General features: G+C 71.7%; 105 protein-coding genes (1 of these 105 cut by a window edge). 69 read left to right on the top strand and 36 right to left on the bottom strand.

Features of this window, described 5'->3' with window-relative positions; genetic code table 11:
• The 3 genes in view from ABZ215_RS05305 to ABZ215_RS05295 are tightly spaced (at most 38 nt apart) and all read left to right on the top strand, a layout consistent with a single transcriptional unit that may run on beyond the window.
• On the top strand, window positions 1-311 hold the 3' portion of the coding sequence (locus ABZ215_RS05305; RefSeq protein WP_020419620.1) for a hypothetical protein. 496 nt of this gene lie to the left of the window's left edge; the window shows 311 of its 807 coding nt (coding positions 497-807); its start codon lies beyond the left edge, outside the window; the stop codon is at window positions 309-311.
• A gap of 38 nt (window positions 312-349) precedes the next feature.
• Window positions 350-2,260, top strand: a complete 1,911-nt coding sequence (locus tag ABZ215_RS05300; RefSeq protein WP_020419619.1) for a fumarate reductase/succinate dehydrogenase flavoprotein subunit — start codon at window positions 350-352, stop codon at window positions 2,258-2,260.
• Window positions 2,257-3,012, top strand: coding sequence for a succinate dehydrogenase/fumarate reductase iron-sulfur subunit (locus ABZ215_RS05295; RefSeq protein WP_237337226.1), 756 nt, complete (start codon window positions 2,257-2,259; stop codon window positions 3,010-3,012). The genes ABZ215_RS05300 and ABZ215_RS05295 overlap by 4 nt, the downstream gene beginning before the upstream one ends.
• Here ABZ215_RS05295 and ABZ215_RS05290 read toward each other — a convergent pair whose 3' ends face one another.
• Window positions 3,013-4,725, bottom strand: a complete 1,713-nt coding sequence (locus tag ABZ215_RS05290; RefSeq protein ID WP_354947879.1) for a P-loop NTPase fold protein — start codon at window positions 4,723-4,725, stop codon at window positions 3,013-3,015.
• Between the two features lie 16 nt (window positions 4,726-4,741).
• On the bottom strand, window positions 4,742-5,905 hold the full coding sequence (locus ABZ215_RS05285) for an ROK family transcriptional regulator (protein ID WP_354947877.1): 1,164 nt from the start codon (window positions 5,903-5,905) through the stop codon (window positions 4,742-4,744).
• A gap of 78 nt (window positions 5,906-5,983) precedes the next feature.
• Here ABZ215_RS05285 and ABZ215_RS05280 point away from each other — a divergent pair, with 78 nt between their 5' ends.
• From ABZ215_RS05280 to ABZ215_RS05260, 5 genes are read left to right on the top strand one after another with little or no spacing between them, the layout of a single operon-like run.
• Window positions 5,984-7,303 carry an ABC transporter substrate-binding protein gene (locus ABZ215_RS05280; RefSeq protein ID WP_354947875.1) on the top strand — a complete coding sequence of 440 codons (1,320 nt, stop codon included), beginning with the start codon at window positions 5,984-5,986 and terminating at the stop codon, window positions 7,301-7,303.
• Window position 7,304: 1 nt separating this feature from the next.
• Window positions 7,305-8,198, top strand: coding sequence for a sugar ABC transporter permease (locus ABZ215_RS05275; RefSeq protein ID WP_354947873.1), 894 nt, complete (start codon window positions 7,305-7,307; stop codon window positions 8,196-8,198).
• Entirely contained in the window at window positions 8,195-9,043 is an 849-nt protein-coding gene (locus ABZ215_RS05270) for a carbohydrate ABC transporter permease (RefSeq protein ID WP_354947871.1), read from the top strand. Before ABZ215_RS05275 ends, ABZ215_RS05270 begins: the two co-directional genes overlap by 4 nt.
• Before the next feature lie 9 nt (window positions 9,044-9,052).
• On the top strand, window positions 9,053-10,129 hold the full coding sequence (locus tag ABZ215_RS05265; RefSeq protein ID WP_354947869.1) for an ABC transporter ATP-binding protein: 1,077 nt from the start codon (window positions 9,053-9,055) through the stop codon (window positions 10,127-10,129).
• A complete protein-coding gene (locus ABZ215_RS05260) occupies window positions 10,130-11,521 on the top strand; it encodes a glycogen debranching protein (RefSeq protein WP_020419611.1) in 1,392 nt (463 codons plus the stop codon).
• Window positions 11,522-11,526: 5 nt separating this feature from the next.
• Here ABZ215_RS05260 and ABZ215_RS05255 read toward each other — a convergent pair whose 3' ends face one another.
• The 5 genes from ABZ215_RS05255 to ABZ215_RS05235 all read right to left on the bottom strand — a co-directional run bounded on the left by ABZ215_RS05255 (window position 11,527) and on the right by ABZ215_RS05235 (window position 16,345).
• On the bottom strand, window positions 11,527-12,933 hold the full coding sequence (locus ABZ215_RS05255; protein ID WP_354947867.1) for a hypothetical protein: 1,407 nt from the start codon (window positions 12,931-12,933) through the stop codon (window positions 11,527-11,529).
• Window positions 12,934-13,056: 123 nt separating this feature from the next.
• Window positions 13,057-13,917 (bottom strand): amino acid ABC transporter permease, encoded by an 861-nt coding sequence (locus ABZ215_RS05250; RefSeq protein WP_020419609.1) that lies wholly within the window; start codon window positions 13,915-13,917, stop codon window positions 13,057-13,059.
• On the bottom strand, window positions 13,914-14,561 hold the full coding sequence (locus ABZ215_RS05245; RefSeq protein WP_020419608.1) for an amino acid ABC transporter permease: 648 nt from the start codon (window positions 14,559-14,561) through the stop codon (window positions 13,914-13,916). Before ABZ215_RS05245 ends, ABZ215_RS05250 begins: the two co-directional genes overlap by 4 nt.
• 86 nt (window positions 14,562-14,647) lie before the next feature.
• On the bottom strand, window positions 14,648-15,559 hold the full coding sequence (locus ABZ215_RS05240; RefSeq protein WP_020419607.1) for a glutamate ABC transporter substrate-binding protein: 912 nt from the start codon (window positions 15,557-15,559) through the stop codon (window positions 14,648-14,650).
• Window positions 15,560-15,616: 57 nt separating this feature from the next.
• Window positions 15,617-16,345 carry an amino acid ABC transporter ATP-binding protein gene (locus tag ABZ215_RS05235; RefSeq protein WP_193354374.1) on the bottom strand — a complete coding sequence of 243 codons (729 nt, stop codon included), beginning with the start codon at window positions 16,343-16,345 and terminating at the stop codon, window positions 15,617-15,619.
• Between the two features lie 258 nt (window positions 16,346-16,603).
• On the opposite strand from ABZ215_RS05235, the gene ABZ215_RS05230 reads away from it, so the two are divergent.
• The 3 genes from ABZ215_RS05230 (at window position 16,604) to ABZ215_RS05220 (ending at window position 19,212) form a co-directional block, all read left to right on the top strand.
• On the top strand, window positions 16,604-16,840 hold the full coding sequence (locus ABZ215_RS05230; protein ID WP_020419605.1) for a hypothetical protein: 237 nt from the start codon (window positions 16,604-16,606) through the stop codon (window positions 16,838-16,840).
• Window positions 16,841-17,269: 429 nt separating this feature from the next.
• Window positions 17,270-18,754 (top strand): tRNA (N6-isopentenyl adenosine(37)-C2)-methylthiotransferase MiaB, encoded by a 1,485-nt coding sequence (gene miaB, locus ABZ215_RS05225; RefSeq protein WP_237337231.1) that lies wholly within the window; start codon window positions 17,270-17,272, stop codon window positions 18,752-18,754.
• Window positions 18,751-19,212 (top strand): membrane protein, encoded by a 462-nt coding sequence (locus tag ABZ215_RS05220; RefSeq protein WP_020419603.1) that lies wholly within the window; start codon window positions 18,751-18,753, stop codon window positions 19,210-19,212. Before miaB ends, ABZ215_RS05220 begins: the two co-directional genes overlap by 4 nt.
• Here ABZ215_RS05220 and ABZ215_RS05215 read toward each other — a convergent pair.
• Window positions 19,099-20,094 (bottom strand): LysR family transcriptional regulator, encoded by a 996-nt coding sequence (locus ABZ215_RS05215; protein WP_084506130.1) that lies wholly within the window; start codon window positions 20,092-20,094, stop codon window positions 19,099-19,101. The two genes, ABZ215_RS05220 and ABZ215_RS05215, sit on opposite strands and share 114 nt — an antisense overlap.
• A 586-nt stretch (window positions 20,095-20,680) precedes the next feature.
• Here ABZ215_RS05215 and ABZ215_RS05210 point away from each other — a divergent pair.
• Window positions 20,681-21,865: an MFS transporter gene (locus ABZ215_RS05210; protein ID WP_354947864.1), complete on the top strand. Its 1,185-nt coding sequence runs from the start codon at window positions 20,681-20,683 to the stop codon at window positions 21,863-21,865.
• Window positions 21,866-21,869: 4 nt separating this feature from the next.
• Entirely contained in the window at window positions 21,870-22,601 is a 732-nt protein-coding gene (locus tag ABZ215_RS05205) for a DinB family protein (RefSeq protein WP_354947862.1), read from the top strand.
• On the opposite strand, the gene ABZ215_RS05200 is transcribed toward ABZ215_RS05205, so the two are convergent.
• On the bottom strand, window positions 22,574-23,152 hold the full coding sequence (locus ABZ215_RS05200) for a TetR/AcrR family transcriptional regulator (protein ID WP_354947860.1): 579 nt from the start codon (window positions 23,150-23,152) through the stop codon (window positions 22,574-22,576). The two genes, ABZ215_RS05205 and ABZ215_RS05200, sit on opposite strands and share 28 nt — an antisense overlap.
• A 62-nt stretch (window positions 23,153-23,214) precedes the next feature.
• Between ABZ215_RS05200 and ABZ215_RS05195 the strand changes: the two genes are divergently transcribed.
• Window positions 23,215-24,219 (top strand): hypothetical protein, encoded by a 1,005-nt coding sequence (locus tag ABZ215_RS05195; protein WP_237337237.1) that lies wholly within the window; start codon window positions 23,215-23,217, stop codon window positions 24,217-24,219.
• Between the two features lie 70 nt (window positions 24,220-24,289).
• Here ABZ215_RS05195 and ABZ215_RS05190 read toward each other — a convergent pair whose 3' ends face one another.
• Window positions 24,290-25,600, bottom strand: coding sequence for a DUF349 domain-containing protein (locus ABZ215_RS05190; RefSeq protein ID WP_354947858.1), 1,311 nt, complete (start codon window positions 25,598-25,600; stop codon window positions 24,290-24,292).
• Window positions 25,601-25,847: 247 nt separating this feature from the next.
• Between ABZ215_RS05190 and ABZ215_RS05185 the strand changes: the two genes are divergently transcribed.
• From ABZ215_RS05185 to dapF, 3 genes are read left to right on the top strand one after another with little or no spacing between them, the layout of a single operon-like run.
• Entirely contained in the window at window positions 25,848-26,531 is a 684-nt protein-coding gene (locus tag ABZ215_RS05185) for a class III extradiol dioxygenase subunit B-like domain-containing protein (RefSeq protein WP_020419596.1), read from the top strand.
• A complete protein-coding gene (gene miaA / locus ABZ215_RS05180; protein WP_020419595.1) occupies window positions 26,528-27,427 on the top strand; it encodes a tRNA (adenosine(37)-N6)-dimethylallyltransferase MiaA in 900 nt (299 codons plus the stop codon). Before ABZ215_RS05185 ends, miaA begins: the two co-directional genes overlap by 4 nt.
• A gap of 9 nt (window positions 27,428-27,436) precedes the next feature.
• On the top strand, window positions 27,437-28,270 hold the full coding sequence (gene dapF / locus ABZ215_RS05175) for a diaminopimelate epimerase (RefSeq protein WP_354947856.1): 834 nt from the start codon (window positions 27,437-27,439) through the stop codon (window positions 28,268-28,270).
• On the opposite strand, the gene ABZ215_RS05170 is transcribed toward dapF, so the two are convergent.
• Window positions 28,176-29,495, bottom strand: coding sequence for an MFS transporter (locus ABZ215_RS05170; RefSeq protein ID WP_354947854.1), 1,320 nt, complete (start codon window positions 29,493-29,495; stop codon window positions 28,176-28,178). The two genes, dapF and ABZ215_RS05170, sit on opposite strands and share 95 nt — an antisense overlap.
• Window positions 29,496-29,598: 103 nt before the next feature.
• Between ABZ215_RS05170 and ABZ215_RS05165 the strand changes: the two genes are divergently transcribed.
• From ABZ215_RS05165 to ABZ215_RS05155, 3 genes are all read left to right on the top strand, one after another.
• Entirely contained in the window at window positions 29,599-30,054 is a 456-nt protein-coding gene (locus ABZ215_RS05165; protein ID WP_354947940.1) for a winged helix-turn-helix domain-containing protein, read from the top strand.
• A 43-nt stretch (window positions 30,055-30,097) separates the two neighbouring features.
• On the top strand, window positions 30,098-31,537 hold the full coding sequence (hflX, locus tag ABZ215_RS05160; protein ID WP_020419591.1) for a GTPase HflX: 1,440 nt from the start codon (window positions 30,098-30,100) through the stop codon (window positions 31,535-31,537).
• Window positions 31,538-31,613: 76 nt separating this feature from the next.
• Complete coding sequence (locus ABZ215_RS05155) at window positions 31,614-32,585, top strand: hypothetical protein (protein WP_354947938.1); 972 nt, start codon at window positions 31,614-31,616, stop codon at window positions 32,583-32,585.
• Window positions 32,586-32,610: 25 nt separating this feature from the next.
• Here ABZ215_RS05155 and lexA read toward each other — a convergent pair whose 3' ends face one another.
• Complete coding sequence (gene lexA / locus ABZ215_RS05150; protein ID WP_017983913.1) at window positions 32,611-33,312, bottom strand: transcriptional repressor LexA; 702 nt, start codon at window positions 33,310-33,312, stop codon at window positions 32,611-32,613.
• 246 nt (window positions 33,313-33,558) lie between these two features.
• Here lexA and ABZ215_RS05145 point away from each other — a divergent pair, with 246 nt between their 5' ends.
• The 4 genes from ABZ215_RS05145 (at window position 33,559) to ABZ215_RS05130 (ending at window position 38,459) form a co-directional block, all read left to right on the top strand.
• Window positions 33,559-34,023 carry a LysM peptidoglycan-binding domain-containing protein gene (locus ABZ215_RS05145; RefSeq protein WP_354947852.1) on the top strand — a complete coding sequence of 155 codons (465 nt, stop codon included), beginning with the start codon at window positions 33,559-33,561 and terminating at the stop codon, window positions 34,021-34,023.
• A 259-nt stretch (window positions 34,024-34,282) separates the two neighbouring features.
• Window positions 34,283-34,765: a transcriptional regulator NrdR gene (gene nrdR / locus ABZ215_RS05140; RefSeq protein ID WP_027936105.1), complete on the top strand. Its 483-nt coding sequence runs from the start codon at window positions 34,283-34,285 to the stop codon at window positions 34,763-34,765.
• Between the two features lie 29 nt (window positions 34,766-34,794).
• Entirely contained in the window at window positions 34,795-37,614 is a 2,820-nt protein-coding gene (locus ABZ215_RS05135) for a vitamin B12-dependent ribonucleotide reductase (RefSeq protein ID WP_020419587.1), read from the top strand.
• Between the two features lie 80 nt (window positions 37,615-37,694).
• Window positions 37,695-38,459, top strand: a complete 765-nt coding sequence (locus ABZ215_RS05130) for an NAD(P)H-binding protein (RefSeq protein ID WP_354947850.1) — start codon at window positions 37,695-37,697, stop codon at window positions 38,457-38,459.
• On the opposite strand, the gene ABZ215_RS05125 is transcribed toward ABZ215_RS05130, so the two are convergent.
• The gene (locus ABZ215_RS05125; RefSeq protein ID WP_354947848.1) at window positions 38,441-39,268 is read right to left on the bottom strand and encodes a LysR family transcriptional regulator; all 828 of its coding nucleotides are present in this window, start codon (window positions 39,266-39,268) and stop codon (window positions 38,441-38,443) included. The two genes, ABZ215_RS05130 and ABZ215_RS05125, sit on opposite strands and share 19 nt — an antisense overlap.
• Before the next feature lie 861 nt (window positions 39,269-40,129).
• Between ABZ215_RS05125 and ABZ215_RS05120 the strand changes: the two genes are divergently transcribed.
• On the top strand, window positions 40,130-41,437 hold the full coding sequence (locus tag ABZ215_RS05120) for an MFS transporter (RefSeq protein ID WP_354947846.1): 1,308 nt from the start codon (window positions 40,130-40,132) through the stop codon (window positions 41,435-41,437).
• Here ABZ215_RS05120 and ABZ215_RS05115 read toward each other — a convergent pair.
• Both ABZ215_RS05115 and ABZ215_RS05110 read right to left on the bottom strand, forming a co-directional pair.
• Window positions 41,386-43,395: a prolyl oligopeptidase family serine peptidase gene (locus tag ABZ215_RS05115; protein WP_354947844.1), complete on the bottom strand. Its 2,010-nt coding sequence runs from the start codon at window positions 43,393-43,395 to the stop codon at window positions 41,386-41,388. The two genes, ABZ215_RS05120 and ABZ215_RS05115, sit on opposite strands and share 52 nt — an antisense overlap.
• Before the next feature lie 29 nt (window positions 43,396-43,424).
• Window positions 43,425-43,985, bottom strand: a complete 561-nt coding sequence (locus ABZ215_RS05110; RefSeq protein ID WP_354947842.1) for a TIGR03086 family metal-binding protein — start codon at window positions 43,983-43,985, stop codon at window positions 43,425-43,427.
• Between the two features lie 80 nt (window positions 43,986-44,065).
• Here ABZ215_RS05110 and ABZ215_RS05105 point away from each other — a divergent pair, with 80 nt between their 5' ends.
• Both ABZ215_RS05105 and ABZ215_RS05100 read left to right on the top strand, forming a co-directional pair.
• Window positions 44,066-45,490 carry a PLP-dependent aminotransferase family protein gene (locus tag ABZ215_RS05105; protein WP_354947840.1) on the top strand — a complete coding sequence of 475 codons (1,425 nt, stop codon included), beginning with the start codon at window positions 44,066-44,068 and terminating at the stop codon, window positions 45,488-45,490.
• A gap of 35 nt (window positions 45,491-45,525) precedes the next feature.
• A complete protein-coding gene (locus ABZ215_RS05100) occupies window positions 45,526-45,954 on the top strand; it encodes a CBS domain-containing protein (protein ID WP_020421079.1) in 429 nt (142 codons plus the stop codon).
• A gap of 32 nt (window positions 45,955-45,986) precedes the next feature.
• Here ABZ215_RS05100 and ABZ215_RS05095 read toward each other — a convergent pair whose 3' ends face one another.
• The gene (locus tag ABZ215_RS05095; RefSeq protein ID WP_354947838.1) at window positions 45,987-47,045 is read right to left on the bottom strand and encodes a DUF2293 domain-containing protein; all 1,059 of its coding nucleotides are present in this window, start codon (window positions 47,043-47,045) and stop codon (window positions 45,987-45,989) included.
• Window positions 47,046-47,104: 59 nt separating this feature from the next.
• On the bottom strand, window positions 47,105-48,034 hold the full coding sequence (locus ABZ215_RS05090; protein ID WP_354947836.1) for a hypothetical protein: 930 nt from the start codon (window positions 48,032-48,034) through the stop codon (window positions 47,105-47,107).
• Window positions 48,035-48,288: 254 nt separating this feature from the next.
• Here ABZ215_RS05090 and ABZ215_RS05085 point away from each other — a divergent pair, with 254 nt between their 5' ends.
• Window positions 48,289-49,656, top strand: coding sequence for a DUF4192 family protein (locus ABZ215_RS05085; RefSeq protein WP_354947834.1), 1,368 nt, complete (start codon window positions 48,289-48,291; stop codon window positions 49,654-49,656).
• A 439-nt stretch (window positions 49,657-50,095) separates the two neighbouring features.
• On the opposite strand, the gene galE is transcribed toward ABZ215_RS05085, so the two are convergent.
• The 3 genes from galE to ABZ215_RS05070 form a co-directional block, all read right to left on the bottom strand.
• A complete protein-coding gene (galE, locus tag ABZ215_RS05080) occupies window positions 50,096-51,085 on the bottom strand; it encodes a UDP-glucose 4-epimerase GalE (protein WP_020421074.1) in 990 nt (329 codons plus the stop codon).
• A gap of 94 nt (window positions 51,086-51,179) precedes the next feature.
• Window positions 51,180-52,352 (bottom strand): galactokinase, encoded by a 1,173-nt coding sequence (gene galK, locus ABZ215_RS05075; protein ID WP_354947832.1) that lies wholly within the window; start codon window positions 52,350-52,352, stop codon window positions 51,180-51,182.
• Complete coding sequence (locus tag ABZ215_RS05070; RefSeq protein WP_020421072.1) at window positions 52,349-53,044, bottom strand: metal-dependent transcriptional regulator; 696 nt, start codon at window positions 53,042-53,044, stop codon at window positions 52,349-52,351. Before ABZ215_RS05070 ends, galK begins: the two co-directional genes overlap by 4 nt.
• A 104-nt stretch (window positions 53,045-53,148) precedes the next feature.
• On the opposite strand from ABZ215_RS05070, the gene ABZ215_RS05065 reads away from it, so the two are divergent.
• Together ABZ215_RS05065 and ABZ215_RS05060 are read left to right on the top strand one after the other, a co-directional pair.
• Entirely contained in the window at window positions 53,149-54,318 is a 1,170-nt protein-coding gene (locus ABZ215_RS05065) for an acetoin utilization protein AcuC (RefSeq protein ID WP_020421071.1), read from the top strand.
• An 847-nt stretch (window positions 54,319-55,165) separates the two neighbouring features.
• On the top strand, window positions 55,166-57,793 hold the full coding sequence (locus tag ABZ215_RS05060) for a GNAT family N-acetyltransferase (RefSeq protein WP_354947936.1): 2,628 nt from the start codon (window positions 55,166-55,168) through the stop codon (window positions 57,791-57,793).
• Window positions 57,794-57,924: 131 nt separating this feature from the next.
• Here the strand turns inward: ABZ215_RS05060 and ABZ215_RS05055 are convergent, their stop codons facing one another.
• The 5 genes from ABZ215_RS05055 to ABZ215_RS05035 form a co-directional block, all read right to left on the bottom strand.
• Window positions 57,925-58,254, bottom strand: coding sequence for a DUF1330 domain-containing protein (locus ABZ215_RS05055; protein WP_354947830.1), 330 nt, complete (start codon window positions 58,252-58,254; stop codon window positions 57,925-57,927).
• 209 nt (window positions 58,255-58,463) lie between these two features.
• Window positions 58,464-59,591, bottom strand: coding sequence for a hypothetical protein (locus tag ABZ215_RS05050; RefSeq protein WP_354947829.1), 1,128 nt, complete (start codon window positions 59,589-59,591; stop codon window positions 58,464-58,466).
• On the bottom strand, window positions 59,591-61,126 hold the full coding sequence (locus ABZ215_RS05045) for a long-chain-fatty-acid--CoA ligase (protein ID WP_354947827.1): 1,536 nt from the start codon (window positions 61,124-61,126) through the stop codon (window positions 59,591-59,593). Before ABZ215_RS05045 ends, ABZ215_RS05050 begins: the two co-directional genes overlap by 1 nt.
• Window positions 61,123-62,163: an acyl-CoA dehydrogenase gene (locus tag ABZ215_RS05040; RefSeq protein WP_354947825.1), complete on the bottom strand. Its 1,041-nt coding sequence runs from the start codon at window positions 62,161-62,163 to the stop codon at window positions 61,123-61,125. The genes ABZ215_RS05045 and ABZ215_RS05040 overlap by 4 nt, the downstream gene beginning before the upstream one ends.
• 10 nt (window positions 62,164-62,173) lie before the next feature.
• On the bottom strand, window positions 62,174-63,355 hold the full coding sequence (locus ABZ215_RS05035) for an acyl-CoA dehydrogenase family protein (RefSeq protein ID WP_354947823.1): 1,182 nt from the start codon (window positions 63,353-63,355) through the stop codon (window positions 62,174-62,176).
• A gap of 105 nt (window positions 63,356-63,460) precedes the next feature.
• Here ABZ215_RS05035 and ABZ215_RS05030 point away from each other — a divergent pair, with 105 nt between their 5' ends.
• The 14 genes from ABZ215_RS05030 (at window position 63,461) to ABZ215_RS04965 (ending at window position 76,582) form a co-directional block, all read left to right on the top strand.
• Window positions 63,461-63,652 carry a ferredoxin gene (locus ABZ215_RS05030; RefSeq protein ID WP_020421064.1) on the top strand — a complete coding sequence of 64 codons (192 nt, stop codon included), beginning with the start codon at window positions 63,461-63,463 and terminating at the stop codon, window positions 63,650-63,652.
• Window positions 63,653-63,714: 62 nt separating this feature from the next.
• Complete coding sequence (locus ABZ215_RS05025; protein ID WP_027934929.1) at window positions 63,715-64,596, top strand: 3-oxoacyl-ACP reductase; 882 nt, start codon at window positions 63,715-63,717, stop codon at window positions 64,594-64,596.
• A complete protein-coding gene (locus ABZ215_RS05020; protein ID WP_020421062.1) occupies window positions 64,593-66,107 on the top strand; it encodes an aldehyde dehydrogenase family protein in 1,515 nt (504 codons plus the stop codon). The genes ABZ215_RS05025 and ABZ215_RS05020 overlap by 4 nt, the downstream gene beginning before the upstream one ends.
• Window positions 66,107-66,868, top strand: a complete 762-nt coding sequence (locus ABZ215_RS05015; RefSeq protein ID WP_354947821.1) for a glucose 1-dehydrogenase — start codon at window positions 66,107-66,109, stop codon at window positions 66,866-66,868. Before ABZ215_RS05020 ends, ABZ215_RS05015 begins: the two co-directional genes overlap by 1 nt.
• Before the next feature lie 99 nt (window positions 66,869-66,967).
• A complete protein-coding gene (locus tag ABZ215_RS05010) occupies window positions 66,968-67,762 on the top strand; it encodes an ABC transporter permease (protein WP_020421060.1) in 795 nt (264 codons plus the stop codon).
• Window positions 67,762-68,625, top strand: coding sequence for an ABC transporter permease (locus tag ABZ215_RS05005; RefSeq protein ID WP_027934932.1), 864 nt, complete (start codon window positions 67,762-67,764; stop codon window positions 68,623-68,625). Before ABZ215_RS05010 ends, ABZ215_RS05005 begins: the two co-directional genes overlap by 1 nt.
• Window positions 68,622-69,944, top strand: a complete 1,323-nt coding sequence (locus ABZ215_RS05000) for an MCE family protein (RefSeq protein WP_354947819.1) — start codon at window positions 68,622-68,624, stop codon at window positions 69,942-69,944. The genes ABZ215_RS05005 and ABZ215_RS05000 overlap by 4 nt, the downstream gene beginning before the upstream one ends.
• The gene (locus ABZ215_RS04995) at window positions 69,941-70,984 is read left to right on the top strand and encodes an MCE family protein (protein ID WP_354947817.1); all 1,044 of its coding nucleotides are present in this window, start codon (window positions 69,941-69,943) and stop codon (window positions 70,982-70,984) included. The genes ABZ215_RS05000 and ABZ215_RS04995 overlap by 4 nt, the downstream gene beginning before the upstream one ends.
• Window positions 70,981-72,012, top strand: coding sequence for an MCE family protein (locus ABZ215_RS04990; RefSeq protein ID WP_354947815.1), 1,032 nt, complete (start codon window positions 70,981-70,983; stop codon window positions 72,010-72,012). The genes ABZ215_RS04995 and ABZ215_RS04990 overlap by 4 nt, the downstream gene beginning before the upstream one ends.
• Window positions 72,009-73,196, top strand: a complete 1,188-nt coding sequence (locus ABZ215_RS04985; protein WP_020421055.1) for an MCE family protein — start codon at window positions 72,009-72,011, stop codon at window positions 73,194-73,196. Before ABZ215_RS04990 ends, ABZ215_RS04985 begins: the two co-directional genes overlap by 4 nt.
• Complete coding sequence (locus ABZ215_RS04980; protein WP_354947813.1) at window positions 73,193-74,377, top strand: MCE family protein; 1,185 nt, start codon at window positions 73,193-73,195, stop codon at window positions 74,375-74,377. The genes ABZ215_RS04985 and ABZ215_RS04980 overlap by 4 nt, the downstream gene beginning before the upstream one ends.
• Window positions 74,374-75,612 (top strand): MlaD family protein, encoded by a 1,239-nt coding sequence (locus ABZ215_RS04975; protein ID WP_354947811.1) that lies wholly within the window; start codon window positions 74,374-74,376, stop codon window positions 75,610-75,612. Before ABZ215_RS04980 ends, ABZ215_RS04975 begins: the two co-directional genes overlap by 4 nt.
• Window positions 75,609-76,085: a hypothetical protein gene (locus tag ABZ215_RS04970; RefSeq protein ID WP_027936306.1), complete on the top strand. Its 477-nt coding sequence runs from the start codon at window positions 75,609-75,611 to the stop codon at window positions 76,083-76,085. Before ABZ215_RS04975 ends, ABZ215_RS04970 begins: the two co-directional genes overlap by 4 nt.
• On the top strand, window positions 76,082-76,582 hold the full coding sequence (locus tag ABZ215_RS04965; RefSeq protein ID WP_354947809.1) for a hypothetical protein: 501 nt from the start codon (window positions 76,082-76,084) through the stop codon (window positions 76,580-76,582). Before ABZ215_RS04970 ends, ABZ215_RS04965 begins: the two co-directional genes overlap by 4 nt.
• Here the strand turns inward: ABZ215_RS04965 and ABZ215_RS04960 are convergent, their stop codons facing one another.
• From ABZ215_RS04960 to ABZ215_RS04950, 3 genes are read right to left on the bottom strand one after another with little or no spacing between them, the layout of a single operon-like run.
• Window positions 76,583-77,488 (bottom strand): sensor histidine kinase, encoded by a 906-nt coding sequence (locus tag ABZ215_RS04960; RefSeq protein WP_354947807.1) that lies wholly within the window; start codon window positions 77,486-77,488, stop codon window positions 76,583-76,585.
• Window positions 77,485-78,261: an MEDS domain-containing protein gene (locus ABZ215_RS04955; protein WP_354711387.1), complete on the bottom strand. Its 777-nt coding sequence runs from the start codon at window positions 78,259-78,261 to the stop codon at window positions 77,485-77,487. Before ABZ215_RS04955 ends, ABZ215_RS04960 begins: the two co-directional genes overlap by 4 nt.
• Window positions 78,262-78,282: 21 nt before the next feature.
• On the bottom strand, window positions 78,283-80,079 hold the full coding sequence (locus ABZ215_RS04950) for a long-chain fatty acid--CoA ligase (protein ID WP_354947805.1): 1,797 nt from the start codon (window positions 80,077-80,079) through the stop codon (window positions 78,283-78,285).
• 113 nt (window positions 80,080-80,192) lie between these two features.
• On the opposite strand from ABZ215_RS04950, the gene ABZ215_RS04945 reads away from it, so the two are divergent.
• From ABZ215_RS04945 to ABZ215_RS04915, 7 genes are read left to right on the top strand one after another with little or no spacing between them, the layout of a single operon-like run.
• Window positions 80,193-80,594, top strand: a complete 402-nt coding sequence (locus ABZ215_RS04945; protein ID WP_020421047.1) for a hypothetical protein — start codon at window positions 80,193-80,195, stop codon at window positions 80,592-80,594.
• 20 nt (window positions 80,595-80,614) lie between these two features.
• Window positions 80,615-81,406, top strand: coding sequence for a metallophosphoesterase (locus ABZ215_RS04940; protein ID WP_027936304.1), 792 nt, complete (start codon window positions 80,615-80,617; stop codon window positions 81,404-81,406).
• Between the two features lie 27 nt (window positions 81,407-81,433).
• On the top strand, window positions 81,434-81,874 hold the full coding sequence (locus ABZ215_RS04935; RefSeq protein ID WP_017983871.1) for an SRPBCC family protein: 441 nt from the start codon (window positions 81,434-81,436) through the stop codon (window positions 81,872-81,874).
• A 14-nt stretch (window positions 81,875-81,888) separates the two neighbouring features.
• Window positions 81,889-83,031: an ArsA family ATPase gene (locus ABZ215_RS04930; RefSeq protein ID WP_354711391.1), complete on the top strand. Its 1,143-nt coding sequence runs from the start codon at window positions 81,889-81,891 to the stop codon at window positions 83,029-83,031.
• Entirely contained in the window at window positions 83,028-83,408 is a 381-nt protein-coding gene (locus ABZ215_RS04925; RefSeq protein ID WP_020421044.1) for a hypothetical protein, read from the top strand. The genes ABZ215_RS04930 and ABZ215_RS04925 overlap by 4 nt, the downstream gene beginning before the upstream one ends.
• A gap of 14 nt (window positions 83,409-83,422) precedes the next feature.
• Window positions 83,423-84,358 (top strand): ROK family protein, encoded by a 936-nt coding sequence (locus ABZ215_RS04920; protein ID WP_027936303.1) that lies wholly within the window; start codon window positions 83,423-83,425, stop codon window positions 84,356-84,358.
• A gap of 12 nt (window positions 84,359-84,370) precedes the next feature.
• Window positions 84,371-85,240: an NUDIX domain-containing protein gene (locus tag ABZ215_RS04915; RefSeq protein WP_354947802.1), complete on the top strand. Its 870-nt coding sequence runs from the start codon at window positions 84,371-84,373 to the stop codon at window positions 85,238-85,240.
• Between the two features lie 157 nt (window positions 85,241-85,397).
• On the opposite strand, the gene mftR is transcribed toward ABZ215_RS04915, so the two are convergent.
• Entirely contained in the window at window positions 85,398-85,994 is a 597-nt protein-coding gene (gene mftR / locus ABZ215_RS04910; RefSeq protein WP_020421041.1) for a mycofactocin system transcriptional regulator, read from the bottom strand.
• Window positions 85,995-86,078: 84 nt separating this feature from the next.
• Between mftR and mftA the strand changes: the two genes are divergently transcribed.
• From mftA to ABZ215_RS04865, 9 genes are all read left to right on the top strand, one after another.
• The gene (mftA, locus tag ABZ215_RS04905; protein WP_020421040.1) at window positions 86,079-86,183 is read left to right on the top strand and encodes a mycofactocin precursor MftA; all 105 of its coding nucleotides are present in this window, start codon (window positions 86,079-86,081) and stop codon (window positions 86,181-86,183) included.
• On the top strand, window positions 86,168-86,449 hold the full coding sequence (mftB, locus tag ABZ215_RS04900) for a mycofactocin biosynthesis chaperone MftB (RefSeq protein WP_017983864.1): 282 nt from the start codon (window positions 86,168-86,170) through the stop codon (window positions 86,447-86,449). Before mftA ends, mftB begins: the two co-directional genes overlap by 16 nt.
• A 20-nt stretch (window positions 86,450-86,469) precedes the next feature.
• Complete coding sequence (mftC, locus tag ABZ215_RS04895; RefSeq protein ID WP_354947800.1) at window positions 86,470-87,678, top strand: mycofactocin radical SAM maturase; 1,209 nt, start codon at window positions 86,470-86,472, stop codon at window positions 87,676-87,678.
• Entirely contained in the window at window positions 87,675-89,483 is a 1,809-nt protein-coding gene (locus ABZ215_RS04890) for a mycofactocin system FadH/OYE family oxidoreductase 1 (RefSeq protein ID WP_354947798.1), read from the top strand. The genes mftC and ABZ215_RS04890 overlap by 4 nt, the downstream gene beginning before the upstream one ends.
• Window positions 89,480-91,405 carry a mycofactocin system FadH/OYE family oxidoreductase 2 gene (locus tag ABZ215_RS04885; protein WP_354947796.1) on the top strand — a complete coding sequence of 642 codons (1,926 nt, stop codon included), beginning with the start codon at window positions 89,480-89,482 and terminating at the stop codon, window positions 91,403-91,405. Before ABZ215_RS04890 ends, ABZ215_RS04885 begins: the two co-directional genes overlap by 4 nt.
• Window positions 91,406-91,688: 283 nt before the next feature.
• Window positions 91,689-92,474: a mycofactocin-coupled SDR family oxidoreductase gene (locus tag ABZ215_RS04880; protein WP_020421035.1), complete on the top strand. Its 786-nt coding sequence runs from the start codon at window positions 91,689-91,691 to the stop codon at window positions 92,472-92,474.
• Window positions 92,471-93,883 carry a mycofactocin biosynthesis glycosyltransferase MftF gene (gene mftF / locus ABZ215_RS04875; protein ID WP_354947793.1) on the top strand — a complete coding sequence of 471 codons (1,413 nt, stop codon included), beginning with the start codon at window positions 92,471-92,473 and terminating at the stop codon, window positions 93,881-93,883. Before ABZ215_RS04880 ends, mftF begins: the two co-directional genes overlap by 4 nt.
• A complete protein-coding gene (gene mftE, locus ABZ215_RS04870) occupies window positions 93,880-94,557 on the top strand; it encodes a mycofactocin biosynthesis peptidyl-dipeptidase MftE (RefSeq protein ID WP_354947791.1) in 678 nt (225 codons plus the stop codon). The genes mftF and mftE overlap by 4 nt, the downstream gene beginning before the upstream one ends.
• A 41-nt stretch (window positions 94,558-94,598) precedes the next feature.
• Window positions 94,599-95,714 carry an NDMA-dependent alcohol dehydrogenase gene (locus ABZ215_RS04865; protein ID WP_237337277.1) on the top strand — a complete coding sequence of 372 codons (1,116 nt, stop codon included), beginning with the start codon at window positions 94,599-94,601 and terminating at the stop codon, window positions 95,712-95,714.
• Window positions 95,715-95,747: 33 nt separating this feature from the next.
• Here ABZ215_RS04865 and ABZ215_RS04860 read toward each other — a convergent pair whose 3' ends face one another.
• Window positions 95,748-97,145, bottom strand: a complete 1,398-nt coding sequence (locus ABZ215_RS04860; protein WP_354947789.1) for a hypothetical protein — start codon at window positions 97,143-97,145, stop codon at window positions 95,748-95,750.
• Between the two features lie 264 nt (window positions 97,146-97,409).
• Here ABZ215_RS04860 and ABZ215_RS04855 point away from each other — a divergent pair, with 264 nt between their 5' ends.
• The 3 genes from ABZ215_RS04855 to ABZ215_RS04845 all read left to right on the top strand — a co-directional run bounded on the left by ABZ215_RS04855 (window position 97,410) and on the right by ABZ215_RS04845 (window position 101,551).
• On the top strand, window positions 97,410-99,734 hold the full coding sequence (locus tag ABZ215_RS04855; RefSeq protein WP_237337279.1) for a molybdopterin cofactor-binding domain-containing protein: 2,325 nt from the start codon (window positions 97,410-97,412) through the stop codon (window positions 99,732-99,734).
• A gap of 10 nt (window positions 99,735-99,744) precedes the next feature.
• Complete coding sequence (locus ABZ215_RS04850; protein ID WP_020421029.1) at window positions 99,745-100,221, top strand: (2Fe-2S)-binding protein; 477 nt, start codon at window positions 99,745-99,747, stop codon at window positions 100,219-100,221.
• A 130-nt stretch (window positions 100,222-100,351) separates the two neighbouring features.
• Window positions 100,352-101,551, top strand: a complete 1,200-nt coding sequence (locus ABZ215_RS04845; RefSeq protein WP_237337280.1) for a helix-turn-helix domain-containing protein — start codon at window positions 100,352-100,354, stop codon at window positions 101,549-101,551.
• Here the strand turns inward: ABZ215_RS04845 and ABZ215_RS04840 are convergent.
• A complete protein-coding gene (locus ABZ215_RS04840) occupies window positions 101,548-101,805 on the bottom strand; it encodes a DUF4235 domain-containing protein (protein ID WP_354947787.1) in 258 nt (85 codons plus the stop codon). The genes ABZ215_RS04845 and ABZ215_RS04840 overlap by 4 nt on opposite strands.
• A 132-nt stretch (window positions 101,806-101,937) precedes the next feature.
• Here ABZ215_RS04840 and ABZ215_RS04835 point away from each other — a divergent pair, with 132 nt between their 5' ends.
• The 5 genes from ABZ215_RS04835 (at window position 101,938) to ABZ215_RS04815 (ending at window position 105,509) form a co-directional block, all read left to right on the top strand.
• The gene (locus tag ABZ215_RS04835; RefSeq protein WP_020421026.1) at window positions 101,938-102,306 is read left to right on the top strand and encodes a cold shock domain-containing protein; all 369 of its coding nucleotides are present in this window, start codon (window positions 101,938-101,940) and stop codon (window positions 102,304-102,306) included.
• A gap of 37 nt (window positions 102,307-102,343) precedes the next feature.
• Complete coding sequence (locus tag ABZ215_RS04830; protein WP_020421025.1) at window positions 102,344-103,534, top strand: zinc-dependent alcohol dehydrogenase; 1,191 nt, start codon at window positions 102,344-102,346, stop codon at window positions 103,532-103,534.
• A 136-nt stretch (window positions 103,535-103,670) separates the two neighbouring features.
• On the top strand, window positions 103,671-104,348 hold the full coding sequence (locus ABZ215_RS04825) for a PAS and ANTAR domain-containing protein (protein WP_020421024.1): 678 nt from the start codon (window positions 103,671-103,673) through the stop codon (window positions 104,346-104,348).
• Between the two features lie 55 nt (window positions 104,349-104,403).
• A complete protein-coding gene (locus ABZ215_RS04820) occupies window positions 104,404-104,868 on the top strand; it encodes an SRPBCC family protein (RefSeq protein WP_020421023.1) in 465 nt (154 codons plus the stop codon).
• Window positions 104,868-105,509 carry a UdgX family uracil-DNA binding protein gene (locus tag ABZ215_RS04815; protein WP_237337283.1) on the top strand — a complete coding sequence of 214 codons (642 nt, stop codon included), beginning with the start codon at window positions 104,868-104,870 and terminating at the stop codon, window positions 105,507-105,509. Before ABZ215_RS04820 ends, ABZ215_RS04815 begins: the two co-directional genes overlap by 1 nt.
• A gap of 294 nt (window positions 105,510-105,803) precedes the next feature.
• Here ABZ215_RS04815 and ABZ215_RS04810 read toward each other — a convergent pair whose 3' ends face one another.
• From ABZ215_RS04810 to ABZ215_RS04790, 5 genes are read right to left on the bottom strand one after another with little or no spacing between them, the layout of a single operon-like run.
• The gene (locus ABZ215_RS04810) at window positions 105,804-106,367 is read right to left on the bottom strand and encodes a hemerythrin domain-containing protein (RefSeq protein WP_020421021.1); all 564 of its coding nucleotides are present in this window, start codon (window positions 106,365-106,367) and stop codon (window positions 105,804-105,806) included.
• A gap of 34 nt (window positions 106,368-106,401) precedes the next feature.
• Window positions 106,402-107,679, bottom strand: a complete 1,278-nt coding sequence (locus ABZ215_RS04805; protein ID WP_354947784.1) for a cytochrome P450 — start codon at window positions 107,677-107,679, stop codon at window positions 106,402-106,404.
• Window positions 107,676-108,578 carry an alpha/beta hydrolase gene (locus tag ABZ215_RS04800; protein WP_237337285.1) on the bottom strand — a complete coding sequence of 301 codons (903 nt, stop codon included), beginning with the start codon at window positions 108,576-108,578 and terminating at the stop codon, window positions 107,676-107,678. The genes ABZ215_RS04805 and ABZ215_RS04800 overlap by 4 nt, the downstream gene beginning before the upstream one ends.
• Before the next feature lie 34 nt (window positions 108,579-108,612).
• Entirely contained in the window at window positions 108,613-110,637 is a 2,025-nt protein-coding gene (locus tag ABZ215_RS04795; RefSeq protein WP_020421018.1) for a CocE/NonD family hydrolase, read from the bottom strand.
• 6 nt (window positions 110,638-110,643) lie between these two features.
• On the bottom strand, window positions 110,644-111,927 hold the full coding sequence (locus tag ABZ215_RS04790; RefSeq protein WP_354947781.1) for an ATP-grasp domain-containing protein: 1,284 nt from the start codon (window positions 111,925-111,927) through the stop codon (window positions 110,644-110,646).
• A 65-nt stretch (window positions 111,928-111,992) separates the two neighbouring features.
• On the opposite strand from ABZ215_RS04790, the gene ABZ215_RS04785 reads away from it, so the two are divergent.
• Window positions 111,993-113,051, top strand: coding sequence for a DNA polymerase ligase N-terminal domain-containing protein (locus ABZ215_RS04785; RefSeq protein WP_354947779.1), 1,059 nt, complete (start codon window positions 111,993-111,995; stop codon window positions 113,049-113,051).
• Window positions 113,052-113,275 lie beyond the last annotated feature (224 nt).

The raw sequence follows: 113,275 nt of genomic DNA, 5'->3' as shown, positions 1-113,275 counted from the left end.
ACGCGATCGTCGCGTTCCACGGCGAGACCGGCGGGTTCGGCTTCGGGCTGGGCAACCTGGTGCTGCTCGGCAACGTGATCATGCTTTGGGCCTACACCCTGTCCTGCCACTCGTGCCGTCACGTGGTCGGCGGGCGGCTGAAACACTTCTCCCGCCACCCGGTGCGGTACTGGCTCTGGACCCAGGTCACCAAGCTCAACAACCGGCACATGCTGCTGGCCTGGATCACCCTGGGGACGCTCGTCGTCACGGACCTCTACGTGATGCTCGTGGCGAGCGGCGCCATCCCCGATCTGCGTTTCGTGGACTGACAAGGACGTCAAGGACTCCAAGGACTAGGTGGCAGGCGATGGAAGTCGAGCGGCACAGCTATGACGTGGTGGTGATCGGCGCGGGCGGCGCCGGTCTGCGAGCGGTGATCGAGGCGCGGCAGCGCGGGCTGTCGGTGGCGGTGGTGTGCAAGTCGCTGTTCGGCAAGGCGCACACGGTCATGGCCGAGGGCGGGTGTGCCGCCGCGATGGGCAACGCGAACGAGCGGGACAGCTGGCAGGTGCACTTCCGGGACACCATGCGCGGCGGCAAGTTCCTCAACAACTGGCGCATGGCGGAGCTGCACGCGAAGGAGGCGCCGGACCGGGTCTGGGAGCTGGAGACCTACGGCGCGTTGTTCGACCGCACCGCGGACGGGCGGATCAGCCAGCGCAACTTCGGCGGGCACACCTACCCGCGGCTGGCGCACGTCGGCGACCGCACCGGGCTGGAACTGATCCGCACCATGCAGCAGAAGATCGTCTCGCTGCAGCAGGAGGACCTGCGCGAGTTCGGCGACTACGAGGCCAAGCTGAAGGTCTTCGCCGAGTGCACGATCACCGAGCTGCTCAAGGACGGCGACCGCATCGCGGGCGCGTTCGGGTACTGGCGCGAGAGCGGCCGGTTCATCCTGTTCGAGACGCCGGCCGTGGTGCTCGCGACCGGCGGCATCGGCAAGTCCTTCAAGGTCACCTCGAACTCCTGGGAGTACACCGGTGACGGGCACGCGCTCGCGCTGCGCGCCGGGGCGGACCTGATCAACATGGAGTTCGTCCAGTTCCACCCGACGGGCATGGTGTGGCCGCCGAGCGTGAAGGGCATCCTGGTCACCGAGGGCGTGCGCGGTGACGGCGGCGTGCTGAAGAACTCCGAGGGCAAGCGGTTCATGTTCGACTACGTGCCGGACGTGTTCAAGGGCCAGTACGCCGACTCCGAGGAGGAGGCCGACCGCTGGTACACCGACCAGGAGAACAACCGCCGCACGCCGGACCTGCTGCCGCGCGACGAGGTGGCGCGGGCGATCAACTCGGAGGTCAAGGCGGGCCGCGGTTCGCCGCACGGCGGGGTGTTCCTGGACATCGCCAGCCGGCTCACGCCCGAGGAGATCCGCAGGCGGCTGCCCTCGATGTACCACCAGTTCAAGGAACTGGCCGATGTGGACATCACCGCCGAGCCGATGGAGGTCGGCCCGACCTGCCACTACGTGATGGGCGGCATCGAGGTCGACCCGGACACGGCCGCGTCGAGCGTGCGCGGCCTGTTCGCCGCCGGGGAGTGTTCCGGCGGGATGCACGGGTCGAACCGGCTGGGCGGCAACTCGCTGTCGGACCTGCTGGTGTTCGGCCGTCGCGCTGGTCTCGGCGCCGCGTCCTATGTGGAGGGTCTGGAGACCCGTCCCGCGGTCGCGCAGTCCGATGTCGACAAGGCGGCCCGGACCGCGCTGGTGCCGTTCGACCCGCCTGCCGAAGGCGTCGAGGAGAACCCGTACACACTGCACAACGAGCTGCAGCAGTCGATGAACGACCTGGTCGGGATCATCCGCAAGGCCGAGGAGATCGAGCAGGCGCTGGCCAAGCTGGACGAGATCAAGAAGCGGATCCGCAACGTCACCGTCGAGGGGCACCGGCAGTTCAACCCGGGCTGGCACCTGGCCGTCGACCTGCGGAACATGCTGCTGGTCAGCGAGTGCGTAGCGCGGGCCGCGCTGATGCGCACCGAAAGCCGTGGCGGGCACACCCGCGACGACTACCCGCGGATGGATTCCCACTGGCGCAACAAGCTGCTCGTGTGCAGCGCGTCCGGGGACGATCCGCTGGCGCTGGAGGTCACGGTCACGCCGAAGGACCAGGAGCCGATGCGGCCCGAGCTGCTGGAGCTGTTCGAGCTCAGCGAGCTGGAGAAGTACTACACCGACGAAGAGCTGGCCGACCACCCGGGGAGGCGGGCATGAGCTACAAGGCTTCGTTCCGGGTCTGGCGCGGGGACGCGAACAGCGGCGGGCTGCAGGACTTCACCGTCGAGGTCAACGAGGGCGAGGTCGTGCTCGACATCATCCACCGGCTGCAGGCCACGCAGTGCTCGGACCTGGCGGTGCGGTGGAACTGCAAGGCGGGCAAGTGCGGGTCGTGCTCGGCGGAGATCAACGGCCGCCCGCGGCTGCTGTGCATGACGCGGATGTCGGTGTTCGCCGAGGACGAGGTCGTCACCGTGACGCCGATGCGGACGTTCCCGGTGATCCGCGATCTGGTCACGGACGTCTCGTACAACTACACGAAAGCGCGCGAGATCCCCGCGTTCACCCCACCGGCCGACCTGAAACCGGGCGAGTACCGGATGAAGCAGGTCGACGTGGAGCGCTCGCAGGAGTTCCGCAAGTGCATCGAGTGCTTCCTGTGCCAGAACACCTGCCACGTGATCCGCGACCACGAGGAGAACAAGGAGAACTTCGCCGGGCCGCGGTTCCTGATGCGGATCGCCGAGCTGGAGATGCACCCGCTCGACGTGGCCGACCGCCGCCACGCGGCGCAGGACGAGCACGGGCTCGGGTACTGCAACATCACGAAGTGCTGCACCGAGGTCTGCCCGGAGAACATCCACATCACCGACAACGCGCTGATCCCGATGAAGGAGCGCGTGGTGGACCGCCGCTACGACCCGGTGGTCTGGCTGGGCAGCAAGATCTTCCGGCGGAAGGCGGACTGATCACCCCTCGTCCGCGAGCGCGGACAACCAGGCGGCCAGCTCCCGCGGCGAGGTGGTGACCCCGTCCGCGCCCACCTCCCTGGCCTTTTCCAGGCGGGACGGCGTCACCTGCCCGCAGTAGAAGAACGCGGGCCCGGTGTAGTTCCCGTGCTCACGCAGGTGGCGCAGGTCGGTGAACCCGGCCTGCGGATCGCCGTCCCGGCTGACGTCGGAGATGATCGCCGTCGGGTTCAGCCGGGTGAGCGTCGCCATGGCCTCGTCCCGGTTCGTGGCGGTCTCGACGCGCGCGCCGGCCGCGCGGAACAGGTCGGGCAGCGATCCGGTGTCCGCGGGGTTGTCGTCGATCCACAGCACCCGCATGCCGAGCAGCGACCCGGCCGGGGGCGCGCCGTAGGCCCGCGCGCCGGTGTGCAGGGGGCGGCGCAGCCACCGCCCGTCCCGCGGCAGGCTGCGCACCAGCTCGACGAACTCCTTGTCCTTGGCCAGTTCCGGGAAGCCGACGGGCAGTTCCTGGGTGACGCTGTCCAGGTCGGCGGCGGTGCCCGCCGGCGTGACGCCGGTGGCCGCGAACAGCCGGTCCCTGGCGGCCGGGTCCAGCTCCGCGCCGCGCCGGACGTGCTCGCGGAAGTCGTGGTAGTCCAGGAAACGGGTGATCAGCGCGGGTCCTTCGAGCGCGACCATGGTGTGGAACTCGGGGTAGAAGTGCCGGAGCAGGACGACCTTGACCAGCGTCGCCGCGTCCAGGTCGTCGCTGCCGCGGCCGAGGTGGTGCTCCAGCACGAAGCTGTTGATCAGCCGCTTGATGCGCCGCGGGTTGCGGCCGGTGCGCTCGATCAGGAGCCTCTTCATGGCGTCGTCGAAGAGGTGCGCGGTGCCGGAACGGCTCACGTAACCGTCCACCAGTTTCCGCGCCAGCGCCTCGCTCGGCGGCGGCACGGGGTAGCTGACCTGGATGATCTTCTCCAGGTACCGCACGCCGGCGCCGGGGTCGTCGTGGCCGACGGCGCGCCAGAGCACGGCCTGGTCGCAGGCCAGCACGAACACGATCCCCGGCGAGTCCAGGTAGAGCTTGATCGCCTCGCAGACCTCGAAGATCCGCTCGTCCGAGCAGCGGTCGAGGTCGTCGACGAAGACCACGAGCAGTCGCTGCCCGGCGCCGCCACCCCGCTCCAGCCAGTCGGCCGCCATCTCCCGGACGACCGTGTTGATCTCGTTGCGCGCCTTGGCATCCACGCTCAGCGCGCGCCACACCGCGTCCACCACCTGGCCGAGCCCGAAGACGCTGGACACGACGAGCGAGGCGGCGCGCAGCCCGCCGACGACGTGCGTGCGCCGCAACGCGCCGCGGATGACGCGCCGCACCACGTTGCGGTCGAAGCTCAGCAGCACGGACTTGATCAGGCCCTCGACGGCGCCCGCGCGCTCGGCGGTCCAGGCGTTGAACCACACCGTGCTGACCGCAGGGTCCGCGCTCAACGCGGTGTCGAGGCCGCGCAGCAGGCTGCTCTTGCCCATGCCCCACCCGGCGTCGACGGCGACGGTGAACGGCGCCGCGTCCCGGGAGGCGAGGATCAGCTCCGCGAGGTTGCCCGCGATGACCGTCGACTCCAGGAGGTCGGTGTTGCCGCCCTCGCCGACAGGGGAGTCGTTGAGGACCGAGTAGCCCCCGGGCGGCTCGGTGACGGTGAACCCGTCGTCGTCGAAAGCGGTCACCCCTGGTTTATACCGGTCACCGCGACGCCATCGCGTCGACCGCGGCCGGGTCCAGCACCTCGTCCGCGACGAGGCCGGCCACGCCGGTCAGCGTGGTGTTGACCCCGATCGTGCAGGGCCCGATGTCGAGGCTGTCCAGCGAGCTCGTGTGTGCGCCTGCCAGCACCACCTCGCTCAGCCCCTCCAGGAACGGCGGCAGCACCCCGATCGCCCCGCCCACCCGCAGGTAGCGCGGGTTCACGATGGTCACCACGGTCGCCAGCACGGTGCCCACCAGACGGCCGGCCTCGCGCGTCACGCGGACCGCCTCGGGGTGTCCGGCACGCACCCGGCGCAGCACGTCGTCGGCGCTGCGCACGCCCGTCGGCCGCAGCGTCCGGATCACCGCCTGCCCGCTCGCGATCGCCGAAACACAGCCCCGCCGCCCGCAGTCGCAGCGCAGATCCGACCCCTCGATGCGGATGTGGCCCACCTCGCCCGCGCAGCCGGTCTCGCCGCGGTGCACCCGTCCGGAGATCACCATGCCCGCGCCGATCCCGGTGCCGACCTTCACCCCGACCAGCGCCGCCCGCGGCCGGTCCATGTCGCAGTACGCGCCGAACGCCAGCGCGTTCGCGTCGTTCTCCAGGAACACCGGCACCGACAGCGCGTCGGCGAAGGTGTCGCGCAACCGCACCCCGAGCCACTCCGACATCGACGGCGGCGCGATCGTCGTGCCGGCCTCGTGGTCGATCTGCCCCGGCACGCTCAGCCCGAACGCGCACAGGCTGTCCGCGCGCCCGGCCTCGGCCAGCAGCTTGCGGCCCGTCTCCAGCAGGAAGGACAGCGTTTCCGCGGGCCGGTGCCCCACCGGCAACGGGCGGTGGACCTGGCCGAACACGGTCCCGCGCAGGTCGACCACGGCGATCGTCGCGTGCCGCTGGCCGATGTCGCCCACCAGCGCGGTGCGGCCCACGTCGTCGGCGGTGAGCATCTCGGCGGGACGGCCGCCGCTGGAGGCCCGGTGCCCGACCTGCCGCAGCAGCTTCAGCCGCTGCAGCACGTCGAGCCGCTCGACCAGGGTCGGGCGGGACAGACCGGTCCGATCCTGCAGTTGCTGCCGCGTCAGCGGCCCCTCGCTGCGCAGGATCGCGAGGATGTGGCCCGGCGAGGTGGGCGAGCCGGTGCGTGCCGGGGGCATGTTGACAGGGTCTCCCGCGAGGACTTATGTTCAATGACCTGACAGAAGTGTAGGCGGCGAAATCTGGGGTGGAACTGAATGCGCGCGGCCCGCCTTACCGGCAGCGGCCCCACCCGTCGTACCGTCCTCCGGGGTCTTTTCCTGGCCGGCGCCGCGTCCACGGCCGCCGGGTGCGTCGGCTTCGCGACCACGGGCGGCGGCGGCATGGTCTTCCTGTCCACGCAGTTCCGGCCGGCCGCCGAGGCCGAGCGCTTCCGCTCGTTCCTGGCCGGCGCGGTCCCGGGCTCGGTGAGCTACGTCACGATCGAAGAAGGCCCGTTCGCCAGCCAGGTGCAGAGCCAGGTCGGCGCCGGGCGCACCCAGGTCGGCCTGCTCGGCGGCTCGCACAGCGACCTCGCGCCGCTCGCTGGGGAGTACCTCGAAGACGTCTCCGCGGTGCCTTCCGGCCAGGGGATCCCCGAGGAGTTCCGGGCGCTGGCCAGGGCGGGCACCCAGCAGTCCTGGTACGTCCCGTGGGCGCAGGCCAGCTTCGTGCTTGCCGCGCACGAGGACGCGCTGGCCCACCTGCCGCCGGGCGCCGATCCGGAGACGCTGACCTACGACCAGCTCCTGGACTGGGCCATCGCCGCCCGCCGCGCCAACGGCAACCAGCCGGTCCTGGGCCTGCCGTGCGGGCCGAAGGGGCTCATCCACCGGTTCCTGCAGGGCTACCTGCTGCCCTCGTTCACCGGCGGCCAGATCACCACCTTCCGCTCGCCGGAGGCCGTCACCGCGTGGCAGTACCTCAAGGAGCTGTGGGCCAACACCAGCCCGTCCAGCACCACCTACGACTTCATGCAGGAGCCGCTGCAGGCCGGTGCGGTGAAAGTCGGCTGGGACCACGTCGCGCGCCTGGTCTCCGCGCCCGGTGACGAGCCGCGGCGGTGGCGCATGCTGCCCGCGCCGCGCGGCCCCCGCGGCCTCGGCTACATGGCCGTCGTGCTCGGTCTCGCGATCCCGAAGGGCAGCACCGACCGCCGCCAGGCCGAGCAGGTGATCCAGGCCCTGTCGACCCCGCAGGCGCAGGTCGGGCTGCTGCGCTCGAACGGGTTCTTCCCGGTCGTCGACGCGCAGATCCCCGCGGATCTGCCGCCCGCGCTGCAGATGGAGGCCGGCGCGGTGCAGCGCCAGCGGGACGCGCCGGGCTCGGTCCTGTCGCTGCTGCCGGTCGGCCTCGGCACCCGCGAGGGCGAGGTCACCAAGGCGTTCAAGGACTCGTTCCAGGCGATCGTCCTCGGCGGCGCCGACATCCAGTCGACTTTGGACAGTCAGGCGCGGGTGCTGCAGAAGGTGTTCGACGACCTGAAGGTGCCGTGCTGGGCGCCCGATCCGCCGTCCGAGCGTTGCGAGGTGGGCTGACATGGCCGTGACCACCGCACCCGCGCCGGTCCAGACCCCGGTGGCGAAGCGCCGCCGCCTGTCCGGCTCGCCGTGGCTGCTGCTCGCGCCGTCGATCGTCTTCATGCTGGCCCTGTTCGGCTGGCCGGTGATCCAGGCACTGATCTCCGCGTTCACCGACGATTCCGGCTTCACGCTCGCCGCGTGGGAGCGGCTCTTCGGCGACCCGTACTTCCTGCGGGCGCTGCGCAACACCCTGCTGCTGATCGTCATCGTGGTGCCGGTCCAGCTCGTGCTGGCCGTCGCGATGGCGCTGCTCGTGCAGGCCCGGCCGAAGTTCCTGTCCGGCCACTTCTACCTGTGGACCATCCCGCTCGCGGTGTCCGAGCTGGCGGCCGGCCTGGTGTGGCTGTCGGTGTTCGACAGCCGCGGCTACCTGAACTCGCTGCTGGTGTCCTGGGGCATCTCGGACACCGGCGTGCAGTGGCTGACCTACACCAACACCGGCACGATGCTGCTGGCCGTGGTGATCGCGGAGATCTGGCGCGCCACGTCGCTGGTGTTCGTCATCGTCGTGGCCGGCATCCAGATGGTGCCCAAGGACTTCGACGAGGCCGCGCAGGTGTTCGGCGCGAGCGCCTGGCAGCGGCTGTGGCACGTGACCCTGCCGCAGCTCAAGCCGAGCCTGCAGGTCGCGCTGATCCTGCGCACGATCCTGGCGCTGCAGGCGTTCGCGGTCGCGCAGGCCCTCACCGGCCGGGACTTCCCGCTGCTGGTCGGGGAGACCTACCAGTGGTACGTGAACCTGCAGAATCCGGCGGTCGCCAGTGCCGCGGCGCTCGTCGTGCTGGCGCTGTCCCTGGCGACGGCGTTGTTCTACCTGCGCACCATGCGGCAGCAGGAGGCGGCCAAGTGACCACGACCCTGCCCCCGATCGACCGGGCGCCGCTGCGTCGCCGCCGTCGCCGCGCGGTCGCCGTCCAGGTCGCGTGCATCCTGATCAGCCTGTTCATGCTCGTGCCGATGGTCCTGATCGGCCTGGCCGCGGTGTCCTCGCCGCAGGCGCTGCTGGAGTTCCCGAAACCGCTGATCCCGAGCGGGTTCTCCGGGGACACGCTGCTGGCGTTCGTCCAGGCCACCGGCACCATCCCGGCGCTGGGCAACTCGCTGCTCGTCGGCGTCTACACGGTGGTGCTGTCGCTGCTGGTCGGCGCGCCCGCCGGGTACGCGCTGGCGCGGCAGGTGTTCCGCGGCAAGGACGCCTACCAGGTGTTCATGCTCCTGGCCCGCGCGCTGCCGATCGTGGTGCTGTCCGTGCCGCTGGCGACGATGTTCCTGAACACCGGCGTCTACGACACGGTGTTCTCGGTGACGCTGCTGCACACCACGCTCGCGATGCCGACCACCGTGCTGATCAGCGCGAGCATCTTCGTCTCGGTGCCCACCGACGTGGAGGAAGCGGCGCAGGTGTTCGGCTGCAGCCGGTTCGAGGCGGCGCGCCGGGTCGTGTTCCCGATGGCGCTGCCGGGCCTGGCGGCGTCCTCGATCTTCACGTTCGTGTTGTCCTGGAACGAGATCCTCGGCGCCGCCGTGATCACGCTCGGGCACCGGACGCTGCCCGCACAGGTGCTGGCCTCGCTCGGGGAGGCGCCGCAGGCCTACCGGTTCGCCGGCGGCTTCGCGCTGATCCTGCCCGCGCTGGTGTTCATCTTCGTGATGCGCCGGTACCTGGTGAACATGTGGGGGACCACGCTGCGATGAGGGAGCGCAATGGCTGAGGTCGTCTTGCACGAGCTCGTGAAGACCTACCCGGGCGGCACCGCCCGCGCCACCGACGAGGTGTCGCTGGAGGTGGCCGACGGCGAGTTCATGGTCCTGCTCGGCCCGTCCGGCTGCGGCAAGACCACGCTGCTGCGGATGGTCGCCGGGCTGGAGACCCCGGACGCCGGGCAGATCGTCATCGGCGGCCGCGACGTCACCTACCTGGAACCGCGGCGGCGCAACCTGTCCATGGTGTTCCAGTCCTACGCGGTGTTCCCCAACAAGAAGGTCGCCGACAACATCGGCTTCGGCCTGCGGGTGCACGGCGTGCCGGCGGACGAGGTGCGCAAGAAGGTCGAGTGGGCCGCGGAGCTGCTGCAGCTCACGCCCTACCTGGACCGGTACCCGGCGAAGCTGTCCGGCGGCCAGCGGCAGCGCGTCGCGGTGGCGCGGGCGATCGTGATGGACGCCGACGTGCTCCTGATGGACGAGCCGCTGTCCAATCTGGACGCTCTGCTGCGGCTGTCCTTCCGCGCGGAGCTGAAGAAGCTGGTCAACGAGATCGGCGTGACCACCCTGTACGTGACGCACGACCAGGTCGAGGCGCTGTCGCTGGGCGACCGGGTCGCCGTCATGCGCGACGGCCGCATCGCCCAGTGCGGCGACCCGGTCGCCGTCTACACCGAGCCCGCGGACGAGTTCGTCGGTGGCTTCCTCGGCAGCCCGCCGATGAACTTCCTCATCGGCACCGTCAGCGACGACGGCTCGCGGATCGACTTCGGCGGCCAGACGCTGCCGGTCCCGGGCGCGCTGAAGACGTTCGGGGGCAAGGAGTTGCGGCTCGGCATCCGGCCGGAGTCGATCACGGTGGCGCCCGGCGCGGACGGCCTGCGCTGCGAGGTGCAGGTGTACGAGCCGCTGGGCTCCTCGACGCTGCTCACCACGGAGCTGTGCGGGCAGGTGCTGAAAGTGCAGGCCGCGGCTGGTTTCCGCGCCGAGCCCGGCCAGACCCTGACGCTGGGCCTGCCACCGGAGCAGTGCCGGTGGTACGACCCCGAAACCCAGCTCCTGTTGGAGGCGAAGTAGATGACCGTCGACGTCACCAGTCCCTGCGAAGGAGCCGCCGGCGGCAGAAGACCGGTCCGCTACGCCAGGCCCACCCTGGCCGCGCGGGCCGCACGAGTGCTGAGGGACAACGACACCGGTGCCGTGATCACCGCGGCGCCGCGGCTCTACCCGCACATGTGGAGCTGGGACGCCGCGTTCATCTCGATCGGCCTGGCCCGGCTCGACCTGCCGCGCGCGGTCGCCGAGCTGGAGACCCTGTTCAAGGCGCAGTGGCGCAACGGGATGGTGCCGCACATCGTCTTCACCGACGACGACGCGTACTTCCCGGGCCCGGACCGCTGGGGCACCGACACGGCGGTCGACGGGCCGCGCGACGTGCGCACCTCGGGCATCTGCCAGCCGCCGGTGCACGCGATCGCGGTGCAGCGGATGCTGGAGATCGCGCGCACGTCCTCGCCGGAGGACCGCGCCGACGCCGAGCGGTTCGCCCGCTCGATCTGGCCCAGGCTGTACTCCTGGCACCGCTGGCTCGTCGAGTACCGCACCCCGGGGTCGAGCGGGCTGATCGCGATCGTGCACGGCTGGGAGTCCGGAATGGACAACTCGCCGCGCTGGGACGTGCCCTACGCGGCGGTCAACCCGGGCGACGAGCTGCCGCCGTACGTGCGTAAGGACGTGCGCGTCATCGGCGACCCGAGCGAGCGGCCGACCGACAAGGAGTACGACCGCTACCTATGGCTCATCGAGGAGATGCGCCGCGCGGGCTACGACCAGAAGGAGATCGTGCGCCGCTCCAGCTTCCTGGTCGGCGACGTGTTCATCACCGCGCTGTTCGCGGTGTCCTGCGACGTGCTGATCGAGCTGGGCACGGAGTTCGGCCAGGCCGAGGACAAGCTCGCGGACCTGGCGCTGTGGGCCTCGCGGGCGCGGGACGCGGTGGCGGCGAGCTGCCACGCGGTGTCCGGCATGGCCCGCGACCGCGACCTGCGCGCCAACCGGTGGCTCGACACGCAGACGATCGCCGGGTTCGCGCCGCTGCTGTGCGGCGGCGCGCCGGACGAGGTCCAGTTGCGCCTGCTGTCGCTGCTGGACAGCGACCGCTGGTGCGGCCACCCCGGCCTGCTGGCGCCGGTGCCGCCGTCGGTGTCACCGATGCGGCCGGGCTTCAACCCGCGCCAGTACTGGCGCGGTCCACAGTGGCCGGTGGTGAACTGGCTGTTCGGGTGGGCCTTCGAGCGCCGCGGCTGGCATGAGCGTGCCCGCAAGCTGCGGGAGGCCGGACTGCGGCTGACCGACGACGGCGCGTTCGGCGAGTACTACGAGCCCTTCACCGGCGAACCGCTGGGCAGCACCGACCAGAGCTGGACGGCGGCCGTGGTGCTGGACTGGCTCTGCGCCGACGCCGACTGACGCGGTCACCACCAGGGCGACGTCCGGCGGCCGCCGAGGACGAGGCGGCCGTCCCGCACCTCGAAGGACGCGCCGTCGGTCAAGTTGTCCGGCAGCGCGGAGCCGTGCAGGCGCTCCAGCCGGACCGGCATCGGTTTCGACCAGATGTGCTCGCGCCCGTCGACGCGGAAGCCCAGGGCGATCTCGTACGTGGCCGACTTGACGGAGGCGAGCGCGACGTGGAAGCGCTCCACACCGCCGGGCTCGATCGCCCTGGACAACGCGTAGTCCCGCCGCTGTCCGGGCTCCGCGTCGAGCACCACCGCGTGCACCGTGGACGGGGGTACCGCGTTGTGGCTGACCTCGTGGAACTCGTAGGAGAACCCGTGGTCGCCGAGCCAGAGCACCCCCGGCGAGACCGGTTCGTCGAGGGCGCACCGCACGTCGGTGCGGGTGATCTCGTGGGAGTTCCCGTCCTCGGTTTCGTAGCTCCCCGTCACGGTGATGCCGACCGGCACCGCCGCCGTCTCCGGGAGAGCGCCGACGTAGCGGAGGTGCCACTGCTGGCGCGGGCTGTCACCGCGGGGGAGGTTCTCGAAGTACTCGCTGACGTGCCAGCGCTCGTGGTGGGACAGCAACGCCCGGAAGTCCGCCGACGCGCGGATCGAGTCGTCCTCCCGCCGCATCGCTTCGACGACGCTGGGCAGGAACTCCGCCCGCCGTCGCCTCAGGTCGCCGATCGCGCCGGCGATGGCGGGGTCCGGGTCGAGGCGGAGCACCGGAACCGTCGCCCCCGGCTCCACGACGGGAACCGTCACCTCCGACTGCGCGGGGAACAGGTCCGGCAGAACCGGGTCGACGAGCCGCAACCGCATCCGCCTGGCCGCGCCCCAGCCCGCGTTGCGCGCCGAGACGACCACGGACCGGCCCCGCACCGCGTAGCTGTAGGACAACACCGGCGCCCGGTCCACGGTGACGCCCTTGACGAGCACCGAGAAGGAATCGAGGAACGCCGTCGCGTCCCCGCGGTTGACGAACTTGCAGTCGATCGCGCCGACCTCGAACTTCTGCTCGAGCACCTCGTACCGGTTGTCCGTGGCCGGGTTGGCGGCCGGACTGGACAGTTCCGGGTCGAGCGCGGTGCCCACCAGGGACACCACCGCCTGCTTGGGCCGGGTGCGGCGCGGGAGCAGCGCGGTGAGCACGAATCCCGCGAACCCGAACACCACGGCCACCACGGCCAGCCAGAACACCTTCGACACGATCGAATCGACCAGCGTGAACGTCTCGTTGCCCTGCAGCGGGGACAACACGCTGAGGTTGAGCACCTGCTGGTAGAGCAGGTAGAGGATCACCACGGCCAGGCCGGCGAGCGTGAGCGGCGTCTTCAGCTTGCCGATGATCTTGGCGAACGTTTCGAGGTGGTTTCCCATGTGGCGTCACTTCCCGGCCAGGACCAGCGGATGATCCATGTTATCCGCGGGCGCGGCGGTGACGGTGCGGAAACGAAAAGAGGGGCGTGACGGCAGCCGTCACGCCCCTCGTTCTCGCCTGAATCAGGCCACGCCCACGACGTCCTCCGTCGTCGGCGGGCGCTGGACTTCCACGTGCTTCTTGCTGCGCCGCTGGCGGCGTTCGATGTAGTTCGCCAGCGCGGTGAGCAGCAGGCACAACGCGATGTACATCGCCGCGACCACCAGCGTGGACGGCACGATCGGGCGGCCGAATGTGCCCTGCGAGCCGATGTAGCGGGCGTAGTACAGCAGCTCGGGGTAGGTGACCAGGAACCCGAGCGCGGTGTCCTTGAGCAGCACCACGAGCTGGCTGATGATGGTCGGCAGCATCGACCGGACCGCCTGCGGGATCAGGACGAGCGTCATCACCTGCGTCTTGCGCATGCCCAGCGCGTACGCCGCCTCGCTCTGGCCCCTCGGCAGCGCCAGGATGCCGGCGCGGAAGACCTCCGCCAGCACCGACCCGTTGTACAGGGTCAGGCCCAGCACCACGGCGGCGAACGGCGGCAGGGACACGCCCAGCACCGGTGCGCCGTAGTAGAAGAGGAACATCAGGATCAGCAGCGGGATGGCGCGGAAGAACTCGACGACGGCGGTGGAGACGCCGCGCACCCACGCGTGGTCGGACAGCCGCCCGGCCGCGAAGATCGCGCCGAACACCAGCGCCAGGACCGCGCCGAGCGCGAAGGCCTGCAGCGTGGCCAGCAACGCGTCCACGAGGTCGCGCTGGACCTGGGCGTACTGGAGCCACTCCCAGCGCCGCGCGGAGAACTGGCCGCTGTCGATGAAGCGCCAGATGATGTAGGCGATCACCGCGGCCACGATCAGGCTGCCGACCACGGCCAACACCCGGTGGCGGGCACGCGCCTTGGGACCGGGGACGTCGAACAGGACGTTGCTCATCGCGCCACGCTCCAGCGCTTCTCGAGGGTCCGCTGGATGAACGACAGGACCGCGACCAGGATGATGAACCCGAGGGCGACCCACAGCAGGCCGACCAGCTGGTTGTCACCGCGCTCGGACAGGTACTGCCGGATCGCGCCCGCCTCGGCGACGGAGAACCCGGCGGCGATGGTGGTGTTCTTCAGCAGCGCGATGAGCATGCTCATCAGCGGCGGCACCACCGAGCGGATGGCCTGCGGCAGCACGATCTGGCCGAGGATCTGGGTGAAGGTCAGCCCCAGCGCGCGGGCGGCCTCGGCCTGGCCGACGGGGACGGTGTTGATGCCCGAGCGGACGACCTCGCAGATGAACGCCGAGGTGTAGAGCGTCAGCGACACGACCGCGGCGGTGAAGTAGCTCAGGTCGAGGATGTCGAGCAGCGGGTAGGCGAACACCAGGAACACGAACACCAGCGTCAGCGGGGTGTTGCGGAGCAGTGTCACGTAGGTGGCGCCGACGGCGCGGAACACCGGGACCGGGCTGACCCGCAGGCCGGCCAGGAACGTGCCGAAGATCAGGCTCGCCACACCGGATATCAGGAACAGCTTGATCGTGGTCCAGAAGAACGGACCGTAGAGGTCCAAGTTGTCGAGCAGGACGTCCATCGGGCCTTCCCCGCCGCGGTTCGATTGATGGGTGGAAACGGGTGTGGCCGGTGAGCGCGCTCGCGCTCACCGGCCACAGAGGAGTGTCAGTAGCGCTGGATCGCCGGCGGCGTCGCGGCCGAGCCGGACTTGCCGAGGGTGGCGTCGTAGATCTTCTGCCAGGTGCCGTCGTCGATGGCGGCCTGCAGCAGGTCGTCCACCTTGCCGCGCAGCGCGGCGTCGTCACGGGGCAGGCCGATGCCGTACGGCTCCTGCGAGAACGTCTTGCCGACGACCTTCAGGTTGTCCGGGTCCTGCGCGGCGAAGCCCTTGAGGATGGCGTCGTCGGTGGTGACGGCGTCCACCTCCTTGGTGATCAGCTTCTCGACGCACTGCGAGTACTTCTGGAACTCCACGATGTTCGCGGGCTCGGTCAGCTGCTGGTCGCGCACGCGCTGGATCGGGGTCGACCCGGTCACCGAGCAGACCTTCTTGCCCTTCAGGGTCTCCGGGCCGGTGATCGAGGTGTCGTCCTTGCGCACCAGCAGGTCCTGCCCGGCCATGAAGTACGGGCCGGCGAAGGAGACCTGGCCCTTGCGCTTGTCGGTGATGGTGTAGGTGCCGACGTAGTAGTCGACGTTGCCGTTGGTGATCGCGGCCTCACGCGCGGCCGAGTCGACCGTGGTGAAGGTGATCTTGCTCTCGTCGAAGCCGAGGCCCGCGGCGACCATCTTCGCGATCTCGATGTCGAAGCCCTGGAACTTGCCGGTCGTCGGGTCCTTCAGGCCCAGGCCCGGCTGGTCGTCCTTCACGCCGATGGTCAGCTTGCCTGCGCCCTTGATCTTGGCGAAGGTCGGCGAGCCGGCCACGTCCACGTTCTGGGCCACCGTGTAGGTGGGCAGCGCGGCGGCGTCGGTTCCGGTGTCCCCGGTGCCGCCGGAGGGGGTCCCCTCCTTGCCACAAGCGGTCAGCGTCAGGGCGCCGACCAGCAGGCCCGCTGCCAGGGTGCGGATCTTCATCTGGATTCCTGTTCTCCCGGGATCGAGCGGCGCCTGCCGGGCGCCGCGGGAACTCAACTAGTGCGTCAGGATCTTGCCGAGGAAGTCCTTGGCGCGGTCCGACTTCGGCTTGGTGAAGAACTCGTCCGGCGACGCGTCCTCGACGATCTCCCCGTCGGACATGAACACCACGCGGTTCGCCGCGCGACGGGCGAAGCCCATCTCGTGCGTGACCACGAGCATCGTCATGCCTTCCTTGGCCAGCCCGGTCATGGTGTCCAGAACCTCCTGGACCATCTCCGGGTCCAGCGCCGAGGTGGGCTCGTCGAACAGCATCACCTTCGGCTTCATCGCCAGCGCCCGCGCGATCGCCGCACGCTGCTGCTGACCGCCCGACAGCTGAGCCGGGTACTTCTGCGCCTGGTTCGCGATGCCCACCCGGTCCAGCAGCTGCATCGCGGTCTTGCGCGCCTCGTCCTGCCCGATCTTGCGGACCTTCACCGGCGCGAGCATCACGTTCTCGACGATGGTCTTGTGCGCGAACAGGTTGAACGACTGGAACACCATGCCGACCTCGGCGCGCAGCGCGGCGAGGGCCTTGCCCTCCGCTGGCAGCGGCTGGCCGTCCACCTCGATCTCGCCGGAGTTGATCGGCTCCAGCCGGTTGATCGCGCGGCACAGCGTCGACTTGCCGGACCCGGACGGGCCGAGCACCACGACGACCTGGCCCTTGGGCACCTCGAGGTTGATGTCCTTGAGCACGTGCAGGTCACCGAAGAACTTGTTCACGCCCGCAGCCCTGATCATCGCTGGTGCTGACGTAGCTGTGCTCATCTGCCCTCCATAGCCAGGCTCACTCGGCGATCTAACACCGTGACGCGCCCCCGCGCCCGTAAATCGAATCAAACGCAACCTAGGTGTCATCCGTTTTGGCCGGTTCCGGACGCACGGTGACCCCGGGTGCCGGTAACTGTAGTCAGGCGAGCGGTGCAGTTCGGACGGGGTCGCTTCGCTCGAACGGGGCACACCGCTGCGCTCGGCGTCGTCACGTTCGATACTCGGTTCGTGACCGCACGCAACCTCCGCAAGACGGCCGCCGCGCTCGTGCTCGGCGCGGGGCTGTGCACGCTCGCCGCCCCCGCCGCGCACGCCGACGGGGTCAGCCTGAAAGCCGGCCCGTACCCGACGCAGGCGGACTGCCAGTCGCAGCTCCCGTCCTGGCCGGGCCACATCTGCACGTTCATCCCGGACCTGCTGCCCGGCCCGATCCCCGAAGGCTGGTACGTAGCGCTGCGAACTTAGGCCTGTCCAGACGCCTTGCGTGCCGGTGCGGGTGGCGGCCCCTCCCGTCTGGCCGCCACCAGCCTCAACGGACACGCTGCGCGCGGCGGCCTCGATTCCAGGCGGCCCCTGGCTGTGGGATCGCCTCCGCATGAATTCCCACCCACCGGCCCGGCCACCACCCCTGACGGACGCGCTCCGCGCGGCAGTGTGAACCACCGCGTCGGCGCTGTCCTCGCCAGGAACCGCCCACCCGTCGCCCACCACCACCCTCAATGGACGCGCTCCGCGCGGCGGCGCCGGCTCAAACCCGGGGCGGTGCCGGCTGCGCAGGTGGTGCGGCGGCTCCGCCGCCGGAAGCAAGAACGCTGACGCGCGCGAAGGCGGGCAACCCCGAAGAGTTACGCTGGTAGCCGTCATGGCTTGTCTTACCAGCGAACACGGTGCCCGATGAACGGTGGCAAAACCTACCAGATCCGCACGTTCGGCTGCCAGATGAACGTGCACGACTCCGAGCGGCTCGCGGGCCAGCTGGAGGAGGCGGGCTACGTTCCGGCGGGCGCCGACGACGCGCCCGACCTCGTCGTGTTCAACACGTGCGCGGTGCGCGAGAACGCGGACAACAAGCTCTACGGCACCCTCGGGCACCTGCGCCCGGCCAAGGACGCCAACCCGGACATGCAGATCGCCGTCGGCGGCTGCCTCGCCCAGAAGGACCGCGGCGAGATCGTCAAGCGCGCGCCTTGGGTGGACGTCGTGTTCGGCACCCACAACATCGGCGCCCTGCCGGTGCTGCTGGAGCGCGCCCGGCACAACGCCGAGGCCGAGGTGGAGATCCTCGAGTCGCTGGAGACGTTCCCCTCGACGCTGCCCGCGCGGCGCGAGTCGGCCTACTCGGGCTGGGTCTCGATCTCCGTGGGCTGCAACAACACCTGCACCTTCTGCATCGTGCCGTCGCTGCGCGGCAAGGAGCGCGACCGGCGGCCCGGCGAGGTCCTGGCCGAGGTCGAGGCGCTCGTCGCCGAGGGCGTGCTGGAAGTGACGCTGCTCGGGCAGAACGTCAACTCCTACGGCGTCGAGTTCGGCGAGCGGGACGCCTTCTCGAAGCTGCTGCGCGCCTGCGGCGGCATCGACGGCCTGGAGCGGGTCCGGTTCACCTCGCCGCACCCGGCCGCGTTCACCGACGACGTCATCGACGCGATGGCCGAGACCCCGAACGTCTGCCCGCAGCTGCACATGCCGCTGCAGTCCGGTTCGGACCGGGTCCTGCGCGAGATGCGCCGCTCCTACCGGTCGAGCCGGTTCCTGTCCATTCTGGACAAGGTGCGCGACCGGATCCCGGACGCGGCCATCACCACCGACATCATCGTCGGGTTCCCCGGCGAGACCGAAGAGGACTTCCAGGCCACGCTCGACGTCGTGCGCGAGGCCCGGTTCTCCAGCGCGTTCACCTTCCAGTACTCCAAGCGCCCCGGCACCCCGGCCGCCGAGCTGCCGGACCAGCTGCCCAAGCAGGTCGTGCAGGAGCGCTACGACCGGCTCGTCGAGCTGGTGAACGAGATCGCCTGGGACGAGAACAAGAAGCTGGTCGGGCGCAAGGTCGAGCTGCTGGTCGCCGAGGGTGAGGGCCGCAAGGACACCGAGACCCGGCGGATGAGCGGGCGCGCCCGCGACGGCAGGCTGGTGCACTTCACGCCGACCGGGTCTGCCATCGACGGGTCCGTGCGGCCGGGTGACGTGGTCGAAACAGTGGTCACCTACGGCGCGCCGCACCACCTCGTCGCCGACGGTGACCTGCTTACGCACCGGCGCACCCGCGCCGGTGACAACGTGGAGGCGGGCCGCCGGCCCAAGACCGACGGGGTCAGCCTCGGGCTGCCCTCGTTCGGCCGCCCGGCGCCCCAGCCGGTGACGACGGGCGGGTGCGGGCTGTGAGCGAGAGCGACTACGACCGGCTGGGCACCGACGTCGACGAGGTCGTCACCAAGGCCTCCCGCACTGTCGAGCTGGGCCGCCGCGGGTTCGTCATCGCGGTGCTGGTGTTCGTGTTGCTGGTGGGGCAGCTGCTGCCGTGGGTCGGCCCGCACGTGGGCTGGCAGGTGCTGCTCGGGCAGGGCGGCGGCATCCCGCAGCTGTTCGCGGTCACGTCCACGGTGATCGGCGTGCTGGCCTCCGCGCTGACGCTGATGACGCGCCGCTGGTGGCTGTCGTGGGTGTGCGCGATGGGCGGCTGGTTCGCTTCGGTGGACGGGCTGCTGGCGATCTGGTCGCAGCAGTCGTCAGTCGCCAACGGCGCCACCGGGCGCGGCCCCGGCATCGGCATGGTGATCGCGCTGGTCGCGACCATCCTGCTGGCCGCCCAGTGGATGCGCACCGCCTGGTCCCGCACCTGAGGCGAACCGCGGGGCCAGCGACCGGGCGAGGCCGCGGAACAGCTGCACGTGCGGGTCGCGGTCGCCGGTGCGGGTGGCGAGCACGCTGTGATCCCACGGCGCGTCCACGACCGGCACGCACACCGTGCCGGGCCAGCGGTAGAAGCGCGCGAACGAGCTGAGGGCCGAGCCGGCGCCCCGCCCGGCCGCGACGCTCATCAGCACCTCCTGCGGGGTGACCGCGTGGTCCGGTCCGGGGCGCGGGGCCTCGCCGCCGCGGGCCTCGGTGAAGTACAGGTAGTCCGTGAACGGCCGCGGCGTGTGCGGCGGGAGTGCGACGAACGGCAGGTCCAGGACGTCGGCCAGGCGGAGTTCGTCGGCGGCGGCCAGTTCGGAGTGCGCCGGGATGACGACGATGCGGGCTTCCGTGGTGAGCACGTCGACGGTGATGCGCTCGTCGGTGACGGCGGGCCGCACGAAGGCCACGTCGACGCGGTGTTCGAGCAGCGCGCTGGTGTGCTCGGTGAAGGTGAGGGCCTCCAGGGTGAGGCGCACGTGCGGCCGGAGGTGCCGGAACGCGGCGATGACGGCCGGGGTCAGCTCGGCCGAGCCGTGCCCCATCACGCCGACGCGCAGGGTGTCCGTGTGCTCGGCGAGGTCCGCCATGTCGGTGATGGCGGCGTTGGCGGCGTCGACCAGGCCGCGGGCGTGGCCCAGGAAGCGGTGCCCGGCGGGGGTGAGCCGCACCGGCGCGCGCTCGAACAGCGGCACGCCCAGCTCGCGCTCGAGCTGCTGGACGTGGGCGGTCACGGCCGGCGGGGAGAGGAAGAGGCGCGCCGCGGCCCGGCCGAAGTGCCCTTCTTCGGCCACCGCCAGAAACGAGGCAAGGCGGCGCAGGTCCACGCCCCGACGGTAAGCCCACGGCGCGAGGTACGCCAAGGTGATCTACCACCCGCGGTTGCCGTCCCCCGCTTCCATGGCCGACGCCGGCGGTTGCAGCCGCCCCCAAGCAACGCCCGCGAGGCCCCGGCTGCCACCCGGAACGCTGCCTGCGGTAGCCATCGCGCCACCCCCACAGTCACCGCTGCCATCCGCGACGGCTACCTCTGCCTGCGGCGGCCACCGCGCCGCCCCCACAGCCACCCGCTGCCACCCGTGACGGCCACCGCTGCCTGCGGCAGCACCGCGCCGCTTGCGGTAGCCATCGCGCTGCCCCCACCACGGCTGCCCTCACCACGCGCTGCCCGCACGTGCTGCGTGCGGTCGACACGCGCGGCCGCAGGCACGTGCTGCCCGCCGCCGCGCGCTGCGGGCGGTAGCCACCGCTTCGCCCCAGCCACGCCCGCCTGCGGGAGCCACCGCGCCACCCGCAGCAGGCACCGCGCCGGCCGCGACAGCGTCCAGGCCGCCCGGCCACGCCCCCGGCAGAACCGTTCGGAAATCGTGAACACCCCGCTCCCTCCGAAGCGGCTCGGGTTAGAACCGGGGTATGACGGAGTGTGCCGTGCGGCCCGCGACCTGGCGGGCCTGGCCGCGGGCCGCCTGGTTGATCACCGCCGTGGGGTGGGGCGCCAACCAGTTCTCGCCGCTGCTCGGGGCCTACCGGCGTGAGATGGGGCTCTCCGCGCCGACCGTGACCGGTCTCTTCGCGATCTACGTCCTCGGCCTCGTGCCCGGTCTGCTGCTCGGCGGCCCCGGCGCGGACCGCTACGGTCGGCGGCCCGTGGTGCTCGGCGCGGTCGTCCTCTCGGTGCTCGCGACCGGCGCGTTGCTGCTCGGCGAAGTGGGCGTGCCGTGGCTGGGCGTGGGGCGCTTCGCCTCAGGGTTCGCCATGGGGGCGGTCCTCGCGGCGGGCAGTGCCTGGGTCAAGGAGCTGTCCCACCCGCCGCACGACGACGCGGTCGAGGGGACCGGGGCGCGCCGGGCCAGCCTGTTCCTCTCCGCCGGCTTCGGGATCGGCGGGCTGGTCGCGGCGCTGATCGCGCAGTGGGCGCCGCTGGACGTCGCCTACCTGCCACACCTCGTGCTGTCCGCGGTCGCCCTCGTCGCGGCCCTCAAGGTGCCGGAGACCGCGCCCCGGGCGCAGTCCGGCAAGCGCGTGACCGGCATCCGCGACCCGCGCTTCCGTCGGATGGTCGTCCCGGTGGCGCCGTGGGTTTTCGCCGCGCCCGCGACCGGGTTCGCCGTGCTGCCGTCGCTGGTGGAGTCGCGCCTCGGCGACGCCGAGACGGTCTTCGCGGGCGTCGCGATCGCCGTCGTGCTGGGGGGCGGGCTGCTGATCCAGCCGGTCGGCAGAAGGCTCGCCGCACGCGCGATCCTGCTGCCCGCGCTGATCGGGCTCGCCGCGACCGGCACCGGGATGCTCCTCGGCCTCGCCGCGGCCCTGTCCGCGCAACCCGCCATCGCGTTGCTGGCCGACGCGGCGCTGGGCTGCGGGTACGGGCTGTGCGTCACCTTCGGCCTCACCGAGATCGCCCGCATCGCCCCGCCCGAGGGCCTGGCCCGCCTGGCCTCGGTGTGGTGGGCGCTGACCTACGTCGGCTTCTGCGCGCCGTACGTGTTCGCGCTGCTCACGCAGGTCACGACACCCCCGGTGATCCTCGGGTGCGCGGCGGCGCTGGCATTCCTGACCGGCGCGGGCGTGGCGCTGCGGCACCGGACAGCGCCATCATGACCGGGTGGACATCGCCGACACCGACCTCACCGGCTCCACCTTCCGCGCCTGCGACCTGACCCGCCTGAAGATCGTCGACTCGCGCCTGTGGGACGTGTCCATCTCGGGCGACCTGGCGCGGTTCGCGGTCAACGACGTGGACGTGACGGACTACGTGGAGGCCGAGCTCAACCGCCGCCACCCCGAGCGGACCCAGCTGCGGGCGATGGACGGCCCCGCGGACTTCCGCGCCGGGTGGGCCACCCTCGAATCGCTGTGGACGGACACCGTCGCCCGCGCGCGCCGGCTGCCGGAGCAAGCGCTGCACGAACGCGTCGACGGCGAGTGGTCGTTCGTGGAAACCCTGCGGCACCTGGTGTTCGCGACCGATGCCTGGGTGAGCCGCACGATCCTCGACGAGCCGATGCCCTACCACCCGCTGGCCCTGCCGCAGACGTCCTACCCGGAGCCGGAGAAGCTGCTCGGCGTCGACACCGGCGCGCGGCCCTCGCTCGACGACGTCCTGACAGTCCGCGCGGACCGGATGACGCTCGTGCGGCGGATCGTCGACGGCCTGACCGACGAGGAGCTGTCCCGGCCCTGCCACCGCTCACCCGCGCCCGGCTACCCCGAGGAGCCGCAGCCGGTGGGGAAGTGCCTGCGCGTCGTGATGAACGAGGAGTGCGAGCACCGCCGCTACGCCGTGCGCGACCTCGCGGCGCTGGAGGCTCACTTCGACCGCACCAGCGGCAGGTAGACCTCGTCGACGATCTCGACCAGCACCTCGTCCGGCGCGGTGGGCACGCCCCGCACCAGGAACTCGTTGCGCAGCAACACGATCGCCACCGTGGCGACGCGGGAGTGCAGCGCGGCCGGTGACACCTCACCGCGTTCGACGGCCCGTTCCAGGATCGTCAGCCACGGCGCCGCCGCGTCCTCCGCCGGGTCCTGCAGTTGTCCCAAGAGTTCCGACGCGCCCCCGGCCGCGGCGATCAGCTCGCGCAGGATCGCGCCGAGCGGCGAGCTCCAGTGCCGGTTCGCGCCACGCAGCAGCGCGAGGGCGTCGTCGCGGAGGTTGCCGGTGTCCGGCACCGGCACGGATCGCGTGAGCCGCTGGTAGGCGGCGACCCCGAGGGCCAGCCGGTTCGGCCAGCGGCGGTACAGGGCGTTCTTGTTGGTGCCCGCGCGTGCGGCGACCTTGTCCATGGTCAACGCGGCGAACCCGGACTCGGTCAGTTCGTCCGCCGCCGCCTGGAGGATCGCGTCCTCCAGCTCGGCTCCCCGCCTGCGGGTCCGGGACGGCTCCATGGGTACGCACAGTACCTTATCTGTGTTAAGGTACGGCCAGTACCCTATTTGAGGAGATGGACATGCGAGCCAAGGGCATCAGCTACGACACCGGCTTCCTGCAGAACGGGAAGTTCTCGCGGAGCCGGTTCGAGCCGGAGGAGGTCCAGCGCGAGCTGCGGATCATCCGCGACGACCTGCACTGCACCGCGGTGCGGATCATGGGCGGCGACCCCGAGCGGCTGGAGGTGGCCGCCACGTGCGCGGCCGAGCTGGGGCTGGAGGTCTGGTTCTCGCCGTACCCGTTGGAACTGACCGAAGAGGAGACGCTGAAGCTGTTCGCGGACTGCGCCGAGCGCGCCGAGCGGATCAGACGGCGGGGAGCCGAGGTCGTGTTCGTGGCCGGGGCCGAGCTGAGCCTGATGAACAAGGGTTTCCTGCCCGGCGACGGTATCCGGGAGCGGATCGCGTTCCTGATGGACAACCGCGACCGGATCCCGGAACTCGGTTCCCGGGTGGGGGATTTCCTCGCCAAGGCGGTCGCCGTCGTGCGGGAGCGGTTCGGTGGCCGGGTGACCTACGCGTCCGTGCAACTGGAGCGCGTCGACTGGGCGCTGTTCGACTTCGTCTCGGTGGACCTGTACCGGACGGCCGAGATCGCCGACCGCTTCGCCGACGGGGTCCGGGCCCTCGTCGGGCAGGGCAAGCCGGTCGCGATCACCGAGTTCGGCTCGGCGACCTACCGCGGCGCGGGCGACCTGGGGGCGAGCGCGCTGGACGCGGTGGAGTACGACGAGGACCGCGGCCCGGTCCGGCTGAACGGCGAGTACGAGCGCGACGAGCAGGGGCAGGCCGCGTACGTGCGCGAACTGCTGGAGACGTTCGACTCCGCGGGCGTGGACAGCGCGTTCGTGTTCACCTTCGCGTTGTACGACCACGTGCACCGCCCCGGCGGCGACCCGCGGGAGGACCTGGACCTGGCCAGCTACGGGGTGGTGAAGGTGTTCGAGGACCGCGACGGGCACGAGCTGCCGTGGGAGCCGAAGGCCGCGTTCACGGCGATCGGCGAGTACTACCGGGACCACTGAACGACGGCGGCCCCTCCCCACACGGGGAAGGGGCCGCCACCCGAACCGAAAACCTCAGCGAACCGAAACCTCAGCGGTCCGCGACCGCCTGCTCCGCCGCCTGCATCCACTCGCGCCACTGGGCCGCCTGCTCCTCGGCCTTCTTGGCGCGTCGCTCGTCGCCGGCGGCGCGGGCCTTCGCGGCCTGCGCCTCGAACTGCTCGACCCGCTCGCGGAACTGCGCGGCCCGCGCCTGGGCCTCCGGGTCGCTGCGGCGCCACTGGCTGTCTTCGACCTCGCGGATCCGGTCCTGGACCGCCTTCAGCCGGCCGTCCAGCTCGCGGATCCGCTCCCGCGGCACCTTGCCGATCTCGTCCCACTGCTCCTGGATGCGCCGCAGCTGCGCCTTCGCCGCGTCGAGGTTGGCGCCCGGGTCGATCTTCTCGGCCTCGGCGAGCAGCTCCTCCTTGCGCGTGGCGTTCGCGGCGAACTCGGCGTCCCGCTCGGAGAACGTCGCCGAGCGGCGGGAGAAGAACGCGTCCTGCGCGGCGCGGAAGCGCTGCCACAACGCGTCGTCGGCCTCCTTGGGCGCCCGCCCCGCGGCCTTCCACTCCGTCATGAGCTCCTTGTAGCGCCCCGCGGTCGGGCCCCAGTCGGTCGAGTCGGCGAGCGCCTCGGCCTCCGCGATCAGCTCCTCCTTGCGGGCCTTGGCCGCCGCGCGCTGCTTGTCCAGCTCGGCGAAGTGCGAGCCGCGGCGCCGGTTGAACGCCTCCCGCGCCTTGGAGAAGCGCTTCCAGAGCTCGTCGTCGGTCTTGCGGTCGACGCCCTTGATCGTCTTCCACTCGTCGAGGATCGCGCGCAGCCGGTCGCCCGCGGCCTTCCACTGCACCGACTCCGCGGCGATCTTCTCGGCTTCTTCGGCGAGCGCCTGCTTGCGCCCGACCGCGGCCGCGCGGGCCTCCTCGCGCTCCTGCTTCGCCACCGCCAGCGCGGTTTCGGCGTGCGCGACGATCTGGTCGATCCGCGCCGACAGCGCCGCGAGGTCGCCGACCACCGCCGCCGTCGGCAGGCTCTCCCGCAGCTGCGTCGCGGTGGCGAGCGCGTGCTTCGGGTCGCCCGCGCCGGACGACAGCCGGGTGCCGAGCAGCTCGACCTCGGTGCGCAGGTCGTCGAAGCGCCGCGCGTAGTGCAGCAGCCCCTCCTCCGGCGAGCCGGCCTGCCACACGCCGACGGCGCGTTCCCCGTCCGCGGTCCGGACGTAGACGTTGCCCTCGTCGTCCACCCGGCCCCAGCGGGAGGGGTGCGGCTCGGCCGGCGGGACCGGCGCGCCGTGACCGGCGGCGGGCGTGTGGCCGTGGGGCACCTGGTGGGGTGCCGGGGTGCCGGTGTTCTCGTCGGACATCGCAGGCTCCTTATCGCCTGTCGGCCCGCCTTGTGGCGGGCGCCCCGCTGGCGGGCGGGGCCGGGTCATGCGGGTCTCGTTCCCTCTGGCCGCATTCAAGCAGTTCAGCGCCGCTCGTGGTACTCGGTTGGGGGGTCGGAGCGGGTGATTCTACTTCCGGGCCGCGTGGGATCGCTGTGATCGTCGATCTCGCTGCTCTCCGTGGTCGCGGGTTGCCCGAGAGTGGCTGCCGGTAACCTCGACGGGTGTGATCGTGCAAGCCGTGGTGGTACCGCAGCCCCCGTTGCTCGTGCCCGCGCTGTCCCCGGGTGCGAACGCCGAGCTGGAGGCGTTGCGCGCGGCCTGCCGCACGGCGGTGGAGCGCCTCGCCGCGGTGACCCGGGAGTGGGTCGCGGTCGGCGCCGGTGACCACGAACGGGTCATCGAGCCCGCCACGTCCGGGTCGTTCCGCGGATACGGAGCCGACGTTCCGGTCTCGTTGAGCGCGGCGCCCGCGACCCCGGCCGAACTCCCGCTGCCCGCCCTCGTCGCGGGCTGGCTGCGCGAGCAGGCGGGCGCGGATTCGGTGCGGGTGCACCTCGTGGACGGCGATCCGGCCGAGTGCGAGCGCCTCGGCAAGCTCCTCGCTCACGGCGACCGGACCGGCCTGCTCGTGCTCGGCGACGGCTCGAACCGGCACGGTCCCAAGTCCCCGGGCAGCGAAGACGAGCGCGCCCCCGCCTTCGACGACGCGGTCGCCCGCGCGCTCGCCACCGCCGACACGGCCGCGCTGCGGGCGCTCGACCCCGGGCTGGCCGCCGAACTCGGCGCGGGCGGCCGCGCGCCGTGGCAGGTGCTGGCGGGCGCCGGCGACGACTGGCGCGCCGAACTGCTGTACTCCGCGGCGCCGTTCGGCGTCGGCTACCACGTCGCGGTGTGGGAGCGCGGGTGAACCCGATCGCCGTCGTCGGCCCCACCGCCACCGGCAAGTCCGAACTCGCCATCACGATCGCCCGCGCGGTCGGCGGCGAGGTGGTCAACGCCGACGCCCTGCAGCTCTACCGCGGCATGGACATCGGCACCGCCAAGGTCTCCGCAGCGGAGCGTCGCGGCGTGCCGCACCACCTGCTCGACGTCCTCGACGTCACCGAGACCGCCTCCGTCGCCGCCTACCAGCGCGACGCCCGCGCGGTCATCGAGCGCCTGCTGGCCGAGGGCAAGGTGCCCGTGCTGACCGGCGGATCCGGCCTCTACGTGCAGGCCGTCCTCGACGACCTCCGCTTCCCGGGCACCGACCCGGCCGTGCGGGCGCGGCTGGAGGCCGAGGCCGCCGAGGTCGGCGCCGCGGCCCTGCACAGCCGCCTCACCACGCTCGATCCCGCCGCGGCCACCGCGATCCTGCCGACCAACACGCGCCGGATCGTCCGCGCGCTCGAGGTCATCGAGATCACCGGACAGCCGTTCTCCGCGAACATGCCGCGTCCCGGCCCCGCGCGGTACGGCACCGTGATGATCGGGATCGACCGGGACACCGAGGACCTCGACCGGCGCGTGGAGCTGCGCGTGGACCGCATGTTCGCGGCGGGCTTGGTCGACGAGGTGCGCTCGCTGGTGGAGCGCGGGCTCCGGGAGGGCAAGACGGCGTCGCGCGCGCTGGGCTACCAGCAGGTGCTCGCCGAACTGGACGGCGGCGGGGACTTCGCCGCCGCGGCCGAGGCGACGAAGCAGGCGACGCGCCGATTCGTTCGCAGGCAACGATCCTGGTTCCGCCGGGACGCGCGGATCCGGTGGTTCGACGGAGCCGATCTTGACGTGGCCGAGCGGGTGCTCTCCGTGGTGGCCCAGTAGTCTGATCGTGTGGTTATCGAGTTCCTCAAGGGGCATGGCACCCAGAACGACTTCGTGGTGCTCCCCGACCCCGACGCCCGGCTGGACCTGACGGCTAGCCGGGTCGCCGCGCTGTGCGACCGGCAGCGCGGGCTCGGTGCCGACGGCGTCCTCCGCGTGGTGCGCAAGGAGGCTCTGGCCCTGCCCGCCGCGGCCGATTCGGCGGGGGAGTGGTTCATGGACTACCGCAACGCCGACGGGTCGATCGCCGAGATGTGCGGCAACGGCACGCGGGTGTTCGCGCGGTACCTCGTCGAAGCGGGACTGGTGTCCGGGCGCGAGTTCGTGATCGGCACCAGGGCGGGCGACCGGCAGGTGGTGGTGCACGAGGATCTCTCGGTGACCACGCAGATGGGGCCGGTCGCGATCACCGGCGCCTCGGTCGCCATCGTGGACGGGCACAACTTCTCCGGTGTCGCGGTGAACGTGGGCAACCCGCACTTGGTGTCCATTGTGGACGACGACATCGACGAGCTGGACCTCACTCGCGCGCCCCGCTACGACAGCGACTTCTTCCCCGACGGCGTCAACCTGGAGTTCGTCAACCCGCTCGGCGAGCAGCGCCTGAAGATGCGGGTGTACGAACGGGGAGTGGGCGAGACCCGCGCGTGCGGCACCGGCACGGTCGCCGCGGTCGCGGCCGCGCTGCACCTGGCAGGCACCGACACCGGGAAGTCCGCTGTGGACATCCCCGGCGGCCGTGTCCAGGTCACCGTGGAGCGGGGGGCGTCGACGCTGACGGGCCCGGCGGAGTTCGTGGCGCGGGGTCAGCTGGATCCGCAGTGGTGGGAGCGGGCGGGCTGACCGGCAGGTCGCGCATCCGCCGCAACGGGGAGAACAGCACCGGCAGCATCGTCACCGCCATGAGCGCGCACCCGGCCCACACGGTGGACCGGACGCCGATCAGCTCGCCGAGCAGGCCGCCGGCCAGTCCGCCGAGCGGCATGGTGCCCCACACCACGAATCGCACGGTCGCGTTCATGCGGCCCATCAGCCGGTCCGGGCAGATCGCCTGGCGGTAGCTGACCTGCGCGACGTTGTAGACCACGATGCCGTAGCCGCTGGCCACCATCCCCAGCACGCCCAGCGCCACCGACCAGCCCGGCTGGGACAGCGGCAGCAGCAGCTGGAGCGGCCAGGTGGTCATCGGCACCAGCCAAATCGCCCTGGCCTGCCCGATCACCCTGGTCCAGAACCCGGCGGTGAGCGCGCCCAGGATCCCGCCGGCGCTGGCGACGGCGAGCACCAGGCCGACGCCGGAGGGGCTCAGGCCGAGGTCCCTGGTGAGGAACAGGACCTGCATCGAGATCACGATCGTGCCGGCGAAGTTGCCGCTCGCGGTGCACAGCACGATCGCGCGCAGCGCCGGGTTGCCGAACACGAACCGCAGGCCCTCGGCGATCTGCGCGCGCAGGGGCGTGCCGTCGTGCGGTTCCGGCTCCGGTTCGGGTGTCCGGATGCGCAGCAGGAACAGCCCGGACGCGACGTAGCCCACCCCGGTCGCGAGCACCGCGTTGGCCGCGCCGAACAGCTGGGTCAGCCCGCCGCCGAGCCCCGGCCCGACCACCTGCGCGACCGACTGGCTGGCCTGCAGCTTTGCGTTGCCCTCCACCAGGTGCTCCCGCCCGACCAGCGAGGGCAGGTAGGACTGGTAGGCGACGTCGAAGAACACCGTCCCGACGCTGACCAGCAACGCGACCACGACCAGCTGGGTCAGGGTCAGCCAGCCGGTCCACCACGCCAGCGGGATCGTCAGCAGCAGCGCCGCGCGCGCGAAGTCGGCGCGCAGCATCAGCGGACGCCGCTTCATCCGGTCCACCCACACCCCAGCGGGCAGCCCGATCAGCAGGAAGGCGGCGTTCTCGGCCGCGGTGAGCAGGCCCATCTCGCCGGGCGTCGCGGACAGCACGGTCGCGGCCAGCAGCGGCAGCACGGTCATGCCCACGAACGTGCCGGCCTGGCTGACCGTGTCGCCCGCCCACAGCAGCCGGAACCCGGGGTGGAACCAGAGGGAGTCGCGTCGCGGCACCCCGATAGGGTGACGCAGTGATTGGAATCCGTCAATCACTTCGTCCGACTACGCTGGGCCGGTGCGAGACCGCCGCCCCGCGAGCGAGGCCGAGGCAGCCGCCCTGGCCTCGGGAATACGCCTGCGCATCATCCGGTTGACCTATGCGGAGGCGTTGACGAACAAGGAAATCGCGCAGCGCCTAGGCCGCGACCCGGCCACCACTCTGCACCACGTGCGAAAGCTGGTCGACACCGGATTCCTGGCTCCGCAACCCGCCCGCCGCGGCAACCGCGGCGCGAAGGAGATCCCGTACCTGTCCACCGGCAAGTCCTGGGACCTGTCCGGCGAGGGCGACGAGGCGCTGTCCGAGGCCATGCTGGAGGCCTACCTGGCCGAGATCGCCGAGCTGGACCGCGGCGAGCTGGACCAGTCAAGGCTGGTGGTGCGGGTGGACGCCGAGGCCAGGCGAGAGTTCGAGCAGCGGCTGGCCGACCTGCTGGACGAGTTCAATAACCGCTCCACGCCGGAGGGCGCCGAGCAGTTCGCGATCTACGTGGCGGTGTACCCGAGCCGCTAAAGGATTCGGACAATCCCGCGAATCGTGGGACCATGGAAGGACGATGACAGAACTGACCTACACAGACCTCGAAGACATCACCGCAGACCCGTCGACGGGTGACCTGGAACTGTCGGAGCGCGCGTCCCTGCGCCGCGTCGCCGGCCTGTCGACCGAGCTGTCGGACATCACCGAGGTCGAGTACCGGAAACTCCGCCTCGAGCGCGTGGTCCTGGTCGGTGTGTGGACCGAGGGCACCGCGGAGCAGTCCGAGGCTTCGCTCGCCGAACTCGCACGCCTGGCCGAGACCGCCGGTTCCGAAGTGCTCGAAGGTCTCGTGCAGCGCCGCTCCAAGCCCGACCCGGCCACCTACATCGGCTCGGGCAAGGTGCGCGAGCTGTTCGACATCGTCGTCGCCACCGGGGCCGACACGGTCATCTGCGACGGTGAGCTCTCGCCCGGCCAGCTGCGCCAGCTGGAGGAGCGGCTCAAGGTCAAGGTGATCGACCGGACCGCGCTGATCCTCGACATCTTCGCCCAGCACGCGCGCTCGCGCGAAGGCAAGGCGCAGGTCGAGCTGGCCCAGCTGCAGTACCTCATCCCCCGGCTGCGGGGCTGGGGTGAGTCGCTGTCCCGGCAGGCCGGTGGCCGCGCCGGTGGCGCGAACGGCGGTGTGGGCCTGCGTGGTCCCGGTGAGACGAAGCTGGAGACCGACCGGCGGCGCATCAACAAGCGCGTGGCGAAGCTGCGCCGCGAGATCGCCGCGATGGACACCATCCGGGCGACCAAGCGGGGCCGCCGCGTGGCCAACGAGGTGCCCAGCGTCGCGATCGTCGGCTACACCAACGCGGGCAAGTCGAGCCTGCTCAACGCCATCACCGGGGCCGGTGTGCTGGTGGAGAACGCGTTGTTCGCCACCCTGGACCCGACCACCCGGCGGGCGGCCACCCCGGACGGGCGCACGTTCACGCTGACCGACACCGTCGGGTTCGTGCGGCACCTGCCGCACCAGCTGGTCGACGCGTTCCGCTCGACGCTGGACGAGACGGCCGATGCGGACCTGCTGCTGCACGTCGTGGACGGGTCCGACCCGGCCCCGGAGGAGCAGGTCAACGCGGTGCGCCAGGTGCTCGCCGAGATCACCAAGAGCCACGAGAGCCCGCTGCCGCCGGAGCTGATCGTGATCAACAAGGCGGACGCGGCCGACGAGCTGTCGCTGGTCCGCCTCCGGCACCTGCTGCCGGGCGCGATCGTGGTGTCGGCCAAGACCGGCGAGGGCGTCCCGGAGCTGCTGGAGGCGCTGGCCGAGCGGCTGCCGCGGCCTGACGTGGTCGTGGACGCGCTCGTGCCGTACACCCGCGGTGAGCTGGTGGCGCGCGTGCACTCCGAGGGTGAGGTCCTCACCGAGGAGCACCTCGCGGAGGGCACCCGCCTGAGCGCCCGGGTTCGCCCGGACGTGGCATCCGCGCTGGAGGCCTACGCCGTGAACGGATCACCGGCCTGAGATCGGTACCGTGGCTCCAGTGAGCCATGGGAGTTTCCGCAGAGCTGCGCTGGCGCCGGTCCTGTCAGTCCTCGTCTTGCTGGGGCTGGCGGGGCCGGCGCACGCGGCGCAGGCCCCGGAACCGGTGTGCTCGGTGACGGACAAACGCCTCGGCGAGCTGTCCGGCCTGGTGAGCGACGGTTCGCGGTGGTACGCGATCAACGACGGCGGCACGAAGGTGCAGATCTTCGTGCTGGGCCGGGACTGCGCCGTGCAGCGGGTCATCTCCGGCTCGACCGACCCGTACGACGTCGAGGACCTCGCGCGTGCCGCGGACGGCACGTTCTGGCTCGCCGACACCGGCGACAACCGCAAACAACGCGAGACCATCGCCCTGCTGGCCGTGACGCCGCAGGGCAAGGTGACGCTCTACCGCCTGACCTACCCCGACGGGCCGCACGACGCGGAGGCGCTGCTGCTCGACGCGTCGGGAACGCCGTACCTGGTCACGAAGAACCCGCTGGGCGAGGCGGGGATCTACCGGCCGGCGAAGCCGCTGGCCAGCCCGGGCCCGACGCCGCTGGAGCGGGTCGGGTCGATCAACGTCAAGTCCACGGACACGCCGGGCGGACCGGTCGCGGGGTTCGGCTCCGTGCTGGTCACCGGTGGTGCCGTGAGCGCGGACGGCAAGGCCGTCGCGTTGCGGACCTATACCGACGCCTACCTGTTCCCGGCCCCCGACCGGGACGTGGCGGCCGCGCTGCAGCGCGAGCCGGTGCGTGTGCCGCTGCCCGACGAGCAGCAGGGGGAGGCGATCGCCTTCGACCCGGACGGCACGCTGTTGTCGGCGTCCGAGGGTGCCGGCCCGATCCGCGCGGTGCGCGGGGCGGCGGCCCTGGTGGCGGACAGCGCCGAGGAGGGCGGCCAGTCCGCGGGTTCCGGCGGGGAGGCGGCCGGCGGGTCGTCCGGCCAGGGCGGCGTGGACACGGTGCCCGGCCTGCTGCTGGCCGTCGTCGTCGCGGGCGGCGTGGTGTTCGCCTGGACGAAGCTGCGGAAGCGGTCCGGCTGATCGTTTCGAACGACCGAACGATCGGCTAGAGACGGCGGATGACCGCCACGACCTTGCCGAGAATGGTCGCCTCGTCACCCGGGATCGGGTCGTAGGCCTCGTTGTGCGGCATCAGCCACACGTGGCCGTCCTTCTGCTTGAACGTCTTCACCGTGGCCTCGCCGTCGATCATCGCGGCCACGATCTCGCCGTTGTTCGCCGTCGGCTGCTGGCGCACGACCACCCAGTCGCCGTCGGTGATGGCGGCGTCGACCATCGAGTCGCCGGTGACGCTGAGCAGGAAGACCTCGCCCTCGCCGACGATGTCCTTCGGCAGCGGGAAGACCTCTTCGATGGACTGCTCGGCCAGCACCGGGCCACCGGCGGCGATGCGGCCGACCAGGGGCACGTACGCGGGCTTCGGCAGCGGCGTGGTCTCGGCCTCGGCCTGCGCGGTCAACACGCCCACGGCGCGGGGACGGTTCGCGTCGCGGCGCAGGTAACCCTTGCGCTGCAGCGAACGCAGCTGGTGCGACACCGACGAGGTGGAGGTGAGCCCGACCGCCTCGCCGATCTCGCGGACGCTGGGCGGGTAGCCGAAGCGGTCGATCCACGCCTTGATGACTTCGAGGATCTGCTGCTGGCGGGGGCTGAGACCCTCTTCGACGTCCTCGGGGTCGGGGAGGGGATGCACGTCCCCGAACCGGCCGCCTGGCCTGCGGATCGTCTCGCCCGTCTCTTCCGACACCGTGCTGCCTCCCAGCTCTGGAGCGGCCGGGACCGCGCACCCGCGCGACCGGCGCTGTCCGCCTCTGCTGGTCACCCACAGTAGTGCACCCGACAGCAAACATCAAACAACTGTTCGACGACACGCCGGGGCGCGCTCGATTTTGTCGTACCCGGGTGGTACACATTCGCACGGAGGTTCGATAGAACGGTTGTTCGACCGGCGGCGCGCTCGTCGCGGGTCGCGGATCTGCGAGGAGGTTCCGCCATGTCGGTGCTGACGCTTGAGGAGTGGCTGGTCCGGCGCGCGCCGGAGGAGAGCGCGGGCGGGCGCGTGCCGGTGCGGCCGCGCCGCCCTGAGGTGCGCCGCCCGCCGACGCGGGCGCGGGTGGTCGCCGGCCGCCGTCCCGGTCCGGTCGCCGCCTGCCCGCGCCGGATCGCGCCGCGGTGGCCGTGGCTCGCCGCGGTCGGGGTCGCCATCGCGCTCGCCGTCACCGGGTTGGGTGTTTTCGCCGGGTCGTTCGCGCCGGACGTCCCGGAGCGGACGGCCACCGTCGCGGTCGCGCCGGGGGAGACGCTGTGGGATCTGGCGCGGCAGTACGCGCCGGGGAGCGACACGGGCGCCGTGGTCGAGCGCATCGAGGAGCTGAACCACCTGCCGGCCGAGTCGGTCGTGCCGGGTCTGTTGCTCACCGTGCCGGTCGAATCCGCCTCCGTGATCACGGGCTCCTGAAGGCCGTCGCCATACCTCATCACTCGCTCGTGTCGCTTGCGCCCCGCCTGCGCGCGTTCTAAGGTCCACCGCTATATCTAGTAGTTACATGGCTGTAGTTGGTCCACAAGTTGGGGTAGACTGAGGACGAGTTGTCCACAGGCGGTGGGTGTTCACCCACCGGATATCCACATGTTGATCACCAGGTTCGAGCCGTAGCGTGGCGGCGCGGGCCGGGATGGATGTCACCCGCGGGACGAGAGGGGAAGGTGTTCGGAAAGTGCGTTGCCCGTTCTGCCGTCACGCCGACTCCCGGGTCGTCGACTCGCGGGAAGTGGACGAGGGGCAGGCCATCCGCCGCAGGCGGTCCTGCTCGGCCTGCGGTCGCCGGTTCACCACGTCCGAGACGATGGTGCTGGCGGTCGTCAAGCGTTCCGGGGTCACCGAGCAGTTCAGCAGGGACAAGGTGGTCCGGGGAGTGCGCCGCGCCTGCCAGGGCAGGCCGGTCGACGACGACGCGTTGCAGCAGCTCGCCCAGCGGGTCGAGGAGTCGATCCGCGCGGCCGGAGTCGCCGAGATCCCGAGTCACGAGGTCGGCCTCGCCATCCTCGGGCCGCTGCGGGAACTCGACGAGGTCGCCTACCTCCGGTTCGCCAGCGTCTACCGCTCCTTCTCCTCGGTCGAGGACTTCGAGAAGGAGATCGCGGACCTGCGCAAGGCCATGGCAGACAAGCACGGCGACGAAAGCGCGGCCGGGGCATGAGCCCGGCGCGCGGCGGGAGGGACGAATCGATGACCGAGACCGTGGGTGCGAGCACGGCGAGCGGCAAGTCGGCGAAGCGGGGCAAGCGGGGGCTGAAGATCAGCCGGGTGTTCACGACCGAGGGCGTGCACCCGTACGACGAGGTCGCCTGGGAGCAGCGCGACGTCGTCATGACCAACTGGCGTGACGGGTCGATCAACTTCGAGCAGCGGGGCGTCGAGTTCCCCGAGTTCTGGTCGATGAACGCGACCAACATCGTCACCAGCAAGTACTTCCGCGGTGCGGTGGGCAGTCCGCAGCGCGAGCGCAGCCTCAAGCAGCTCATCGACCGCGTCGTGCACGCCTACGTGAAGGCGGGCACCGAGCACGGCTACTTCGCGACGGGCGCCGACGCCGAGATCTTCGAGCACGAGCTCACCTGGATGCTGCTGCACCAGGTCTTCAGCTTCAACTCCCCGGTGTGGTTCAACGTCGGCACCTCCTCCAAGCAGCAGGTCTCCGCCTGCTTCATCCTCGCGGTCGACGACACGATGGAGTCGATCCTCGACTGGTACAAGGAAGAGGGGATGATCTTCCGCGGCGGGTCCGGCGCGGGCATCAACCTCTCCCGCATCCGGTCCTCCAAGGAGCTGCTGTCCTCGGGCGGCACCGCCTCCGGCCCGGTGTCCTTCATGCGCGGCGCCGACGCCTCCGCCGGCACCATCAAGTCCGGTGGCGCCACCCGGCGCGCGGCGAAGATGGTCGTCCTCGACGTCGACCACCCGGACATCGAGGAGTTCATCCAGACCAAGGCGCGCGAGGAGGAGAAGATCCGCGTCCTGCGCGACGCGGGCTTCGACATGGACCTCTCCGGCGCCGACATCACGTCGGTGCAGTACCAGAACGCCAACAACTCGGTGCGCGTCAGCGACGAGTTCATGCGCGCCGTCGAGTCCGATGCCGAGTTCGGGCTGCGCGCCCGCCTCACCGGCGAGGTCATCGACACCGTGAACGCGCGGAAGCTGTTCCGCTCGATGGCGCAGGCGGCGTGGGAGTGCGCGGACCCGGGCCTGCAGTACGACGACACGATCAACGACTGGCACACCTGCCCCGAGTCGGGCCGGATCACCGCGTCGAACCCGTGCAGCGAGTACATGCACCTGGACAACTCCAGCTGCAACCTGGCTTCGCTGAACCTGCTGAAGTTCCTCAAGGACGACGGCACGTTCGACGGTGAGCTGTTCGTCAAGGCGGTCGAGTTCGTCATCACCGCGATGGACATTTCGATCTGCTTCGCGGACTTCCCGACCGAGGCGATCGGCGACACCACCCGCAAGTTCCGCCAGCTGGGCATCGGCTACGCCAACCTGGGCGCGCTGCTGATGGCCACCGGGCACGCGTACGACTCCGACGGCGGCCGCGCGCTCGCCGCGAGCATCACGTCGCTGATGACCGGCACGTCCTACCGCCGCTCGGCCGAGATGGCCGGCGTGGTCGGCGCGTACGAGGGCTACAGCCGCAACGCCGAGGCGCACCAGCGCGTCATGCGCAAGCACGCCGCGGCCAACGACGCGATCCGCACGATGCACACCAACGACGTGGCGATCCGCGACCTGGCCACCCGCGAGTGGCAGAAGGGCATCGAGATCGGCGCGAAGAACGGCTGGCGCAACGCGCAGGCCAGCGTGCTCGCGCCGACCGGCACCATCGGCTTCATGATGGACTGCGACACCACCGGTATCGAGCCGGACTTCTCGCTGGTGAAGTTCAAGAAGCTCGTCGGCGGCGGCTCGATGCAGATCGTCAACCAGACCATCCCGCGCTCGCTCAAGACCCTGGGCTACCAGGACGAGCAGATCGAGGCGATCGTCGAGTACATCGCCGAGCACGGTCACGTCGTCGACGCGCCGGGCCTGCGCCCGGAGCACTACGAGGTGTACGACTGCGCCATCGGCGAGCGGTCCATCGCCCCGATGGGCCACGTGCGCATGATGGCCGCGGTGCAGCCGTTCCTGTCCGGCGCGATCTCCAAGACGGTCAACATGCCGGAGACGGCGACGGTCGAGGAGATCGAGGAGATCTACTTCCAGGGCTGGAAGCTGGGCCTCAAGGCGCTGGCGATCTACCGCGACAACTGCAAGGTCGGCCAGCCGCTGTCCAGCGCGAAGAAGAAGGCAGAGACCGCCGACGTCGAGCCGGAGAAGGTCGTCGAGTACAAGCCGATCCGCAAGCGGCTGCCGAAGAAGCGCCCGAGCCAGACCCTGTCCTTCACGGTCGGCGGCGCGGAAGGCTACCTGCACGCCGGTTCGTACCCGGACGACGGGCTGGGCGAGATCTTCGTCAAGCTGGGCAAGCAGGGTTCGACGCTGGCGGGTGTCATGGACGCCTTCTCGATGTCGATCTCGGTGGGCCTGCAGTACGGCATCCCGCTGGAGTTCTACGTCTCGAAGTTCTCGAACCTGCGCTTCGAGCCGGCCGGCATGACGGACGACCCGGACATCCGGATCGCCACCAGCGTGCTGGACTACCTGTTCCGCCGCCTCGCACTGGACTACCTGCCGTACGAGAAGCGGGCCGAGCTGGGCATCTTCACCGCGGCCGAGCGCGCCGCGCAGGTGGAGACGGGCTACGGTTCGCAGCCGGCCGAGCAGGTCGACCTGGAGGCGCTGCGCAGCACGGTCGACTCGAGCCCCGCGAAGGCCGAGCCGGCGGAGCAGCCCCAGGCGGCGCACAGCACGGCCGAGCTGATGGACCTGCACCTCGGCAAGGCGGCCGACGCGCCGCTGTGCATGACCTGCGGAACGAAGATGCGCCCCGCGGGCTCCTGCTACGCCTGCGAAGGCTGCGGCGCCACCTCCGGCTGCAGCTGATCTGACGATGTGACACAGCGGCCGGGTGCTTTCGCGCCCGGCCGCTGTCACGTTTCGGCGGCCTGCCGAGTCTTTTCAGCATGAGCGAAACGATCCTCGTCACCGGCGGGACCGGTGTTCTCGGCCGGGCCGTTGCCCGACGTCTCCTCGCGCCGGAGCGGGAAGTCCGGGTGCTGAGCCGTCGTCCGGCGCCGGACGGCACGGCCTACGCCTGGCGCACCGGCGACCTCCGCACCCGGCAGGGCATCGACGCGGCGGTGGCGGGCGCGGACGTGATCGTGCACTGCGCGACCACGCTCGGTGGCAAGGACGTCGCCACCACGAGGACGCTCCTCGACATCGCCCAGCGCCACGGCACGCCGCACGTCGTGTTCATCTCGATCGTGGGCGTCGACCGGGTCCCGCTCCCGTACTACCGCGCGAAGCTCGCCGCGGAGGAGGCGGTCATCGGGTCGGGGCTGCCGTGGACGATCCTGCGTGCCACGCAGTTCCACGACCTGATGTGCCGCATCGTGGAGGTTCAGCGCCGCCTGCCTGCCGTCCTGTACCCCGCCCGGTTCCGGTTCCAGCCGGTCGACGCGGGCGAGGTCGCCGCGCGCCTCGCGGACCTCGCCCTCCATGACCCCGCCGGCCGGGCGCCGGACATGGGCGGGCCCGAGGTCCGGGAGTTCGCCGACCTGGCCCGGAGCTACCTGCGCCACCGGGGCCGCCGCCGCGTGCTCGTGCCGGTCCCGCTCCCCGGGGCCACCGCCCGCGCCTACCGGGCCGGCCACCACCTGACGCCGGACACCTCGGGGCGCACCACGTTCGAGGAGTTCCTGGCCGCTCAGGCCGCCATGGCGTAGAGGACCTCGCGCAGGTCGTCCTCGCGGTCGGTGCGCCACACCACGCGCAACGCCAGCTCGGCGGGATGAGCCATCGGCTGCGCGACGAGTGTGCCGTCCGCGAGGTCGCCGCCGACCGCGAAGTCCGGCAGCAGCGCGACGCCGAGGCCCTGCGCCACCCACGACCGGATCGTCGACACGCTGTCGAACTCCAGCCGCCTGCCGCCCGTGCCCAGCAACCGGTCGGCGGCCATCCGGAACGAGCACCCGTCCGGGGTGACCAGCAGGGCGTCGCCGTCGTACCCGGGGCGGGCGACCAGGTGCAGCCGCACCGTCTCGATGTCCACAAAGGACAGATCGCCGCCGTCGAAGCCCAGTGTGCCCAGCGCGGTTCCGGTGTCCAGCAGCAGGCCAGCGTCGAGCGAACCGTCCGCCACCGCGCGCAGCAGCGGTTGCCGCATCAGGGACCGCACCGCCAGGTCGACGTCGGGCCGCCGATCCGCGAGCCGGGCGACGACGGCGGGCAGCCGCGTGGCGACGAGGGTTTCCAGCGCGCCGACGGTGAACCGGGTGCGCTCGTCGCTCACCAGGCGCCGAATCGACTCGGCCTGGTCGAGCAGCCGCCGCGCCTCGGGCAGCAGCAGGCGCCCACGCTCGGCGAGCGCCATACCGGTCGGCTTGCGCTCGAACAGCACCACTCCGAGCGAGCTCTCCAGCGACCGCACGTGCTCCGAGACCGTCGCCGGCGACAGCTCGAGCAGCGAGGCCGCACCGGTGACCGAGCCGGCCGACGCCACCGCCACGAAGGCCCGCAACTGCCGCAACTCCATGAGATCCACTCTAGCCAGGAGGTGTTCGGAAAAACCGAACGCAGCCGGCGGAGGAGGCTGCGCGCTGCCGGGGCACCCGCCCGACGCCGGGCGTGCGTGCAGTCGGGCGCCCGCGCGGCGCCGGGTGAGGGCGTAGCTGGGCGCCCGTGCGGCGTCGGGTGGGCGCGGAGCCGGGGCACCCGCATGCCGCCGGGTTGAGGGCGTAGCCCGGCGCCCATGCGGCGTTGGGTGGGCGCGTGGCCGGGTGCGCGCATGGCGTCGGGCGAGCGTGCGGCCGGGCACCCGCATGCCGCAGGGTGAGCGTGCAGCCGGGCATCCGCGCGCCGCCGGGTGCGCCCCCGGTTGGACGCCCGCATGCCGCCGGATCAACGGGCAGCCGGGGCACCCCACGCCGCGGGTGGGCGCGAGGCCGGGTGCGCGCATGGCGCCGGGTGAGCGTGCAGCCGGACATCCGCGCGCCGCCGGGTGAGCGCCCGGTTGGGCGCCCCGCGTGCCGCCGGCTGAACGGGCGGCTGGGGCACCCCACGCCGCCGGGTGGGCGCGTGGCCGGGTGCGCGCATGGCGCCGCGTGAGCGTGCAGTCGGGCGCCCGTACGGCGCGGGGTGAGCGCGCGGCCGGGCATCCGCGCGCCGCCGGGTGAGCGCGTAACCGGGCATCCGAACGCCGCCGGATGAACGGGCATCCGGGCATCCGTACGCCGCCGGCTGAGCGCGCAGCCGGGCACCCGCACGCCGCAGGACGAACGCAGCCGGGCACCCACACGCTGCCGGATGAGCTCCGCCCCCGGCGTCCGGAAAAACCTCACGCCCCATCCGGTCCCGCCCGTTGAGCGAGCACCCCCGGAACCGGAGAGTCGCCGCCGTGACGACAACCGCTACCCGGGGCAGCCTTCTCGGCGTCTCCCTCGCCTACTTCCTCGTCCTGTTGGACACCACCGTGCTCACCGTCGCGCTGCCCGGCATCCGCGCCGACCTCGGCGGCTCGGTCGCCGGGCAGCAGTGGGTGGTCAACGGCTACACCGTCTCGTTCGCCGCGTTCCTCCTCGGCGGCGGCGCCCTCGCCGACCGGTTCGGCCCGCTGCGCGTGTTCCGCTGGGGCGTCGCGAGCTTCGGCGTCCTCTCGCTGGTCTCGGCGTTCGCACCGAACCTGACCGTCCTCGTCGTGCTGCGCGTCCTGCTCGGCGTCGCCGGTGCGGCGTGCCTGCCCAGCTCCCTCGCGCTCATCAGCCGAATGCACCCGGACCCGGCGGCGCGGGCGAAGGCGCTCGGCGCGTGGGCGGCCATTACCGGCGTCGCGCTCGCCGCCGGGCCGATCGCCGGCGGTCTGCTGGTCGACCTCGCGGACTGGCGGGCGGTGTTCCTCGTCAACGTCCCGCTCGCGGCCCTCGGGCTGGCCCTCACCCGCGGCCGCGAGACCGCGCCCGCCGGCCGCGGTTTCGACGTCCGGAGCCAGCTCGCCGCATGCGTGTTCCTCGGCCTGCTGACCGAGGCGATCGTCGACGCCCAGCCGGTCGCGGCAGTCCTCGCGCTGCTCGTGCTCGCGTTGTTCGTCCACCGGGAGCGCCGCTCGGCGGCCCCGTCCGTGCCGCCGGTCCTGGTGCGCAGCCGGGGCGTCGCGGTGAACCTGTTCGCCGGCGCGGCGGTGAACTTCGTGCTCTCCGGCGCGTTGTTCGCGGTGACCCTGCTGCTGCAGGACGAGCGCCACCTCACTCCGGTCGAGACCGGGCTGGCGTTCCTGCCGCTCACGTTGCCGACCGCGTTCAACCCGCTGCTGACCAGCCGGATCGTCGCCGCCCGCGGCCCGCGCCTCCCGGTCGTCGCCGGGCTGACCCTGCTGACCGCGGGCGCCGCTGTCCTGGCCGCGACCGTCCACGCGCCCTACCCGCTGCTGGCGTGCGGGCTCCTGCTGCTCGGCTTCGGTGTCTCCCTCGCCCTGCCCGCGCTCGTCACCGGCGTGGTGACCGCGGCGCCCGACGGCTACGCCGGAACCGCCGGTGGCCTGCTCAACGCCGTCCGCCAGGTCGGGGCGACCGTCGGCGTCGCGGCGATGGGCGCGGTGGTGGCCACCGGCGCGTTCGGCTGGGCGTTCGTGCTCGCCGCCGCGGTGGCGGCGAGCGGTCAGCTGCTGAGCTTCTGCCAGAGGAACTCGAACAGCAGGGCCCACTTGTAGGCCAGCTGCTCGTTGTCCGCCGCGGCGCCGTGCCCGCCCTCGATGTTCTCGTAGTACCGCACGTCGTGCCCCTGTTCGAGCATGCGCGCCATCATCTTGCGCGCGTGCGCCGGGTGCACCCGGTCGTCGCGGGTGGACGTCATGAACAGCGTGGGCGGGTACTTCCGTCCCTTGTGGACGTTCTGGTAGGGCGAGTACTTCGAGATGTACTCCCATTCCGCCGGATCGTCCGGGTCGCCGTACTCGGCCACCCACGACGCGCCCGCCAGCAGCAGGTGGTAGCGCTTCATGTCCAGCAACGGAACCTGGCTCACGATCGCGCCGAACAGCTCGGGGTAGCGGGTGAGCATGACGCCCATCAGCAGGCCGCCGTTGCTGCCGCCGTGGATGCCCAGCCGCTCCGGCGTCGTGATGCCGCGCTCGACGAGGTCTGCGGCGACCGCGGCGAAGTCCTCGTAGACCAGGTAGCGGTTCTCCTTGATCGCGCCGGTGTGCCAGCCCGGCCCGTACTCGCCGCCGCCGCGGATGTTCGCGAGCACGTACGTGCCGCCGCGCGCGAGCCAGCCGCGGCCGGTCACGCCGCTGTACGCGGGCAGGCGGGACACCTCGAACCCGCCGTAGCCGGTGAGCATCGTCGGGCCGTCCCCGTTTCGCGGCCGCACCACGAAGTACGGGATCCGCGTGCCGTCCCTGGAGGTGGCGAAGTGCTGCTCGACGGTGATGTCCGAGGCGTCGAAACGGGCCGGGGCCTGCTTCAGGATCTCGGTCTCGCCGCCGACGTGCCCGTAGGAGAGCGTCGCGGGCTGGGTGAAGCCGCTGGTGTTGAGCAGGTACTCGTCGCTGTGGTCGGGATCGGTGTCGACGATCTCCGCGGTGCCCAGCTCCGGCGCCCCGGCCAGCGGCTCGCGGCGCCAGCCGTCCTCGCCAGGGGTGAGCACGTGCAGCTCCGTGTGCACGTCGGCGAGGGTGGTGAGCAGCAAGTGGTGCTTCGTCCAGTCCCAGGCCTCCAGCGAGGTGCGCCCGTCCGGCTCGAACAGGACGGTGAGGTCGCGCTCGCCTGCCAGGTAGTCGTCGAACCGCGCGGCGAGCAGCGTGCCGGGCGCGTAGTCGCGGCCGGCGACCGTCCAGGCCGTGCGGGTCCGGATCAGCAGCCACTCCTTGTGGGTGCTGGTCTGCGCGTCCTCCGGCACGTCGAGCTTGACCAGGCCGTCGGGCGTGCGCAGGAACTTCTCCGTGCGGTAGAAGTCGATGGCGCGGCCGACGAAGTCGCGTTCGAATCCGGGCGTGGGGTCGTGGTAGGCGAACACCGCGACGTCGTCCGGCTTGCCTTCGAAGACCGTGACGGCCTCGGCGAGCGGGGTCCCGCGGCGCCACTCCTTCATGATCCGCGGGTACCCGGACGCGGTCATCGAGCCGGGGCCGAAGTCGGTGCCGACGTAGATGCGGTCCTCGTCGATCCAGCCGACGCGGCTCTTGGCCTCGGGCAGCTCGAACCCGCCCGCGACGAACTCACGCGTCTCCAGGTCGAACTCGCGCACGACGGCCGCGTCCGCGCCACCGCGGGACAGCTCGGCCAGGCCGCGCCGGTACGACGGCCGCAGCACCGCCGCGCCCTGCCAGACCCAGTTCTCGCCCTCGGCCTCGGCCAGCGCGTCGACGTCGAGCAGGACCTCCCAGTCGGGCCGCTCGGTGCGGTAGGAGTCGAGAGTGGTGCGCCGCCACAGGCCGCGCGGGTGCGCCGCGTCCTGCCAGAAGTTGTAGAAGTACTCGCCGCGCCGGCGGATGTAGGGGATCCGGTCGTCGGCGTCGAGCACCTCGCGGGCCTCGTCGCGCAGCTGCTCGAACCGCGTGCCGCCGGTGAGCTCGGCGACCGATTCGGCGTTGCGCTGCCGGACCCAGTCGAGCGCCCGCTCGCCGGTCACGTCCTCGAGCCAGAGGTACGGGTCTTCGTCAGCCATGTCCCCATCCTGCCAGGTGGGGATGATTTTCAACGCCAGGCGGGGTCGCGGCCGGTCAGCGCGAGGAACCGGTCCAGTTCGCCGGCGTCCGGAGCGATCTCGACGACGGGCGCGAAGACGTCGTCGTCGGGGCGCGGCCGGGTGCGCATCCGCTCGGCGAACCGCAGCGCGACGTGCACGGCCTCCGGGTCGGGTTCGTAGGGCGCGTCGAGGGCGCGGGCGAGGTCCCAGCCGTGCGCGACCGAGTCGACCAGGTGCATGGTGAGCGCGACCGGAGCGGGGAAGGTGCCGAACTCGCGGACCGTCACCTCGCGGTCCAGCACCGCGTCGTCGGCGGCAGCGGCGAGGAAGGCGTCGACCGACTCCGCGTAGGCGCGGTACGGGTCGTCACCGAGTGTTCCGGTCGCCCAGTCCGGCGCGACACCCTCGCGCAGCGCCACCGCGAAGGCGTGGTTTTCGCTCACCTGGTGGGTGAGCAGGTCACCGAGCGTCCAGCCCGCGCACGGTGTTCGCAGGCCGAGGTCGGTGACCCCGGAAACGATCTTGTCCAGGTCGGCGAGAACTCGCCGGTCGAGATCACGGATGTCCATGTGGTCAACCTAGGCCGACAAGTGGCCCTGCCGAAGGTCCAAAGCTGGGCCATCGGAGTTGGGCCAATTAGGCTGGCGAGGTGGACATCCAGATCGAGCTGGGGGCCGGCCGTGGCCGGCGGGATGCCATCTACCGCCAGATCCGCGAGGCGATCCTCGACGGCCGCCTGCGCGACGGGGACGCCCTGCCGCCCACCCGTGAGCTGGCACAACGGCTCGCGGTGTCGCGCAACACGGTCAGCGCCGCGTACGACCGCCTGGTCGCCGAGGGGTTCCTGGAGTCACGGGTCGGCGCGGGCACCTTCGTCGGCGCGGGCGCCCGGCGGGACGGCCGTCCGCCGGACAGCGGGCCGGCGTCGCTCACCCCGGTCCCGGTGTGGGACGACGTGCCCCGCCCGCCGGACCGGTTCCGCGAGCAGCCGTCGTTCGACTTCCGCTCCGGCGCGCCGGACGTCTCGCTGTTCCCGTTCGACACCTGGCGCCGCCTGGTCACGCAGCAGCTGCGGCGGTCGCGGCACGACGTGCTCACCTACGGCGATCCGCAGGGGCACCCCGCTCTGCGGGAGGCGATCGCGCGGCACATCGGCGTGTCGCGGGCGGTCCGGGTAACCGCGGACGACGTGCTGGTAACGAACGGATCGCAGCAAGCGGTGGATCTCGCCGCCCGGGTGCTGGTCGAACCGGGCGCCCGGGTCGCGGTCGAGGATCCCGGCTACCCGCCGCCGCGGCAGCTGTTCGCCACACTGGGTGCGCGGCCGGTCGGGGTGCCGGTGGACGACGAGGGCATCGTCGTCGACGCCATCCCCGGCGACTGCCGCCTGGTGTACGTGACGCCGTCGCACCAGTTCCCGCTCGGGGTGTCGATGTCAATGGCGCGGCGGGTGGCCCTGATCGACTGGGCCCGCCGGCACGACGCGGCGATACTGGAGGACGACTACGACACCGAGTTCCGCTACACGGGACGGCCGCTGGAACCGTTGCGCAGCTTGGATTCCAGCGGCCGGGTGCTCTACATCGGATCGTTCTCCAAGGTGCTGCTTCCCGGGCTGCGACTCGGGTTCCTCGTCGCGCCGCCGGGCTTGCGGCCGGCACTGGCGAAGGCGAAGTACCTGACGGACTGGCATTCGGCGAGCCTCACGCAGGCGGCGCTGGCGGAGTTCATGGACAGCGGCGAGTTCGCGCGGCACATCCGCCGCACGCGCCGCGAGTACGCCGCCCGGCGCGAGGTGGTGTGCCGCGTGGTCGCGCGGGAGTTCCCGGACCTGCGATTGATCCCGTCGTCGGCCGGACTCCATGTGAGTGCATTCAGCGCGACGCCGGTACGTCCGATGGTGCGAGCCGCGCGGCAGGCGGGCGTGCGGATCTACACGCTCGGTGACTTCACGGGCGTGCGGGATGCCCTGGATGGACTCGTTTTCGGCTTCGGCGCGATCCCGCGTGACCGCATCGAGCCGGGGCTGCGGGAGTTGCGGGCTTTCGCGGACAGCGACCGGGCTCTAACCTGATGTGAGCCGGGTCACGAGCAGCTTGGAGGCTGTCGATGCGGATCGCCGACTTACTGCGGAGCAAGGGGAACTGGGTGGCCACGGTGCGGCCCGAGTCGTCCATCACCGATCTGCTCGCCGGGCTGGCCGAGCACAACGTGGGCGCGATGGTCGTGGCCGGGGAGGACGGCATCGCGGGCATCGTGTCGGAACGCGATGTGGTGCGGAAGCTCAACGAGCACGGGCCTGCCCTGCTGGAACACCCGGTGTCGGAGATCATGACGACGGTGGTGGCGACGTGCACCCCGCGTGATTCGGTGGACGACTTGAGCGTGCTGATGACCCAGCGCCGGGTGCGGCACGTGCCCGTCATGGAGGGCGGGCGCCTGGTCGGGATCGTCAGCATCGGCGACGTGGTGAAGAGCCGGATGGAGGAACTGGAGGCGACGCAGCAGCAACTGGCGGCCTACATCGCGCAGGGCTGAGCTCGCCGGACCGCCTTTCCCACCATCGCGGTTCACCCGGCTGAAGGCTGGGTCCACCCCTCCAGCACCCGGTCCAGATCCGCCCGGATCCGCTCCCGGGCGTCCGCGCGCGGCACGCCGTCCATGAGCAACCGGTCGTAGGCGGTGTCGAGGTGCCGCACCGAGGCGATCACCGCGAGCCGCACGGCTTCCTCGTCGAGCGCGCGCCCGGCCGCGGACCGCCCGACGCGCCCGCTGCCCCGGGTCCCCGCGTGCTCGGCGATCGACTGAGCCCGCTCGGCCGGGCAGCCCGGGTACAACCTGCGGACGACCTCGGCGAAGGCGGCCTGGAACTCGACGTCCTGCGCGGCCCGGCGGTGCGCGTCCCGTTCCCGGCGCCGGGCGCGGACGTCCTCGTCGGCGAGGCACTGCTGTTCGGCGCGTTCGAGCGCGGCTTCTTCGACGAGGATCCCTTGCCGCTCATGGCGTTTGCGCCGCCGGTTGAAGCGCAGGACCAGCACGGCGAGGGTGCTCTCCTGCTTCGCGCGGCGGGACAGCGCGGCGTTGCCCGCGGGCAGGAAGACGAGGTGGTCGAAGTCCGCGCAGGCGAGGCACAGGTGGCCGTCGCCCTCGGGCAGGTGCAGGTCCCCGGCCGCGCCACGGGTCGCGCAGCCCGCGCAGGTCCAGGCGTTGCCTGCGGTGGTCACGGCGAGGTCCGGCGCCTTGTTCTGCCGTTCGGTGAGGCGGGCGCGTTGCTTGTCCGTCAGTCCCGGGGCCAGCCAATGCGTGCGGCACAGGCGATCGAGCGCGTCGTCGTCGGTGAACCGCAGGTCGCGGCGATCCCGGGTGCCCGCCACGTAAGCGCTGTCGGACGGGCTCAGCCCGTTGGCGCGGGCCCAGTTGCCCAGGCACTCCAGGGCTTCGGCGATGCGCGTGTCGTCGACGGGAAGTTCCTTGGCGAGGGGGCTGAACCGCCCGCGGCGCCACTCTTCGACGCGGGAGGGATGCACCCAGCCGAGTGCGGTGAACACCTCGACGGGAGCGACGTACTTGCGCTGGGCGAGCGCGGCACCCGCCACGGAGGCGACGCGGTTGTGCAGTTTGCCGGCCATCGGCCCGGGAGTCTAATCGCGGCACCTGCGGCCACGGCGGTGGCAGTTCGGTCGGCGGGTCAGGGCAACTCGCTCACCGTCGGCCGAAGGGCGCTGATCCCGGCCGTCAGCGCGGCGCGTCCCTCGCCGAAGCTCGTTCCCAGCGGCAGTTCGGTCAGCAGCACCGCGACGTAGCGGTAGCCCGGCCCGACGAGCCCGGTCGTGTTCAGCACGACGGCCCGGCTGATCTCCATCCAGCCCTGCTTGACCGCGCGCGGCAGTCCCGGCAGGCCGTCCGGGATGCCGAAGTACTGCGGGAACCCGTCCGCGGCCGGGGTCCGGATCGCCGCCAGCCCGTCGAGGATCGGCTGCCGCGCCTCGGGCGGCACCTCGGTGGCCAGGTAGCGGTAGATCGCCACCAGGTCGTTCGGGGTCGTCCTGGTCATCTCCCACTGGTCGGAAATCCGTGGCGGCTGCGTGTTCTCCAGATTCATCAGATCAGCCATCCGCGTGATGATCGATCCGCGTCCGCCCGAGTTCCAGAACGATTCGGCGTCGCCGTCGTCGCTGAGCGACAGCATCTCGACGATGCGCTCGCGCTGCGCGTCGCTCGGGGCGTGCCAGCCGCCGGTGTGCAGGACGTCGAGCGCCATCAGGAGCTTGACCACCGATGCCGTGTAGAACTGCCGGTCGCCGTTCGCGGAGGCCAGCAGTTCGCCGGTGGCCGTGTCGTACAGGGCGAGGCCGACGGTGGTTCCGGACACCTCGTGGGTGACCGCGCCGGTCGCGGCGGCGGCGAGACGCGTGCGCTCGTCGGCGGTCAGCGTCGAGTGCGTGGTGCTGACCGATGTGGCCGACGGTGCCGTGCTGGTCGACGGCAGCGCGCTGGGCGCCGCGACGGGCACCGAACCGGTGTCCGCCTTGCCGATGGTCAGCGAGGTGACGACCACGGCCGTGGCCACTCCCGCGCCCACCCCGGCGAGCACGACGCGCCATTTCATGCCCCGCATAACGTCCACCTAATCGGAATCGTGCCCCGCGGAGGTAACCGTACGGTAAAACCACGCGATCTCATGTCGATCTTCGTCAGGTCGGGTGGAATCTACTGTGGACCAAAAGAACCGGGCCGGGCACCTTACTCCACACCCCTGACAGGAATGCGCCACCGGCCCGCGCGGGCGGGAAGTTGTCCACATCGTCCTGAACCATCCACAGAATCCCGTTCTGTTTCGGGAACACTGGTTTTCTGCCCCATAGTGGTTCCATGACTTCCACGACCACCAACACCGGCACGGACGGCCGGATCACCGTCCGCATCTCCGACCCCGGCGAGCTGATCGCCGCGGTGCCGCACCTGCTGACGTACCGGCCCGGCCCGTCCGTCGTGCTGCTCAACCACGGCGGCCGGGAACGCATGATCACGCCGGTGATCCGCGCGGATCTGCCCGACGAGGCGTGCGAGCCGGACATGGCCGGTGATCTCGTGCGCGCCGTGCTCCGACATCCCGGCGCCGGGGTGACGGTCGTGATCATCGGCCGCCACCCCGGCCACCGGGCGCCGCCGGGCCGGTTGCCGCACGACGGCTTGGCCCTCCGGTTGACGTCCGCGTTCAGGAACGCCGGACGCCCGGTCGACCACGCCCTGTGGGTCCCGGAGATCCGCGGCGGAGCACGGTGGCGGTGCTACCACGAGAGGTGCCTGCGGGGCGTGCTGCCGGACGACCGGGAAACCGTGCTGGCCGCCACGATGGCGACGAGTGGCCAAGTGACGTACGGCAGCCGCGAGGAGATGGCACGCCTGCTCGACCCCGACGACCCAGCCGCCATCACCCGACGGCAACACATGCTGGACGAAGCGATCGACAACGGACTGACGAGACCGAGCCCCACTGGGCCGGCGAGCAAGGCACAGCAGCCCACGGCGGCCAATCCCAACAAGGCAACGCACGGCGCCGCACTGGGTGCGTTCACCGAGGCAAAGTCGGCTGCACCGACCGCCAAGGGCGGCGCCGCACCGGGCCGGTGCGGCGAAGCGGAGTCGGCCGAGCCCGCCGCGGGCGGCCCAGCGGGTTGGCACGCCGCGATGGGCGGTGCCGAACCGGGCTGGTGCGGCGAGGCGGAGTCGGCCGAGCCCGCCGCGGGCGGCCTAGCGGGTTGGCACGCCGCGATGGGCGGTGCCGAACCGGACTGGTTCGGCGAGGCGCAGTCGGCCGAGCACCTCGCCGTCGTCCGCGTCGCCCTGGCCCGGGCCGTCGCGGGCGACTTCGACCTGAGCGACGACGACGTGGTCTCCCTGGCGATGGCCCTGTCGGACCTCACGGTGCGCGACCGTTGCCTCACGACGGCCGACCCGCCCGGCGAACCCCCGTCCACCGCCGCCGAACGGCTGTGGCTCGAACTCGTGCGCCGCACCCCGATGCCGGAACGCGCCGAGCCGGCCGTGCTGCTCGGCTACTCGGCCTACCGCCGCGGGGACGGCGTCCTGGCCGCCCTGGCGTTCGACAACGCACTGGCCGCCCACCCCGGCCACCGCCTCGCGGAGCTCCTCCGGATCTGCCTGAGCCACCAACTCCCGCCCGACACACTCCGCCGCCTGAGCGACTGCCAGGAAGGAGGCCTCATGCCCAGCTGACCCAGCCCGCGCGCCACCGGAGGCCCAGCGGGCGCATGACGGGGGAGGGAGCGGCTCCCGCAGGTGTCCGCCCCGCAGGACCAGCAGGTGCGAGGCACCTCAACGGCCGAGCTGACTCCCGATCGGCACCGGCCGCGCAGACCAAGCCCCGATCGGTGCGGGCCGCGCCGACCACGCTCGATCGAGACCGGCCGCACCGGTCGCACCGACCAAGCTGCGATCGGTGCGGGCCGCAGTGCCAAAGCCGCGATCGGCGTGGGCCGCACCGATCAAGCTGCGATCGGCGCGGGCTGCACCGATCAAGCCGCGATCGGCACCGGCCAAGCCTCGACCGGCGCCGGCCCACCCGCCGAGAGGATCAGCCCCCGAGAGGACCAGCCCCCGAGGGGATCAGCCCCCGAGAGGACCAGCCCCCGAGGGGATCAGCCCCCGAGGAGGATCAGCCTCCGAGGGCCTTGCGCTCCTGCGTGAAGCGCCAGGCGTCGCGGACGATGCCTTCCAGGTCGGCGCGCTCGGGCTTCCAGCCGAGCTCCTCGCGGGCCCGGTCGCTGGCCGCCACCAGGATCGCGGGGTCGCCGGCGCGGCGCGGCGCCACCTCGGCCGGGATCGGGTGCCCGGTCACGGCGCGGCACGCCTCGATGACCTGGCGCACGGAGAACCCGGTGCCGTTGCCCAGGTTGTAGATCCGGTGTTCGCCGGCCCGCGCGTGCGTCAGCGCGAGCAGGTGGGCGTCGGCGAGGTCGGCCACGTGGATGTAGTCGCGAACGGCCGTGCCGTCGTCGGTGGGGTAGTCCTCGCCGAAGATGCCGATGTGCGGGCGGTCCCCGGTGGCCACCTGCAGCACCAGCGGGATCAGGTGGGTCTCGGTGGTGTGCCGTTCCCCGTAGCGGCCGTACGCGCCGGCGACGTTGAAGTACCGCAGGCTCACGGCAGCCAGCCCGTGCGCCCGCGCGTAGCTGGTGATCGCGTGGTCGATGGCCAGCTTCGACGCACCGTAGGTGTTGGTCGGCATCGTGGGCGCGGTCTCCGGGATCGGGCTGCGCTCCGGCTCACCGTAGGTGGCCGCCGTGGAGGAGAAGACCAGGCGGGGCGTGCCGTGCGCGCGCATCGCGTCCAGCAGGCGAATGGAGGTGATCACGTTCCCGTGCCAGTACTTGGCCGGGTCCTGCATCGACTCGCCGACGAGGGACTTCGCCGCGAAGTGCAGCACGCCGTCGAAGCCCTCGCCGAGCAGGGACGCCGTCGCGTCGGCGGCGTCGCCCTCGACGAAACGCGCGCCGTCGGGGACGGCGTCCGCGTGGCCGGTGGACAGGTCGTCCACGACGACGACCTCGTGCCCGGCCTCCAGCAGACGGGCCGTGCAGACGCTGCCGACGTAACCGGCACCGCCCGTGACGATCAGCTTGAGGCGCGAGGAGTCGGAAGCCATGGTCTCGTCGGAAGCCTTTCTCGAGAACGAAAAGGAGGTGTCGCCAGTGTGGACCAGCAACCTGTGAGCCACGCACAGGTCCGGCCCCGCCGAATCACAGCTCGTCGCGTCCCGCGCCGGGGGACGGGATCGCCACGAAGGCACGCGGCGCGCGGTAGCCCGCGCGGTCGAAGGCCTCCGTGACCGCCGCCTCCACGGTGTCCACACCGGACTCGGGCACGAGGGCGATCGCGGTGCCGCCGAACCCGCCGCCGGTCATCCGCGCGCCCAGGGCGCCGTTGGCTTCGGCGACCTCCACGGCGAGGTCCAGTTCCGGGCAGGAGATCCGGTAGTCGTCACGCATGCTGGCGTGCGAAGCGGTCAGCAGCGGGCCGATGTCGCCGATCCGGCCGTCCCGGAGCAGCGCGACGACGTCGAGCACGCGCTGGTTCTCCGTCACGACGTGGCGGACGAGCGGGCCGAGCTCGGCGGGCAGCTGCGCGAGCGCGCCGTCCAGGTCGCCGGGGCCCACGTCCCGCAGCGCCTTGACGCCGAGCAGGTCGGCCGCGCGTTCGGTGCCTTTGCGGCGCTCGCCGTAGCCGCCCTCGCTGTGGGCGTGCTTGACGCGTGTGTCGATGGCCAGGATGCGCAGGCCCGCGGCCGCGGCGTCGAACGGCACCTGTTCCATCTCGCCGGAGCGGACGTCGAGGAACAGCACGTGACCGTCCACGCAGCACAGCGACGCGGTCTGGTCGAGCACGCCGGTCGGGGCGCCGACGAAGTCGTTCTCGGCGCGCTGAGCCCAGCGGGCGATCTCGGCGCGCCGCTCCAGGCCCGGGTCGTCTTCACCGGCCAGCCCGAGCAGGGCCAGCGCCACCGCGCACTCCAGCGCGGCGGAGGAGGACAGCCCGGCGCCGGTGGGGACGTCACCGGCCAGCACGACGTCGGCGCCACGCTCGACGCCGTGGTCGCGCAGCACCCACGCCACCCCGGCCGGGTACGCGGCCCAGCCGTCGACACCACCGGGACGCAGATCGGGGATCGCGACGGGCTCGGCTTGCTGGATGCGCCCGTCGGAGCCGAGCGTGGACACGGTGAGGACCTGGTCGGCGCGCGGGGACGCGGCGGCGGCCAGCCGGTGCGGCAGGGCGAACGGCAGCACGAAACCGTCGTTGTAGTCGGTGTGCTCGCCGATCAGGTTGACCCGGCCCGGCGCGGACCACACCCCGGCCGGGGACCGCCCGTGCACGGACCGGAACGCCTCCGCGGCCTCGCTCGCGGAGCTCACTTGGCCTGCGCCAGAACCGCGTGCAGCACCGACATGGGCACCTGGACCGCGCCGAGCTCGCCGGTCAGCTCCGCGGTGCCGCCGCCGTCCGCGCGGCGCACCGAAACGACGCTGCCGGGGGCGACTCCCGCCTTCTTCAGGTCGACCATCAGCTTCTCGTCGAGCTGGATGTGCTCGGCGAGGCGCCGGATCTCCGCCTTGCCGCCGCCGGAGCGCGCGAAGTCGTCCAGCCGCACCAGGTCGGCCTCGGCGGGCGGCGCGGGCAGCCCGCCCTCGCCGAGCTTGTCCAGACCAGGGATCGGGTTGCCGTAGGGCGAGGTGGTCGGGTGGTCGAGCAGCCGGACCAGCTTGCGCTCCACCGCCTCGCTCATGACGTGCTCCCAGTGGCAGGCCTCGGTGTGCACGTGCTCCCACTCCAGCCCGATCACGTCGAGCAGCAGTCGCTCCGCGAGGCGGTGCTTGCGCATGACGGCGATGGCGAGTTCCCGGCCGTGGTCGGTGAGCTGCAGGTGGCGGTCGTCGGCGACGCGCACCAGCCCGTCGCGTTCCATGCGGGCCACCGTCTGGCTGACTGTCGGACCGCTCTGCTGCAGCCGCTCGGCGATGCGGGCGCGCAGCGGTACGACACCTTCCTCTTCGAGCTCGAAGATGGTCTTCAAGTACATCTCTGTGGTGTCGATGAGATCGTTCACGATGTCCCCTTCGTCCGCGACAATCCATGGTAGTCGTTCCGGGCGACGGTCACCCCAGGTGACCGGGAGGATAATCCCGCTCCTCACGGCTACCATCGGACGTCATGCAGCCCGCCGTCGTCTGGGATCCCGCCCTCCTCGGTTACGACCTCGGCGGTGAGCACCCGTTCAACCCGGTCCGGCTCGACCTCACCGTGCGGCTCGCCACTGAGCTGGGGGTCCTCGACGGCGTGGAACTGCTCGTGCCCGAGCCCGCCACCGATACCGAGTTGTACCGCATCCACGCTGAGGAGTACCTGGCGGCGGTCAAGCTCGCGCCGACCGCGGGCTGGGACGTCGGCCACGGCCTCGGCACCGCCGACAACCCGGTGTTCAGCGACATGCACGACGCCTCCGCGCTGGTGGTCGGCTCGACCCTGCTCGGGGCGCGCAAGATCGCCGACGGCGAGGCGCGGCGCGCGGTGAACATCGCAGGTGGCCTCCACCACGCGATGCGCGACCACGCCGCCGGGTTCTGCGTCTACAACGACTGCGCGGTGGCCATCTCCTGGCTGCTCGACCACGGTTTCGACCGCATCGCCTACGTGGACACCGACGTCCACCACGGCGACGGCGTGCAGGCCGCCTTCTACGGCGACCCCCGTGTGCTCACGGTCTCGCTGCACCAGCACCCGTTCACGCTGTGGCCGGGCACCGGGTACAGCGCCGAGACCGGGTCCGGCGAGGCCGAGGGCACGTCGGTGAACGTGCCGCTGCCGCCGGGCACCCGCGACGCCGGCTGGCTGCGTGCCTTCCACGCGGTCGTGCCGTCCCTGCTGGAGGTGTTCCGGCCGCAGATCCTGGTCACCCAGTGTGGTGTCGACTCCCACGAGGAGGACCCGCTCGCGGACCTCGCGCTCTCGGTCGACGGCCACCGGACCATCTACGCTACTCTCCGTGACCTCGCTGAGCGTCACGCCGAGGGCCGGTGGCTGGCCGTCGGCGGCGGCGGGTACCAGCTGATCCGGGTCGTGCCGCGCTCGTGGACGCACCTCATGGCGACGGTCCTCGACCGCGACGTGAAGCCCGAGACGCCGCTGCCGCCGAACTGGGTCAACACGGTCCTGCGGGCCGCGCCGAGCGCCGAACTGCCCCCGGAGATGACCGACGGCCGGGACACCACGTTCCGCTCCTGGGGGGACGGGGCGGACGATCCGGTCGACGTCGCGATCCGGGACACGCGCCGCGCGTTGTTCCCACTGCACGGCCTGGACCCGGACGACCCGAGGGACTGACCCGACCGATCCGAGGAATCGACGTGAGATGAGCAGGACCGACAAGCCCAGCGGACCGCACGACGACGAGCCCCGCGGAGCCGCACCGGCCGGCAGGCCCGTTCAGGGGGACGGCGCGCCGGGAGCGGAGAGCCCGGAGGGCGGCCTCCGCGCCGCGGCGGGTGGTGGCGAACAGGCCGCTGCCGGCCAGAATCGGGGCGCCGGCGCGGGCGGTGAGCATGCCGCTCGTGGCGGCTCGGGGTCGGGCGGCGGCGTGGGCAGTGTCGGTGGTGGCGAGGCCTCCGGTGGTGAGCGAGCGGCCGGTGGCGAGGCTCCCGGTGGTGAGCAGGCCGACGGTGGCGGCTCGGGGCTGGGTGGTGTCGATCAGGAGCAGGTGGGTGGCGCTGGCGTGGGCAGTGATCAGGGCAGTGCGGGCGGCAGCGGGCAGCAGGAGCCGCTGACCGATGCCGGTGAGCGTGGGGACGCGGGGCAGGCGCAAGTGGGCAGTGCCGGTGAGCGTGGGGGCGCGGGGCAGGCGCAGGTGGGCGGTGCCGGTGAGCGTGGGGGCGCGGGGCAGGCGCAGGTTGGCGATGCTGGCGAGCGTGGGGGCGCGGGGCAGGCGCAGGTGGGCGGTGCCGGCGAAAGCGGCGGTACTGGCCGCGGTGGTGTTGGTGAGCGAAGCGGCGCCGGCGAGCGCGGCAGTGCCGGCGAGCGCGGTGCTGCCGGCGCGTCCAGCGATGCGGGCCAGGAGCCGGCCAGCAGCGGCGCCGGTCCCGGGCAGGCGGACGGCGCGGGTGACGGGGCGAACCGGGAGAAGCACGGGCCCCGCGATCCCTTCGACTACCCCCGCCACTGGGAGGCCGACGTTCTGCTCAGCGACGGTGGCACCGTCCACTTGCGACCCATCGTCCCGAGTGACGCCGGCGCTCTCGTCACCTTTCACGGCAAGCTTTCCGAGCGCACCCGGTACCTCCGCTACTTCGGCGCCTACCCGCGCATCCCGCAGCGGGACCTCGAACGGTTCTCCGTCGTCGACCACCACGATCGCGTGGCGTTCGTCGCCCTGCTCGGGGACGACATCATCGCTGTGGGGCGGTACGAGCGGCTCGGCGACGGGCCCTCGGCCGAGGTGGCGTTCGTCGTGGACGACGCGCACCAGGGGCGCGGCGTCGGGTCGATCCTGCTGGAGCACCTGGCCGCCGCCGCGTCCGAGAGCGGCCTGCGCCGGTTCGTCGCCGAGGTCCTCGCCGAGAACGCGGCCATGGTGCGCGTCTTCCGCGACGCCGGCTACCAGGTGAGCCGCGCCATCGAGGAGGGCGTGCTGCACCTGGAGTTCGACATCGACCCGACCGAGGAGTCCCTCGCCGTCGCCCGCGCACGCGAACAGGCCGCCGAGGCGCGCAGCGTCTACAACCTCCTCCACCCGCGCTCCGTCGCGGTCATCGGCGCCTCGGCCGACCCCATGAAGGTCGGCTACTCGGTCCTGTCCAACCTGCTCGCCGCGGACTTCGCGGGCACCGTCTACCCGGTCAACCCGGAGCACCGCTCGGTGCGCGGCGTGCGTGCGTATCCGTCCGTTGTGGACATCCCGGACCCGGTGGACCTCGCCGTCGTCGCGGTGCCCGCGGACCAGGTCGAGTCTGTGTTGGACGGTGCGCTCGCCAAGGGCGTCAAGACCTTGCTGATCGTCACCGCCGGTTTCGGCGAGGCCGGCCCGCACGGGCTGCACGCCGAGCTGCGCCTCGTCGGCGAAGCACGCGCACACGGCATGCGCGTGGTCGGCCCCAACGCCCTCGGTGTGCTCAACACCGATCCGGCGGTCCGGCTCAACGCCACTCTCGCCCCGCGCCTGCCCAAGCGTGGCCGCGCCGGCTTCTTCTGCCAGTCCGGCGCCCTGGGCACCGCGATCCTCGCCGACGCCGAAGCACGCGGCCTCGGCCTGTCGACGTTCGTGTCGGCGGGCAACCGCGCCGACGTCTCCGGCAACGACCTGCTGCAGTACTGGGAGACCGACACCAGCACCGACCTCGTCCTGCTCTACCTCGAATCGTTCGGCAACCCGCGCAAGTTCGCCCGCCTCGCGCGGCGGCTCGGGCGCAGCAAGCCGATCGTCGCGGTGAAGTCCGGGCGGCACGCCGTTCGCCCGCAGCTGGCCGCGACGTCCGCCGAGGTCGACGAGTCGAGCGTGCAGGCCCTGTTCGAGCAGGCCGGTGTGGTGCGGGTGGAGACGCTGGCGCAGCTGTTCGACACCGCGCTCGTGTTCGCCCACCAGCCGCTGCCGGCGGGGCCGCGGATCGGGATCGTCGGCAACTCCAGCGCGATCGGCCTGCTCGCCGCCGACACGGCCCGCGCGCAGGGGCTGCGCCTGGCGTTCGACCCCGTGGACGTCGGGCCGCAGGCCGGTCCGGACGACTTCGCCGCGGCGGTGCGGGAGGCGCTGAACAACCCGGAGACCGACGCGCTGGTCGCGGTGTTCGTGCCGCCGCTGTCGATCCCGGGCAGCACGTACGCGCGGGCGCTGCGCGAGGCGGCCCAGGAGCTTGACCAGGGCAAACCGATCGTGTCGACGTTCCTCGCCGCCGAGGGCGTGCCGGACGAGCTGGCCGTGCCCGGACCGGACGGCGCACCGGGACGCGGGTCGATCCCGTCGTACCCCAGCCCGGAGCGCGCGGTGAACGCGCTGGCGAAGGTCGTGCGGTACGCGGCGTGGCGGCAGCGGCCGCAGGGCACGCTGATCCGCCCCGACGGGCTGCACGTCGAGCAGGCGGAGCAGGTCGTGCGGGAGATCCTGGCAGGCGGCGACAAGAACGTGGTGCTCGAGGACGCCGACATCGTGCGGCTGCTCGGGTGCTACGGCATCGACGTGGTGCCGTTCCGGATGGTGTCGAGCGCCGAGGCCGCGGTCCAGGCCGCGGAGGAGCTCGGCTACCCGGTGACCGTGAAGGCCGTGGACGAACGCCTGCGCGGACGGCCGGACCTCGCGGGCGTGCGGCTGGACCTCGCGTCGCCCGACGCGGTGCGGCGCGGGTACGAGGACCTGAGCGAGGTGTCCGGCGAGCGGGACGTCTACGTGCAGAAGATGGCGCCGAAGGGCATCTCGTGCCTGATCGGGCTGCAGGACGACCCGTCGTTCGGCAGCCTGGTGTCGTTCGGGTTGTCCGGGCTGGTGAGCACGCTGCTGGGGGACCGGGCGTACCGGGCGGTGCCGCTGACCGACGTCGACGCTGCGACGCTCATCCGCGAGCCGAAGAGCGCCCCGCTGCTGACCGGCTACCGCGGCGACGAACCCGCGGACCTCGCGGCGCTGCAGGACATGGTGCTGAGGGTGGCGGCGCTGGCGGAGGACCACCCGGAGGTGCGGGCGCTGACGCTGGACCCGGTGATGGCCTCGCCGGAGGGCGCGTTCGTCGCCAACGCGCGCATCGTGCTCGGCCCGCCGCCCGCCCGGCCGGACACCGGGCCGCGAAGGCTGCGCCCGATCAACGCGACGTTCTGACCTGCTGCGGTGGTGGGCCGGCATCGGTGGGAGGGCTGGGGCCGGCGGCTGCGGGCAGGTGATGTGGCGGTGGCCGGTGCGTGCGGCGGGCTGGGGGTGATGCCGCGGGCAGGGTGGGTCGCCGGGAGCGGTTACTCCGCGGCCTTGAGGATCGGGCGCAGGTCGTCCAGGCGGTCGAACAGGTGCCAGACGTACGAGGACGTCCCGTTTTCCCGGTGGGGGTGGAGGTCGGCCAGGGCCGGGTCGTCGCGGTAGCTCTCGAATGCCTTCGGGGAGTCCCACTCGACCAGGATCATCACCTGGCGCGGGGCGATGTCCCCGGTCGCGGCCTCGCGGAACTTGCCCAGTGCCACGACCCGGCCGCCGTGGGTGGCGACCTCCTCCGCGGACCGGCGCGAGTACGCCAGGTACTCCGCGCGGTCGGCGACATCGAACAGGTTCAGCGCGTACACCTTGCCCATGCCGGCCACTCTACGGCCGCGCCGCCACCACGCCAGGGCTCGCGGTGTCGGCGCTACGGCCGCGCAGCCACCACGGCTCACGGGCAGCTCCACGGCGCGCCGCCACCACGCCACGGCTCGCGGAGTCAGCGCTACGGCCGCGCAGCCACCACGGCTCACGGGCAGCTCCACGGCGCGCCGCCACCACACCACGGCTCGCGGTGTCAGCGCTACGGCCGCACCGCCAACACCGACCGGCTTCCGGGGTACTCCGTCAGCGTCCACAACTGGTCGGCCGGCCCGCGGTAGCTCAGGTCCTCGTTGCCCGCCGGGAAGACGCTCGCCTTCTGCGTGGGCCCGAACGACGCCGTGAACGTCCACAGCGAGCCCCGGCTGCCCGAACCCGCGCTGGCGGACACGTAGAACGTCCCGTCGATCGCTGTCGCGCCTTGCATGCTCTTGATGCCCACCCGGTAGGCCTCCGTGGCGTGCGTGTAGCCGTCGGCGGACTCGGCGAACTTGCGGTCCGTGTAGTCGATCGGGAAGCGCACCACCCGCGTGCCCGTGCCGTCCGCGTTGTACTCCGGCACCACCACGCTGTCCGGCGTGCTCGTCCGGTCCAGCGACGCCGCCGAGAACCGCAGCTCGGTCACGCCACTGGCCGCCGAGTCGACGAAGCGCAGCGCCTGCGGCAGCACGTACGCGTAGTCGTGCGCCTCGTACGTGCCGTCCGCCTGCCGTCCGATCGCCGCGCTGTCGCCGGTCCGCACCTGCCAGATGTGCCGCAGGTCGAAGGCCCGGAACCCGCCCGACGTGTCGGCCACGTACAGGTAGTACCCGTACAGGAAGATCCCGCCCGCGTGCACGGTCACCGCCCGGAAGTCCGGCTGCCCGGCCGAATTCGTGTACGGCTCGACCAGCAGCACGTGCCGGTACTTCAGAGTCGAGTAGTCCACGAACGAGACCCGCACGCCCTTGTTCGCCCCGGAACCGGCGTAGTACCAGCTCGCCAGCACCGCCGTGCGGCCCTCGTACAGCCCGTCCCCGTAGGCGTCGGCCGTCGTGGTGACACCCTGCGGGTACCAGTCGGTCGTGTCGTTGTCGCCGGAGTTCCAGCAGAACGCCGCCACCTGGCCCGTCGCGCCCGGGTCGCACGACGACGCGCTGCGGTTGGCGCTGTCGAGCACCGCGGAGAACGACACCGTCGGCAGCACCCCGTCCAGCGCGCTGATCACGGAGTTGTAAGCGCTTTCCTTCAGCCGGAAGTCGCTCGCGGTCAGCTTGACCGGGGCGGCGTTCGCGACCGGGGTGACGAAGACGGTCAGAAGGACGGCCAGGACCGCGGCGAACCTGCGCATCAGCCCACCGTAGGCACCGCAGGTGTCGGCGAGTAGACGCTTTCCTTGCCACGACGCGACCACACCGGATCGGAACACCGCGTCCCCTCCGCCGCCAGCCGCCGTTTCACGATCTTGTACGTGGATGTCCGCGGGAGTTCGTTGACAAGGCGCACGAACCGTGGCAGCTGCTTCGGCCCGAGGTCCGGTTGCGCGGCCAGGAACTCCCCGAACTCCTCGGGCGACAGCGGACCCGACAGCACCAGCGCGGCCATCACCTGGTCGCCCACCGCCGGATCCGGCACCGCGTACACCGCCGCCTCGGCGATCGCCGGGTGCCGCAGCAGGACCCGTTCGATGGGCGCGGTGCCGAGGTTCTCGCCGTCGACCCGCAGCCAGTCCCCGAGCCGCCCGGCGAAGAAGCAGAACCCGTTCTCGTCCACGTACGCCAGGTCGCCGGTGTGGTACCGCCCGTCGCGGAGCCGCTCGGCGTCCGCCTCGGGGTTCTTGTAGTAGCCCGCGAACGCCCCCGCACCGGTGGTGTTCACCAGCTCCCCGACCACGCCGGGCGGACACACCGAGCCGGTCTCCGGGTCCAGCACCGCGACCCCCTCCGGCAACGGCCCCAGCGACCCCGGTGGCGTGTCCGGCGTCCGCGCGAACCCGATCCCGCCCTCGGTCGAGCCGAACGCGTCCACCACGTGGCAGCCGAACCGGCGGCCGAACTCGGCCAGGTCCGCCTCCGCGCCCTCGTTGCCGTACACGATCCGCAGCGGGTTGTCCGCGTCGTCCGGCGACTCGGGCGTCGCCAGCACGTAGGACAGCGGCTTGCCCACGTAGTTCGCGTAGGTGGCGCCGAACCGCCGCACGTCGGGCAGGAAACCGGACGCCGAGAACCGCCGCCGCATCGCCAGCGCGGCGCCCGCGGCGAGCCCGACCGACCACCCGGCCATGATCGCGTTGGAGTGGAACATCGGCATCGACAGGTACACGCAGTCCGAACCGGACAGTCCGAAGCGGGAGGCCAGCATCTGCCCGGGGAAGGCGATCTTCTCGTGCGTGCACCGCACCGCCTTGGGGTCGCCGCTGGTGCCGGAGGTGAAGATGAGCATCAGCAGGTCCGCGGGCGTCGCGGGCACCGGGGACAGCGGCGAGCCCGCGCAGGAATCCAGCAACGCGGCCCACTCCGGCCCGTCCAGGTCCAGCACCGGCACGTCCACCCCGTCCAGCAACGCCGCGTGCCGCCCCTCGGTGAGCACCAGCTGGCAGTCGGCGAGCCGGATGTCCCGCTCCAGCGCCGCGCCCCGGCGCGTCGGGTTCAGCCCGACCAGCACCGACCCCGCGAACGCGCACCCGCCGAGCAGGAACGAGAACGACGGCACGTTGTCCGCCAGCACACCCACGTGCTGCACCGGCCCGGTCAGCAACGAACGCAGCACCGCCGCGTGGTCGGCGCACTGCTGCACGTGCTCCCGCCAGGTCCACGCCGAGTCCTCGAACCGCAGGCCAGGGCCGTCGTCCGCGGCACGCGCCAGCAGCATCTCGGTGACCGTCATGACGTCGCGAGCAGGTCGCCCAGCACCCGCAGCTGCGCCGTCGCCCCGCCGAGGGCGAACTCCAGCCGCTTGGCCGCCACGAAGTACCGGTGCAGCTCGTGGTCGGTGTCGATGCCGACCCCGCCGTGGACGTGGACGGCAGTGTGCGCGACGCGGTGCCCGGCCTCGGCCGCCCAGTACTTCGCCGTCGCGACCTCCGGCCCCGCGGGCAGCCCCTCCGACAGGCGCCACGCGGCTTGCCACAGGGTCAGCCGCACGGCTTCGACGTCGATGTAGGCGTCCGCGAGCCGCTGCCGCACCGCCTGGAACGCGCCGATCGCGTGCCCGAACTGCTCGCGCTGCCGTGCGTACTCCGCGGTGCGGTGCAACGCGCTCTCCAGCACGCCGAGCTGCTGCGCGCACAACCCCACCGTCGCGTGCTCGGCCAGGGACACCTCCGGCAGCCGTGCAGCCGGCGCCCCGTTCAGCTCGACCAGCCCGGCGTCGGCGTGGTCGACCACGCTCTGCGGCCGCACCCCGTCCGCGGCGACCACGAACACCGCCGTCCCCTCGGGCGTGTGCGCGGGCACGACCAGCGCGTCGGCGAACGCGGCGAACGGCACCGCCGTCTGCGTGCCCGAGACCCGCCAGCCCCCGCCGTCCGGTTCCGCCGTGAAACCGCACGGCGCGCCCGCGTCCGGCAGCGCCAGCGCCAGCACCGCCTGACCGCGCACCGCCGGCACGACCCACTGCTCGATCAGCCGCCCGTCTCCGGACTCGGCGATCGCGGACGCCCCCACCACGGTCGGCAGGTACGGCACCTCGGCGACCGCCCGGCCGACTTCGGTCAGCACCGCGCACTGCCCGAGCAACCCGAGGCCGCCGCCCCCGACCGCGGTGGGCAGCGCCGCGTCGATCACCCCGGCCCGCGCCAGCTCCTGCCACACCGCGCGGTCGAACCCGCCCTCGCCGTGCGGGCTCGCCGAAGCGCGCTCGGACAGGATGCGGCCGGCGAGCGCGGCCAGTTCGGCGACGTCCGCACTCAACGCGAAGTCCACGGCTTCCTCCTCAGCGGGTCACGGGCAGGGACAGGGCGGTCGCGGCGATCAGGTCGCGCTGGATCTCGTTGGTGCCGCCGCCGAAGGTCAGGATCAGCGCTGAGCGGTGCGCGCGTTCCAGCCGTCCGCGCAGCACGGCGCCGGGGGAGCCGGCGCGCACCACCGAGCCCGGCCCGACGACCTCCATCAGAAGCCGGTACGCCTCGATCGCCAGCTCGGTGCCGAACACCTTCGTCGCCGACGCCTCCGCCGCGCCCAGCTCGTCCGAGCCCGCCGCCCACGCGATCCGCCAGTTGCGCAGCTTGAGGTACTCGGCATGGGCGTGCACGCGGGCCAGGTGCATCCGGACCCACTCGGCGTCGATGACCCGGCTGCCGTCCGGCTGCTTGGTCTCCTGCGCCCACCTGCGCACCTCGTCCAGCGCGGAGATGATCGGCGCGGCGGAGGTCAGCGCCACGCGCTCGTGGTTGAGCTGGTTGGTGATGAGCGGCCAGCCCGCGTTCTCGCCGGCGATCCGGGCGGACACCGGCACCCGCACGTCGTCGTAGTAGGTCGCGCTCGTGCCCGGTCCGGCGACGGTGCGCACCTTCGTCCAGGAGAAGCCGGGCGCGTCGGTCGGCACGACCAGGATGCTCAGCCCCTTGTGCCGTTTCGCGTCCGGGTCGGTGCGCGCGGCCAGCCACACGTAGTCGGCGTACTCGATCAGGCTCGTCCACATCTTCTGGCCGTTGACGACGTAGGAGTCGCCGTCCCGGACCGCGCGAGTGCGCAGCGACGCCAGGTCGGTGCCCGCCTCCGGCTCGGAGTAGCCGATCGAGAAGTGCAGCTCGCCGCCGGCGATGCGCGGCAGGTAGAACGCCTTCTGCTCCGGCGTGCCGAACCGCATGATGGTGGGCCCGATCGTGTTGACCGTCAGGAACGGCACCGGCACCCCGGCGACGGCCGCCTCGTCGGTGAAGACGAGCTGTTCGAGCATGGGCCTGGCCTGCCCGCCCCACTCCTCCGGCCACCCGATCGCGAGCCAGCCGTCCCGGCCCAGTTCGCGCACGATCTCCTTGTAGGCCTTGCCATCCCCGTATTCGCCGCCGTCCCCGGCCAGCGCCTCGCGCCGCTCCGGGGTCATCAGTCCGGCGAAGTAGTCGCGCAGCTCGTCGCGCAGCCGGTCCTGCTCGGGCGTGTAGCTGATCCGCATGCGTCACCTCCGGCCCGCCCGGTCGTTGCTGGAAGCAGACCGGTCCGTGGCGCTAGTCTAGAACACGTTCTATTTCTATCAGCTCCGCCGCCGAGGAGGAAAGCCATGGAGGTCGCCGTCGACCGGTCGCTGTGCGAGGCGAACGAGGTGTGCATCGGGTTCGCGCCCGCCGTCTTCGAGCTGGACGACGACGAAGAGTTGCGCATCAGTCACCCGTCGGTGCCCGAATCAGAAGTAGAACGTGTTTCGCAAGCGATCGCGGCTTGTCCGAAGAATGCGCTGTTCATCGTGGAGTAAACGGCAGAAACTGGGGGTTGTCCGCGACGAGAACAGATTCTAGTCTGACCGTCGTGGAAGGTATGCGGGAACCGCGGGTGGCCATCGTGACCGGCGCCGGGGCGGGACTGGGCCGGGCGGAGGCGCTGGCGCTGGCCCGTTCGGGCGCCTCGGTCGTCCTCAACGACGTCACGGAGGCCGCGAAGACCGTCGTCGAGGAGATCGAAGCCGAGGGCGGACGGGCGCTGCTCGTCACCGGGGACGTGGGCGAGCGCGCCACCGCCGACGCCCTCGTCGAAGCCGCGCTCGACCACTTCGGCGGGCTGCACGTCGTCGTCAACAACGCCGGGGTGCTGCGCGACCGGATGCTGTTCTCGATGTCCGACGAGGAGTGGGACACCGTGATCCGGGTGCACCTGCGCGGGCACTTCCTGTTGTCCCGCAACGCGACCGCGCACTGGCGTGCCCAGTCGAAGGCCACCGGCGCGCCGGTGTTCGCGCGTATCGTCAACACCGCCTCCGAGGCGTTCCTCGTCGGATCCGCCGGGCAGCCCAACTACGCGGCCGCCAAGGCGGGCATCGTGGGCCTCACCGTCGCCACCGCCCGGGGCGCCGCGCGGTACGGGGTGCGGGCCAACGCCATCTGCCCCCGCGCGCGGACCGCCATGACCGCCGCGGTCTTCGGCGACGCACCGGACGGCGGCGTCGATCCGCTGTCGGTCGACCACGTCGCCCCGTTCGTCGCGTTCCTCGCCTCGGAGCAGGCCGAACGCATCAACGGCCAGGTCTTCGTCGTGCACGGCGGCATGGTCGCGCTGCTGAAACCACCCGCCGTCGAGCAGCGGTTCGACACCGCCGGTCCGCTGTGGACGGCCGACGAGCTCGCGGCCACCGTGGGCGCCCACTTCGACGACCGAGACCCCGACACCATGTTCGCCGCCACCGAGATCCTGGAGCTCCCATGACACTCACCGTGCAGCCGCACCGCGAATCCGTCGGCCTCAAGACCGGTCAGCTCTACCTCGACGGCCAGTGGGGCCCCGGCACCGGCGGCGACTCCTGGACCCACCTGCACCCGGCCACCGGTGAGGAGATCGGCGAGTTCGCCATCGCCACCGAGGCCGACGTCGACGCCGCGGTCGCCTCGGCCCGCGTGGCGTTCGAGTCGGGCACCTGGTCGAACTCCCGCGCGAGCACACGTGTCGCGGTTCTGCACCGGTACGCGGACCTGCTGCGCGAGCACGCCGAGGAGCTGCGGTCGTTGCAGGCACTGGACAACTCGGTGCCGCTGTCGTTCAGCAGCACGATCTACGCGACCTCGGTCGGCGCCGCGGCGGACGTGTTCGACCACCACGCGGGCTGGGTCGACAAGCTCGGCGGCGAGACCCTGACGCCGTACCAGGGCGGCGACCACCTGGCGATGACCTTCCGCGAGCCGATCGGCGTGGTCGCGGCGATCCTGCCGTGGAACGCGCCGTTCCTGCTGTTCGCGCAGAAGGTCGCCCCGGCGCTCGCGGCCGGGTGCACCATCGTGCTCAAACCTTCGGAGTACTGCACGTTCACCGTGCTGCGCATGGTCGAGCTGCTCGTCGAAGCCGGGCTGCCGGCCGGCACGCTCAACGTCGTCACCGGCCCCGGCGACCCGGTCGGCGAAGCGCTGATCACCCACCCCGGGGTGGACAAGGTCAGCTTCACCGGCAGCCGCGCGGTGGGCAAGCACATCGTCGAGGCCTCCGCGGGCACGCTCAAGCGGGTCTCGCTCGAACTCGGCGGCAAGAGCCCGGCGCTGGTGTTCGCCGACGCGCCCAACGTCGCGCTGGCCGCCGCGACCGTCGTCGGCGCGGTCACGATGGGCCTGTCCGGCCAGGCGTGCGTCGCCAACACCCGGGCACTGGTGCACCGCGACGTCTACGACGAGTTCCTCGGCGCCGCGCAGGGCATGGCGCAGGCGATGACCTACGGCGACCCGTTCGACCCCGGGGTCATGGCGAGCCCGCTGATCAACGCCAAGCAGCTGGAACGGGTGCTCGGCTACATCGAGAAGGGCAAGGCCGAGGGCGCCCGGCTGGTCACCGGCGGCGAGCGGCTCGGCGGTGATCTGGCGAACGGCAACTTCGTCGGCCCGACCATCTTCGCCGACGTCGACAACCACGCCACCATCGCGCAGGAGGAGATCTTCGGCCCGGTGCTCGCGGTCGTCCCGTTCACCGACGAGGACGAGGCCGTGCGCCTGGCCAACGACACCGAGTACGGCCTCGGCGCGGGCCTGTTCACCGCCGACGTCCAGCGCGCCTTCCGCGTGTCGCGCAAGCTGCGGGCCGGCACGATCGGCATCAACGGCTTCCAGATCGAGCCGCACCTGCCCTTCGGCGGGTTCAAGCAGTCCGGGCTCGGCCGCGAGGGCGGCAAGTCCTCCATCGAGGCCTACACCGAGCTCAAGTCGGTGTACCTGCCGCTGACCGACGAGATGATGTGATGGGTCGCCTCGACGGGAAGACCGCGCTGATCACCGGCGCGGCCAGGGGACAGGGCGCGGCCGCGGCCCGGCGGTTCACCGCGGAGGGCGCGAAGGTGATGGTCGCCGACGTCGCCGACGACGACGGCAAGGCCCTCGCCGACGAGATCGGCGCCGTCTACCAGCACCTCGACGTGTCGCGCGAGGACGACTGGGCCGCCGCGGTGCGGCGCGCCGAGGACGAGTTCGGCGGCCTCACCGTGCTGGTGAACAACGCGGGAATCCTGCACTTCTCGGAGCTGGCGCACACGTCACTGGCCGATTACGAACGCGTCATCGGCATCAACCAGATCGGGGCGTTTCTCGGCATGCGCTCGGTCGTTGAACCGATGACGCGGGCCGGTGGCGGCTCGATCATCAACGTGTCCTCTGTGGAGGGTCTGGCCGGCATGCCGTTCCTCGTCGCCTACACCGCGAGCAAGTTCGCGATCCGGGGGATGACGAAGGTGGCCGCACTGGAGCTGGGGCGCAAGGGGATCCGGGTCAATTCGGTCCATCCCGGCATGATCGACACGCAGATGGTCGCCGACGCCGCGGGCGGGGCGGAGATCGACATGGCCTGGGTCGGCAAGAAGGTCGCGCTGGGACGCGTCGGCAAGCCCGAGGAGATCGCGCAGCTCGCGGTGTTCCTGGCCAGTGACGAGAGTTCCTACTGCACGGGCGGGGAGTTCGTCGCCGACGGCGGCGCGACCGCGACGCACGCGCTGAACCTGCAGGGGTGATCGACTTCACGGGAATACGAAGTAAACACCGCTAACGCAAAGCGGTTTCCCGCAAGGGAGTAAGACTCAGAGCAACGAGGCTGGGGTCGCGGAGGTGTGATGGGGTCACGCACGGGAACGCTCACGGTACCGGGCACCGCCGCGCTCGCCCAGGTCGGCCGCCTGTCCACACTGGCCTGGGAAGTGCTGCGGGCGATCCCGCGCAGGCCCTTCCAGTTCCGCGAGTGGATCCTGCAGTGCTGGTTCTTCGCGAGCGTGACGATCCTGCCCACCGCGCTCGTCGCCGTCCCGTTCGGCGCGGTCATCGCGCTGCAGCTCGGTTCGCTGACGCAGCAGATCGGCGCGCAGTCGTTCACCGGCGCGGCCAGCGCGCTGGCCATCGTGCAGCAGGCCGCCCCGCTGATCACCGCCCTGCTCGTCGCGGGCGCCGGCGGAAGCGCCGTCTGCGCTGACATCGGCGCGCGCAAGATCCGCGAAGAGATCGACGCGATGGAGGTGCTCGGGGTCAACCCGATCCAGCGCCTCATCGTGCCGCGCGTGCTCGCCGCGATGGTCGTGTCCGTGCTGCTCAACGGCCTGGTCAGCGTGGTCGGCGTGCTCGGCGGCTACTTCTTCAACGTCGTCATGCAGGGCGGCACCCCGGGCGCGTACCTGGCCAGCTTCAACGCGCTGGCGCAGCTGCCGGACCTCTACGTCAGCGAGATCAAGGCCGTGCTGTACGGGTTCGTCGCCGGAGTGGTGGCCGCCTACCGCGGGCTCAACCCGGCCGGCGGGCCGAAGGGCGTCGGCGACGCGGTGAACCAGGCCGTGGTCATCACCTTCCTGCTGCTGTTCCTCATCAACGTCGTGCTGACCGCCATCTACCTGCGGATCATTCCGCCGAAAGCGCTGTGATGACCGCCGAAACGCTGGAGAGACAGCCCGGGGTGTCCGACCGGACACTCGAGATGATCGCGCGCCCCGGCGCCGTGCTGGAGGGACTGGGCAGCCAGCTCTCCTTCTACGTCCGCGCGCTCGCCTGGGCCCCACGCACGCTTCGCCGCTACAGCAGGGAAACGCTGCGGCTGCTGACCGAGGTCTGCTTCGGCACCGGCGGTCTGGCGGTGATCGGCGGGACACTCGGCGTGATGATCGGCATGACCCTGTTCACCGGTCTCATCGTCGGCCTGCAGGGGTACGCCGCGCTCAACCAGCTCGGCACCGCCGCGCTGACCGGGTTCATCTCGGCCTACTTCAACACCCGTGAGGTCGCGCCGCTGGCCGCCGGGCTCGCGTTGTCAGCGACCGTCGGCTGCGGGTTCACCGCCCAGCTGGGCGCCATGCGGATCTCGGAGGAGATCGACGCGCTCGAGGTGATGGCGGTGCCCAGCCTGCCGTACCTGGTCACCACACGCGTGCTGGCCGGGCTGGGCGCGGTGATCCCGCTGTACGCCGTCGGGCTGTTGTCGTCCTACCTGGCCTCGCGCCAAGTCACCGTGTGGCTCTACGGCCAGTCGGCGGGCACCTACGACCACTACTTCGGGCTGTTCCTGCCGCCCGAGGACGTGCTGTGGTCGTTCGGCAAGGTGATCGTGTTCAGCGTGCTGGTGATCCTGTCGCACTGCTACTACGGCTACACCGCCAGCGGCGGGCCTGCCGGCGTCGGCGTCGCGGTCGGCCGCGCGGTGCGGACGTCGATCGTGCTGATCTCGGTACTGGACTTCTTCCTCAGCCTCGCGGTCTGGGGCGCGACCACGACGGTGAGGATCGCGGGATGAGACGGGCGGTGCTGCTGCGGCGGCTCTGGCACCAGGTGCTCGGCCTGGTGTTCCTCGTCGTGTGCGGGCTGTTCTTCGTCACCACGGTCGCCGCCTACAACAAGGAGTTCACCCCGGTCGCGATGGTGCGGCTGGAGACCGACCACGTCGGCAACCAGCTGCGCAAGGGCTCCGACGTCAAGATCCGCGGCGTCGTGGTCGGCGAGGTGCGCTCGATCCAGGCGATGGGCGACCACGCCGCGCTGGAACTCGCGCTGGACCCGGATCAGCTGAGCCTGATCCCGGACAACGTCTCCGCGCGGCTGCTGCCCAAGACCCTGTTCGGCGAACGCTACGTGGCCCTGCACATCCCGCCGGATCCGTCCGCCCGGCACATCGCGGCGGGCGACGTCATCCCGCAGGACCGGTCCAGCTCGGCGATCGAGCTGGAGCAGGTGCTGAACAACGTCATGCCGCTGCTGCAGGCCGTCCAGCCGCAGAAGCTCGCCAGTACGCTCAACGCGGTCTCCACCGCGCTCGACGGCCGCGGCGAGCAGCTCGGCGCCACGCTGGTGAACCTGTCCGAGTACCTGGCCGGGCTGAACCCGTCGCTGCCCGACATCAAGGCCGACATCACCGGGCTGGCGAACGTCGCGGACACCTACGACCGGGCCGCGCCGGACTTCCTGCAGGCGCTGGCCGACCTGACCACCACCACGAAGACCCTGGTGGACAAGCAGCAGGCGCTGACCCAGGTCTGGGCGTCGGTGACGAACGCGAGCGACAACCTGGACAGCTTCCTGCGCGTCAACCAGGCGAACCTGATCAACCTCACGGTCACCTCGCAGTCCACTTTGGAGGTTCTCGCGAAGTACGCGCCGGAGTACCCGTGCCTGCTGCAGCAGCTGGCCGAGGCCGTGCCGCGCGCGTACGAGGCCTTCGGCGCCGGCACCGACAAGATGAACCACGTGACGATCCGGTTCGTCGCCGACCGCACCAAGTACGAGCCGGGCAAGGACGAGCCGGAGTACCTCGACAAGCGCGGGCCGCGCTGCTACCCGATGGTGCTGCCGCCCGGACGCTGGCCGCAGTACCCGCCGGGCGGGCCGATCCAGGACGGCTCCACGCACCCGCCCGCCGGGCCCGGCGCGAGCGTTCCGCTGCCCAGCAACGGGATCATCGACGGCGGGTCGTCCACCACCGGATCGGTCGCGAACTCGCCCGCCGAACAGGACCTCGTCGCTGCGCTGCTGTCCCCGGCCGCGCCGCAGGACGTGCCGGGGTGGGGAACCCTGCTCGCCGGCCCGCTCTACCGCGGGGTGGAGGTGGAGGTCCGGTGAACCGGTTCGTCCCGTCGCTGATCAAGATCCTGATCTTCGCCGCCGTCACGGTGCTGCTGACCGGGATCCTCGGCTCGACGATCGCCAACACCAACTTCGGCGTCACCTCCACCTACACCGCGCGCTTCACCGACGCCTCCGGCCTGCACGAGGGCGACGACGTGCGGATCGTCGGGGTGAAGGTGGGGCAGGTGGACGAGATCACCGTCGAGCAGGACGGCGACACCAGCTACGCCGACGTGCACTTCACCGTCCAGTCGGCCTACCGCCTGCCGGGCTCGGTCACCGCGACCGTCAAGTACCGCAACCTCGTCGGGCAGCGGTACCTGTCGCTGGGCACCAACGTGCCCGGGGACGACCAGCTGGCGGCGGGCGGCATGATCCCGCCGGAACGCACGCAACCGGCGCTGAACCTCACCGTGCTGTTCAACGGGTTCAAGCCGTTGTTCGCGGCCCTGGACCCGCAGCAGGTCAACCAGCTCTCCTACGAGATCATCCAGGTCTTCCAGGGCGAGGGCGGCACGATCGAGAGCCTGCTGTCGCACACCGCGTCGCTAACCCAGACCATCGCCGACCGCGACCAGGTGATCGGCCAGGTGATCGGCAACCTCAACACCGTGTTGACCACGGTGAACGACCGCGGACCGCAGCTGTCGAACCTGATCGACCAGACCCAGCAGCTGGTGTCCGGATTGGCCGCCCAGCGCGGCCCGATCGGCGACGCGGTGTCCGCGCTGGGCGAGCTGACCGACGCCACCGCCGGGCTGCTCGCCGACGCGCGGCCGCCGGTCCAGCAGGACATCGCCGCGCTCGGGACGCTGTCCGGCACGCTCGCCGACTCCGGGCAGCTGATCGACGAACTGCTGAAGAAGCTGCCCGGCAACCTGGAGAAGTTCACCCGGACCCTGAGCTACGGCAGCTGGTACAACTACTACCTCTGCGGTTTGACCGGGACCATCGGCGTGACGTCGCTCAACATCACGCTGCCGCTGCTCCCGCTGCCTGCGACCGAGCTCCCGGAGAGGTGCAAGCCGTCATGAAGGCGCTCAAGGACCGCAACCAGGCCGCCGTCGGCGCGGTGACGCTCGTGCTCGTCGTGCTGGTGACCCTGGTGTCCTACTTCTCCGACGAGCTGCCGCTGCTCGGCACCGGGACCACCTACCAGGCCTACTTCGCCGAGTCCGCGGGCCTCGCGGCGGACAACGAGGTGCAGGTGGCCGGTGTGAAGGTCGGCCAGGTCACCGACGTGTCGCTGGCCGGCAGGAAGGTGCTCGTCAAGTTCAAGGTGGAGAACACCCGGGTCGGTGACGAGTCGACGGCCTCCATCGAGATCAAGACGCTGCTGGGGGAGAAGTACCTCGCGCTCAAACCCAAGGGCGAGGGCGCGCAGGACCCGGCCGAGCCGATCCCGGTCGAGCGCACCACCACCCCGTTCCAGCTGCAGGACGCCTTCCAGCAGCTGAGCACGACGGTCGGCCAGATCGACACGAACCAGCTCGCGCAGAGCTTCGACGCGGTCGCCGACGCGCTCAAGGACACCCCGCAACCGTTGCGGGACACGTTGTCCGGCCTGTCCGCGTTGTCGCGCACGGTGTCCTCGCGCGACCAGGAGCTGGCGAACCTGCTGGCGAACACCAGCCAGGTGTCGCGGACGCTCGCCGACCGCAACGCCCAGCTCACCGCGATCATCAACGACGGCAACCTGCTGCTCGGCGAGCTGCAGCGGCGCCGGGACGCGATCAAGGCGCTGCTCACCGGCACCCAGCAGCTCGCGGCCCAGCTGTCCGGACTGGTCGCCGACAACCGCGCGCAGCTGCGGCCGACGCTGGAACGGCTCGGCGAGGTCACCACCATCCTGCAGAACAACCAGGACAACCTGAACCGCAGCCTCGAGCTGCTCGCGCCGTTCACCCGCGTCGGCGCGAACGCGACCGGCAACGGCCGCTGGTTCGAGGGCTACATCTGCGGGCTGCTGCCGCCGGTGATCAAGGCGGGCGGGCTGTCCATCAACCCCGAGGGCTGCACGCCGCCGATCTCCGCGCCGGACCAGGGATTGGGGGGCGGATGACGCTCGACAGCCGTGCCTCGCGCGGCGTGTACCGCTGGATCGCGACCGGGTGCGTGCTCGCGCTGCTGGTGACGGCCGGCCTGTACCTGGTGCTCCGGGACAGCGGCGGCACCCGGATCTCCGCGTTGTTCGACCGGACCGTCGGCCTCTACGCCGGATCGTCGGTGCGCGTCCTCGGCGTGCCGGTCGGCGAGATCACCGGCGTCACGCCGGAAGGCGCCGTGGTGCGCGTGGACATGCGCGTCGACGACGACGTGCGGATCCCCGCCGACGCCGGCGCCGTGGTGGTCGCGCCGAGCCTGGTCAGCGACCGGTACGTGCAGCTCACCCCGGCCTACGACAGCGGGCCCGTGATGGCGTCCGGCACGCTCATCCCGCAGGACCGCACCGCGACGCCGATGGAGCTGGACGACCTCTACGGCACGCTCGACAAGCTGTCGACCAGCCTCGGGCCCACCGGCGCCAACGCGAACGGCGCGCTGTCGAACCTGCTGGACACCGCCGCGGCCAACCTCGACGGCAACGGGCTGAACCTCAACAGCACCGTCACCGAGCTGGCGAACCTGTCGCGCACGCTGGACAACTCGAAGGACGACCTGTTCGGCACCGTGCGGAACCTCCAGTCGTTCACCACCGCGCTCGCGGACAGCGACGCGCAGCTCAACGAGTTCTACCAGCGGCTGGGGAACGTGACGGGCTTCCTCGCCGAGGACTCCGACGACGTCAGCGCCGCGCTGGCCGCGCTCGGCTCCTCGCTCGGCGACGTGCAGAGCTTCGTCGCCGAGAACAAGGACCTGCTCACGTCCAATGTGGATCGGCTGGCCGGCATCACGCAGGTGCTCGTGGACCAGCGCGCCGCGCTCGCCGAGGTGCTCGACGTCGGGCCGACCGGCATGACCAACTTCATCAACTCCTACGACGCGGCGTCCGGCAGCATCGCGATCCGCTACAACGCCAACGAGTTCACCAACCCGCTGATCACCACGCTGTGCCGGCTGATCAAGGCGTCCACGCCGGTCGGCCTGCCGACGACGGTCAGCGACGTGTGCGAGGCGATCGCCCCGGTGGTCGAGGGCATCGCGAAGGTCCCCTCGATCCCGCAGCTGCTCGCCGACATCAACAGCGGCAAGCTCCCGCCGCTGCCGTTGCTGCCGCTGGTCGACATCCCGGAGGCCGGATCGTGAGGCGGCTGACCGGGGCGCTGTGCGGGGTGCTGCTGCTCGTGGCCGGCTGCGGCACGGCGGGGTTCTCCGGGCTCTACAACACGCCGCTGCCGGGCGGGGCGGACCTCGGCGACCACCCGTACCGCATCACCGCGCAGTTCGCCGACGTGCTCGACCTGGTGCCGCAGGCCGCGGTGAAGGTCAACGACGTGCCGATCGGCCGGGTCGACAGCGTCGAACTGGCGCCGGACACCAGGTCCGCCATCGTGCACATGAGCATCAACGGCGACCTGAAGATGCCGGAGAACTCCTTCGCCCAGCTGCGCCAGTCGAGCCTGCTGGGGGAGAAGTTCGTGCAGCTCGCCGAGCCCGCCGGGGAACCGGCAGCCGCGCCGCTGCGTGAGGGCTCGGTGATCCCGCTGGCGCGCACCAACCGCAACCCCGAGGTCGAGGAGGTGCTGGGCGCGCTGTCGCTGCTGCTCAACGGCGGCGGGGTGAACCAGTTGGCCGACATCACCCGCGAGCTGAACCACGCGCTCACCGGCAACGAGGCGGAGATCCGCGCGCTGCTGGCGCGGGTGGACCGGATCGCGACCGAGCTGGACGGGCAGAAGTCGGAGATCATCCGGGCCATCGACGGGCTCAACCGGCTGTCCGGCACGCTCGTCGCCCAGACCGCGAACCTGACCACCGCGCTGGAGGACCTCGCGCCCGGCATGGCCGTGGTGACCCAGCAGCGGGACCAGCTCGTCGGGATGCTGCAGTCGCTCGACCGGTTGTCCGGCGTGGCCGTGGACACGATCGACGCGAGCCGGGAGTCGCTGCTGGCGGACCTGCGGGCGCTGGCGCCCACACTGTCCAAACTGGCCGAAGCGGGCACGAACCTGCCGGAGGCGCTGAAGATCCTGCCGACCTACCCGCTGCCCGACGTCGCCGGGGACGTGGTGAAGGGCGACTACGCGAACGTGACCGCGCGGATCGACCTGAACCTGGACGCGATCTTCCAGAACATCGCCAACTCCGGGAAGTTCCCGTCGATCGAGCTGCCGAGCAACAACCAGAGCAGCACGCAGGTCGCGGCGCCACCACTGCCGATCCCGCAGCCCGCGACGCCGCAGGCGCAGACCCAGCCGGACCCGGTGACCGGTCTGCTGCCCGGACTGAGCGACCTGCTCGGCAACCTGCTGGGAGGGACGCCGTGATCACCCGCAAGCACCGGATCCAGCTGATCGCGTTCCTGCTGATCGCGCTCGCGTCCGTCGGGTACGCCGGCGGCCGGTACGCCGGGCTGGACCGGCTGTTCGGCACCAGCGGCTACCTGGTCACCGCGAACCTGACCGAGTCGGGCGGGATCTTCGAGGGCGCCGAGGTGACCTACCGCGGCGTCGCGGTCGGACGGGTGTCCAAGCTGCACCTGACCGACGAGGGGGTCGCGGTCGACCTGGACATCACCTCCGACGAGAAGATCCCGGCCGACACCGAAGCCGTGGTGGCGACCCGGTCGGCGGTCGGCGAGCAGTACGTCGACCTGCGGCCCAAGCACCAGGACGGGCCCTACCTCGCGGACGGGTCGGTGATCACCAGCGACCGCACGGCGATCCCGCTCTCGCCGGACACCGTGCTGGCCAACCTGGACCGCCTGGTGTCCAGTGTGGACACGCAGTCGCTGAAGACCGTGGTGGACGAGACCTACGACGCGTTCGCGGGCAGCGGCCACGACCTGCAGCAGCTGCTCGACACGGCGAACTCGTTCACCACGGCGGCGACGGAGAACCTGCCGCAGACCACGCGGCTGCTGGCCGACGGCCGGGTCGTGCTGGACACCCAGCAGCGGCAGGCCGACATGATCACCTCGATGGCCACCGGGCTGCGCACGATCGCCGAGCAGCTCAAGGGCGCCGACCCGGACCTGCGGAAGGTCATCGACACCACGCCCGGACTGGCCCGGGACCTGGACACGATCCTCGCGACCTCCGGCACCGACCTCGGCGTGCTGATCGCGAACCTGCTCACCACCGCGCAGATCACCTCGGTGCGCACGGACGCGATCGAGCAGCTGCTGGTCGCCTACCCGGTGATCTCGGCCTTCACGCGGTCGGTGTGGTCCAACGGCGAAGGCCACCTCGGGCTGGTGCTGAACTTCTTCGACCCGCACTCGTGCACCAAGGGCTACGAGACGACGCAGCAGCGCCCGGCGAACGACACCCGCGAGGTGCCCGCCAACCGGCAGGCCTACTGCGCGGAGCCGCCGGGCAGCGCGACCGGGGTGCGTGGCGCGCAGAACGCGCCGTACGCGGGCAAGCCGGTCAACCCGGCGAAGCCGAACGACCCCGCGCCGGCGCCCGCGCACTCCACGTCGGCGCAGATGCCCGGCGTGCTGGGGCTGGTCACCGGTACCGCGAGTTCGCTGGGGCAGCTGCTGGGGCTGCCGGGATGACACGGGTGCTGGGCGCGCTGGCCGCGGTGGCGGTGCTGGCGGCGGCGTGGTTCGGGTGGAGCTGGTGGAGCGCGGCGCACGACGACGGGCTGGTCCGCGCCCGCGACCGAGACGCGGTGATCGCCGCCGCGGGTGACGCGCTGGTCGCGTTGAACACGATCGACTACCGCGAGGCCGGGGCCGCGCTGGACCGGTGGATCGCGGTGACGAGCGGCCAGCTGGGCTCGTCGCTGAGCGGGGACCGGCAGGGGCAGGTGGACCGGGCCACCGCGGGGAAGCTCGTCGCCACGGCGTCGTTGCGGCAGATCGCCGTGACCGAGCTGAACGGCGACGCGGCGCGGGTGATCGCGGTGCTGGACGTGTCGATCGCGTCCGGTGGCGGTGAGCCGAAGCCGGGCCGCAGCCACTTGACCGCGGACGTGGCGCGGGCGGACGGGACGTGGAAGATCACGGCCGTGCAGGGGGCTTCGTGACTTCCCGTGTGGCGACGTGGGTTTCGGTGCTCACGGCGGTGATCGTGCTGGCGGGCGGGTTCGCCGGATGGGCCGCGGTGCAGGCCGGCCAGTGGCGCACCTCGAACGCCGCGCTGGCGGACCCGGCGGCGACCGCCGAGGCCTCGGAGCAGATCAGCGCGGCCCTGAAAGCGGTCTTTTCCTACGACTACGGCAACCTGGCGCGCACCGAGCGGGCGGCCGCGTCGGTCCTGGTGGACGACGCGGTGACCCAGTATCGCGACACCTTCGCCGCGGCGCAGGAGCAGGCGGTGTCGCAGAAACTGATCCGCACCACGACGGTGGCGTCGCTCGGGCTGCAGGACCTCGACGGCGATTCCGCGCGGGCACTGGCGTTCCTGGAACAGCAGACGCTCAACACGACGAGCGGGCAGCAGACGTCGTCCTCGGCGGCTCTGTCGGTAGTGGCGCGCAAGGTGGACGGGGCGTGGAAGATAGCGGCGCTGACGCCGCTGTGATCACAGGCGCAGCAGCGCGTACTGCGTCGTCCGGCCCGGTTGCGTGTACGTGCGCACCAGGTCGGCCAGCTGGTGCACCAGCAGCAGCCCGCGCCCGCCCAGCGCGCCCGGCGGCTGCGGGCGCCGCCCGGCCAGCGGGTCCGCCAGGAAACCGTCGTCGTGCACGGCGCAGCACAGGTGGCCGTCCGCGGGCCACAGCTCGACCCGGCACAAGCCGCCGGCGTGGCGCAGGCTGTTGGTCACCAGCTCGGTGACGATCAGCTCCAGGTCGGGCACCCGGACCTCGCTCAGGCCGAACACCCGCGCCTGCTCCGCCGCCCAGTGGCGGGCCTCGCGGACACCCCAGTCACCGGTCACCGCGAAGTCCACCGGGGCCGCGGCCGGCACCGGCTGGTTGTAGCGCGCCACCACGTCGTCCGGCGCGTACTGCTCGCTGGCGTACCGCCGCGACGCCTCCCACACCTCCGGGTGCGTCTCGCGGGCGTCGGCGACCACGGACGGCTCCAGTGCCGCCGTGTCGTAGGGGCACACGATCGTCACGTCCCGGCCGTCGAACGCGTGGTTGATCAGCGCCTCGTGCTGCGCGCACGCCGGGTACTCGGTGGCCGAGCGGCCCGCCCAGATCGGCTCGCCGATGATGCGCACGTGCCGGTCCGGGTGCGCGTCGGCGAACCGGCGCAGCACCGTCGGGATGATCCGGCCGGGGTTGCGGCCCGCCTCGGTCATGTCCAGCCACAGCACCTCGTCCGAGCCGACCGCGGGCCGCAGCACGGACAGCCGGTCACCGGGCACGGCGACCGCGACCGGTTCCCGCCGCGCGAGGCCGTCGGTGACGAAGGGCACGAGGGCGTCGAGGTACTCGTCGTCGGAGCTGTAGAACAGCGCGGGGTGCACGAACGCGGTCACGCGGCCCCCTCCACCCGCACCGTCGACAGCCCCAGCACTTCGACCAGGCGGGAGACGGCCGGCGAGGGATCACGCAACACCAGTGTCGCACCACGGTTCGCGGCGTGCTCGGCCAGCCGCGTCAGGCTGCGGTGGTCGGCGAACCGCAGGCCACGCACGTCGAGCACGAGGTTGCCCTCCACCGGCCGCGGATCCGCCCGCCGCAGCGCCTCGACGAGCAGCTCCTCGGTCGAGAGGTCGAGCTCCCCGGCGAGCGCGGCCGACGCCGACGCCGAGCCGAAGAGCCGGAACCCGGGGTCGGCGTTCGTCGCCGGATGCATGGACGCCACCCTCGCCACCACCTCGTCACCAACCTGCCCGCGGTCGTACCCGCACATCGCGGAGAACGGGCGCACGGCGGCGTACCGGTCCACCGCGTGCTCGTAGCGCGCGAGCGCGTCGAGCTGCCCGGGGGCGGTCACGAGCGGTGTCCAGTCCGCCGCGACCCGCAGCCCGGTGTAGCCCGCCGCCAGCGCGGCCTCGGTCGCCAGTGCGTAGTTGCGCGCCTGCTCGTCCGGATCGACCACGGCGCCCGCGGGGCAGGTCTCGTCGAGCGAGACCGTCCGCGCCGCGCCGGTGCGCAACGCGTCGTCCAGCCCGTCGAGTGCGGGCTCGCCGGGCGCGACGAACCAGACCTGCCTGCCGCGGGCGAGCCCGTCGCGCAGGAACTCCCGCGCGCGGGCCCGGAAATCCGCCGTGGACTCGAAGGCCCAGCACCGGTGATCGTGAAGCACCGACACAGCGTAGTCGTCTCGTTACTTCTGGTACAGGCCTTCGATGAAGGTCGCGTAGTTCTTCGTCACCACGTTGCGCTTGAGCTTCAGGCTCGGCGTGATCTCGCCGCCCGCCTCGGTGAAGTCGTTGCCGAGGATGACGAACTTCTTGATCGACTCGGCGTGCGAGACCTGCTTGTTCGCCTCGTCGACCGCGCCCTGCACGGCCGCGATCAGGTCCGGGTCCTGTGCCAGGTCGGCGACCGTGGCGTCGGCCGGCTTGCCGTTCTGCGACTTCCAGGCCGGGAAGAACTCCTCGTCGATCGTGATCAGCGCGGCGATGAACGGGCGCTGGTCGCCGACCACCATGGCCTGGGAGATCAGCGGGTGGGCGCGCATGGTGTCCTCGAGACCGGACGGGGCGACGTTCTTGCCGCCCGCCGTCACGATGATCTCCTTCTTGCGCCCGGTGATCTTCAGGAAGCCGTCGTCGTCGAGCTCGCCGAGGTCGCCGGTGTGGAACCAGCCGTCCTCCAGCGCCTCCTTGGTGGCGGTCTCGTTGTTGAAGTACGCGCCGAACACGACGTCGCCCTTGAGCAGGACCTCGCCGTCTTCGGCGATCCGCACGGAGGTGCCCGCCACCGGGCGGCCCACGGTGCCGACGCGGAACGCGTCCTGCGTGTTCACGTTCGCCGCGGCCGAGGTCTCGGTCAGGCCGTAGCCCTCGAACACCGGCACGCCGATGCCGCGGAAGAAGTGCGCCAGCCGGGCGCCCAGCGGCGCGCCGCCGGAGACCGCGGCGATGCAGCGGCCGCCGAGCGCGGCCCGCAGCTTGCCGTAGACCAGCTTGTCGAACAGCAGGTGCTGCGCCTTCAGGCCCAGCCCGGCGCCGCCGGTGTCCTGCGCCTCGCTGTAGGACACCGCGACCTGCTCGGCCCGGTCGAAGATCTTGCCCTTGCCCTCGGAGTGCGCCTTCTGCTTCGCGCCGTTGTAGACCTTCTCGAACACGCGCGGCACGGCCACCACGAACGTCGGCCGGAAGGTGCCCAGGTCGGCCACCAGGTTCTTGACGTCCGGGGTGTGGCCGAGCGTCACGCGCGCGGTGACGGCGGTGACGGCGATCGCGCGGGCCAGCACGTGCGCCAGCGGCAGGAAGCACAGCAGCGAGTTGCCCTGCTCCATCAGCTGCGGGAAGGCGTTGATGTCGGCCCGGATCTCGGCCAGCAGGTTGCGGTGGGTCAGCTCGACGCCCTTGGGACGGCCGGTGGTGCCCGAGGTGTACACGATGGTGGCCAGGTCGCCCGCCTGCACGATGCGGCGCCGCTCGTGCACGGTGTCGTCGGCCACGTCGGCGCCCAGCGTGGTCAGCTCGTCCACCGCGGGGCGGGCCGCCTCGATCTGCCAGGTGTACTGCAGGCCGGGCAGCCGGTCGCGGACCTCGTCGACCGCGGCCAGGTGCTCGCTCGTCTCCACGAAGACGCCCTTGGCGCCGGAGTCGGACAGGATCCAGGCGACCTGCTCGGGCGAGGACGTGTCGTAGATCGGCACGGTGACGGCGCCCGCCGCCCAGATGGCGAAGTCGATCAGCGTCCACTCGTACCGGGTCTTGGACATCAGGCCGACCCGGTCGCCGCGCTCGATCCCGGCCTCGACCAGGCCCTTCGCGACGCCGATGACCTGGGCGGCGAACTCGCGGGCCGTGACGTCCAGCCACGAGCCGTCCACCTGGCGGCGGAAGCTGATCGCGTCGGGGAACCGCTCGGCGTTCGCCCACACGATGTCGGCGAGGTTCTCGTCATCGGCAACCGGCTGCACTGCCGGGGCGCTGTACTCGCGCACGGTGGACCTCCGTGGTTCAAGGGTGTTACTCGCCAGTCACAACTTAGCGTCGGTGACACCTTACGACCAAGGGGGCGGACCGCCGGTAACACGGGCATGACATTCTCACTCGCGTGAGCACGCTCAACGGTGCGCCGCCCAGCATCGACATCGTCGACGAGACCTTCCTCGCGGTGCCGCCCGGCACCGTGGCGGCGGTGTTCGCCGACCCGGCCGCGTGGCGGCGGTACTGGCCCGACCTGGTGCTCGAGGTCTACACCGACCGCGGCGAGGAGGGCCTGCGCTGGACCGTCCGGGGCGCGCTGGTCGGCACGATGGAGGTCTGGCTCGAGCGCACGCTGGACGGCACGCTGCTGCACTACTTCCTGCGCGCGAGCCCGGCCGGGGAAATGAGCCCCCGGCAGCTGCGCCGCGAATTCGACCGCAGGGCCCGCGCGGCCAAGGCCGTGGCGCTGGGCCTGAAGGAGATCCTGGAGGACGGTCGGGAGCCCGGGATTCCCCCGCGGACTTCTTAGCATCGCTAAACTGGGGAATCATGCGCGTTCATGTCGTCTCGGACGTCCACGGGAACACGGAAGCCCTGGCCAAGGCCGGTGATGGGGCGGACGCGCTGATCGTCCTCGGCGACCTGCTCGACTTCGTCGACTACCACCAGCACGACCAGGGCATCCTCGGCACGCTGTTCGGCCCGGAGAAGGTCGCCACGTTCGCCCGGCTCCGCCGCGAGGGCACCCGCGAGGAGTCGATCGCCTTCTCGAAGTCGCTGTGGTCGAGCCTGGACGACCCGGCCGCCGCCGTCGAGGAGGCCGTCCGCGAGCAGTACGCGGCGATGTTCGCGGCGATGACAGCGCCGACCTACGCGATCGCGGGCAACGTCGACTCGCCGGACCTGTGGCCCGAGTTCGCCGGTGACGACGTGCGGCTGGTCGAGGGCGAGGTCGTCGAGATCGGCGGCCTGCGGTTCGGCTTCGCGGGCGGCGTGGTGCTGCCGGCCGGGGCCACGATCCGCCGGTCCAACCCGGTGTGGCGGCCCTACCTGCGCACGCAGGAGGAGTTCGACGAGGCGGTGGGCAAGCTCACCGACATCGACGTGCTGTGCACCCACCAGCCGCCCGCGCTGCCGGAGCTGACCTACGACGTGGTCGCCCGGCGGCACGAGCTGGGCTCGTCGGCCCTGCGCGGGCTGGTCTACGCGGAGCAGCCGCGGTGGTCGCTGTTCGGCCACGTGCACCAGCCGCTGTCGGCCCGGCTGCGGGTGGGCCGCACCGAGTGCCGCAACGTCGGCCACTTCAAGGTCACCGGGCGCCCGTACGTCCTGCGGTGGTGACGCGGGCCAGGCGGTAACCTCTCCGCCATGGCCGACCAGTCCACGCAGTCCATCGAGGTCGACGCGCCGCCGGAGAAGGTCATGGCGGTGATCGCGGACTTCGCGTCGTACCCGGAATGGGCCAAGCAGGTCCGGGAGACCGAGGTGCTCGCGACCGACGACGCGGGCCGTCCCAAGCAGGTCAAGCTGACCCTGGACGCCGGCCCGATCAAGGACGTCTACACGCTGGAGTACGACTGGGCCGCCGACGGCCGGTCGGTCAGCTGGCACCTGGTGCGCGGCCAGATGCAGAAGGCGCAGGACGGCCGCTACGAGCTGGAGGCGGTCGGGAACCGCACGCGGGTCACCTACACGCTGTCGGTCGAGCTGGTGCTGCCGATGATCGGGCTGCTGCGCCGCAAGGCGGAGAAGATGGTCATGGACACCGCGCTCAAGGAGCTCAAGCGCCGCGTGGAGGACCTCGCCTGAGGGCGGGACGGCCCATGACCCGGCTGCTGCTGTTCACCGGCAAGGGAGGCGTCGGCAAGACGACGCTCGCCGCGGCGACGGCGGCGGGCCTGGCCGCCCGCGGGTACAAGACGCTGGTCGTGTCCACCGACCCCGCGCATTCGCTGGCCGACGCGTTCGGCAAGCGCCTCGGCCGCGAACCGTCCGACGTGGACACCCGGCTGCACGGCGCGCAGGTCGACTCGCGCGGCCTGGTCGACGACATCTGGCAGGACCTGCGCGGCAGGCTCAAGGGCGCGCTCGCGGGCGCCGGGGTGGACGCGCTGGACGCCGAGGAGCTGAGCGTCCTGCCGGGCGTGGACGAGCTGCTCGCGCTGACCGAGGTGCAGCGGCTGGCCGAGGCAGGCCGCTGGGACGTCGTGGTGGTCGACTGCGGGCCGACCGCGGAAACGCTGCGGCTGCTCGCGCTTCCCGAGGCCGTGGCCGGGTACCTGGACAAGGTGTTCGGCTGGCAGCTCACGCTCACCGGCTCGCGGGGACTGGCCCGGTCGGTGCGCGACCTCGCCGCGCACGTCTCGGCGCTGCGTGACCTGCTGACCGATCCGGCCGTCACCACCGTGCGGCTGGTGCTGACGCCGGAGCGGGTCGTGGTCGCCGAGGCGCGCCGCACGCTGAGCTCGCTCGCGCTGCGCGGGATCCGGGTCGACGGGCTGATCGTGAACCGGCTGATGCCCGCGCCCGGCGTGTGGCGCGGGGCGGCCGCGAACTGGATGCGCACCCGCCGCCGCCAGCAGGACGAGGTGCTGAACGAGCTGACCTGGGAGCTGGCCAGGGTGGAGCACCGCGCCGCCGAGCCGGTCGGGCTGCCCGCGCTGCGGGAGATCGCCACCGAGCTGTACGGCGAGCGGGATCCGCTGGAGGGCAAGGGATCCACGTCCGCGCCGCTGCTGCACGTGACCGAAGTGGACGGTGGGTACCGGCTGCGGCTGGCGCTGCCGCTGGACCGCGGGGCCGAGCTGGACCTGGCGCGGGTGGACGACGACCTGGCCGTCACCGTCGACGGGTTCCGCCGCCTGGTGGCGCTGCCGGAGTCGTTGCGGCCATGCCGGATCACCGGCGCCGAGTCCGATGCGGACGGTCTCGTCGTCTCGCTCACCAAGCCGGGGGAGGACCGATGACGACCGAAGGCGTGACCGCGGCGAGCCTGGCCGAGGAGATCCGGCTGCTCGTCGAGATGGTCGTCGAACGCGCGGCCCCCTGGCTGGACGGCGTGGTCGCCGCCGGGCACGGCACGGCCGAGAAGCCCGATGGTGACAGCGACTGCGGCTGGTGCCCGCTGTGCGCCGTGGTCGCCGTGGTGCGCGGTGAGAAGCCCGAGTTCGTCGCCCGCGTGCTGGAGCAGGCGGCGCAGATCATCGCGTTGCTGCGGGCCGTGCTGGCCGACCGGTGGGAGCCGCAGGAGGGCGTGCACATGCCCGGGTTCCAGCCGCCGCCGCGGCCGCAGCCGGACTCCGGCCGGGTGCAACGCATCCCGGTGCAGTGGCGGGAGGGCTAGTGCACGCGATCGGCCTGGACGTCGGCGGCACGAGCGTCCGTGCCGGAGTGGTGGACGAGCACGGCTCGATCCTGGACACCGCGCGGGCGGGCACGCCGGCCGCCGAGGACGCGCTCGAAGACGCCATCACCGCCGTGATCGACGAGCTGCGCAACCGGCACGAAGACGTCGCCGGGGTCGGGCTGGCGGTCGCCGGGTTCGTCGCCAACGACCGGCGCACCGTGATGTTCGCGCCGCACCTGGCCTGGCGGCACGCGCCGGTGGCGGACCGGATCGCCAAGCGCGTCGGCCTGCCGGTGACGCTGGAGCACGACGCGAACGCCGCCGCGGTCGGCGAGCACCGCTTCGGCGCCGCGCGCGGGGCCGGGGTCGCGGCGCTGGTGGCGATCGGCACCGGGATCGGCGCGGGGCTGCTGCTGGACGGCGAGCTGTACCGGGGCGCGAACGGGGTCGCGCCGGAGCTGGGGCACCTGACGGTGGTGCCGGACGGGCGGGCGTGCCCGTGCGGCAAGTACGGCTGCTGGGAGCGCTACTGCAGCGGCACCGCGCTGGCCGCGACCGCGATCGAGCTGCTGGCCAGGTACCCGGGCACGTCCACGGTCCTGTCCAGGGACATCGCGCTGGACCCGGGCGCGCTGACCGGGCGGCGGGTGGCCGGGGCGGCGCGCGACGGCGACCCCATCGCGCAGCGGGCGGTGGCCGAGCTGGCGAAGTGGCTCGGCGAGGGGCTGGCGCTGGTCGCGGACGTGTTCGACCCGGAGATCGTGGTGATCGCCGGCGGGGTGTCGGAGTCGGCGCCGCTGTTCCTCGACGAGGCCCGCGAGCACTACGCGGCGGCGATCACCGGCGGCAGGCACCGGCCGCTCGCGCGCATCCGCACCGCGCAGCTGGGCGACGACGCCGCGCTGGTGGGGGCCGCCGCGCTCGCGCTCGAAGCCACGGCGGTATGACAAGCTGGAACGATGACCCCTGATGACGGCGACGGCTTCGTGTACTGCGAGCGCGGCCACCGGCATTGGGGCCTCTTCGGCGCCGCGGGCCTGCTGCTGACCGATCCCGAGCGGGGTGTGCTGCTGCAGCACCGGGCCTGGTGGACGCACCACGGCGAGACGTGGGCGCTGCCCGGCGGCGCGCGCCGCGGTCACGAGTCCGCGCGCGAGGCCGCCACCCGTGAGGCGGAGGAGGAGGCCGCGGTGCCGTCCGCCGCGGTGCGGCCCACCGCGGAGTCGGTGGTCGACCACGGCGGCTGGAGCTACACGACGGTCCTGGCGAACACCCGGCACCCGGTGCGGGAGCGGGTGGTCAACGAGGAGAGCGCCGAGCTGCGGTGGGTGCCGCCGGACGAGGTCGGCTCGTTCCCGCTGCACGCGGACTTCGCGGCCGCGTGGCCCGCGCTGCACGCCGAACTCGGCCGGGAGCTGGTGCTGGTGGTCGACGCGGCCAACGTGGTCGGCTCCCGGCCGGACGGCTGGTGGCGGGACCGGGCAGGCGCGGCGGAGCGGCTGCGGGACCGGTTGTCCGGGCTGGCGCGCGGCGGGGTGCGCAGCGCGGACGTCGGGCTCGGCGGGGCGGACTGGTCGTGGTGGCCGCGGGTGCAGATGGTCGTCGAAGGCCAGGCGAGAGACGTGCCACCGGCCGACGAGGTCGAGGTGATCGCCGCGGTCCGCGACGGCGACTCCCAGATCGTGGAAAGCGTCCGCAAAACGCGCGACGCCCGCCCGGACGACCACGTGGTGGTGGTGACGGCCGACCGCGAGCTGCGAGCACGCGTGACGGCGGAGGGCGCGAAAGTCCTCGGCCCGGCGACGCTGCTGAACCTGGTGGCCGACTGAGGAACCGGCGCGAGAGCGCGGAACTCGCGCGCTGCCGCCGAGTCCGCTTTCGCGGGTGAATTCCGCGCTCGTGCCGCGCGCGTGAGCGTGGAACTCGCGCGCTGCCGTGGAGTTCTGCCGTTCGGGTCCGCGAGTGGCGCGGTCGTGGGCAGTCCCCTCAGGTCAGCGCTTCCGTCAGCTCGTCCACCCCGGCGGCCATCAGCTCGGCGAGGTCGGCGCGCGGGTCGCGCAGCCACTGCTCGTACGCGGCCAGCGCGATGCCCAGCGCGGTGTAGGCCACGGTCTGCGGGGCGAGCGCCGACGCGGGCACCCCGAGGCGTCCCCCGACGAACTCCGCGATCACCTGCCGCCAGTCCGCGTAGCGCAGCGTCGAGTGCGCCTGCAGCGCAGGCGTGGTCAGGATCAGCTCCATCCGCTGCCGGTGCCACACCGCCTCGGACGGGTCCACCCGGTTGAAGTCCACCAGCGCCTCCCGCAGCACGCCGGGCAGCGGGCGGTCCGGCGGGTACGACGCGAGGCGCTTGCGCATCTTGTCCAGCTGGCCGTCGAAGTCGCCCCAGGCGATGTCGTTCTTCGACGGGAAGTAGCGGAAGAACGTGCGCCGCCCGATGCCGGCTGCCTTCGCGATGTCGTCGATCGTCGTGCGGTCGAACCCGCGGCTGGCGAACAGTTCGAACGCCACGTGCTCGACCTCCGCCCGCGACGTGATCGGCTTGCGTCCCGCCCTGGGCGCCGGATCCGCCTTTTCGGTCATCCCTCTTCCATTCGGCACTCGGTGCCATTATTGTCCGAGAAGCGCGGCCGCACCGGAGCGGCCCATCGCCGAAGGGAGCATCCCATGTCCGAGGCCAAGAGCGTCGCCCCCGCCGTGGAAGACTCGCTCGTCGAGGAGGACCTGCTCGTGGAAGAGGTCTCCATCGACGGCATGTGCGGCGTCTACTGACCGTGTTCGATCCGGACCAGGCCTACCGGTGCTCCCCGCGGGTCGCGTTGCGACCGGAACCGTTCGGGGCGCTCGCCTACGACTTCGGCACCCGGAGGCTTTCGTTCCTGAAGACGAAGATCCTGGTCGAGGTGGTGCGCACGCTCGGGGACCAGCCCGACGTGCACACCACCCTCGACGCCGCCGGCGTCCCCGGCGACCAGCGCCCGGCCTACCTGAAGGCGCTGGCCGGACTCGCCGAGAACGGCACGATCGAACCGCGCTGAACCACTGAGAAGGGCGTGCGATGAAGCTCGTCGAACACTTCAAGCAGGGGCTGAACTCGCCCATCTGCCTGACCTGGGAACTGACCTACGCCTGCAACCTCTCGTGCGTGCACTGCCTGTCCTCGTCGGGCCGCCGCGACCCGCGGGAGCTGAGCACCGCGGAGTGCAAGGCCGTCATCGACGAGCTGCAGCGCATGCAGGTCTTCTACGTCAACATCGGCGGTGGCGAGCCCACCGTCCGCGCCGACTTCTGGGAGCTCGTCGAGTACGCCGTGGACCACCAGGTGGGCGTCAAGTTCTCCACCAACGGCGTCAAGCTCACCCCGGAGCGGGCGCGGTGGCTCGCCGCCACCGACTACGTGGACGTGCAGATCTCCTTGGACGGCGCCACCGCCGAGGTCAACGACTACGTCCGCGGCCCGGGTTCCTACGACACCGCGATGCGGGCGATGCGGAACCTGAAGGACGCCGGATTCCGCGACTTCAAGCTCTCCGTCGTGATGACCCGGCACAACGTCGGCCAGCTCGACGAGTTCAAGGCCATCGCCGACACCTACGGCGCCCAGCTGCGCATCACGCGGCTGCGTCCGTCCGGCCGCGGCGCGGACACCTGGGACGAGCTGCACCCGACGGCCGAGCAGCAGCTGCAGCTCTACGACTGGCTGATCGCCAACGGCGAGAAGGTCCTCACCGGCGACTCGTTCTTCCACCTCAACGCGCTCGGTTCGGACCCGCTGCCCGGCCTGAACCTCTGCGGCGCGGGCCGGGTGGTGTGCCTGATCGACCCGGTCGGCGACGTCTACGCCTGCCCGTTCGCGATCCACGAGGAGTTCCTCGCCGGCAACGTCCGCGACGAGGGCGGGTTCGCGGGCGTGTGGAACACCTCCGAGCTGTTCGAGCGCCTGCGCGGCCCGCAGACCGGCGGCGCGTGCACGTCCTGTTCGGCCTACGACGCCTGCCAGGGCGGGTGCATGGCGGCGAAGTTCTTCACCGGCCTGCCGCTGGACGGTCCCGATCCGGAATGCGTCAAGGGGCACGGGGAACTGGCGCTGGCCGGGGTCAGCGGGGCGCCGCGATCGAACATCGACCACTCGCACCGCAAGACCCGGCAGAGCCGCAAGGCGAGCAAGGTGCCGGTCAGCATCGGGTTCGGCCCGCCCGAGGGCAGCGCCCGGCCGGACCGGGCCTGCGACACCAGCCCGCTCGCGGGGTTCCAGCCAGGACGATGACCAGGCTCGCCGGCCCCGTCCGGGTCGGCGGCCGCACCGCCCCCAGCCGGGTCCTCTTCGGTCCGCACGAAACGAACCTGGCTCGGGGGCGGGCGCTCGCCGACCGGCACGTCGCCTACTACCGGCGGCGAGCCGAGGGCGGCGCCGGGGTCGTCGTCACCGAGACGGCGAGCGTGCACCCCTCCGACTGGCCGTACGAGCGCGCGCCGCTGGCCGCGGAATGCGGTCCGGGGTGGACGTCCATCGTGGACACGTGCCGTCCACACGGGACGCTCGTCGTCGCGTCGCTCGGGCACGCCGGCGGGCAGGGTTCGTCGGCCTACCACCAGTCGGCGTTGTGGGCGCCGTCGCGGGTGCCGGATCCGGTGAGCCGCGAGCTGCCGATGGAGGTGGACGGCCCGGAGATCGCGGAGCTGATCGCCGGGTTCCGCGCCGCCGCCGCGCTCGCTTCCGAGTCCGGTGTGGACGGTGTGGAGATCGACGCCGGGCAGTACTCGCTGCTGCGGCAGTTCTGTTCCGGGCTGACCAACCGACGCACGGACGCCTACGGCGACCGGGGGCTGCTGCTGCGCGAGGTGGTCGCCGCCGTCCGGGAGGCGATCGGCAACCGCATCCTCGGACTGCGGCTCGCGTGCGACGAAGGCGCGCCGTGGGGCGGGATCACGCCCGAGACCGCGCCCGTGCCCGGCGGGATCGACTACCTGGTGCCGGTGCGGGGTTCGGCGTTCGCCGACTCCCGGCCGGACGCACGCACCGAACCGGGCTTCAACGCCGAGCTGTGCCGGGCGTTCTCCGGGCGCGCCTTGACGGTGTTGCAGGGCAGTGTGGTGGATCCTGAGCTCGCGGAGCGGGCACTGGACTTCGCCGGGCTGGTCGAAATGACCCGCGCGCAGATCGCCGATCCGGACCTGGTGCGTCACGTGCGGGCCGGGACGCGGCCGCGGCCGTGTGTGCTGTGCAACCAGAAGTGCCGGGTGCGGGACCCGCGGAACCCGCTGGTCAGCTGCATCGGCGAGCCACGCAGCGGGCACGAGACCGAGGATCCGCTGCCGCGCCCGGGTGCCGGGGAGGTGCTGGTGGCCGGCGGTGGCCCGGCCGGGCTGGAAGCCGCGCGGGTGCTCGCCCTGCGGGGTTTCGACGTCGAGCTGACCGAGCGCGACGACCGGCTCGGCGGGATGGCGCGTGTCGCGGCGCGGCTGCCCGGGCGGGACCGGCTGGGGCGGCTCGCGGACTGGCTGGAGGCCGAGGTCCGGCGGCTGGGCGTGCGGATCTCGACCGGCGTGGAGACCGTCGCGGCGGACGGGCGGCCGGTGGTCGTGGCGACCGGCAGCAGGCCCGGCCCGCGGGACTACTCCGTCGAGGGCGGCCGGGTGCTCGACGTGGCCGCGGTCTTGGGCGGCGCGGAGCTGCCGGACGGGCCGGTCGTGGTGCACGACCCGCTCGGCGACTGGACCGGCGCGGCTGTCGCGGAGCTGCTGACCGCCGGACGCGCGGTGACGATCGTCAGCCCTGATCCGGTGATCGCGACCCAGGTCCGGGACGTCGCCGCGGTGAACGCGCGCCTGCAGCGGGCCGGGGTGGAGCTGGCGAAGCGGTCGCGCCTGCGGGTGGCGCGGCGGGACCACGTGGTGGTGGAGGACGTGCTCACCGGGGAGTGCCGGGAGCTGTCGTGCGCGGTGCTGATCCACTGTGGACACCGGCTCCCCGAGGTCGCGCTGCCGGGGGTCGCGGTCGGCGACGCGGTGGCGCCCCGGACGATTCACGAGGCCGTTCTGGATGGTCGTCGTGCGGCGGTGGCGTTGTGAGCCTGCTGTTCGAACCGTTGCGGCTGGGGCCGGTCGAGGTGCGCAACCGGATCGTGTTCGCCGCCCACCTGACCAACTACGCCACCGGCAACCTGCCCACCGAGCAGCACGCGGCCTACTACGCCGCGCGGGCGGCGGGCGGCGCCGGGCTGATCATCTCCGAGGAGCACGTCGTGCACCCCTCGGACTGGCCCTACGAGAAGGTGATCCACGGGTACCGGCCCGAGGTCGTGCCCGGCTACCGCCGCATCACCGCCGCCGTGCACGCGCACGGCGTGCCGATCTTCGCGCAGCTCAACCACAACGGCGGGCAGGCGTCGTCGATGTACTCGCGGCGGGCGGTGTGGGCGCCGTCCCCGGTGCCGGACCCGCTGTTCCGCGAGGTGCCCAAGGCGATGACCGTCGCGGAGATCGCCGAGGTGGTCGCCGGGTACGGGAGCGTCGCGCGGCACTGCGCCGAAGGCGGCTTCGACGGCGTGGAGATCCAGTGCTCCCAGTCGTCGCTGCTGCGCGGGTTCCTGGCGCCCGCGGCGAACCTGCGGACCGACGACTACGGCGGCCCGCTGCCCAACCGCGCGCGGTTCCTGCGGGAGGTCGTCGCGGAGGTGCGGGCGGCGATCGGGCCGGACCGGGCGCTGGGGGTGCGGCTTTCCGGCGACGACCTGGTCGAGGGCGGCATCACGCCGTCCGAGGCGGCCGAGGTGGCGCGGATGATCTCGCCGGACATCGACTACCTGAACACCTCGATCGGGGTCGCGACCTCGACGCTGTACATGGTCGAACCGTCGATGGCGGTCCCGCGCGGGTACGCGCTGCCGGTGTCCGAAGCGTTGCGGCGCGCGGTGTCCGTGCCGGTCGTGGGCATCGGACGGATCAAGTCGCCGGAGGAGGCCGAGCGGGCGCTGGCCGAGGGGCGGTGCGACCTCGTCGGTGTGGTGCGCGGGCAGATCGCCGACCCGTCGTTCGCGGCGAAGGCGCGGGCCGGGCGGGAGGTGCGGACCTGCCTGTCCTGCAACCAGGAGTGCGTCGGGCGGATGGGTCTCAACCGGTGGCTCGGGTGCGTGGAGAACCCGCGCGCCGGGCGGGAAGCGGTGCCGCTGCCGACGCTCGGGCCGCGCCCCAAGCGAGTGCTGGTCGTCGGCGCGGGCCCGGCCGGGCTGCAGGCGGCGGCGACGGCGGCCGGGCGGGGACACCGGGTCACGGTGTTCGAGCGCGGCGAGGTGGGCGGGCAGATCGCGCTGGCCGCGACCGCGCCGGGCCGGGGCGAGCTGGGTGACCTGGTGCGCAACCTGCTGACCGAGTGCCGTCAGGCCGGTGTCGACTTGGCGACCGGTGTCGCGGTGACGGCTTCGTTCCTGCTGGACGAGGCGCCGGACGCCGTGGTGCTGGCGACGGGCGCCCGGCCGGTGCTGCCGGAGTGGGCGGTCCCGCCGCGGGTGGTGCACGCGCGGGAGGTGCTGGGCGGTGTCTCGCCGTCCGGCGCGGTGGTGGTGATCGACGAGGTCGGCTTCCACCCGGCGACGTCGGTGGCGGAGCTGCTGGCGCGGCGGGGCTGCCGGGTGACGTTGTCGACGCCCGGGATGGTCGTCGGGCAGGACCTGGGGCTGACCCTGGACCGGGAGCTGTTCGGGCGACGGGCGCACGAGCTCGGGATCGCCGAGCGGACGGACGAGATGGTGCTCGGCGCCGCGGCGACGGAGGATGGGGGCGTGGCGTTGCGGATGTTGAAGCACACGACCGGCGAGACCACTGAGGTCCGCTGCGACTGGGTGGTGTGCGCGACGCACCAGGAGCCGGAGGACGAGTTGTGGCACGCGCTGCGGGAGGCGCCGTTCCCGGTGCTGCGCGCGGGGGATTGCGTGACCCCGCGGCGCGCGCACGCCGCGGTGGTGGAGGGGCATCGAGCGGGGGTGTCGTTGTGAGCGACGCGGCTGGACGCGGGGTAGCGGCCGGGCGGTCGGTCACCCCGCCTCCGGCGGGACCATGGCAGCTGCCGGTCGGGAGTCCCGCGACCGCTCGCTGCGGCACCGGGTGGGTGATGGGTTTGGCGCTGGTGGTTGCGCTCCGGCGGCTGGGCGGTGTGCGAGCGGGCGGTGGCGGGAGCTGGTTGGCGAGTCGTGTGGCTGCCCGCGGCCAAGTTGTCACCGGGTGGGTGGTGTCGTCGTGAGCGGGCAGCTGGCACGCTCCGCTCGTGGAGATGATCACGTGACCCCGCGCGTCGCCGTGGTTACGGGAGCCGGGCGGGGCATCGGGGCGGCCGTGGTGCACCGGCTCGCTGGGGAGGGGTGGCGCGTCGTCGCCGTGGATGTCGCCGCGGATTCCCCGGGGCTGGGTTATCCGCTGGCGCGGCGGGAGCAGCTCGCCGAGGTCGCCGCGAAGTGGCCGGGCCAGGTGCTCGACTTCGTGGCCGACGTGCGGGACCAGCAGGCCCTCGACGAGGCCGTCGCCATCGCCGAGCGCGAGTTCGGTGGGCTGGACGCCGCTGTCGCCGCAGCGGCGGTCATGGCGGGCGGGCGGCCGCTCTGGGAGACCACCGATTCCGAGTGGGAATCGTTGTTCGGCGCCGGCGTGGACGGCGTCTTCCACCTCGCCCGCGCCGCGGTGCCCGCCCTGCTGCGGCGCCCGCAGCCGCGCACCGGGCGGTTCGTCGCCCTCGCCTCGGCCGCCGCCCACACCGGGCTCTGGCGGCTGGCCGGCTACAACGCCGCCAAGCACGCCGTCGTGGGGCTGATCCGCGGCCTCGCGACGGACCTGCGCGGCACCGGCGTCACCGCGACGGCCGTCTCACCCGGCTCCACCCGCACCCCGATGCTGCAGGCCACCGCGGAGCTCTACGACCTGGACGACGTCGAGGAGTTCGCCCAGCACCAGCTCACCGAGCGCCTGCTCGAACCCGAGGAGGTGGCGGCCGCGGTCTGCTGGCTGTGCGGCCCGGACGCGAGCGCCGTCACCGGCACCGTCGTCCACGCGGACGGAGGCTTCACAGCATGACCGTGCTGCGCCTGGACCCCTCCACCAAGGCCGTCGCCGGCGGGCGCGTCCTCGTCGGCGGTTCGCCCCTGCGGATCATCAAGCTGTCCGCCACCGGGGCGCGCCTGTTCGCCCAGTGGGCAAGCGGCACACCCGTCGGCGACAAGGCCCACCACCGGCGCCTGGCGGAAAAGCTCACCCTCGCCGGGATGGTCCACCCCACCCACCCCGACTCGAAGCTGACGCCGCAGGACGTCACCGTCGTGGTCCCGGTCCGCGACCACGCCGACCGCCTCGCCGGGCTCCTGCCCCGCCTGACCGACGTGCGCGAGACGCTCGTCGTCGACGACGGGTCGGCGGTGCCGGTGCCGCACGCGGTCGACCGGCACCCCGTCGCACGTGGACCTGCCGCCGCCCGCAACACCGGCTGGCGCAAGGTGACCACCGAGCTGGTCGCCTTCCTCGACGCCGACACCCGCCCCGAACCGGGCTGGCTCGGGCCGCTGCTGGCGCAGTTCGAGGACCCGGCCGTGGTGGCCGTCGCGCCACGGGTGCGCAGCGCGCCCGGCGACGGCACGCTCTCCCGGTACGAACGGCTTCGGTCCTCTTTGGACATGGGCACCACCCCGGCGCAGGTGCGGCCGCGCGGCCGCATCACCTACCTGCCCACCGCCGCGCTCGTCGTGCGAACCTCGGCGCTGCAGGCGATCCACGGCTTCGACGAGAACCTGCGGTTCGGCGAGGACGTCGACCTGATCTGGCGCCTCGTCGACGCCGGCGGCTCGGTGCGGTACGAGCCGGAGTCCGAAGTGGTGCACGAACCACGCACGACGTGGCGCGCGTGGCTGAAGCAGCGGTACAGCTACGGCACCTCCGCCGCGCCGCTCGCGAAACGCCACGGGCGGCAGGCGCTCGCGCCGGTCCGGGTGTCCGGCTGGACCGCGCTGGCCTGGCTCGCCGTGGCCGCCGGACGGCCGAAAACCGGTGTGGCGATCGCGCTCGGCACCGCGGCCCTGTTGCCACGCAAGCTGAAACCCCTTGACGTCCCGGCGAAAGAGGCGCTCGGCATCGCGCTGCGCGGGCACGTCGCGGCGGGCCGGTTCCTGGCCGACGCGCTCACCGGCGCGTGGGGCCCAGCCGCGGTCCCGGTGCTGGCGCTGTCCCGGCGTGGCCGCCGCGTGCTGGCGCTGGCCTATGCCCGGCACCTCGCCGACTGGGCCCGCACCCGGCCGGACATCGATCCGCTGCGCTGGCTGCTGGCCCGTGCCGCGGACGATTTCGCTTACGGCACCGGGGTTTGGCGTGGCTGCCTGCGCGAGGAGGAACCGGGGCCGCTGATCCCCGACCTCTCAAATTGGCCCACCCGTCGCCCACCACCACCCTCAACGGAGCCGCTGCGCAGCACTGCCTCGATCCGGAAAAGGTCATGAACCTCGCCGACCTCGCCTGGCCCGAACTCGGCGAGCGCCGCCTGCTGGCCGTGCCGCTCGGCGCCACCGAGCAGCACGGCCCGCACCTGCCGTACACGGTGGACACCGAAATCGCCGTCGAGTTGTGCCGCCGCCTCGCCGAGGCTCGTCCGGAGGTGGTCGTCGCGCCCCCGCTGCCCTACGGCTCCAGCGGGGAGCACGCCGGTTTTCCCGGCACGCTGTCGATCGGTCAGGAAGTCACGGAACTCCTCGTGGTCGAGCTGGTGCGCTCCGCCGACGCGTTCGCCGGGGTGCTGCTGGTGTGCGCGCACGGCGGCAACGCGGCCCCGCTGCGCCGGGCGGTCGCGAAACTGCGTAACGAGGGCCGGAACGTGCGCGCCTGGTGCCCGGACGGTCCGGCCGACGACACGCACGCCGGACGGCTGGAGACGTCGGTGATGCTCGCGCTGCGGCCGGAAGCCGTGCGGGTGGACCGGTTCGAGGCCGGCGCGACGCGGCCGTTGCCCGAGCTGATCGGCCGGTTGCGTGACGAAGGTGTGCGCGGGGTGAGCCCGAACGGGGTGCTGGGTGACCCCGCGGGGGCGACCGCGGAAGCGGGGCGCGCCACCCTCCGTCGATGGGCGGACGCTCTACTTGAAGCTGCCGCGGCGGTGGCCAAAGATGGCATCATGTAGCAGTCCGTGCATGAGACCCCTGTCACAAAGAGGTGATCGGTGTGAAGACCAAGGCCGCTGTCCTGCACTCCGCGGGCAAGCCGTTCGAGATCGAGGAACTCGAGCTCGACGGTCCCCGCGACGGTGAGGTCCTGATCAAGTACACGGCCGCCGGGCTGTGCCACTCGGACCTGCACCTGATCGACAACGACCTCGTGCCGCGGTTCCCGATCGTGGGCGGGCACGAGGGCGCGGGCATCATCGAAGACGTCGGGCCGGGCGTCACCAAGGTCAAGCCCGGTGACCACGTGGTCTGCTCGTTCATCCCGAACTGCGGCACGTGCCGCTACTGCGCCACCGGCCGGTCGAACCTGTGCGACATGGGCGCCACGATCCTCGACGGGCACATGCCCGACGGCAGCTTCCGCTTCCACCGCGGCGGCACCGACTACGGCGCCATGTGCATGCTCGGCACGTTCTCCGAGCGCGCCACGATCTCCCAGCACTCCGTGGTCAAGGTGGACGACTGGCTGCCGCTGGAGACCGCGGTGCTGGTGGGCTGCGGTGTGCCGACCGGGTGGGCGACGGCCAACTACGCCGGCGGCGTGCGCGCGGGCGACACGTGCGTCGTGTACGGCATCGGCGGGATCGGCATCAACGCGGTCCAGGGCGCGGCGCACGCGGGCGCGGCGAACGTGATCGCGGTCGACCCGGTCGCGTTCAAGCGCGAGAAGGCGCTGGAACTGGGCGCGACGCACGCGTTCGCCTCGGCGGACGAGGCCGCGGCGAAGGTGGCGGAGCTGACCTGGGGCCAGATGGCCGACCAGGCGCTGATCACCGTCGGCACGGTGGACGAGCAGGTCGTGACCGACGCGTTCAACGTGATCGGCAAGGGCGGCACGGTCGTCATCACCGGCCTGGCCAACCCGGAGAAGCTGACGGTGCACCTGTCCGGCGGCGTGATGACCCTGTTCGAGAAGACGGTCAAGGGCACGCTGTTCGGCTCGGCCAACCCGCAGTACGACATCGTCCGCCTGCTGCGCCTCTACCAGGCCGGGCACGTGAAGCTCGACGAGCTGGTGACCAAGCGGTACTCGCTCGAAGAGGTCAACGAGGGCTACCAGGACCTGCGCGACGGCAAGAACATCCGTGGCGTGATCATGCACTCGGCGGACTGAGCGCGCACCCGTGAGGGCGGGGGCTGCCCGCCCTCACGGGTCGATCAGCGGCTGGAACGCCGCGCGCACGTCGGCGTCCGACGGCGTCACGTACACCTGGCTCGGCGGGATGTCCACGGCCAGGTCGACGTAGGTGGTGTAGTGCAGCACCGGCGGGCAGGACGCGCCGCCGATCTCCACGCGGGTGTCGGTGACCAGCCGCCCCGTCTTCACCTCGTACACGCGCACCGGGATCGCGATCTTCCGGAAGGACACGTCCTGGTAGCCGTACAGGCTCAGGCCCGACTCGTAGGGACACGACCGGACTTCGGCGCCGTAGTCCGTGGTGCCCGCGCAGATCACCGCCACCGCGTCGGCCGGGCCGCCCGCCCGCCACTCCGCGGGGAACCGGCCGAGGTGCTCGTCGTCGCCGAAGACCAGCGCCCGGTTCGGCCCGTCCCCGTAGGGCGCCGCGCCGCTGTAGGGCGCCGGGTGGTCGCAGTACTCCGGTTCCGCGCCCGGGTACGAGACCTCCAGCAGGTCACGCACGTTCGCCAGCTCGATCGCCTGGGTCGCCCTGGTCACGCCGTCGCCGGCGCGCGCGGTGAGTTCGTGGCCGGGGTACTGGTCGAGGATCTGCTGGTACCGGTCGCGGGCGCGGGGCCAGTCGTCCGCCGCCATCAGCCGGTCCGCGCACCCGGCGAGCGCGGCGGGCGCGACCCGCGGCACCACGCCGGCGGCGTGGTCCAGCACCGGGCCGCGCGCGCCCTGCCGGAGCCAGTCGGTGATCGCGGCGGTGCCGCACGGGTCGGGGACGGGCAGCCGGCCGGTGAAGCGGTCCAGCACTTCCCGGATCCGCTGGTCCTGGCCGGGGATCGCGCGCACGTCGGCCAGTGTCGCGAACGCGCGCTCCAGGTTCGCGGGGTCGCCGCCGAGGGCCTTGCCGAGCTGCGCTTCGGCCGCCAGCAGCAGACGGCAGGCGCGGACGGTGTCGCCGGTTCGCGCGGTCAGCGGCGCGTCGGCCACCGCGTGCCCCGCCCACAGCCCGTCCAGCGCGGCCAGCGCCCCCGGGCAGTCGCCGCGGCCGTGGGCTTCGATGGCGTCACCCTCGATGCGGGCGGCGTCGAAGCGCAGCAGCCCGACGGCCAGCAGCACCGGGAGCGCGACGGCGAGACCGGTCAGCCGTTGCCTGCCGGCGCGCGCCGGGCGCTCGGTGCGCCGGGCCAGGTGCCAGCCGTGCGCGGCCAGAGCCGCCCACCAGACGAGCACGACGATCTCGAACGACAGGGTCCGCACCGCCAGGGCGAGCACCGTGACCAGCGCGATCGTGACCAGGCCGGTGAGGACCGCGAGCCGTCGGCGACCGAGCAGCAGGTAGCCGGCGCCGAGCAGCGAGGCGTTGCCGAGCGCCGCGGCCAGTGGGTCGGCGGCCTTCGTGTGGGGCTGGACCATGATCGTCAGTGTCGGGGCGGGAACCGGTCCCGGGGGCTGCCGCGGCATCAACCTGCCAGCCGCGCGATTGATCGACTGTCGCGATCAGTGGGCCGTCCGGCGCAACCAGATACGACGTTCGGCTGTGTCCGCGTCACAGTTGTGTGGCATGAGACTGTCACCCCGTCACAGAGATGCCCCGGCACGGCTACGGATCGTTGACCACCGCCGAACCCGATTCCTATCGTGACCGCGATCAACGTGGATCTCGGAAGGACACTCTCGATGGCGCATCAACGGCGATCGCCCGCGCCCGGGGACGGTGCTCCGTCCCTGGAACGGCGCCGGTTCCTCGGCTACCTCCTCGCGGCGCCCACCCTCGCGGTGGCGGCGAAGCTCGGTGGTGATCTGGCGTCCCCGGCCCCGGCCGAAGCCGCGATCCCCACCCTCCCCGGCGCCGCCGACATCCTGGACCTCGGCGACGCGCTGACGCTCGCCGCGATGCCGACCTCCAACCTCATCGCGATCCAGCTCAACCGCGACGGCACGGTCTCCTTCGCGGTGCCGCGCGCCGAGGTCGGCCAGGGCATCACCACCACCATCGCGATGCTCATCGCCGAGGAGATGGACCTGCCGCTGAGCAAGGTGGGCGTCAACCTCGCCGACGCCCGCCCCGAGCTGGTCTTCAACCAGCTCACCGGCGGCTCCAACTCGGTGCGCTCGCTCTACACCCCGGTCCGCACCGCGGCCGCCATCGCGCGCGCCCGCCTCCTGGCCACCGCCGCCGAGCAGTGGAAGGTCGACGCCGCCACGCTCACCACCCGCGACGGCGTCATCCGCAGCGCCACCGGCCGCACCGCGACCTACGGCTCGCTCGCCGAAGCCGCCGCCAGCGCCCGCACCGCGGAAACCAGCGCGACGCTGAAGAAGACCTCCGAGTTCCGCATCATCGGCAAGCCCACCGGCCGCATCGACGCGCTCGAGGCGGTCACCGGGCGCAAGCAGTTCACGATGGACCTCCAGGTCCCGAACGCCAAGCCGACGATGGTCTGCCGCCCGCCGACGATCAACGGCACGGTCAAGGCCGTCCGCAACCTGGCGGAGGTGAAGGCGATGCCGGGCGTCACCGACGTCGCCACCGTCTCCACCGGCGTCGCCGTGCGGGCCGAGACCTTCGGCCAGTGCATCGACGCGATCCGGGCGCTGAAGGTGGACTGGGGACCGGGCACAGTGGACGGTGAGACCGACGCCTCGGTCGAGCGGAAGCTGCGCGCCGCCGCGCTGCCGATGACCGTGCCGCCGGTGCTGACCCAGTCGATCGACGCCGAGTTCGTGTTCGCCTTCGCCAGCAACAGCGCGCTGGAGACCAACTGCGCCATCGCCGACGTGCGCGCCGACCGCGCCGAGATCTGGTCCGGTCTCAAGTCGCCGATCACCACGCAGGAGCAGATCGCGCTCAAGCTCGGCCTGCCGATCCCGGCGGTCAAGGTGCACGTCGTCACCGGCGGCGGTTCCTTCGGCCGCAAGCTGTTCGGCGACGCCGCGCTCGAAGCGGCGGAGATCTCGAAGAAGATGGGCAAGCCGGTCAAGCTCATGTGGCACCGCGCCGACGACGCCCGCCACGGCCGCACGCACCCGATGTGCATCTCCCGCGTCCGGGTCAACCACGCGCTCGGCAACGTCGTCAGCTACGAGCAGCGGCACACCAGCGTCACCACCGACTTCGGCCACGGCCTCGGCGAGATCCTCACCGCCGTCGCCGCGAAGCTCCCGGTCGGCGACATCGGGTTCTCCCAGACGGTGTTCATGCTGTCCACGCAGATGCCGTACAACTTCGGCGCCGCCACGCAACTGCTCAACGAGGTGCCGCTGAAGTTCCACACCTCCAGCATGCGCAACGTCTACTCGCCCAACGTGGTCTGCGCGCGCGAGCTGATCGTCGACCAGCTGGCCGCGAAGATGGGCCAGGACCCCCTGACCTTCCGCCGGAACTTCCTCAAGGACGACCGCATCCGCAAGGTCCTCGACAAGGCCGCCGAGGTCGGCAACTGGGGCCGCAAGATGCCCGCAGGCACCGCGCAGGGCATCGCGCTGCACTACGAGTACAAGAGCGTCAGCGCGGTCCTGATGGAGATCGACTGCCGCCCGGAGACGGTCAACCGCAAGATCCGCAACGGGGTCGCCGGCCCGCGCGTCACCAAGGCCGTCGCGGTCGTGGACGCCGGACTGCCGATCAACCCCAAGGGGCTGGAGGCGCAGACCATCGGCTGCGTCAACGACGGCATCGCGATGGCGCTCACCTCCAGCCTGCACATCGACAACGGCCTGCCGCTGGAAGCGAGCTGGGACAACTACTTCTACACCCGGCAGTGGAACACGCCGCCGGAGATGGAGGTCGTGGTCATGCCCGCGACCACCGGCGAGCCCGGTGGCGCCGGGGAGCTCGCCGTCGCCAGCTCGTTCGCCGCGGCCGCCTGCGCCTACGGCCGCGCGGTGGGGAAGATGCCGACCCGCTTCCCGATCAACCACGGCACGCTGAGCTTCGAGCCGAAGCCGAAGGTGCCGCCGGTGCCCGAATCGCCGGTCGACGGCCTGGCCTACACGTTCTGAGGAGCCTTCGTTGTCCCAACACACATTCCTGGTCAACGGCACGCGGGTCACGGTCGACGCCGACGACAAGGTCCGGTTGCTCTGGGTGCTGCGCGACCTGCTCGGCATCACCGGTCCGAAGTACGGCTGCGGCATCAACGTGTGCAAGGCGTGCACGAGTCACATCAACGGCAAGGCGTTCAACCCGTGCTCGGTGCCGGTGTCGGCGATCGGCCCGGACGACGAGATCACCACGATCGAAGGCCTGGCCGACCCGGCCACCGGTGAGCTGCACCCGATGCAGCAGGCCTGGATCGACCGGGACGTCGCGCAGTGCGGCTACTGCCAGCCCGGCCAGATCATGGCGGCCATCGCCAAGGTCAAGCAGGCCCGCGCCGAGGGACGGGAGATCAGCGACTCCGACTTCGAGGAGATCCGCAACATCTGCCGCTGCGGCACCTACTCCCGCATCCGGGAGGCGGTGAAGTCCGCGGCCAGCCAGATGTGAACCGCACTTGCGGCACCAGAGCCCCGCAACCCGCCGCGGTTGCGGGGCTCTGTCATGCCAATGCGCAACGTTGGACACTTTCGTGTTAGATGTCCACTCGCGAGCCCTCGACGGGGAGGACGGACATCTCATGAGGTACACGGGCGCCGAACCCGCGGTGGCCGGTCTGGCCGGCCGGGCACTGACGCGGTTGCCGGAGATGACCAAGGCGACCTACGAGCAGATCGTCGAGGAGATGGCCGTCTACCGCGAAGAGCGGTTCGTCTCGCACGCCGACCTGTTCGCCTCGTGCCGGGACAACTTGCAGTTCCTCGTCCGCGCACTGGCCGAGCCCGGCGCGCCCGACCTGTCCAAGGCGCGGGCGACCGGGCGCGAGCGCGCGCTGGCGGGGGCGCCGTTGCCGGAGATGCTGCGCGCGTTCCGCATCGGGTTCACCGAGGTGTGGCAGTGCTTCGTCGAGTTGACCGCGCCCGCGCAGGACGTCGCGACCCTGGTCTCGGCGACCACCGCCATCTGGGACCTGATGGACGACTACATCGAGGAGCTCACCTCGACCTACCGTGCGACGGTCGCCGAGATCAGCCGCACGAGGCAGAACCGCAGGCTGGCGCTCGTAGAGGCCCTGTTCACCGGCGGCAGCACGACCGAGGGCACGCTGTGGGACATCGCGCGGATGCTCGACCTGCCGCTGGAGGGCTCGTTCGTCGTCGTCGCCGCGGAAACCCCCGGGCTTGGTCAGGAAGCGCTGCCGCTGATCGAGGTCCGGCTGCGGGAACGGCACCACGCGTCGGCGTGGCGGCTCACGCCGGAGCTGCAGATCGGGGTCGTGTCGGTGCGCGATCCGGACCAGGTGCTGGAGCTGCTGCGGGAGAACCCGCGCGGCCGGGTCGGGATGAGCCCGGTGTTCACCGGCCTCGGCGACACCGCCCGCGCCCTGCACCTGGCGCGGGTCGCGTTGTCCAGCCTGCCCGCGGGGACGAAGGACGTGGCGCGGTTCCACGAGTCGCCGCTGGCCGGGCTGGTGGCGAGCGACCCGGAGGCGTCGGCGCAGCTGGCCGGCCAGGTGCTGCGGCCGATCCTGGAGCTGCCCGGCGAGGAGAGCAACGTGCTGCTGCTGACGCTGCGCGCGTGGTTCGACTGCGGCGGGTCGACCAAGCAGATCGCGGAGCGGGTCTACTGCCACCCGAACACGGTGCGGCACCGGTTGAAGCGGATCACCGACGTGCTGGGCCGGTCATTGAGCGACCCGTCGGACATCGCGGAACTCGGCACGGCCCTGCGGGCACTCGCCATGTTCGGCGACTCAGCCCGCAGAGCCGTGCGGAGCTAGTCCAGCCGCTTGCCGGTGGCCTTGGTGTACGCCTTGGCGCCGGCGCGGTCGACCGCCGCCTTGACGCCGCCGAAGATCGCTCCCTGCAGCACCGCCGCGAGGAGCACCTCCTTGGTGGAGTAGTCGGACGACGTGGCCTCCGGCGCGTCGTCCTCGCCGGTCGCCGCCTTCCAGGCCTGCTTGAACAGCATCCCGGCGAGCACCCCGCCGAGCGCGCTCACGGCCAGGCTCAGCGGTTTGTACAGCAGTTTCATCCCGTCACCTCTCCACAGTGCACCCGGCTCCACCCGTCCGGGTACCCGGAGTTCCGTTCCGTGACACTTGCACGTTGTGCAGGCGCGGCCAGGGGCGTACTTTGGCGCGATACTTCGCCGGGAGGGTGGCTGGTGGTAAGGGGCAAGGTCGTCCGCTTCGACGACATGCGCGGGTACGGTTTCGTGGCGCCGGAGGGGGGTGGCGAGGACGTCTTCATGCACGTCAACGACCTCGACGTGGACAAACGCCTGATCGCCCCCGGCGTGGTCGTGGAGTTCACGGTCGAGGACGGCGAGCGCGGGCTCAAGGCGTCGGGCATCCGGCTGGTGCGCCAGGCCGGCGACGACGACGGCGAGGACCCGTACGTGACCCGCGACTTCCGCGGCGAGCTGACGGAGGCGCTGCTCACCGGCGTCCCGACGCTCACCGCCGAGGAGGTCCTGCGGGTCCGCCGCGTCGTCCTCGAACTCGTCCACGACCACGGCTGGCTCGGCGGCTAGATGTTTTCCCGCCCGTCGTGCGGGCACACGAACGGGCATGAAGGCTGTTACCTGGCACGGCAAGCGTGACGTCCGCGTCGACGAGGTCCCGGACCCGCGGATCGAGGAACCCACGGACGCCATCGTCCGCATCACCTCGACCGGCATCTGCGGCTCCGACCTGCACCTGTACGAGGTGCTCGGGCCGTTCATGGGGGAGGGCGACATCCTCGGCCACGAGCCGATGGGCATCGTCGAGGAGGTCGGCTCCGGTGTCACGAACATCAAGCCGGGCGACCGGGTCGTGGTGCCGTTCAACATCTCCTGCGGCCACTGCTTCATGTGCGACCAGGGCCTGCAGTCGCAGTGCGAGACCACCCAGGTGACCGAGAAGGGCAAGGGCGCCGCGCTGTTCGGCTACACCAAGCTCTACGGGCAGGTGCCCGGCGGCCAGGCCGAGTACCTGCGCGTGCCGCAGGCCCACTACGGGCCGGTCAAGGTGCCCGAGGGCCCCTCCGACGAGCGGTTCGTCTACCTCTCCGACGTCGTGCCCACCGCCTGGCAGGCCGTCGAATACGCGGGGATCCCGGACGGCGGCAGCGTGGTGGTGTTCGGGCTCGGCCCGATCGGGCAGATGTGCTGCCGCATCGCCGCGCACCGCGGCGCGGGCAAGGTGATCGGCGTCGACCTGGTGCCGGAGCGGCTGGCGCTGGCCGAGCGGTACGGCTTCACCACGGTGGACGCCAAGGCGGTGAAGGACGTGCCGGGCGTGGTGCGGGAGATGACCGGCGGCCGCGGCGCGGACTCGGTGATCGACGCGGTGGGCATGGAGGCCCACGGCGCGCCGCTGGGCAAGCTGACCCACCAGATGGTGGGGCTGCTGCCGGACCAGATCGCCGCGCCGCTGATGGAGAAGGGCGGCGTGGACCGGCTCGCGGTGCTGCACCAGGCCATCGCCACGGTGCGCCGCGGCGGCACGATCTCGCTGTCCGGCGTCTACGGCGGCATGCTCGACCCGCTGCCGATGATGGACCTGTTCGACAAGCAGATCCAGCTGCGGATGGGCCAGGCGAACGTGCGGCGGTGGATCGACGACGTGCTGCCGCTGGTGAGCGACGACGCCGACCCGCTCGGCGTCGAGGACCTCGCCACCCACAAGCTGCCGCTGGAGGACGCGCCGCGCGCCTACCGGATGTTCCAGCAGAAGCAGGACGGCGCGATCAAGATCCTCCTGCAGCCTTCGGCGTGACGAACGCGGCACGCGAGGATTTCCGGACAGCGGAGCGTAGCCCCGGATGATCACCCGGCTATGATCTGGCTCCCTGGGATTGTCCAGCAGCGTGGCACCCGTGTTCGATCAACTCCACTGCAGGAGCCGTACACGCATGTCCACGCCCCGGAAGCCGGACCCCTTGTCCGACCTGCCCGCAGGCCAGAGCGCCGATCAGGTCGGGATGTACCACTGGGACATCCGCGCCGCGAAGTGGACCTGGTCCTCGGAGATCCACCTGATGTACGGCTACCAGCCCGGCTCGGTCGAACCGGGGCTGGACCTGGTCACCAAGCACGGCCACCCGACCGACCGGCGCCAGCTGGCCGAGGTGTTCGACGAGGCCCGCCGCACCGGTCAGCCGTTCAGCGCGCAGCAGCGCATCCTGGCCGCGGACGAGAGCACCCGCGCGGTGGTCGTGGTCGGCGACGTCGAGGAGGAGGACGGCGAGGTCGTCGGCGTGCACGGGTACTACGTAGACCTGACCACGGCCCGGATCCGCGAGGCCGAGCAGCTGTCCGAGCTGGCGGGCGAGGCGGCCGGGCTGCAGCGGGCGATGGCCTCGCGCGCCACGATCGAGCAGGCCAAGGGCATGATCATGCTCGCGTACGGGCACGACTCGGCGGGCGCCTTCGAGCTGCTCATCCGCGTGTCGCAGCAGAGCAACGTCAAGCTGCGCGACCTGGCCGACCGGCTCGTCGAGGCCGTGCACGCGTCCGGCCAGCCGCCCGCGCAGGCCCGTGCCCACCTTGAAACGATTCTGGCGCGCTTGTCGGCCGCGGAGGACGTGTAACCGGCGAGTCTCGAGGTACCCGGAACGTGACACGGGTGAAAGGAGACATGCCGAAATGAGCACGATCACCGAGTCCGTTGACGTGAACGTCGACGTCCGCACCGCCTACAACCAGTGGACCCAGTTCGAGTCCTTCCCTGAGTTCATGGAGGGCGTCGAGGAGATCCGCCAGCTCGACGACACGCACACGCACTGGGTGACCAAGATCGGTGGCGCGAAGCGCGAGTTCGACGCGACGATCACCGAGCAGCACCCCGACGAGCGGGTCGCCTGGCGGTCCGACTCCGGCCCGAGCCACGCCGGCGTCATCACGTTCCACCGGCTCGACGACCACAAGACGCGGGTGACCGCGCAGATGGACATCGACCCCGAGGGCTTCGTCGAGCAGGCCGCCGACAAGCTCGGCATCCTGGACCGCCGCGTGCACGGCGACATGGAGCGCTTCAAGGCGTTCATCGAGAAGCGCGGCGGTCAGGAGACCGGCGCGTGGCGTGGTGACGTGGACCGTCCCGGCAGCTGATGGCCACCAAGACGCAGCGGACCGCCGCCGAGTTCGTGCCGGACAGCCGATCGCTGGACCGGCTCCGCTCGGCGGCGCTCGGCTGTCAGGGATGCGACCTGTACCGAGACGCCACCCAGACCGTGTTCGGGGACGGGCCCGCGCCGGCGAAGGTCATGATGCTCGGCGAGCAGCCCGGGGACCGCGAGGACGTCGCGGGGGAGCCGTTCGTCGGGCCGGCGGGCCGGTTGCTGGACCGGGCGCTGGAGGAGGCCGGGGTCGACCGGTCGCAGGTCTACGTCACCAACGCGGTCAAGCACTTCAAGTTCGTGCGGGCCGACCGGGGGAAGCAGCGGATCCACAAGAAGCCCTCGCGCGGGGAGATCGTGGCGTGCCGTCCCTGGCTGGTCGCGGAACTGGAGGCCGTGCAGCCCTCGGTGGTGGTCCTGCTGGGGGCGACCGCGGCTTCATCGCTGATGGGCCCGTCGTTCCGGGTCACCGCCCATCGTGGGGAGTTGCTGCCGGCGCCGGAGGAGTTCTCCGGGCGGCCGGAGCGGGTGCTGCCTACCGTGCATCCGTCGTCGGTGCTGCGGGCTCCGGATCGGGACGAGGCGTTCGCCGCGTTGGTGAAGGATTTGCGGGCTGTGCCGTCGGTGATGTGACCTGGGGTGGGCTGGGGTCGCCTCGCTTCGCATCGGCGGGGATTTTGGCTGGGCGGGCCCTTCGTTTTTCAGCGTCTTACGGTGCGGTGGGCGCGTCAAGGGCGCCTTCGGCGTCGCTGCGCGATGGGGCTTCGCCCCACCCTTGACCCGCCCACCGCACCGCAAGGGATGGCGGGGACGAAGGGGCAGGGAGGGGTTTAAGGGTCTTGGTGGGCGTTGGGTGCCTTGGGTCGCTGTTGCTTGCTCAGAAGCAAGGCCCCTCGCCTGTTGGTGAGGGGCCTCTTCGTTCGGCTGTCAGGTGTTGCGCTTGCTCAGGCCGTCGCGGATCTTGTCGATGAAACCGGCCCCGGGATCGAGGATCAGATTCATCGGCGGGCGGTCCGGCGCGGCCGGGTGCGGGCGGGTCGGCGCCATCTTCTTCGCCTTCGCCACCTTGTCACCCAGGTCGCGCAGCTCGTCCGGCGAGCAGGCGGACTGCAGCTTCGGCAGCAGGTCCTTCTCCTCGTCCTCGATGTGGTGCCGGATGTCGTCCATCAACTGGCGCATCAGCTCGTCAAACCGCGGGTCGGTCGCCGGCACGTCCTCCAGCTGCTTCATGACCTCCTCGGCCTCCGCGTGCTCCTCCAGCTCGTGGTCGGCCAGCTCGTCGCCGTTCTCCAGGTACTTCCGCGCCGCCGGGTACATGAACTGCTCCTCGGCGACCGAGTGGCGCACCAGCTCGGCGATGACGTGGTCGGCCAGGTCCCGGCGGTGCTCGGGAGTGCCCGCGCCCGCCTCCAGCTCGGTGAAGACGCGTTCGATGTGGCGGTGATCGGAGATGATCAGCGCGATCAGATCGGGTTTCTCTGCGGCAGTCATGCGACTGCGGTACCCGTACGGGTGGAACCTAACCTCACGGATGCGCGGTCAGGCGCAACGAAAAGTTGTCGAACGTCGCGGGCAGCGGGCGGCCGGGGCCGGGCTTGGGGGAGGAGTCCACTGTGTAGTCCCGGTCCCGGATCATCGTGGCCAGGACCGTCGCGCTGGTGAACAGCACCAGGTTCTTCGCCGGGCACTCACCCGGCCCCGCGCTGAACGGCACCAGCGACGGCTCCTCCTGCGCCCGCCCGTCCAGCCAGATCTCCGGCACGAAGCTGTGCGCGTAGGACAACCGGGAATCGTCGCGGTGGAACAGCGGCGCGAACACCAGCAGCCCCGTCCCCACGGGCACGCGGTGGCCGTGCCAGTCCAGCTCCTTCGTCGTGTCCCGCAGGATCGCCGGCGTCGTCGGCCACAGACGGACCGTGTCCAGCACGCACGCGCGCAGGTAACCCAGCTCGGCGCCGGACGCGAGGTCCTGCCGCGCCTTCTGCCGCTGGGCGGGATGCGTAGCGAGCAGCGCCAGGGTGCGGAAGGTGACCATTCCGGCGGCGTCGAACGCGAACAGCCAGTGCCCGATCTGGCTGGCCACCTCGTCGTCCGCCGCGAGCCCGCCGGCCAGGCTGTCCTCCGGCGCACGGGCCAGCAGCGCACGCACCCGGCCGAGGAACTCCTCCCGCAGCCTGCGCCGCCGCGGCAGCAGGTACGACCAGTTCGCCGCCAACCGCAACCGCTCCAGCAGGTCGGTCGTCGTCTGGTCGTCGCGGGCGTGGTCGCCGAACACCACCCGGCGCACCATCCGCCACCACACCGGCGCGAACGTGTCCCAGTCGAGCGGACCCGGGCCCAGCGCCGCGAACTCGTCCGCGACCTTGGCCTGCACCGACGGCGCCAGGTGGTGGGTGGGGCGGCTCGTCTCCAGCGCGCGCTCGGTCCACGCCCGGCGGCGGTCGCGTTCCGGCCCCTCGGAGATCAGCACCCCGTGCGGCTGGAACTGCGACAGCGCCTTCTTCTTCTCCAGGTTCGCCGGGGTGAACGGCTCCGGCGACTCCGCCAGCACCCGGCCGACGTCCTCGGGGGAGAGCACCAGCGCGAACGATCGGCCGGGCACCGCCAGCCGCAGCAGGCCGTCACCGTGGCGGGCCCGCAGCTTCTGCAGCGTCTGCACCGCGGAGGCGTCGGCCTGCATCTTCTCCAGCAGGGTCATGACCCGCGGCCGCCGCTTGATCACCCCGCCCGCGAGCGTGGGTCCGACCACGCCGGCGAACACCTTCGCCGTCTCCGCCACCGAGGCCGTGGGCAGTCCGTTCATCGGGTCACCAGCTCCGCGATCCGGTCCAGCGCGTGCTTCGCCTCCGGGATGTTCGCGATCATCCACGCGTGGAACATGCCGCCGTACTCCCAGTACTCCAGCGGCACACCCTGCTCCTTCGCCTTGTCGTAGAGGTTGCGCGCGTCGGCCAGCAGCACGTCGCGCGTGCCGATGAAGCAGCTCAGCGCGCCCAGCCCGCGCAGATCCCCGTTGATGGGGCTGACCAGCTCGTTGGCCGGGTCCAGGCCGCCGGCGTACAGCCGCCCGGCCTCCCGCAGGCCGGTGACGCCCAGGTACGGGTCGTGCCGGTCGTACTCGGGCAGCGCAGGGTCGGTCATCGTGATGTCCAGCCACGGCGACAGCATCACGACCTCCTTGGGCTGCGGCCTGCCCTCGTCACGCAGCGCCCGCGCCAGCACCAGCGACAGGCCGCCGCCCGCCGAGTCGCCCATCAGGACCTGGTCGCGCGGGTCGACGTCGCCCAGCACCTCCTTGTAGGTGGCGTGGATCATCGACAGCGTGTCGTCGTAGTGGCTGCCCGGCGCCAGCGGGTACAGCGGCGCGGTGACCGCGCAGCCGGTCCTGGCGATCAGCCGGGCGAAGAACTTCCAGTGGTCACCCTGGATCTGGTGCACGTACGCGCCGCCGTGGAAGTACAGGACGTGCCGGCTGGTGGCGTTCGCCCGCGGGCGCAACGTGTACACCGGGTGACCGTGCACCTCGGCGCGGTCGACGTCGACCTGCTTGCGCACCGCGGGGGGCGGCAGCGCGTTTTCCCGCTGCTGCCGCGGCCCCATGCTCTTGTGCAGCGCGTCCACGTCGGTGAACGTGCGTTTGCGCCCGGTCAGGAGCATCTCGGCGATCAGCAGTTTGGCGTGCAGGCTCGTCTTCCCGATCACCGGTTCCGGTTACCCCTGCTCCTCCGGCGCGAAACTAGACCAGGTCGCGGGGGAACCTGCGGTGCCAGTTGCGGGAGAACACCCGGTTCGCGCCCTCGTAGCCGTCCAGCGTGGCGTGCAGCACGAACTCCTCCGGCGTGCACGACAACACGGTGTGCGTCTCGGTGCGTGCTTCCCAGTCGCCGCGCGCGAACGTCATGCTCCACTTCGTCTCCCCGCGCACCGAGGCGAAGTCGTCGGCCACCGAGCTGTAGCGCTCGTAGGCGCGCCGGGAGATCTCCAGGTCGTGGTCGTCCAGGCGCACCGTGCCCGAGTCCTTCACGATCTCCAGCGCCGAGCGGTATTCCACCAGGTCACGGGACACCGTCCAGCGCTGCTCGCCCGGCTGCAGCACGGTCGTGGTCATCGGCGGCGATCCCTCGGGCTCGCCGAACACCGGCCCGGTCACCTCGTCCGACTCGCGGATCGGCCGCACCGGCAACGTCAGGGAGCTGCCGGGCGTGTGGACGGTGAGCCGCGCCGGTTCCGGGGCCGGCCACGCCAGCGGCCAGTACGAAGTGGACAGTGAGAGCCGGATGCGGTGGCCGGGCGGGAATGCCTGCGCGACACCGTTGAGTTCCAGCTCCACCTGGTAGCGCTTGCCCGGCTCCAGCGGCCGCGGCTCGTGGTTGCTGTCGCGGTGGGTCAGGTTCAGCAGGCCGTAGGTGATGCGGGTGGCCCGCCCGTCGGGGTGCACGTCGGACAGCCGCGCCGCGACCATCGCGACCGGTTTGTCCACCGACAGTTCCAGCCGCACCTTCGGCGCGCCGAGCACCTCGCACGTCTCGGTCAGCTCGTCGCCGTCGAACACCAGCGAGCCGCCGTCCTCCTCGCGCTGGTCGTAGGGCAGGTCCGGCGGGGCGTTGTAGGAGGCCCACTTGCCGGCGAACTGCCCCACCGACAGCGGCGACTCGACGTGCAGCGCGCTCTCCGGCACCTCCTCGTCCGGGCGCGCGATGCGGTGCTGCGCCAGCGGGTAGGTGCGCCAGTCGATGTGCGGCGAGGGCCACTGCGGCTCACCGACCCAGCGGCCGGGGCGCTCCTCGTAGGACGTCGACGGCGGCACGCTGTCCTGCATCCAGGTCAGCAGCATCGGCCCGTCCATCGCGCCGTTGTCGCGGTCCTTGAGCCAGTGGTCCCACCACTTCACGACCTCCTGCAGGTACCCGATCGCGGGGCCGGGCTGGCCGAGGTGCGGGTACTTGTGCGACCACGGCCCGATCAGGCCCTTGCGCGGCACGGACAGGTTGGCCAGCAGGCGGGTCACGGCGTTGGAGTAGCCGTCGGCCCATCCGCTGGAGGCGAGCACCGGCACCTGCACGTCGCTGTAGTTCTCGCACACCGAGGCGTGGCACCAGTACTCGTCGCGGCGCTGGTGTTCCAGCCAGGTGTCCACCCACGGGCCGACGCCCTCGGCGCGTTCCAGCCACATGTCGCGCCAGCGCTCGCCGACCAGCGCCGGGTCGGGCGGCAGGGTGCTGTAGGCGAACATCGTCCCGGCCTCGCCGAGGTTGTCCGACAGCATGCAGCCGCCCATGTAGTGGAAGTCGTCGGAGTAGCGGTCGTCGGTGAACGACGAGATGACGATGGCACGCAGGCTGGGCGGTTTCCGCGCGGCCACCTGGAGCGCGGCGAACCCGCCCCAGGAGATGCCCATCATGCCGGTGCGGCCGTCGCACCACGGCTGGTCGGCGATCCAGGCCAGCACGTCCTCCGCGTCCTGCTGCTCCTGTTCGAGGTACTCGTCGGCCAGGACGCCCTCCGACTCACCCGTGCCCCGCAGGTCCACGCGCACGCAGGCGTAGCCGTGGCCGGCGAGGTACGGGTGGTGGACGGAGTCCCGGACGGCGGTCAGGTCCCGCTTGCGGTACGGGATGTACTCGAGGATCCCGGGGACCGGTTCGTCGTCGGCCGACACCGGCCGCCAGATCTTCGCGGCCAGTCTCGTGCCGTCCGACACCGGTATCCAGACGTGCTCTTCCTGAGTGATCTCGTACGGCAGGGAGCGGACCTCCCGCATATCCGATCAAACCTCCTCGAACTCGAACTTCAGCGAGTCGATGGTGCGCTGGTACTTGTCCTTCAGCTCGGCTTCGCTGTCCGCGCCGACGTAGACGAAGGCGAGTTCGAAGCTGTAGCTGTCCTGGGCGTCCATTTCGGACAGGCGCTGGCCCTCGGCGGGCACGATGTCGACCTCGACGCCCGGGATGTCCCGCTGCAGCTGCTGGATCTCCTCCTCGGTGGGGATCCGCTTGACGACGCCGTCTTCGAAGCGGCGGTGGTACCACTTGGCCGCGATCTTGTACTTGCCCTTGTCGTGCGGCATGTTCGGGCGGCGGCCGAGGCCGAGCTCGATCATGTTGTAGTGGTCGGGCACGCCGTCGACGTCTTCGAAGATCTCCGCGTGCGACTGCGAGTGCCGCGGGTTGATCTCCAGCAGTTTCACGTCGCCGGTTTCGGGCTGGCAGAAGAACTCGATGGAGAACGTCGAGTTGTTCAGACCGATCTGCTCGATGACCTCCTTGGAGACGTCGAGCATCTTCTCCACGATCGGCGCGGGCAGCTGTGAGGGGTACTGGTGGCGCAGGAACGACGAGCTGTCCGGGTAGTTCAGCGAGTCCAGCGCGCCGTAGACGACGACCTCGCCGTCGTGGACGTAGCCCTCGGTGGCGGCCTGCTGCCCGGTCATCTCCTCTTCGGCGAGCGCGGCGAGCGCTCCGGCGTCGGCGATCTCCGGCGGGATGTCGACGCCGGTCACCTGGTCCAGGATGTACTGGAACGGTTTGCCGACGCGCCCGATGCCGGCGCGGATCTCCTCGACGGCCTCGGTGAAGTCGTCCTCGTCCTTGACGTGGAAGGCCAGCTCCGAGGAGAACGACTTGACCGGCTTGAGCCACATCGGGAACGACAGGCCCTCCGGCGGTTTGGGGTCGCCGTCGAGGTCGACCAGCGCGAACTTCGGGATCGCGTCGGTGGCCTTCTGCTGTTCGAGGCGGCTCCAGTACTTGTGCTCGCACTTGAGCACGCCTTCGAGGTTCGGGGTGGGCAGGCCGAAGCGGCGGCCGAGGATCGGGACCATCGTGGTCACCGGGAAGTCCCAGTAGCCCACCACGGCGCCGATTTCGCCGTCGAAGGTCTCCAGTTCGGTCACGGCTCTGTCGATCAGGTCGGCGATGGGGATCTCGCCCTCCTGCACGTCCGCCTGCGTGAGGAGCTGGTGGTAGCGGTAGTTCTCCGCCCCCGGCACGCGTCGCAGGGTACGCAGGTTCGCGTCGTCGAGTCCCAGCACGAAGATGTTGGTTTCGCTCACCACGAGTTGATCCCCGTTGTCGGGAATCGGTAAACACCGGCGGGTGACGGGGGTAACCTCGCGACGTGCCCGATCTCAGCGAGTACCGGCGGAAACGCGATCCGCAGCGGACGCCGGAACCGATGCCCGACCGGGTGGTGCCGAAGGGTGACGACGACGTGTTCGTGATCCAGGAGCACCACGCCCGCCGGCTGCACTGGGACGTGCGTTTCGAGCGTGACGGGGTCCTGGTTTCGTGGGCGGTGCCGAAGGGGCTGCCGCAGCGCCCCGGACCGCCCCGGCTGGCGGTGCACACCGAGGACCACCCGCTGGAGTACGCGACTTTCGAGGGCGAGATCCCGAAGGGCGAGTACGGCGGCGGGAAGATGTTGATCTGGGACCGCGGCACGTACGAGGTGCTGCACTGGAACGACCACAAGGTCGAGGTCGACATGCACGGTTCCCGGGTGCGGGGCCGGTTCCTGTTCGTGAACAGCCACAAGGCGGATTCCCGGGACTGGCTGGTGCGCCGGATCGACAGGGGTAGCGGCGAGGAGCTGCCGGAGTTCGTGAAGCCGATGCAGCCGCGACCGGGTTCGCTGCCACCGGACGAGGACGGCTGGGCGTACGAGTTCCGCTGGCAGGGGGAGCGGGTGCAGGTCCGGGTGGAGGGCGGCAGGATCACGGTGCGTGACCGGACGGGCGAGGACGTCACCGTGTTGTTCCCGGAGTTGCGCACACTGGGCGAGTCGCTGGGGGCGACGGAGGTCCTGCTGGACGGGGAGCTGATCGTGCTGGAGGAGGGCAGGCCCAGTCGGAAGGCGCTCAAAACGAGGGTGACGGCGGAGCCCCGATCGGTGAAACGACTGGCCGAGCGCTCCCCGGTGCTGTTCCTGCCGTTCGACGTGCTGCACGTGGATGGGAAGTCGCTGCTGGACCAGCCGTACCGGAAGCGCCGGGCGAGACTGCGGAAGCTGAAACTGGCCGGAGAGTACTGGCGAACGCCGGATTCCTATGACGGCGGCGGGGCGGACGTGCTGGCGGCCAGCCTGGCGAACGGCCTGGGCGGAGTGACCGCGAAGCGCCTGGATTCGGTATATGAGGCCGGAAAACGAAGCGAGGCCTGGCGAACGATCGCCAAGTAGCAGCAACCCCCACCACAAATGCCGCCCGGCAACGAAACAAGACGGACCACCCCACCCCACAACCGCCACCCGGCAACTACGCCCAGACCACCCCACAACCGCCAGCCGGCAACGTAAAAGCAAGCGACTACCCCAACCAGACCTCCCCCGCCCCCGATCCACAGCCGATCTTTAGTCGCCGACCAGGGTTGTCAAGGCACGCTTTCCCGCCTTGACAACCCTGC

The sequence above is a fragment of the Amycolatopsis sp. NPDC006131 genome (genome assembly GCF_040614175.1).
Classification (GTDB): Bacteria; Actinomycetota; Actinomycetes; order Mycobacteriales; family Pseudonocardiaceae; genus Amycolatopsis_E; species Amycolatopsis_E tucumanensis.
The sequence above is the reverse complement of the archived record's forward strand: the minus strand, read 5'-3'. Positions and strand labels throughout refer to the sequence as shown.

Coding starts and splice junctions, on each gene's coding strand:
- ABZ215_RS05300 (WP_020419619.1), top strand. CDS start 350: ATGGAAGTCGAGCGGCACAGCTATGACGTGGTGGTGATCGGCGCGGGC.
- ABZ215_RS05295 (WP_237337226.1), top strand. CDS start 2,257: ATGAGCTACAAGGCTTCGTTCCGGGTCTGGCGCGGGGACGCGAACAGC.
- ABZ215_RS05285 (WP_354947877.1), bottom strand. CDS start 5,905: ATGCCCCCGGCACGCACCGGCTCGCCCACCTCGCCGGGCCACATCCTC.
- ABZ215_RS05280 (WP_354947875.1), top strand. CDS start 5,984: ATGCGCGCGGCCCGCCTTACCGGCAGCGGCCCCACCCGTCGTACCGTC.
- ABZ215_RS05275 (WP_354947873.1), top strand. CDS start 7,305: ATGGCCGTGACCACCGCACCCGCGCCGGTCCAGACCCCGGTGGCGAAG.
- ABZ215_RS05265 (WP_354947869.1), top strand. CDS start 9,053: ATGGCTGAGGTCGTCTTGCACGAGCTCGTGAAGACCTACCCGGGCGGC.
- ABZ215_RS05260 (WP_020419611.1), top strand. CDS start 10,130: ATGACCGTCGACGTCACCAGTCCCTGCGAAGGAGCCGCCGGCGGCAGA.
- ABZ215_RS05255 (WP_354947867.1), bottom strand. CDS start 12,933: ATGGGAAACCACCTCGAAACGTTCGCCAAGATCATCGGCAAGCTGAAG.
- ABZ215_RS05250 (WP_020419609.1), bottom strand. CDS start 13,917: ATGAGCAACGTCCTGTTCGACGTCCCCGGTCCCAAGGCGCGTGCCCGC.
- ABZ215_RS05245 (WP_020419608.1), bottom strand. CDS start 14,561: ATGGACGTCCTGCTCGACAACTTGGACCTCTACGGTCCGTTCTTCTGG.
- ABZ215_RS05240 (WP_020419607.1), bottom strand. CDS start 15,559: ATGAAGATCCGCACCCTGGCAGCGGGCCTGCTGGTCGGCGCCCTGACG.
- ABZ215_RS05235 (WP_193354374.1), bottom strand. CDS start 16,345: ATGATCAGGGCTGCGGGCGTGAACAAGTTCTTCGGTGACCTGCACGTG.
- miaB (WP_237337231.1), top strand. CDS start 17,270: ATGAACGGTGGCAAAACCTACCAGATCCGCACGTTCGGCTGCCAGATG.
- ABZ215_RS05210 (WP_354947864.1), top strand. CDS start 20,681: ATGACGGAGTGTGCCGTGCGGCCCGCGACCTGGCGGGCCTGGCCGCGG.
- ABZ215_RS05200 (WP_354947860.1), bottom strand. CDS start 23,152: ATGGAGCCGTCCCGGACCCGCAGGCGGGGAGCCGAGCTGGAGGACGCG.
- ABZ215_RS05195 (WP_237337237.1), top strand. CDS start 23,215: ATGCGAGCCAAGGGCATCAGCTACGACACCGGCTTCCTGCAGAACGGG.
- ABZ215_RS05190 (WP_354947858.1), bottom strand. CDS start 25,600: ATGTCCGACGAGAACACCGGCACCCCGGCACCCCACCAGGTGCCCCAC.
- hflX (WP_020419591.1), top strand. CDS start 30,098: ATGACAGAACTGACCTACACAGACCTCGAAGACATCACCGCAGACCCG.
- ABZ215_RS05145 (WP_354947852.1), top strand. CDS start 33,559: ATGTCGGTGCTGACGCTTGAGGAGTGGCTGGTCCGGCGCGCGCCGGAG.
- ABZ215_RS05135 (WP_020419587.1), top strand. CDS start 34,795: ATGACCGAGACCGTGGGTGCGAGCACGGCGAGCGGCAAGTCGGCGAAG.
- ABZ215_RS05130 (WP_354947850.1), top strand. CDS start 37,695: ATGAGCGAAACGATCCTCGTCACCGGCGGGACCGGTGTTCTCGGCCGG.
- ABZ215_RS05125 (WP_354947848.1), bottom strand. CDS start 39,268: ATGGAGTTGCGGCAGTTGCGGGCCTTCGTGGCGGTGGCGTCGGCCGGC.
- ABZ215_RS05115 (WP_354947844.1), bottom strand. CDS start 43,395: ATGGCTGACGAAGACCCGTACCTCTGGCTCGAGGACGTGACCGGCGAG.
- ABZ215_RS05110 (WP_354947842.1), bottom strand. CDS start 43,985: ATGGACATCCGTGATCTCGACCGGCGAGTTCTCGCCGACCTGGACAAG.
- ABZ215_RS05100 (WP_020421079.1), top strand. CDS start 45,526: ATGCGGATCGCCGACTTACTGCGGAGCAAGGGGAACTGGGTGGCCACG.
- ABZ215_RS05095 (WP_354947838.1), bottom strand. CDS start 47,045: ATGGCCGGCAAACTGCACAACCGCGTCGCCTCCGTGGCGGGTGCCGCG.
- ABZ215_RS05090 (WP_354947836.1), bottom strand. CDS start 48,034: ATGCGGGGCATGAAATGGCGCGTCGTGCTCGCCGGGGTGGGCGCGGGA.
- ABZ215_RS05085 (WP_354947834.1), top strand. CDS start 48,289: ATGACTTCCACGACCACCAACACCGGCACGGACGGCCGGATCACCGTC.
- galE (WP_020421074.1), bottom strand. CDS start 51,085: ATGGCTTCCGACTCCTCGCGCCTCAAGCTGATCGTCACGGGCGGTGCC.
- ABZ215_RS05065 (WP_020421071.1), top strand. CDS start 53,149: ATGCAGCCCGCCGTCGTCTGGGATCCCGCCCTCCTCGGTTACGACCTC.
- ABZ215_RS05055 (WP_354947830.1), bottom strand. CDS start 58,254: ATGGGCAAGGTGTACGCGCTGAACCTGTTCGATGTCGCCGACCGCGCG.
- ABZ215_RS05050 (WP_354947829.1), bottom strand. CDS start 59,591: ATGCGCAGGTTCGCCGCGGTCCTGGCCGTCCTTCTGACCGTCTTCGTC.
- ABZ215_RS05045 (WP_354947827.1), bottom strand. CDS start 61,126: ATGACGGTCACCGAGATGCTGCTGGCGCGTGCCGCGGACGACGGCCCT.
- ABZ215_RS05035 (WP_354947823.1), bottom strand. CDS start 63,355: ATGCGGATCAGCTACACGCCCGAGCAGGACCGGCTGCGCGACGAGCTG.
- ABZ215_RS05030 (WP_020421064.1), top strand. CDS start 63,461: ATGGAGGTCGCCGTCGACCGGTCGCTGTGCGAGGCGAACGAGGTGTGC.
- ABZ215_RS05025 (WP_027934929.1), top strand. CDS start 63,715: ATGCGGGAACCGCGGGTGGCCATCGTGACCGGCGCCGGGGCGGGACTG.
- ABZ215_RS05020 (WP_020421062.1), top strand. CDS start 64,593: ATGACACTCACCGTGCAGCCGCACCGCGAATCCGTCGGCCTCAAGACC.
- ABZ215_RS05015 (WP_354947821.1), top strand. CDS start 66,107: ATGGGTCGCCTCGACGGGAAGACCGCGCTGATCACCGGCGCGGCCAGG.
- ABZ215_RS05010 (WP_020421060.1), top strand. CDS start 66,968: ATGGGGTCACGCACGGGAACGCTCACGGTACCGGGCACCGCCGCGCTC.
- ABZ215_RS05005 (WP_027934932.1), top strand. CDS start 67,762: ATGACCGCCGAAACGCTGGAGAGACAGCCCGGGGTGTCCGACCGGACA.
- ABZ215_RS05000 (WP_354947819.1), top strand. CDS start 68,622: ATGAGACGGGCGGTGCTGCTGCGGCGGCTCTGGCACCAGGTGCTCGGC.
- ABZ215_RS04990 (WP_354947815.1), top strand. CDS start 70,981: ATGAAGGCGCTCAAGGACCGCAACCAGGCCGCCGTCGGCGCGGTGACG.
- ABZ215_RS04985 (WP_020421055.1), top strand. CDS start 72,009: ATGACGCTCGACAGCCGTGCCTCGCGCGGCGTGTACCGCTGGATCGCG.
- ABZ215_RS04970 (WP_027936306.1), top strand. CDS start 75,609: ATGACACGGGTGCTGGGCGCGCTGGCCGCGGTGGCGGTGCTGGCGGCG.
- ABZ215_RS04940 (WP_027936304.1), top strand. CDS start 80,615: ATGCGCGTTCATGTCGTCTCGGACGTCCACGGGAACACGGAAGCCCTG.
- ABZ215_RS04935 (WP_017983871.1), top strand. CDS start 81,434: ATGGCCGACCAGTCCACGCAGTCCATCGAGGTCGACGCGCCGCCGGAG.
- ABZ215_RS04930 (WP_354711391.1), top strand. CDS start 81,889: ATGACCCGGCTGCTGCTGTTCACCGGCAAGGGAGGCGTCGGCAAGACG.
- ABZ215_RS04925 (WP_020421044.1), top strand. CDS start 83,028: ATGACGACCGAAGGCGTGACCGCGGCGAGCCTGGCCGAGGAGATCCGG.
- ABZ215_RS04915 (WP_354947802.1), top strand. CDS start 84,371: ATGACCCCTGATGACGGCGACGGCTTCGTGTACTGCGAGCGCGGCCAC.
- mftR (WP_020421041.1), bottom strand. CDS start 85,994: ATGACCGAAAAGGCGGATCCGGCGCCCAGGGCGGGACGCAAGCCGATC.
- mftA (WP_020421040.1), top strand. CDS start 86,079: ATGTCCGAGGCCAAGAGCGTCGCCCCCGCCGTGGAAGACTCGCTCGTC.
- mftC (WP_354947800.1), top strand. CDS start 86,470: ATGAAGCTCGTCGAACACTTCAAGCAGGGGCTGAACTCGCCCATCTGC.
- ABZ215_RS04890 (WP_354947798.1), top strand. CDS start 87,675: ATGACCAGGCTCGCCGGCCCCGTCCGGGTCGGCGGCCGCACCGCCCCC.
- mftF (WP_354947793.1), top strand. CDS start 92,471: ATGACCGTGCTGCGCCTGGACCCCTCCACCAAGGCCGTCGCCGGCGGG.
- mftE (WP_354947791.1), top strand. CDS start 93,880: ATGAACCTCGCCGACCTCGCCTGGCCCGAACTCGGCGAGCGCCGCCTG.
- ABZ215_RS04860 (WP_354947789.1), bottom strand. CDS start 97,145: ATGGTCCAGCCCCACACGAAGGCCGCCGACCCACTGGCCGCGGCGCTC.
- ABZ215_RS04855 (WP_237337279.1), top strand. CDS start 97,410: ATGGCGCATCAACGGCGATCGCCCGCGCCCGGGGACGGTGCTCCGTCC.
- ABZ215_RS04845 (WP_237337280.1), top strand. CDS start 100,352: ATGAGGTACACGGGCGCCGAACCCGCGGTGGCCGGTCTGGCCGGCCGG.
- ABZ215_RS04840 (WP_354947787.1), bottom strand. CDS start 101,805: ATGAAACTGCTGTACAAACCGCTGAGCCTGGCCGTGAGCGCGCTCGGC.
- ABZ215_RS04830 (WP_020421025.1), top strand. CDS start 102,344: ATGAAGGCTGTTACCTGGCACGGCAAGCGTGACGTCCGCGTCGACGAG.
- ABZ215_RS04825 (WP_020421024.1), top strand. CDS start 103,671: ATGTCCACGCCCCGGAAGCCGGACCCCTTGTCCGACCTGCCCGCAGGC.
- ABZ215_RS04820 (WP_020421023.1), top strand. CDS start 104,404: ATGAGCACGATCACCGAGTCCGTTGACGTGAACGTCGACGTCCGCACC.
- ABZ215_RS04815 (WP_237337283.1), top strand. CDS start 104,868: ATGGCCACCAAGACGCAGCGGACCGCCGCCGAGTTCGTGCCGGACAGC.
- ABZ215_RS04810 (WP_020421021.1), bottom strand. CDS start 106,367: ATGACTGCCGCAGAGAAACCCGATCTGATCGCGCTGATCATCTCCGAT.
- ABZ215_RS04805 (WP_354947784.1), bottom strand. CDS start 107,679: ATGAACGGACTGCCCACGGCCTCGGTGGCGGAGACGGCGAAGGTGTTC.
- ABZ215_RS04795 (WP_020421018.1), bottom strand. CDS start 110,637: ATGCGGGAGGTCCGCTCCCTGCCGTACGAGATCACTCAGGAAGAGCAC.